The sequence below is a fragment of the Arthrobacter sp. NPDC056727 genome, assembly GCF_042790555.1.
Classification (GTDB): domain Bacteria; phylum Actinomycetota; class Actinomycetes; order Actinomycetales; family Micrococcaceae; genus Arthrobacter.
The window spans coordinates 1-111550 of the sequence record NZ_JBHTZA010000014.1 but is presented as its reverse complement, the minus strand read 5'-3'; the positions used below and the strand labels follow the sequence as shown (position 1 = coordinate 111550).

114 protein-coding genes (1 of these 114 cut by a window edge) are annotated in these 111550 nt (G+C 67.3%); 49 read left to right on the top strand and 65 right to left on the bottom strand.

Annotated features, from left to right (window positions below; genetic code table 11):
* The 3 genes from ACFRAH_RS15295 to ACFRAH_RS15285 all read left to right on the top strand — a co-directional run.
* Window positions 1-129, top strand: partial view of a 3-deoxy-7-phosphoheptulonate synthase gene (locus tag ACFRAH_RS15295; protein ID WP_377991752.1) — the final stretch only. It extends 1008 nt beyond the left edge of the window; 129 of the gene's 1137 nt are visible here — the last part of the coding sequence; the start codon falls outside the window, past its left edge; its stop codon occupies window positions 127-129.
* 98 nt (window positions 130-227) lie between these two features.
* Window positions 228-440 carry a helix-turn-helix domain-containing protein gene (locus ACFRAH_RS15290; RefSeq protein WP_003797758.1) on the top strand — a complete coding sequence of 71 codons (213 nt, stop codon included), beginning with the start codon at window positions 228-230 and terminating at the stop codon, window positions 438-440.
* A gap of 221 nt (window positions 441-661) precedes the next feature.
* Entirely contained in the window at window positions 662-760 is a 99-nt protein-coding gene (locus tag ACFRAH_RS15285) for a 30S ribosomal protein bS22 (protein WP_003792170.1), read from the top strand.
* A 174-nt stretch (window positions 761-934) separates the two neighbouring features.
* Here ACFRAH_RS15285 and ACFRAH_RS15280 read toward each other — a convergent pair whose 3' ends face one another.
* Entirely contained in the window at window positions 935-1753 is an 819-nt protein-coding gene (locus ACFRAH_RS15280; protein WP_377991751.1) for an HAD family hydrolase, read from the bottom strand.
* Between the two features lie 83 nt (window positions 1754-1836).
* Between ACFRAH_RS15280 and ACFRAH_RS15275 the strand changes: the two genes are divergently transcribed.
* A complete protein-coding gene (locus tag ACFRAH_RS15275) occupies window positions 1837-2094 on the top strand; it encodes a glutaredoxin family protein (RefSeq protein WP_377991750.1) in 258 nt (85 codons plus the stop codon).
* 86 nt (window positions 2095-2180) lie between these two features.
* Window positions 2181-2876 (top strand): redox-sensing transcriptional repressor Rex, encoded by a 696-nt coding sequence (locus ACFRAH_RS15270; protein WP_377991781.1) that lies wholly within the window; start codon window positions 2181-2183, stop codon window positions 2874-2876.
* Window positions 2877-2930: 54 nt separating this feature from the next.
* Here ACFRAH_RS15270 and ACFRAH_RS15265 read toward each other — a convergent pair whose 3' ends face one another.
* From ACFRAH_RS15265 to ACFRAH_RS15255, 3 genes are all read right to left on the bottom strand, one after another.
* Window positions 2931-3824 (bottom strand): hypothetical protein, encoded by an 894-nt coding sequence (locus tag ACFRAH_RS15265; protein ID WP_377991749.1) that lies wholly within the window; start codon window positions 3822-3824, stop codon window positions 2931-2933.
* 204 nt (window positions 3825-4028) lie between these two features.
* Entirely contained in the window at window positions 4029-4718 is a 690-nt protein-coding gene (locus tag ACFRAH_RS15260; protein WP_377991748.1) for a hypothetical protein, read from the bottom strand.
* A gap of 119 nt (window positions 4719-4837) precedes the next feature.
* The gene (locus ACFRAH_RS15255; RefSeq protein WP_377991747.1) at window positions 4838-5386 is read right to left on the bottom strand and encodes a YceI family protein; all 549 of its coding nucleotides are present in this window, start codon (window positions 5384-5386) and stop codon (window positions 4838-4840) included.
* A 198-nt stretch (window positions 5387-5584) separates the two neighbouring features.
* Here ACFRAH_RS15255 and ACFRAH_RS15250 point away from each other — a divergent pair, with 198 nt between their 5' ends.
* The 5 genes from ACFRAH_RS15250 to ccsB are packed head-to-tail and all read left to right on the top strand — an operon-like array spanning window position 5585 to window position 10457.
* Window positions 5585-6250: a histidine phosphatase family protein gene (locus tag ACFRAH_RS15250; RefSeq protein ID WP_377991746.1), complete on the top strand. Its 666-nt coding sequence runs from the start codon at window positions 5585-5587 to the stop codon at window positions 6248-6250.
* 3 nt (window positions 6251-6253) lie between these two features.
* Window positions 6254-6865 (top strand): TlpA family protein disulfide reductase, encoded by a 612-nt coding sequence (locus tag ACFRAH_RS15245; protein ID WP_377991745.1) that lies wholly within the window; start codon window positions 6254-6256, stop codon window positions 6863-6865.
* Between the two features lie 6 nt (window positions 6866-6871).
* Window positions 6872-7627, top strand: coding sequence for a cytochrome c biogenesis CcdA family protein (locus tag ACFRAH_RS15240; protein ID WP_377991744.1), 756 nt, complete (start codon window positions 6872-6874; stop codon window positions 7625-7627).
* Entirely contained in the window at window positions 7627-9351 is a 1725-nt protein-coding gene (locus tag ACFRAH_RS15235; RefSeq protein ID WP_377991743.1) for a cytochrome c biogenesis protein ResB, read from the top strand. Before ACFRAH_RS15240 ends, ACFRAH_RS15235 begins: the two co-directional genes overlap by 1 nt.
* Window positions 9351-10457: a c-type cytochrome biogenesis protein CcsB gene (ccsB, locus tag ACFRAH_RS15230; protein WP_377991742.1), complete on the top strand. Its 1107-nt coding sequence runs from the start codon at window positions 9351-9353 to the stop codon at window positions 10455-10457. The genes ACFRAH_RS15235 and ccsB overlap by 1 nt, the downstream gene beginning before the upstream one ends.
* A gap of 155 nt (window positions 10458-10612) precedes the next feature.
* On the opposite strand, the gene ACFRAH_RS15225 is transcribed toward ccsB, so the two are convergent.
* Window positions 10613-11167 carry a hypothetical protein gene (locus ACFRAH_RS15225; RefSeq protein ID WP_377991741.1) on the bottom strand — a complete coding sequence of 185 codons (555 nt, stop codon included), beginning with the start codon at window positions 11165-11167 and terminating at the stop codon, window positions 10613-10615.
* A gap of 540 nt (window positions 11168-11707) precedes the next feature.
* Window positions 11708-12223: a PLD nuclease N-terminal domain-containing protein gene (locus tag ACFRAH_RS15220; protein WP_377991740.1), complete on the bottom strand. Its 516-nt coding sequence runs from the start codon at window positions 12221-12223 to the stop codon at window positions 11708-11710.
* Between the two features lie 129 nt (window positions 12224-12352).
* Between ACFRAH_RS15220 and ACFRAH_RS15215 the strand changes: the two genes are divergently transcribed.
* Window positions 12353-12676: a DUF4229 domain-containing protein gene (locus ACFRAH_RS15215; protein ID WP_377991739.1), complete on the top strand. Its 324-nt coding sequence runs from the start codon at window positions 12353-12355 to the stop codon at window positions 12674-12676.
* Between the two features lie 50 nt (window positions 12677-12726).
* Here the strand turns inward: ACFRAH_RS15215 and ACFRAH_RS15210 are convergent, their stop codons facing one another.
* The 5 genes from ACFRAH_RS15210 to ACFRAH_RS15190 form a co-directional block, all read right to left on the bottom strand.
* On the bottom strand, window positions 12727-13608 hold the full coding sequence (locus ACFRAH_RS15210; protein WP_377991738.1) for a 1,4-dihydroxy-2-naphthoate polyprenyltransferase: 882 nt from the start codon (window positions 13606-13608) through the stop codon (window positions 12727-12729).
* A gap of 91 nt (window positions 13609-13699) precedes the next feature.
* Window positions 13700-14854: an AMP-binding protein gene (locus ACFRAH_RS15205; RefSeq protein WP_377991737.1), complete on the bottom strand. Its 1155-nt coding sequence runs from the start codon at window positions 14852-14854 to the stop codon at window positions 13700-13702.
* A gap of 60 nt (window positions 14855-14914) precedes the next feature.
* Complete coding sequence (locus ACFRAH_RS15200) at window positions 14915-15868, bottom strand: 1,4-dihydroxy-2-naphthoyl-CoA synthase (protein ID WP_377991736.1); 954 nt, start codon at window positions 15866-15868, stop codon at window positions 14915-14917.
* Window positions 15869-15889: 21 nt separating this feature from the next.
* Entirely contained in the window at window positions 15890-16330 is a 441-nt protein-coding gene (locus ACFRAH_RS15195; protein ID WP_377991735.1) for a VOC family protein, read from the bottom strand.
* Between the two features lie 66 nt (window positions 16331-16396).
* Window positions 16397-17158, bottom strand: coding sequence for a CPBP family intramembrane glutamic endopeptidase (locus ACFRAH_RS15190; RefSeq protein WP_377991734.1), 762 nt, complete (start codon window positions 17156-17158; stop codon window positions 16397-16399).
* 211 nt (window positions 17159-17369) lie between these two features.
* Between ACFRAH_RS15190 and ACFRAH_RS15185 the strand changes: the two genes are divergently transcribed.
* Window positions 17370-19121, top strand: a complete 1752-nt coding sequence (locus ACFRAH_RS15185) for an ABC-F family ATP-binding cassette domain-containing protein (protein ID WP_377991733.1) — start codon at window positions 17370-17372, stop codon at window positions 19119-19121.
* A 128-nt stretch (window positions 19122-19249) separates the two neighbouring features.
* On the opposite strand, the gene ACFRAH_RS15180 is transcribed toward ACFRAH_RS15185, so the two are convergent.
* Together ACFRAH_RS15180 and ACFRAH_RS15175 are read right to left on the bottom strand one after the other, a co-directional pair.
* On the bottom strand, window positions 19250-21181 hold the full coding sequence (locus tag ACFRAH_RS15180) for a hypothetical protein (RefSeq protein WP_377991732.1): 1932 nt from the start codon (window positions 21179-21181) through the stop codon (window positions 19250-19252).
* Entirely contained in the window at window positions 21178-21651 is a 474-nt protein-coding gene (locus tag ACFRAH_RS15175) for a hypothetical protein (RefSeq protein WP_377991731.1), read from the bottom strand. The genes ACFRAH_RS15180 and ACFRAH_RS15175 overlap by 4 nt, the downstream gene beginning before the upstream one ends.
* A gap of 402 nt (window positions 21652-22053) precedes the next feature.
* Here ACFRAH_RS15175 and ACFRAH_RS15170 point away from each other — a divergent pair, with 402 nt between their 5' ends.
* Window positions 22054-23517, top strand: a complete 1464-nt coding sequence (locus ACFRAH_RS15170; RefSeq protein WP_377991730.1) for an amino acid permease — start codon at window positions 22054-22056, stop codon at window positions 23515-23517.
* Window positions 23518-23590: 73 nt separating this feature from the next.
* On the opposite strand, the gene ACFRAH_RS15165 is transcribed toward ACFRAH_RS15170, so the two are convergent.
* Together ACFRAH_RS15165 and ACFRAH_RS15160 are read right to left on the bottom strand one after the other, a co-directional pair.
* Entirely contained in the window at window positions 23591-24313 is a 723-nt protein-coding gene (locus tag ACFRAH_RS15165) for a dienelactone hydrolase family protein (protein ID WP_377991729.1), read from the bottom strand.
* A gap of 117 nt (window positions 24314-24430) precedes the next feature.
* Window positions 24431-24607 (bottom strand): CsbD family protein, encoded by a 177-nt coding sequence (locus ACFRAH_RS15160; protein ID WP_003797692.1) that lies wholly within the window; start codon window positions 24605-24607, stop codon window positions 24431-24433.
* 173 nt (window positions 24608-24780) lie between these two features.
* On the opposite strand from ACFRAH_RS15160, the gene ACFRAH_RS15155 reads away from it, so the two are divergent.
* From ACFRAH_RS15155 to ACFRAH_RS15145, 3 genes are all read left to right on the top strand, one after another.
* Window positions 24781-25239, top strand: coding sequence for an SRPBCC family protein (locus ACFRAH_RS15155; protein ID WP_377991728.1), 459 nt, complete (start codon window positions 24781-24783; stop codon window positions 25237-25239).
* On the top strand, window positions 25239-25928 hold the full coding sequence (locus tag ACFRAH_RS15150) for a pentapeptide repeat-containing protein (protein WP_377991727.1): 690 nt from the start codon (window positions 25239-25241) through the stop codon (window positions 25926-25928). The genes ACFRAH_RS15155 and ACFRAH_RS15150 overlap by 1 nt, the downstream gene beginning before the upstream one ends.
* A 94-nt stretch (window positions 25929-26022) precedes the next feature.
* A complete protein-coding gene (locus tag ACFRAH_RS15145; protein WP_377991726.1) occupies window positions 26023-27519 on the top strand; it encodes an FGGY-family carbohydrate kinase in 1497 nt (498 codons plus the stop codon).
* Between the two features lie 17 nt (window positions 27520-27536).
* Here ACFRAH_RS15145 and ACFRAH_RS15140 read toward each other — a convergent pair whose 3' ends face one another.
* Entirely contained in the window at window positions 27537-28502 is a 966-nt protein-coding gene (locus ACFRAH_RS15140) for a sugar-binding transcriptional regulator (RefSeq protein WP_377991725.1), read from the bottom strand.
* A gap of 161 nt (window positions 28503-28663) precedes the next feature.
* On the opposite strand from ACFRAH_RS15140, the gene ACFRAH_RS15135 reads away from it, so the two are divergent.
* The 7 genes from ACFRAH_RS15135 to ACFRAH_RS15105 all read left to right on the top strand — a co-directional run bounded on the left by ACFRAH_RS15135 (window position 28664) and on the right by ACFRAH_RS15105 (window position 36478).
* Entirely contained in the window at window positions 28664-29791 is a 1128-nt protein-coding gene (locus ACFRAH_RS15135) for a zinc-binding dehydrogenase (protein ID WP_377991724.1), read from the top strand.
* Between the two features lie 77 nt (window positions 29792-29868).
* Window positions 29869-31170, top strand: a complete 1302-nt coding sequence (locus ACFRAH_RS15130; protein ID WP_377991723.1) for an RbtT/DalT/CsbX family MFS transporter — start codon at window positions 29869-29871, stop codon at window positions 31168-31170.
* Window positions 31171-31203: 33 nt separating this feature from the next.
* Window positions 31204-32928, top strand: a complete 1725-nt coding sequence (locus ACFRAH_RS15125) for a dihydroxyacetone kinase family protein (protein WP_377991722.1) — start codon at window positions 31204-31206, stop codon at window positions 32926-32928.
* Window positions 32929-32951: 23 nt separating this feature from the next.
* Window positions 32952-33410, top strand: a complete 459-nt coding sequence (locus tag ACFRAH_RS15120; RefSeq protein WP_377991721.1) for a ribose-5-phosphate isomerase — start codon at window positions 32952-32954, stop codon at window positions 33408-33410.
* Between the two features lie 181 nt (window positions 33411-33591).
* Window positions 33592-34803 (top strand): thiolase family protein, encoded by a 1212-nt coding sequence (locus ACFRAH_RS15115; protein WP_377991720.1) that lies wholly within the window; start codon window positions 33592-33594, stop codon window positions 34801-34803.
* A 29-nt stretch (window positions 34804-34832) separates the two neighbouring features.
* Complete coding sequence (locus ACFRAH_RS15110; protein WP_377991719.1) at window positions 34833-35627, top strand: enoyl-CoA hydratase/isomerase family protein; 795 nt, start codon at window positions 34833-34835, stop codon at window positions 35625-35627.
* Entirely contained in the window at window positions 35624-36478 is an 855-nt protein-coding gene (locus tag ACFRAH_RS15105) for a 3-hydroxyacyl-CoA dehydrogenase family protein (RefSeq protein ID WP_377991718.1), read from the top strand. The genes ACFRAH_RS15110 and ACFRAH_RS15105 overlap by 4 nt, the downstream gene beginning before the upstream one ends.
* Before the next feature lie 37 nt (window positions 36479-36515).
* Here ACFRAH_RS15105 and ACFRAH_RS15100 read toward each other — a convergent pair whose 3' ends face one another.
* The 3 genes from ACFRAH_RS15100 to ACFRAH_RS15090 form a co-directional block, all read right to left on the bottom strand.
* Window positions 36516-36746 (bottom strand): DUF6480 family protein, encoded by a 231-nt coding sequence (locus ACFRAH_RS15100; RefSeq protein ID WP_377991717.1) that lies wholly within the window; start codon window positions 36744-36746, stop codon window positions 36516-36518.
* Between the two features lie 30 nt (window positions 36747-36776).
* Window positions 36777-37208, bottom strand: a complete 432-nt coding sequence (locus tag ACFRAH_RS15095) for an SRPBCC family protein (RefSeq protein WP_377991716.1) — start codon at window positions 37206-37208, stop codon at window positions 36777-36779.
* A gap of 93 nt (window positions 37209-37301) precedes the next feature.
* Window positions 37302-38153: an SGNH/GDSL hydrolase family protein gene (locus ACFRAH_RS15090; protein ID WP_377991715.1), complete on the bottom strand. Its 852-nt coding sequence runs from the start codon at window positions 38151-38153 to the stop codon at window positions 37302-37304.
* A gap of 120 nt (window positions 38154-38273) precedes the next feature.
* Here ACFRAH_RS15090 and ACFRAH_RS15085 point away from each other — a divergent pair, with 120 nt between their 5' ends.
* Window positions 38274-38981, top strand: a complete 708-nt coding sequence (locus ACFRAH_RS15085; protein ID WP_377991714.1) for a tyrosine-protein phosphatase — start codon at window positions 38274-38276, stop codon at window positions 38979-38981.
* On the top strand, window positions 38978-41194 hold the full coding sequence (locus ACFRAH_RS15080) for a S1 family peptidase (protein WP_377991713.1): 2217 nt from the start codon (window positions 38978-38980) through the stop codon (window positions 41192-41194). The genes ACFRAH_RS15085 and ACFRAH_RS15080 overlap by 4 nt, the downstream gene beginning before the upstream one ends.
* A 9-nt stretch (window positions 41195-41203) precedes the next feature.
* Here the strand turns inward: ACFRAH_RS15080 and ACFRAH_RS15075 are convergent, their stop codons facing one another.
* From ACFRAH_RS15075 to ACFRAH_RS15060, 4 genes are all read right to left on the bottom strand, one after another.
* A complete protein-coding gene (locus ACFRAH_RS15075; protein ID WP_377991712.1) occupies window positions 41204-41500 on the bottom strand; it encodes an antibiotic biosynthesis monooxygenase family protein in 297 nt (98 codons plus the stop codon).
* A 101-nt stretch (window positions 41501-41601) separates the two neighbouring features.
* Window positions 41602-42930 (bottom strand): choice-of-anchor Q domain-containing protein, encoded by a 1329-nt coding sequence (locus ACFRAH_RS15070; RefSeq protein WP_377991711.1) that lies wholly within the window; start codon window positions 42928-42930, stop codon window positions 41602-41604.
* 143 nt (window positions 42931-43073) lie between these two features.
* Window positions 43074-43823 (bottom strand): ABC transporter permease, encoded by a 750-nt coding sequence (locus tag ACFRAH_RS15065; RefSeq protein ID WP_377991710.1) that lies wholly within the window; start codon window positions 43821-43823, stop codon window positions 43074-43076.
* A 38-nt stretch (window positions 43824-43861) separates the two neighbouring features.
* Window positions 43862-44215, bottom strand: coding sequence for a PaaI family thioesterase (locus ACFRAH_RS15060; protein WP_377991780.1), 354 nt, complete (start codon window positions 44213-44215; stop codon window positions 43862-43864).
* Between the two features lie 287 nt (window positions 44216-44502).
* On the opposite strand from ACFRAH_RS15060, the gene paaZ reads away from it, so the two are divergent.
* Window positions 44503-46614 carry a phenylacetic acid degradation bifunctional protein PaaZ gene (gene paaZ, locus ACFRAH_RS15055; protein WP_377991709.1) on the top strand — a complete coding sequence of 704 codons (2112 nt, stop codon included), beginning with the start codon at window positions 44503-44505 and terminating at the stop codon, window positions 46612-46614.
* Window positions 46615-46819: 205 nt separating this feature from the next.
* On the top strand, window positions 46820-47251 hold the full coding sequence (locus tag ACFRAH_RS15050) for a VOC family protein (protein WP_377991708.1): 432 nt from the start codon (window positions 46820-46822) through the stop codon (window positions 47249-47251).
* A gap of 151 nt (window positions 47252-47402) precedes the next feature.
* On the opposite strand, the gene ACFRAH_RS15045 is transcribed toward ACFRAH_RS15050, so the two are convergent.
* Window positions 47403-48233, bottom strand: a complete 831-nt coding sequence (locus tag ACFRAH_RS15045) for a DUF427 domain-containing protein (RefSeq protein ID WP_377991707.1) — start codon at window positions 48231-48233, stop codon at window positions 47403-47405.
* Between the two features lie 55 nt (window positions 48234-48288).
* Window positions 48289-48906: a TetR/AcrR family transcriptional regulator gene (locus ACFRAH_RS15040; protein WP_377991706.1), complete on the bottom strand. Its 618-nt coding sequence runs from the start codon at window positions 48904-48906 to the stop codon at window positions 48289-48291.
* 256 nt (window positions 48907-49162) lie between these two features.
* Between ACFRAH_RS15040 and ACFRAH_RS15035 the strand changes: the two genes are divergently transcribed.
* Window positions 49163-51352 (top strand): multicopper oxidase family protein, encoded by a 2190-nt coding sequence (locus tag ACFRAH_RS15035; protein ID WP_377991705.1) that lies wholly within the window; start codon window positions 49163-49165, stop codon window positions 51350-51352.
* A 72-nt stretch (window positions 51353-51424) separates the two neighbouring features.
* On the opposite strand, the gene paaK is transcribed toward ACFRAH_RS15035, so the two are convergent.
* Genes paaK through ACFRAH_RS15015 form a run of 4 tightly spaced genes read right to left on the bottom strand, consistent with a single transcriptional unit; the run spans window position 51425 to window position 55044 of the window.
* Window positions 51425-52783 (bottom strand): phenylacetate--CoA ligase PaaK, encoded by a 1359-nt coding sequence (gene paaK, locus ACFRAH_RS15030; protein WP_377991704.1) that lies wholly within the window; start codon window positions 52781-52783, stop codon window positions 51425-51427.
* 10 nt (window positions 52784-52793) lie between these two features.
* Window positions 52794-53246, bottom strand: a complete 453-nt coding sequence (locus ACFRAH_RS15025; RefSeq protein ID WP_377991703.1) for a hotdog fold thioesterase — start codon at window positions 53244-53246, stop codon at window positions 52794-52796.
* A gap of 36 nt (window positions 53247-53282) precedes the next feature.
* Entirely contained in the window at window positions 53283-54212 is a 930-nt protein-coding gene (locus tag ACFRAH_RS15020) for a CPBP family intramembrane glutamic endopeptidase (protein ID WP_377991702.1), read from the bottom strand.
* Complete coding sequence (locus ACFRAH_RS15015) at window positions 54193-55044, bottom strand: CPBP family intramembrane glutamic endopeptidase (protein WP_377991701.1); 852 nt, start codon at window positions 55042-55044, stop codon at window positions 54193-54195. Before ACFRAH_RS15015 ends, ACFRAH_RS15020 begins: the two co-directional genes overlap by 20 nt.
* A gap of 251 nt (window positions 55045-55295) precedes the next feature.
* Between ACFRAH_RS15015 and pta the strand changes: the two genes are divergently transcribed.
* Together pta and ACFRAH_RS15005 are read left to right on the top strand one after the other, a co-directional pair.
* Window positions 55296-57419 carry a phosphate acetyltransferase gene (pta, locus tag ACFRAH_RS15010; RefSeq protein ID WP_377991700.1) on the top strand — a complete coding sequence of 708 codons (2124 nt, stop codon included), beginning with the start codon at window positions 55296-55298 and terminating at the stop codon, window positions 57417-57419.
* An 8-nt stretch (window positions 57420-57427) separates the two neighbouring features.
* Window positions 57428-58582 carry an acetate kinase gene (locus ACFRAH_RS15005; protein WP_377991699.1) on the top strand — a complete coding sequence of 385 codons (1155 nt, stop codon included), beginning with the start codon at window positions 57428-57430 and terminating at the stop codon, window positions 58580-58582.
* 17 nt (window positions 58583-58599) lie between these two features.
* Here the strand turns inward: ACFRAH_RS15005 and ACFRAH_RS15000 are convergent, their stop codons facing one another.
* From ACFRAH_RS15000 to ACFRAH_RS14990, 3 genes are read right to left on the bottom strand one after another with little or no spacing between them, the layout of a single operon-like run.
* A complete protein-coding gene (locus tag ACFRAH_RS15000; RefSeq protein ID WP_377991779.1) occupies window positions 58600-60135 on the bottom strand; it encodes a putative bifunctional diguanylate cyclase/phosphodiesterase in 1536 nt (511 codons plus the stop codon).
* Window positions 60125-60556 (bottom strand): hypothetical protein, encoded by a 432-nt coding sequence (locus ACFRAH_RS14995; protein WP_377991698.1) that lies wholly within the window; start codon window positions 60554-60556, stop codon window positions 60125-60127. Before ACFRAH_RS14995 ends, ACFRAH_RS15000 begins: the two co-directional genes overlap by 11 nt.
* On the bottom strand, window positions 60557-61624 hold the full coding sequence (locus ACFRAH_RS14990) for a tol-pal system YbgF family protein (RefSeq protein WP_377991697.1): 1068 nt from the start codon (window positions 61622-61624) through the stop codon (window positions 60557-60559).
* 212 nt (window positions 61625-61836) lie between these two features.
* Between ACFRAH_RS14990 and ACFRAH_RS14985 the strand changes: the two genes are divergently transcribed.
* Window positions 61837-61995, top strand: coding sequence for a hypothetical protein (locus ACFRAH_RS14985; RefSeq protein ID WP_377991696.1), 159 nt, complete (start codon window positions 61837-61839; stop codon window positions 61993-61995).
* A gap of 72 nt (window positions 61996-62067) precedes the next feature.
* On the opposite strand, the gene ACFRAH_RS14980 is transcribed toward ACFRAH_RS14985, so the two are convergent.
* Window positions 62068-63795 carry an ATP-binding protein gene (locus ACFRAH_RS14980; RefSeq protein ID WP_377991695.1) on the bottom strand — a complete coding sequence of 576 codons (1728 nt, stop codon included), beginning with the start codon at window positions 63793-63795 and terminating at the stop codon, window positions 62068-62070.
* A gap of 147 nt (window positions 63796-63942) precedes the next feature.
* Here ACFRAH_RS14980 and ACFRAH_RS14975 point away from each other — a divergent pair, with 147 nt between their 5' ends.
* A complete protein-coding gene (locus ACFRAH_RS14975; RefSeq protein ID WP_377991694.1) occupies window positions 63943-64317 on the top strand; it encodes an STAS/SEC14 domain-containing protein in 375 nt (124 codons plus the stop codon).
* Between the two features lie 3 nt (window positions 64318-64320).
* Here the strand turns inward: ACFRAH_RS14975 and ACFRAH_RS14970 are convergent, their stop codons facing one another.
* From ACFRAH_RS14970 to ACFRAH_RS14955, 4 genes are all read right to left on the bottom strand, one after another.
* Window positions 64321-65127: a methyltransferase domain-containing protein gene (locus ACFRAH_RS14970; protein ID WP_377991778.1), complete on the bottom strand. Its 807-nt coding sequence runs from the start codon at window positions 65125-65127 to the stop codon at window positions 64321-64323.
* A 118-nt stretch (window positions 65128-65245) separates the two neighbouring features.
* The gene (locus tag ACFRAH_RS14965; RefSeq protein WP_377991693.1) at window positions 65246-67777 is read right to left on the bottom strand and encodes a hypothetical protein; all 2532 of its coding nucleotides are present in this window, start codon (window positions 67775-67777) and stop codon (window positions 65246-65248) included.
* 7 nt (window positions 67778-67784) lie between these two features.
* A complete protein-coding gene (locus ACFRAH_RS14960; protein WP_377991692.1) occupies window positions 67785-68528 on the bottom strand; it encodes a peptidoglycan-binding protein in 744 nt (247 codons plus the stop codon).
* A gap of 195 nt (window positions 68529-68723) precedes the next feature.
* Window positions 68724-70982, bottom strand: a complete 2259-nt coding sequence (locus ACFRAH_RS14955; protein ID WP_377991691.1) for a S9 family peptidase — start codon at window positions 70980-70982, stop codon at window positions 68724-68726.
* Between the two features lie 174 nt (window positions 70983-71156).
* Here ACFRAH_RS14955 and ACFRAH_RS14950 point away from each other — a divergent pair, with 174 nt between their 5' ends.
* Window positions 71157-71339, top strand: a complete 183-nt coding sequence (locus ACFRAH_RS14950; RefSeq protein WP_102971730.1) for a hypothetical protein — start codon at window positions 71157-71159, stop codon at window positions 71337-71339.
* 295 nt (window positions 71340-71634) lie between these two features.
* Window positions 71635-71973: a hypothetical protein gene (locus ACFRAH_RS14945; protein ID WP_377991690.1), complete on the top strand. Its 339-nt coding sequence runs from the start codon at window positions 71635-71637 to the stop codon at window positions 71971-71973.
* Window positions 71974-72051: 78 nt separating this feature from the next.
* On the opposite strand, the gene ctaD is transcribed toward ACFRAH_RS14945, so the two are convergent.
* Complete coding sequence (gene ctaD, locus ACFRAH_RS14940; RefSeq protein WP_377991689.1) at window positions 72052-73803, bottom strand: cytochrome c oxidase subunit I; 1752 nt, start codon at window positions 73801-73803, stop codon at window positions 72052-72054.
* 353 nt (window positions 73804-74156) lie between these two features.
* The gene (locus ACFRAH_RS14935) at window positions 74157-74579 is read right to left on the bottom strand and encodes a hypothetical protein (protein WP_377991688.1); all 423 of its coding nucleotides are present in this window, start codon (window positions 74577-74579) and stop codon (window positions 74157-74159) included.
* Between the two features lie 453 nt (window positions 74580-75032).
* On the opposite strand from ACFRAH_RS14935, the gene ACFRAH_RS14930 reads away from it, so the two are divergent.
* Window positions 75033-76451 carry an ABC transporter substrate-binding protein gene (locus tag ACFRAH_RS14930; protein ID WP_377991687.1) on the top strand — a complete coding sequence of 473 codons (1419 nt, stop codon included), beginning with the start codon at window positions 75033-75035 and terminating at the stop codon, window positions 76449-76451.
* 14 nt (window positions 76452-76465) lie between these two features.
* Here the strand turns inward: ACFRAH_RS14930 and ACFRAH_RS14925 are convergent, their stop codons facing one another.
* The 5 genes from ACFRAH_RS14925 to ACFRAH_RS14905 form a co-directional block, all read right to left on the bottom strand.
* Window positions 76466-77449, bottom strand: coding sequence for an NAD(P)H-hydrate dehydratase (locus tag ACFRAH_RS14925; RefSeq protein ID WP_377991686.1), 984 nt, complete (start codon window positions 77447-77449; stop codon window positions 76466-76468).
* Window positions 77433-78191: a histidine phosphatase family protein gene (locus ACFRAH_RS14920; protein WP_377991685.1), complete on the bottom strand. Its 759-nt coding sequence runs from the start codon at window positions 78189-78191 to the stop codon at window positions 77433-77435. The genes ACFRAH_RS14925 and ACFRAH_RS14920 overlap by 17 nt, the downstream gene beginning before the upstream one ends.
* A gap of 170 nt (window positions 78192-78361) precedes the next feature.
* A complete protein-coding gene (locus ACFRAH_RS14915) occupies window positions 78362-78526 on the bottom strand; it encodes a hypothetical protein (RefSeq protein ID WP_377991684.1) in 165 nt (54 codons plus the stop codon).
* A 37-nt stretch (window positions 78527-78563) separates the two neighbouring features.
* Entirely contained in the window at window positions 78564-79661 is a 1098-nt protein-coding gene (locus tag ACFRAH_RS14910) for an LCP family protein (RefSeq protein WP_377991683.1), read from the bottom strand.
* 53 nt (window positions 79662-79714) lie between these two features.
* Entirely contained in the window at window positions 79715-80338 is a 624-nt protein-coding gene (locus ACFRAH_RS14905; RefSeq protein WP_377991682.1) for a low molecular weight phosphatase family protein, read from the bottom strand.
* 200 nt (window positions 80339-80538) lie between these two features.
* Here ACFRAH_RS14905 and ACFRAH_RS14900 point away from each other — a divergent pair, with 200 nt between their 5' ends.
* Window positions 80539-81654, top strand: coding sequence for an alkaline phosphatase family protein (locus tag ACFRAH_RS14900; protein WP_377991681.1), 1116 nt, complete (start codon window positions 80539-80541; stop codon window positions 81652-81654).
* Here ACFRAH_RS14900 and ACFRAH_RS14895 read toward each other — a convergent pair.
* Complete coding sequence (locus ACFRAH_RS14895) at window positions 81591-82064, bottom strand: hypothetical protein (RefSeq protein ID WP_377991680.1); 474 nt, start codon at window positions 82062-82064, stop codon at window positions 81591-81593. The genes ACFRAH_RS14900 and ACFRAH_RS14895 overlap by 64 nt on opposite strands.
* 106 nt (window positions 82065-82170) lie before the next feature.
* Here ACFRAH_RS14895 and ACFRAH_RS14890 point away from each other — a divergent pair, with 106 nt between their 5' ends.
* Window positions 82171-82722 (top strand): universal stress protein, encoded by a 552-nt coding sequence (locus ACFRAH_RS14890; RefSeq protein WP_377991679.1) that lies wholly within the window; start codon window positions 82171-82173, stop codon window positions 82720-82722.
* A gap of 71 nt (window positions 82723-82793) precedes the next feature.
* Window positions 82794-83081, top strand: a complete 288-nt coding sequence (locus ACFRAH_RS14885) for a DUF6221 family protein (protein WP_377991678.1) — start codon at window positions 82794-82796, stop codon at window positions 83079-83081.
* Between the two features lie 40 nt (window positions 83082-83121).
* On the opposite strand, the gene ACFRAH_RS14880 is transcribed toward ACFRAH_RS14885, so the two are convergent.
* The 8 genes from ACFRAH_RS14880 to ACFRAH_RS14845 all read right to left on the bottom strand — a co-directional run bounded on the left by ACFRAH_RS14880 (window position 83122) and on the right by ACFRAH_RS14845 (window position 88502).
* Entirely contained in the window at window positions 83122-83796 is a 675-nt protein-coding gene (locus ACFRAH_RS14880; protein WP_377991677.1) for a DUF6766 family protein, read from the bottom strand.
* Between the two features lie 92 nt (window positions 83797-83888).
* A complete protein-coding gene (locus tag ACFRAH_RS14875; RefSeq protein WP_377991676.1) occupies window positions 83889-84299 on the bottom strand; it encodes a hypothetical protein in 411 nt (136 codons plus the stop codon).
* Window positions 84300-84451: 152 nt separating this feature from the next.
* Window positions 84452-84679 carry a hypothetical protein gene (locus ACFRAH_RS14870; RefSeq protein ID WP_377991675.1) on the bottom strand — a complete coding sequence of 76 codons (228 nt, stop codon included), beginning with the start codon at window positions 84677-84679 and terminating at the stop codon, window positions 84452-84454.
* Entirely contained in the window at window positions 84676-85425 is a 750-nt protein-coding gene (locus ACFRAH_RS14865; RefSeq protein ID WP_377991674.1) for a GAF and ANTAR domain-containing protein, read from the bottom strand. The genes ACFRAH_RS14870 and ACFRAH_RS14865 overlap by 4 nt, the downstream gene beginning before the upstream one ends.
* A 102-nt stretch (window positions 85426-85527) precedes the next feature.
* Window positions 85528-86295 (bottom strand): GAF and ANTAR domain-containing protein, encoded by a 768-nt coding sequence (locus ACFRAH_RS14860; protein ID WP_377991673.1) that lies wholly within the window; start codon window positions 86293-86295, stop codon window positions 85528-85530.
* A gap of 301 nt (window positions 86296-86596) precedes the next feature.
* Entirely contained in the window at window positions 86597-87235 is a 639-nt protein-coding gene (locus ACFRAH_RS14855) for a DUF3618 domain-containing protein (RefSeq protein ID WP_377991672.1), read from the bottom strand.
* The gene (locus tag ACFRAH_RS14850; protein ID WP_377991671.1) at window positions 87232-87663 is read right to left on the bottom strand and encodes a phage holin family protein; all 432 of its coding nucleotides are present in this window, start codon (window positions 87661-87663) and stop codon (window positions 87232-87234) included. Before ACFRAH_RS14850 ends, ACFRAH_RS14855 begins: the two co-directional genes overlap by 4 nt.
* Window positions 87660-88502: a hypothetical protein gene (locus tag ACFRAH_RS14845; RefSeq protein WP_377991670.1), complete on the bottom strand. Its 843-nt coding sequence runs from the start codon at window positions 88500-88502 to the stop codon at window positions 87660-87662. Before ACFRAH_RS14845 ends, ACFRAH_RS14850 begins: the two co-directional genes overlap by 4 nt.
* A gap of 324 nt (window positions 88503-88826) precedes the next feature.
* Between ACFRAH_RS14845 and ACFRAH_RS14840 the strand changes: the two genes are divergently transcribed.
* A complete protein-coding gene (locus ACFRAH_RS14840; protein WP_377991669.1) occupies window positions 88827-90290 on the top strand; it encodes a YdiU family protein in 1464 nt (487 codons plus the stop codon).
* Between the two features lie 45 nt (window positions 90291-90335).
* On the opposite strand, the gene ACFRAH_RS14835 is transcribed toward ACFRAH_RS14840, so the two are convergent.
* Both ACFRAH_RS14835 and ACFRAH_RS14830 read right to left on the bottom strand, forming a co-directional pair.
* The gene (locus tag ACFRAH_RS14835; RefSeq protein ID WP_377991668.1) at window positions 90336-90491 is read right to left on the bottom strand and encodes a hypothetical protein; all 156 of its coding nucleotides are present in this window, start codon (window positions 90489-90491) and stop codon (window positions 90336-90338) included.
* Window positions 90492-90712: 221 nt separating this feature from the next.
* The gene (locus ACFRAH_RS14830) at window positions 90713-91426 is read right to left on the bottom strand and encodes a GAF and ANTAR domain-containing protein (protein ID WP_377991667.1); all 714 of its coding nucleotides are present in this window, start codon (window positions 91424-91426) and stop codon (window positions 90713-90715) included.
* Between the two features lie 336 nt (window positions 91427-91762).
* Here ACFRAH_RS14830 and ACFRAH_RS14825 point away from each other — a divergent pair, with 336 nt between their 5' ends.
* A complete protein-coding gene (locus ACFRAH_RS14825) occupies window positions 91763-92350 on the top strand; it encodes an ArsR/SmtB family transcription factor (RefSeq protein ID WP_377991666.1) in 588 nt (195 codons plus the stop codon).
* Between the two features lie 324 nt (window positions 92351-92674).
* On the opposite strand, the gene ACFRAH_RS14820 is transcribed toward ACFRAH_RS14825, so the two are convergent.
* The 4 genes from ACFRAH_RS14820 to ACFRAH_RS14805 form a co-directional block, all read right to left on the bottom strand.
* Complete coding sequence (locus tag ACFRAH_RS14820) at window positions 92675-93052, bottom strand: VOC family protein (RefSeq protein WP_377991665.1); 378 nt, start codon at window positions 93050-93052, stop codon at window positions 92675-92677.
* A gap of 283 nt (window positions 93053-93335) precedes the next feature.
* Window positions 93336-93827 (bottom strand): response regulator transcription factor, encoded by a 492-nt coding sequence (locus tag ACFRAH_RS14815; protein ID WP_377991664.1) that lies wholly within the window; start codon window positions 93825-93827, stop codon window positions 93336-93338.
* A gap of 109 nt (window positions 93828-93936) precedes the next feature.
* Window positions 93937-94368 carry a hypothetical protein gene (locus ACFRAH_RS14810; protein ID WP_377991663.1) on the bottom strand — a complete coding sequence of 144 codons (432 nt, stop codon included), beginning with the start codon at window positions 94366-94368 and terminating at the stop codon, window positions 93937-93939.
* A 2-nt stretch (window positions 94369-94370) separates the two neighbouring features.
* Window positions 94371-94628 (bottom strand): hypothetical protein, encoded by a 258-nt coding sequence (locus ACFRAH_RS14805; protein ID WP_377991662.1) that lies wholly within the window; start codon window positions 94626-94628, stop codon window positions 94371-94373.
* A 652-nt stretch (window positions 94629-95280) separates the two neighbouring features.
* On the opposite strand from ACFRAH_RS14805, the gene ACFRAH_RS14800 reads away from it, so the two are divergent.
* From ACFRAH_RS14800 to ACFRAH_RS14790, 3 genes are all read left to right on the top strand, one after another.
* On the top strand, window positions 95281-95538 hold the full coding sequence (locus ACFRAH_RS14800) for a hypothetical protein (RefSeq protein WP_377991661.1): 258 nt from the start codon (window positions 95281-95283) through the stop codon (window positions 95536-95538).
* A 173-nt stretch (window positions 95539-95711) separates the two neighbouring features.
* Window positions 95712-96080 carry a VOC family protein gene (locus ACFRAH_RS14795; protein ID WP_377991660.1) on the top strand — a complete coding sequence of 123 codons (369 nt, stop codon included), beginning with the start codon at window positions 95712-95714 and terminating at the stop codon, window positions 96078-96080.
* Between the two features lie 46 nt (window positions 96081-96126).
* On the top strand, window positions 96127-96537 hold the full coding sequence (locus tag ACFRAH_RS14790; RefSeq protein ID WP_377991659.1) for a VOC family protein: 411 nt from the start codon (window positions 96127-96129) through the stop codon (window positions 96535-96537).
* Between the two features lie 76 nt (window positions 96538-96613).
* On the opposite strand, the gene ACFRAH_RS14785 is transcribed toward ACFRAH_RS14790, so the two are convergent.
* Window positions 96614-98080 (bottom strand): sugar porter family MFS transporter, encoded by a 1467-nt coding sequence (locus ACFRAH_RS14785; RefSeq protein ID WP_377991658.1) that lies wholly within the window; start codon window positions 98078-98080, stop codon window positions 96614-96616.
* A gap of 141 nt (window positions 98081-98221) precedes the next feature.
* Here ACFRAH_RS14785 and ACFRAH_RS14780 point away from each other — a divergent pair, with 141 nt between their 5' ends.
* The 3 genes from ACFRAH_RS14780 (at window position 98222) to trxB (ending at window position 100891) form a co-directional block, all read left to right on the top strand.
* The gene (locus ACFRAH_RS14780) at window positions 98222-99229 is read left to right on the top strand and encodes a LacI family DNA-binding transcriptional regulator (RefSeq protein ID WP_377991657.1); all 1008 of its coding nucleotides are present in this window, start codon (window positions 98222-98224) and stop codon (window positions 99227-99229) included.
* A 154-nt stretch (window positions 99230-99383) separates the two neighbouring features.
* Window positions 99384-99818, top strand: coding sequence for an arsenate reductase ArsC (locus ACFRAH_RS14775; RefSeq protein ID WP_377991656.1), 435 nt, complete (start codon window positions 99384-99386; stop codon window positions 99816-99818).
* Window positions 99819-99856: 38 nt separating this feature from the next.
* The gene (gene trxB / locus ACFRAH_RS14770; RefSeq protein ID WP_377991655.1) at window positions 99857-100891 is read left to right on the top strand and encodes a thioredoxin-disulfide reductase; all 1035 of its coding nucleotides are present in this window, start codon (window positions 99857-99859) and stop codon (window positions 100889-100891) included.
* A 351-nt stretch (window positions 100892-101242) separates the two neighbouring features.
* Here the strand turns inward: trxB and ACFRAH_RS14765 are convergent, their stop codons facing one another.
* On the bottom strand, window positions 101243-102271 hold the full coding sequence (locus ACFRAH_RS14765; protein ID WP_377991654.1) for a hypothetical protein: 1029 nt from the start codon (window positions 102269-102271) through the stop codon (window positions 101243-101245).
* Between the two features lie 180 nt (window positions 102272-102451).
* Window positions 102452-103492, bottom strand: a complete 1041-nt coding sequence (locus tag ACFRAH_RS14760; protein ID WP_377991653.1) for an NAD(P)-dependent alcohol dehydrogenase — start codon at window positions 103490-103492, stop codon at window positions 102452-102454.
* A 301-nt stretch (window positions 103493-103793) separates the two neighbouring features.
* Between ACFRAH_RS14760 and ACFRAH_RS14755 the strand changes: the two genes are divergently transcribed.
* A complete protein-coding gene (locus tag ACFRAH_RS14755; protein WP_377991652.1) occupies window positions 103794-104525 on the top strand; it encodes an SDR family NAD(P)-dependent oxidoreductase in 732 nt (243 codons plus the stop codon).
* 42 nt (window positions 104526-104567) lie between these two features.
* Here the strand turns inward: ACFRAH_RS14755 and ACFRAH_RS14750 are convergent, their stop codons facing one another.
* Window positions 104568-107198, bottom strand: a complete 2631-nt coding sequence (locus ACFRAH_RS14750) for a bifunctional lysylphosphatidylglycerol flippase/synthetase MprF (RefSeq protein ID WP_377991651.1) — start codon at window positions 107196-107198, stop codon at window positions 104568-104570.
* Window positions 107199-107323: 125 nt separating this feature from the next.
* A complete protein-coding gene (locus ACFRAH_RS14745) occupies window positions 107324-108574 on the bottom strand; it encodes a multicopper oxidase domain-containing protein (RefSeq protein WP_377991650.1) in 1251 nt (416 codons plus the stop codon).
* Window positions 108575-108932: 358 nt separating this feature from the next.
* On the opposite strand from ACFRAH_RS14745, the gene ACFRAH_RS14740 reads away from it, so the two are divergent.
* Together ACFRAH_RS14740 and ACFRAH_RS14735 are read left to right on the top strand one after the other, a co-directional pair.
* The gene (locus tag ACFRAH_RS14740) at window positions 108933-110621 is read left to right on the top strand and encodes a hypothetical protein (protein ID WP_377991649.1); all 1689 of its coding nucleotides are present in this window, start codon (window positions 108933-108935) and stop codon (window positions 110619-110621) included.
* Between the two features lie 13 nt (window positions 110622-110634).
* Window positions 110635-111111, top strand: a complete 477-nt coding sequence (locus tag ACFRAH_RS14735; protein WP_377991648.1) for a hypothetical protein — start codon at window positions 110635-110637, stop codon at window positions 111109-111111.
* Window positions 111112-111167: 56 nt separating this feature from the next.
* Here the strand turns inward: ACFRAH_RS14735 and ACFRAH_RS14730 are convergent.
* The coding region (locus ACFRAH_RS14730) for a UDP binding domain-containing protein (protein ID WP_377991647.1) at window positions 111168-111550 on the bottom strand (383 nt) is incomplete at its 5' end.

Here is a 111550-nt window from a genome sequence, read left to right as displayed (position 1 = left end):
GGCCGTTCGGACCTGGTCTACGGCCAGAGCGTCACGGATGCCTGCATGGAGTGGGATGTGACGGCGTCCGTCCTCGAACAGCTGGCCGCGTCATCGCGGAAGCGCCGGGCTTTCACAATGGCCACGTGAGCATCTAGAGTAACTAGAACACGGTTGTTCGATGGCTCAGCATCGGCGCACACCGCAGATAGACCGGCGTCGTTGCTGAGAGCAAAGGAATATGGGTAATGTCCGCAGAGTCGAACTTCTCGAACGCCAAGTTCTTGACCGTGGCCGAGGTGGCTGAGGTAATGCGTGTCTCCAAAATGACCGTATACCGCCTTGTCCATTCGGGGGAGATGCCCGCCGTCAGGTTCGGCCGCTCCTACCGCGTCCCGGAGACCGCCGTCGAACAGTACCTCAAGGGTGCTGTCGTTGACGGTCACACGGGCACCGCCTAACGGGACCTGACTGACCGCACCGATCCCGTGGTTCTGCAGCCGCCTTGGGGGCCGCTGCGCGCCACGGGAGCTGTGCTGGTCAGGGGGTGCTCCGGATAGGCGGTACCCTGTTAAGGAACGTTTTACGTCATTGTAAGAATCTGTCAGTTGTTCAGTCTGTTGCTCAGTCCACGGACCTTCTCCATCAGACAGGTACTGCATCTAGTTTGTAAGGAACTTTCGTGGGTTCAGTTATTAAGAAGCGTCGCAAGCGTATGGCCAAGAAGAAGCACCGCAAGTTGCTTCGTAAGACCCGCCACCAGCGCCGCAATAAGAAGTAGAGTCCGCTCTACGCTTCAATGCCCGTTCCCTTTCGAGGGTGCGGGCATTTTTGCGTTCTGCGACACTCGGTCCGCCCTGCGACGCGCAAAATGCTTGGCGACGCGCCAAATACCTGGCGCAGTGGGAATTCCAGCGTCGAGGGGGGAAATGCGCGTCGCTGGGGAAGAAGTGTGTCAGGCCCGCGGGCCGCGGAAGCGGGTGTAGCCGCGCCAGAGGCCGTAGACCGCTCCTCCTGCGGTGGCGGCCTTCAGGCCCAGTGTGGCGGCGCGGCGGCCGGAGCGGAAGTCGTAGACCGGCCAGTTGTGTTCGCGGGCGTGCCTGCGCAGCCGGCCGTCCGGGTTTATCGCCACCGGGTGGCCCACCATCGTCAGCAGCGGGATGTCGTTGTAAGAGTCGCTGTAGGCCCAGCAGCGCTTCAGGTCCAGGCCGTGCTGGTCCGCGATGCCCTGGACCGCCACCGCCTTGGCGGCGCCGTGCAGGATGTCCCCGACGAGCCTGCCAGTGTAGAAGCCGTCCTTGGTTTCACCCACGGTCCCGAGCGCGCCGGTGAGCCCCAGCCGGGTGGAAATCACCGTGGCCACCTCGATCGGCGTGGCCGTGACAAGCCAGACCTTCCGGCCCACGCGCAGGTGCTGCTCGGCCAGGGCCTTGGCGCCGGGCCAGATCCGGGAGGCGATCATCTCGTCGTAGACCTCTTCGCCCAGCGCCTTGATGTCCTGCTCCGTGATCCCGGCGGCGAGCCTGAGCGCCGAATCCCGCACCGCGTGGACGTCATTGAGGTTCTCGCCGCGGAGGACAAACTTGAGCTGCTTCCACGCCATGCCGGCCGCCTGCGCCAGGGTGAAGGCTCCGCGCTGGTGCATTTTCCGTGCCACGTGGAACAGGCTCGCCCCGCGCATGAGGGTGTTGTCGACGTCGAAGAAGGCTGCCTCGCCGTGTTGCTGCCTCGCAACCGGACGGTGGGCCACAGCGACGTACTTCTCCTCGGGCATGCCACTGAGTCTAGTCAATGCCGTGCGCCACATCTGACGGCCGCCGCGTCGCTCCCCGCCGTCAACGGCGATACGGTTGAGGCATGGCAAACCCCGACGTCGTTCTCCTCACCAAAGCTGACTGCCACCTGTGCGCCGCGGCGCGCGACGCCGTCGGAAGGGTGACCGCCGGGCTGGGGCTTTCGTGGTCGGAGCGGCAGCTGGAGGCCGACGACGAACTGCGCGACCGCTATGCCGAGGAGATCCCGGTGGTGCTGGTGGACGGCATCCAGCGTGATTTCTGGAAGATCGATGAAGCGCGCCTGGAGCGCGTCCTGCGCCGCGCCATGGCGGCGGAGTAGCCAATTTCGAACAATGGCATTGGCTTTGTTGACATAACTGATGGGGATCTAGAGTGGACTCACAACGCGACGCAACGGAGCAGACAGTGACCTCGCTCGATTCACCACCCCAGGCCCTGCCCGGGCCCACCGGGGCTGCCGGAAAGCAGATCCCGCCGGCGGCCGTGGCCCGGCTGACGATCTACCTGCGCGCGCTGAACTCCCTGCTGGCCGAAGGCACCGAGCGGGTTTCGTCCGAGTCCCTGGCTGAGCTTTCCGGCGTCAGCTCATCAACCCTCCGCAAGGATCTGTCCCATGTGGGCTCTTACGGCACCCGGGGCGTGGGCTATGAGGTGCAGTACCTGAGCCGCCACATCGCCGCCGCGCTGGGCCTGACGCATGACTGGAAAGTCGCGATTGTGGGCGCCGGTAACCTGGGCAAGGCGCTGGCACGCTACGGCGGCTTCGAATCGCGGGGTTTTGATGTGGTTGCCATTTTCGACGCCGACCAGATGGTGGTGGGCAACGAGGTGGGCTGGCTGCGGGTCAGCGACGTTGCGGACCTGGAGACAGTCCTGGAGCGGACCGGCACCAACATGGTGGTGCTGGCGCTGCCGGCCACGGTGGCCCAAAGCGTGTGCGACAGGGTGGTGAATGCAGGGGTCCGCAGCATTCTCAGCTTTGCGCCCGTGATGCTTCAGGTGCCCGACGGCGTGACGCTGCGGAAGGTGGACATGGCCACCGAGCTGCAGATCCTGGCGTACCACGCGCAACGGGCGCAGACCCCCGGTCAGCCGGAGTAGCTCCGGCGTTCCGGGAATCCGCGCCCGTTGGCGGGGATGTCGCGGGGACCTTGGTTAGCGGCCGTAGGGGCCCGGCTGTGAGTACGGGTTCGCGAACGGCTGCGGCTTCTGGAAGTACGGCGAGTTGGCAGGAAGGTAGAGCAGAACGATGCCTGCTGCGCCCAGGAGAATCACCAGGATTTGGATGATGCCGTAGACCGGCCCGAGTGCAAACGAGCCGCCGAAGAGTCCGAACAGGGAGATGGCTGCGAAGACCGTGCCGAGAATCCTCGCCCAGTTCTTGCCCTTTCGAACTGGAAACGCCACCAGGGCATACAGGCCGAGAGTAACGATGGCTCCGATAATGCTGCCTGCAACTACCGTGCTTTGCAGCATCTCCGTGGATCCGGGTGGAAGTGCTTGGCCCTGCCGTGCCGCTTCTTCTTCCATCATTGCCATGAAGGTGTCCCGGCCAGTGAAGGCTAAGACAAGAGCACTCAGGCCCGAAAGTACACCTGCGGCTATTATGAGCCAGAATGCCAAGTCCACCTGTGGTGGGCGCACGCCTTGGCTTGCTGCCTGGGTCTGTTCCGACGGGTACTGCCCGTAGGGGGACTGGCCATAGGGGCTCTGGCCGTAGGGCGGCTGCCCGTACGGGGACTGGCCGTTCTGCGGCTGCCCGTACTGTGCCTGTCCATACTGGGGCGCGTTCTGACCGTACGGGGACTGTCCGTACTGCGGTGCCCCGCCCTGTCCGGCCTGTCCGTACTTCGGCGGGTTCTGGCCGTACTGGGGTGCGTTCTGTCCGTACTGGGGGGTGCCCTGGCTGCCCTGTCCGTATTGCGGGGTGTTCTGCCCGTACTGGGGCGCGTCCTGACCGTAGCGGGGCTGCCCGTTGGCCGGCTGGGAACCGTTGTCCGGCTCGTTGGAGCCGGGGTCATTGGAGTGCGGGACTGGAGGATTGCTCATGAGCGGTCCTTTGCGTAGTGACGTCTGAATCGGCTACCGGTTCAGACGCCTGCCCTCCCCAGCATGGTTCACTTCCCACCGTACCCCTCAGCGGGTGCGCGGTGGATCATTCCCGAGAGGTATTCCAAACCGGTGCCAACCTGCGGAAACACGGCCCGGCAGGGGACTGTCCGGCCAGAAATTCAGAGCTGTTGCCGGTGTCGGTCAGGACCGGCCGCGCGCGGCAGCGAACCAGCTCTGCGAGTTGGGCACCCACATCAGCACGGTAGCCACCAGGCTGACCAGGAAGCCCAGCCAGTTCCCGTCCTGGCCGGAGCGGAAACTCGAGCTGACGGAGGCCAGCAGCAGCGACACCCCGGCCGCGATGGTCAGGGCCAGCCGCGCCCACTCCTTGCCTTCCTTCAGCTTCATGGCCAGGACAATCTCAGCCGCCGCCAGCGCCAGCGCCACAAGGACGAGGAGGAGCACCAGAAGGGCCACACCGGGGACAATCGCGAAGAGCACCAGCACACCGAACAGGCCGATCACCCCGCCCAGCAGCCCCAGCAGGCCGCCGATGACCCAGATCAGGTAGGACACCTTGAGCTCTGTGGGCAGCCCCGTCACGTCGAAGAGGCCGGAGAAGCCGGCGCGCGGCAGCACGTCCCGAAAGTTCCGAGGCCGGTCCGCCGGCATCTCGAATGCGAACCGGCCCGCAGCAGCCGGCTGCTGGGGCGGGAACTGTTGTCCCGGCGTCGGACCCGGCTGAGCCGGCTGAGCCGGGAACGGCTGGCCCGGTTGCTGCCCCGGGAACTGCTGTCCCGGCGTCGGACGCTCCGACGGCCCCGGGAACTGGCCGGACGGACGCTCCTCGCCCGGATCACGGGGATCCGGTTCATCACTGGGGGTGCTCATGGCACTCACTTTAAGCCCGCGAATTTGCCAACTCCAGACGTCCCGAACGCCGAACGCCCCGCCTGCGGAAAAGTCCGCTGGCGGGGCGTTTCGTTGCCGGTAACCGGGCTGCGCCGAACCTAGGCTGCAGGTGCGATGAAGGCCAGTTCAAGGTTGATGGCAACCTTGTCGCTGACCAGGACACCGCCGGCTTCCAGCACGGCGTTCCAGGTCAGGCCGAAGTCCTTGCGGCTGATGGTGGTTTCGGCGGAAACGCCGGCGCGGGTGTTGCCGAAGGGGTCAACTGCAACGCCGTTGAATTCGGTCTCGAGGGAGACGGGGCGGGTGACGCCCTTGATGGTCAGGTCGCCCTGGAGTTCGTAGCTGTCGCCGTTGGCAACGAGGCCGTTGGAGACGAAGGAGATCTCCGGGAACTTTTCGACGTCGAAGAAGTCTTCGCCGCGGACGTGGCCGTCGCGGTTGGCGTCGCCGGAGTCGAAGCTGGCGGTCTGGATGGTGGCCTCGATCTTGCTGGCCGTCACGTCGTCGGCGAGGTCCAGGGTGGCGGCGGCGTCCTTGAACTGGCCGCGGACCTTGCTGATGCCGGCGTGGCGGACGGTGAAGGCGATCTCGCTGTGGGAGTTGTCGAGGGTCCAGATGCCGCGGGTGAGCTCGGTGGAAAGTGCCATGGTGGTTCTCCTTGTATCAGTGGGTCAATCGGGTGATCGTTGAAGCTTTCGTTGAAGCCTCAACTAACTGCTGCATCCAGTATAAACATGCATTTGCATCTTTTGTTCCCTCCTTGGGGAACTTTCTGAAAAAATTTTTAGTTCTACTTGGTGTAGAAGATTTCGTCATTACCCCTGCCCTTTGAGAAACTGGTAGACATGCCCCAAGCCACTGTCCATTTGCTCCGCCACGGCGAGGTCCACAACCCCGAAGGTGTCCTGTACGGCAGGCTGCCTGAATTCCACCTCTCCGAACTTGGCCGGCAGATGGCGCAGACCCTCGCCGAACACTTCCGCGAACGCGTATCCCAGGGCGCCAATATCGTGTACCTGGTGGCGTCGCCGCTCACGCGTGCCCAGGAAACGGCGCAGCCCACCTCGGAGGCACTGGGGCTGGACATCCACACTGATGCCCGCATCATCGAGGCCGAGAACTACTTTGAGGGCCTCAAGGTCACCAAGGCGGAGCTGAGCAAACCTAAGCACTGGCCGCACCTGATCAACCCCTTCCGCCCCTCCTGGGGCGAGCCCTACAAGCTGCAGGCGGCCCGCGTTACCGAAGCTGTGCAGGAAGCCCGGGCCAAGGCCATCGAGCTGGGCGGCGACGGTGCCGAGGCCATCCTGGTCTGCCACCAGCTACCCATCTGGGCCACCCGGCTCAGCGCCGAGGGCAAGCCGCTGTGGCACGACCCGCGTAAGCGCGAATGCACGCTGACCTCCCTCACCTCCCTGGTTTTCGGCGACGACGGCGCCCTGCTGCGCGTGGAGTACAGCGAGCCTGCTGCCGCCCTTCTTCCCGGTGCCTCGAGCACCCCCGGAGCCTAAGTTATGACTGAAACACCCAAGAGTTCCCGCCGAAGCGTCCTCGCCGCCGGGGGCCTGGCCCTCACGGCGCTCACGCTGGGCCTGTCCGCCTGCGCCCAGGAGGACGCCCTGGCCAAGCAGGCCAAAGCAGGGGACAACAAGAACTACGTGGCCGGCGACGGCTCGGTGACCGAGTTCGCCGCAGCCGAGCGCAAGTCCGGGATCCAGATCCAGGGCACCCTGTTTGACGGCACCGCCGTGACGCCCAAGGACTTCCTGGGCAAGGTCACTGTGCTGAACTTCTGGTTCGCCGCCTGCGCGCCGTGCCGGGTGGAGGCACCCTCCCTGGAAGCACTCCACCAGGAGTTCAAGAGCAAGGGCGTGCAGTTCTTCGGGGTGAACCTGCGCGATGAGAAGGCCACGGCTGATGCCTTCGACAAGACCTTCGGCCTCACCTACCCGAGCTTCGACGACAAGGACGGCAGCGTGCTGCTGGCCGTGTCCGGTCTGGTACCTCCGGGCGCCGTCCCCACGACGCTTGTGGTGGATAAGCAGGGCCGGGTTGCGTCGCGCGTGCTGGGGGAGATCGAGAAGGGCACGCTCAAAGCTCTCATTCAGTCTGCCGTGGCAGAGTAACCTCCCGTGAACAGCCCCTTCGCCGAAGCCATCCTTAACGGTTCGCTGCTGCTCGCCATCCCGGTGGCGCTGCTGGCCGGACTCGTGTCCTTCCTCTCGCCGTGCGTACTCCCGCTGGTGCCCGGATACCTGGGCTACGTCACGGGACTTACCGGCGTGGACCTGCAGAAGCAGAAGCGCGGCCGCATGCTGGCGGGCATCGGCCTGTTCGTGCTGGGCTTCTCGGTGATCTTTGTGCTCCTGGGCGGGGCGTTCGGACAGCTGGGGTCGCTGATCTCCGGCGGGCAGAACGCCTGGATCACGCAGATCCTCGGCGTCCTGGTGATCCTGATGGGCGTGGTGTTCATGGGCGGATTCTCCTGGTTCCAGCGCGACGCCAAGATCCACGCGAAACCGCCGGCGGGCCTCTGGGGCGCGCCGCTGCTGGGAATCACCTTCGGCCTCGGCTGGGCACCCTGCATCGGGCCCACCTATTCCGCCGTCCAGCTCCTGAGCCTCTCCGGCGGCTCCTCCGCCGCGAAGGGCGCCTTCCTGGCCTTCGTCTACAGCCTTGGGCTCGGGATCCCGTTCCTGCTGATCGCCCTCGCGGTGCGCCGCGGCGCGGGCGTGATGTCCTTCTTCCGCAAACACCGGCTGGCCATCCAGCGCACCGGCGGGGGAGTCCTGATTGCCCTGGGCATCCTGATGGCCACGGGGCTGTGGGGTACCTGGGTCACCGAGTTGCAGTACTGGTTCCAAACCGATGTGAAGTTGCCGATCTGATGAGCGAGCGTGTGAAGTCAACCGAGAAATCCCCGGACGTCCCGCAGCCCGGGCCCAAGCAAAAGGACGCCGTGAAGGCTGCCAGGGCCGGGGCTGCCCTGCCGTCACTGGGCTTCCTGGGCATGCTCCGCTGGGCCTGGACGCAGCTGACCAGCATGCGCACCGCGCTGTTCCTCCTGCTGCTCCTCGCGGTTGCCGCGGTGCCCGGCTCGCTGTTCCCGCAGCGGCCTGCCAACCCGTCAGTGGTCACCCAGTACATCAAGGACCACCCCGACTACGGCAAGCTGCTGGACTCGCTGCAGCTGTACGACGTCTACTCCTCGGCCTGGTTCTCGGCCATCTACATCCTGCTGTTCATCTCGCTGATCGGCTGCGTGGTGCCCCGCGCCATCGCCCACTACAAGGCCATGCGCTCGCAGCCTCCGCGCACCCCGAAGCGCCTGTCCCGCCTGCCTGAGTACGGCACCCTGGTGGTGCCGGCGGACGCCGGCATCCCGGCGTCGGACGCCATTGAGGATGCAGCGGCGCTGCTGAAGAAACGCGGCTACCGCGTTGAAGTAAGGCACGACGACGGCGCGCGGCCGTCTTTGGGGGCCGAGCGCGGCTTCATGAAGGAAGTCGGGAACCTTGTCTTCCACACCTCGCTGATCGGCGTGCTGGTGTCCGTGGCCATCGGCGGCCTGTTTGGGTACAGCGGCCAGCGGATCCTGGTGGAGGGCGACACCTTCGTGAACACCCTGGTGGGCTACGACCAGTTCAACCCCGGCACCAATTTCGAGAGCAGCCAGCTCCAGCCCTACTCGATCCAGCTGGACAAGTTCCAGGCCACGTTCGACCGTGAATCCCAGGGCAAGTACGGCCAGCCCATCGACTTCACGGCGGACGTCACCACCAAGGAAAACCCCGGGGCTCCGGCCGAGAAGCAAGTCCTCAAGGTCAATGACCCCGTCACCCTCGGCGGCACCAGCATCTACCTGACGGGTAATGGCTACGCCCCCGTGATCACGGTCCGCGACGGGAAAGGCAACATCGCCATGCAGGGGCCCGTGGTGGCCAAACTGCAGGGGCAGAACTACTACTCGTCCGTTGTGATCAAGGTGCCCGACGCAAAGCCCGACCAGCTAGGGTTCGTCGGCTTCTTCCTGCCCACGGCGCTGGTGACCGACAAGGGCATCTCCTTCAGCGGCGATCCTGACCTCATCAACCCGCAGCTGAGCCTGAACTCCTTCTACGGCGACCTTGGCCTGGACAAGGGCACCCCGCAGAACGTTTTTGAGCTGGACGTGAAGAACCTCAAGGAACTCAACAGCCGGAACCTCAAGGCGGGCGGCATCACGCTGGCGCCGGGCAACACCTACACACTGCCCGAGGGCAAGGGGTCCATCACGTTCGACGGCGTGAAGAAGTACATCGGCGTGGACATCCACCACAACCCCGGGCAGCTCTCGGCGCTGCTCTTTGCACTGCTTGCCGTGGGCGGGCTTATCGTCTCGCTCTACGTCAACCGCCGCCGCGTCTGGGTCCGCACCGGCACCCACGAGGACGGCCGGACCATGGTGGAGTACGGCCTCCTGGCCCGCGGCGAGGACCACCGGCTGGCCGGCGAAGCCGCAACGCTGCGCGGCCTCCTGTTGCGCGAGTGGAACGTAGCCGACGACAGCCCCGAAACAGCAGCTTCCAACTCCTCACCAGCAGGCTCGCCCGAGCCGAAGAAGGACCAGTAATGTTTCCCATCAACGAGACCATGGGCCAGTACAGCGAGCTCTTCATGCTGCTTGCGGCCGGCACCTACACCATCGCCTTCATCGCGTTCGCGTGGGACCTGGCCAAGAGCAGCAAGGCCCTGAAAGCGATCGACCTCAAGGCCGCGGCCGCTGATACGTCTGCGGATGCGTCCGCGAAGGTTCCGGTGACGGCAGGCGCGTCGGCAGCTTCGTCGCGGGGAGCGGGCAGCGGCGGGGACCGCCTGTCCGGACCGGCAGACCGTGCCGAGCGGCCGTCGTCGTATTCCTCCGGCACCGCGAACGGCGCAGCCGGCCAGACCGCGGACGACAGCATGCTCTACGGCGAACGCCGTGCACCGGCCCGCGTGGCCGTGGCACTGACCGTCCTGGGCGCCGCGATCCACGCCGCCGCCGTGCTGACCCGCGCCGTGGGCGCCGGCCGTGTGCCGTGGGGCAACATGTACGAGTTCCTCACCACCGGCGCGTTCCTCGTGGCGGCCGTGTTCCTCGTGGCGCTGGTCCGCCGCGACCTGCGCTTCCTCGGCACGTTCGTGGTGGGTCTGGTGATCATCATGCTGGTGGCCGCGTCCGTGGCGTTCTGGACGCCGGTCGGCCACCTGGTGCCCGCGCTGCAGAGCTACTGGCTGATCATCCACGTCTCCATCGCGGTGCTGTCCTCCGCGCTGTTCACGCTGACGTTTGCCATGTCCGCGCTGCAGCTGGTCCAGTCGCACCGGCAGAAGACCATTGCGGCCGATGGTGCCGACAAGCTGGGGTTCATGCGCCTGGTGCCGTCCGCGCTGAGCCTTGAGAACCTGTCCTACCGCATCAACGCGATCGCCTTCATTGGCTGGACCTTCACGCTCATGTTCGGTGCGATCTGGGCTGAGAAGGCCTGGGGACGCTTCTGGGGCTGGGACACCAAGGAAGTGTGGACCTTCGTGATCTGGGTGGTCTACGCCGGCTACCTGCACGCCCGCGCCACCCGCGGCTGGACGGGCACCCGCGCGGCCTGGCTGTCCATCGTGGGCTACCTGTGCGTGGTCTTCAACTTCACCATCGTGAACCAGTTTTTCAACGGCCTGCACTCGTACTCGGGGCTGTAGGGGGCGTCCTGCCCGTGCGGCCGGACCCGCCCGGAGCGTCGATTTACCCAAAAGGGCCGCCTAGCTTGCTTGCTGGGCGGCCCTTTTTGGCGAAGGGACCTTGGTGGCTGCGCCGGGCTCCATGCCCGGTACCAGGGGGTCCAAGTCCAGCTGCGTCAGGACCAAGACGATCCAGCCGAGTCCACGTGCGCTTTCGTCACGGTAGATGTCGCTTCGTCGCTGGGCCGGGTGGCATGGTGGCCGCCGTCGTACTGGATGGCAATCTTGAACTCTTCATGGGACATGTCGGGGTCCTGTACCCAGCCGCCGGTCTCATCGAACAAAGGCAGGTTGATGCCTGGCTCAGGCAGTTCTGCGGCTGTCAGTAGAAGCCGCAGTTCCGTCTCCTTGGGCGAATCCGTGTTCGGGCGGATGAGAGCCCTGGCCTTCATGGCCTTGGGGTACCCAGCCCTGCCCTGCTTCTCAGCGAGGAAAGCATCCATTGCTTCCGGCGTTGAAAGGGGGTCCCTGCGGCGCAGAAGGAAGTCGCCGGCAATGATCAGGTCCTGCAGGGTGAGGATGCCAGCCAAGTCGAACCACGTCCGAAGCGGCGACGTGCAGGCCACGTAACGGCCATCGAAGATCTCCTCTTCGGGGAGCGGAAGCCGGTGGCCGCAGACGTTCTTTCTTCGGACGGCCCTGGCGCCGTGCCGGCCAGTCAAATGGATCACGGTGTGATCCTCGAAGCAGAGAGGAAGGGGAAAACCCCATAGCGCGGCGGCGGAGAGGTGGCTTATGACAGCTCCGGTCGCAAGTGCCAGCCCGCGTGCCCGAACGAGGAGGGTGATCTCCACTGCCGCGGACGTGCGTACACCGTGGCAAGGGCTGGCCAGGTCGAGGGCGCGGGCACGCCTGCGGGTCAGTCCGGCAGCAGTGGCTTGGCGGATGGTGAAGGGCTGTGCCTGCAATGCGGGCGGAAGAGGGCGTGGACGCGGCATAGAAGCATTCTGCATTCGTGACCGTGCCTCTATGCCGTTGTCCACAATTTAGGGCCGCTGTGGAGGACTAGTGCCCTCGCCGTGCTCCGTGGGAGGGCGATCTTATGCTGCGTCGTTTTACCCAAAAGGGCTGCCCAGTAGGACTCGTAGCGGCCGCTTTGGGTAATACGACTATGGGGAGCGGCCCTTTTGGTCAACCGGTGACATTCTGAGGCGACGACGGCGGCCCTGGACGGTGGGCGTGTTCCGGTGCCTGTGCGCTGAGCGGGGAGGCTACTTCGCCTCGGGGTTGCCTTCGGCGTTGGCCTCGCCCGCGGTACCCGGCTTGCGCGGACCGTGCTCACCCGCGGCCGGGTTGCTTGTACCTGAATTGCCGCTGCTGCTCGTGCCCGGGGCAGTCCCCGCAGTCCCCGCGGCGCCAGCTGACCCTGCGGCGCCTGTGCGGTGGGGACCGGCGTCGGCCTGGTTTTTCCGTGCGGCATCGTTCCGCAGCTTGCGGAGCCGCTCCGCCTCGGCCTGGCGGCGGCGCTGCTCGAGGTTCCGCAGGAAATCGGGGTCGTCGTCGGGAGCGGTGGGGTGCTGCGGGTAGACCGGCTGGGGCGCCGCGGAGGCGCGGGGGCGGCCGATCAGGAACCACAGCGCGGCGCCGATGAGCGGCAGGAGGGCAACCATGATGATCCAGGTTGTTTTGGAAAACCCGCGCGTAAGGTGCCTGTCAGTCCCGATAACGTCCACCAGTCCGTAGACGTAGATGGCGAGGATGGCGACTGCGAGCGCAACACGAGGCATGCAATCAGTCTAGCCGCCGTATGCCCCGGCGGAGATTACAGTATGCCCACAGTAGCGCGCCAGCAAAACGCTGAACCGGAGCCCCAAATGACGCAGGCTACGTTCAGGGAGGACGGCTAAACTTGGATAGTGGCTTTTCTGAAATACTCCCTGATCCGGTTCGCGATCTTCCTGCCCCTGTTTGTGCTGTTCGTCTTCCTGCAGCTGGGGTGGTTTCTGGCCGTCGTCTGTGCAGGGCTGATTTCCTTCGCCGTCAGCTACCTCTTCTTCCAGAAGCAGCGCGATGCCGCGACGGCGTCACTGCACGCGCGCTTCTCCGGCCGCGCCAAGCCCATCCGCACCGCGGGGGAGATCGATGATGCCCTGGCCGAGGACCACCTCGTGGACACCCACCCGGACATCACCATCCGCAACGACGTCAAGAAGCGCGAACCCCGCGGCGAAGGCGCCTGAGCCGTAAGAAGCCCGGGCCGTAAGAAGGCCCGGCCTGAGGCCGCCCAGGCTTAGAGTCCGCTGCTCAGCACCAGTCCCAGCGAGAACAGCACGGCGTAGCCGAGGTTGATCAGGCCGGTCTGCTTCAGGACCGGGATGAGGCTTTTGCGCTTCCGTCCGTTGATCATGAGCCAGGCCGGCATCAGGCAGGCGGGGATCAGCAGAAGCACGATCAGCATCCAGGGCCGCGTCGGCGCCAGGATCACCACGAGCAGGATGGCCACGGCCAGCATCAGCACGTAGCTTTCGCGGGCGTGCTTGTCGCCCAGCCGCACCGCGAGGGTCTTTTTCCCGGCCTGGATGTCTGACGGGATGTCCCGCACGTTGTTGGCCATGAGCAGGGCGCAGGCGATCAGGCCCGTGCCGATCGCGCCGATCACGGCTGGAAGGCCGATCTGGCCCGCCTGCGTGTAGGTGGTGCCGAGGGTGGCCACCAGCCCGAAGAACACGAACACGAAGACGTCACCCAGGCCCATGTAGCCGTACGGGTTCTTGCCTCCCGTGTAGCCCCAGGCCGCCATCACGCAGCCGACGCCCACCAGCAGCAGCCACCACGTCTGGGTGATGAGGACCAGGACCAGGCCCACCAGCATCGCCAGGCCGAAGGCGCCGAACGCGGCATACTTCACGTGTTCGGGCCGGGCAGCCCCGGAACCGACCAGGCGCAGCGGCCCGACGCGGTTCTCGTCCGTGCCGCGGATCCCGTCCGAGTAGTCGTTGGCGTAGTTGACACCCACCTGCAGCAGCAGCGCCACCAGCGCCGCCAGGACCGCGTTGAGCAGGAGAAAGGAACCCATCTCATAGGCCGCTGCCGAGCCGATCAGGACAGGGGCGATCGCGGCCGGCAGGGTGCGGAGCCGGGCGCCTTGGATCCATTGTGCGGCTGTTGCCACGGTAAGTACCTCGCGTTTGGGTCGGTGATACGTTCAAAAGCAGGGGCGTGCCCTAGGCACACCGAAGCCGCAGCGGCGCGGCCGGACTACTCTATTTTCCCTGATGGAGCTCGTTGAGCCGTTCAATCATGGCCAGCCGGTCCGGCTTGCCGTTGGGCAGCATGATCAGCTCGCCGGCGGGTAGGACCGTCTTGGGGGCCAGCAGCCCCAGCGTGCGGTGCCATTCGTCGGCCCACGCGGCGCCATCCAGGGCGGGCCCAGGACCGTCGCCCGAAGAGGACCCGGCGACCGCCACATAGGCCGCCACGGCCTGGCCCCATTTCGCGGACGTGACACCGGCCACGAAAGCCGCGGTCACGCCGTCGGACTTTTCCAGCTCAGCCTGCACGTGCGCGGCGGAAACCTTGACGCCGCCGGTGATGATGACGTCGTCGGCGCGTCCCAGCACGGTGAGCCGGCCGTCGGGGTCCAGCATGCCGAGGTCGTTGGTCCGGTACCAGCGGCTGCCGTCCTCCTCGACGAAGGCCTCGGCCGTCTGCCCCGGTGCGTCCAGGTAACCCGCCGCGAGGGTGGCCCCGCCCAGGTGGATCCGGCCGTCCTCGGCGAGCCGCAGGGCCACGCCCTCGAGCGGATAGCCGTCGTACACGCAGCCGCCGCAGGTTTCCGCCGCGCCGTAGGTGGTGACCACCCGGAGGCCGGCGTCGCGGGCGGACTCGAGGAGCTCGGCCGAGGCCGGTGCGCCGCCGAGCAGGATGCCGTTGAAGCGGCGCAGCACGGCCAGCGTGTCCGCGGACGGGTCGGCGAGCAGGCGCTGCAGCTGCGTGGGCACCAGCGAGGTGAACCGGATGTTGTCCGTCAGCTCCAGTGCCGCCGCGGTGAAGGCGTCGGCGGTAAAGCCTTCGGACAGGTCCATCGCCCAGGGCCGGGTGCCCGCGAAGAGCGACCGCACCAGCACCTGTACGCCGGCCACGTACTGCAGCGGCAGGGCCAGGAGCCACTGCCCCTCGCCCTTGAGCGCGAAGGCCGTGGCCATCGACGACGCCGCCAGCGCGTCCACGGTCAGGACCGTCGCCTTGGGCGCCCCGGTGGACCCGGACGTGCGGACCACCGCCACGGCGTCCTCGAACCCGGGGGTCGGGACCGGCGTCACCAACGGCTCGCCGTCCGGGCCGGCGGAAAGTTCGACGGCGGGACCCTCACCGTGGATGGCGGCCGCCAGCGCCTTGAGGGCCGGCTCGATATTCACTGGGTGCGCCTTGGGTGCGCGGGCCTGGGGAGCATGGGGTGCCTTCCGACGAGTGCGGGATTAGAAGTAGTACGGGAACCGGGACCAGTCGGGGTCGCGCTTCTGCAGGAAGGCTTCCTTGCCTTCCACGGCCTCGTCCGTCATGTATGCCAGCCGGGTGGCCTCGCCGGCGAACACCTGCTGGCCGGCCAGGCCGTCGTCGGCGAGGTTGAAGGCGAACTTGAGCATCCGGATGGCCTGCGGGGACTGCCTGGCGATGTCCGCCGCGTATTCCAGGGCCACCTCCTCGAGGCGCTCGTGATCCACGGCCTCGTTCACGGCGCCCATCCGAACCATGTCCTCGGCGGAATATTCACGGGCGAGGAAGAAGATTTCCCGGGCCGCCTTCTGGCCGATCTGCCGGGCCAGCAGCGCCGAGCCGTAGCCGGCGTCGAAACTTCCCACGGTGGCGTCCGTCTGCTTGAACTTCCCGAACTGGCGGGACGCGATGGTCAGGTCCGAGACCACATGCAGGGAATGCCCGCCGCCGGCCGCCCAGCCATTCACGACGGCGATGACCACCTTGGGCATGGTCCGCATGAGCCGCTGGACCTCCAGGATGTGGAGCCGGCCGGCACGGGCGGGATCGATGGTTTCCTGAGTCTCGCCGTCGGCATACCTGTAGCCGTCCCGGCCGCGGATCCGCTGGTCCCCGCCGGAGCAGAACGAATGCCCGCCGTCCTTGGGGGACGGACCGTTGCCGGTGAGCAGCACGGTAGCCACGTCCGGCGTCATCCGCGCGTGGTCCATGGCGCGGTACAGCTCGTCCACCGTTCCCGGGCGGAAGGCGTTGCGGACCTCGGGCCGGTTGAACGCGATGCGGACGGTGGGCAGGTCCCGCGTCACGGTGCCGTCCCCGGACCGCTCCACCTGCCTGTGGTAGGTCAGGTCCTGGAAATCGTCGAAGCCGGACACGGTGCGCCAGCGGGACGGGTCAAAGACGTCGGATACCTTGGCGGGGAATTCGTTGCTCACCGTCCAAGTCTAGTAATCGGCTCAGCTGATGCAGAACTCGTTGCCCTCGGGGTCGGCCATGGTGTGCCATTCGTGCGGTCCCTGCCTCGCGGTCCAGAGGAACGTGGCGCCGCGGGCCTCAAGCTCGGCGCGGACCTCGTCCTTGTCCCGGCCGTCGAGGCGCACGTCCCAGTGCACCCGGTTCTTGATGGTCTTCTGCTCCGGAACGGTCTGGAACAGGAGGCGCCGCTCCGGTGCCTTCGCGTCGATCTCCTCGGTGGGCCGGATCGCCGCGCCGTCCCGCCACACGAGCTTGCCGTTGTGCGTCACGGTCTGGTCTTCCGTGGCGAAGCCCTGGCTGATCATGGACCGGATGAAGCCCTCGTCCTGCGGCTCCACGGACCAGTCCAGGGTTTCGGCCCACCAGTCGGCGAGATCGTGTGGGTGCTTGCAGTCGATGGCGATCTGAATGTTGAGTCCCATGGCACAAAACTACGATGGCTGCGCCGCCCGCGGATAGGGGCCGGACGTGATCGGCAGCGGGGACGGCTAGCCCTGGGCGCGCTGCAGCTGGTCCAGGAGTTCCGGCGGGATGGTGTACAGGAAGACGGCGGCCAGCAGGTTTTTGGTTGCATGGACGAAGTAGGAGAACATCAGGTTCCGTCCGGTCCACATGTAGACGAACACCAGTGTGCCGCCCATGGCCAGGTACGGCATGAGCGCCTGGAGGGTGAGGGCCTCCTGGCCGACGATGTGCAGGGCGGCAAAGAGGACCACGGACAGCCCGCAGCAGATCCAGATGTTGATGCGCCGGCTCAGCTTCCCGATCAGCAGGTGCCGGAACACGTACTCCTCGACGAACGGCCCCACCACGACAATCAGCGGCACCATCAGCCACGCCGGAACCTGCCGAATGAGCGCCTGCAGCCCGGCCTGGTTGGCGGACGTCTCCGTGGTACCGGCCACGGCCACCAAAACCGCGGTGACAATCATCATGACGACGACGGCCAGCGGCACCATCGCGAGCGTGAACCAGGGCCGGGTGGCAAGTACCTTGAGGTCCCGGGACACCACCCCGCGCGCGGCGAACAGGGCCAGGGCGCCGACGCACCCGTAGAACAGCAGGTTCACGCCGTAGGAGGCGACGGCCGGCGTCGGGGCCAGCTGCCGGAGCAGGGGCAGGATGAGTTCCCCGGCCAGTGCGAAGAAGGCAGCGACGGCAACATAAAGTCCGACGGCGGTGAGGTCCAGCGGCGAAAACCGGTAGAGATCCGGCCGCGGACCAGGAAGCGTGCGTCTGGTGTTCACCATGCCTCCAGCGTAATGCGCCAGCCTTGACGGGGCCGCCCGCCGGCGGGCAGGCTTGACCCATGAAGTCCTAACTCCCGACGCCGGCATCGCCCGGCGTCGATCATGTTCAGGCTTATGTCCCGCGCGGACGTGGCCACAGACAAGGTCCTGTAGAGCACCGCGACATGCGCGCTTGGCTCCGGGACCGCCCTTTGGACTGCGAGGACTTCCCATGACCGAACCAAATTTCCGCACCGAACAGCTGCACCTGTCCGGCGTCTCCCACGGCTACGGGGACCGCGAACTCTTCACCGGCGTCGACCTGGTGATCGCGCCAGGGGAACACGCCGCCGTCGTGGGCGAGAACGGTGCCGGCAAATCCACCCTGCTGCGGCTCCTGGCGGGCATCGAAGCGCCGGCCGACGGCACAGCCCGGCGGCACGGCCGCGTGGGATATCTGGCACAGACCACCGGACTTCCCGCTCGGCTGACCGTGGCCGACGCGATCGACGATGCGCTCCGCGCACTCCGGGAGATGGAAGCCGGGCTGGAACGCCTGGAAGCCGGCCTGGCAGCGGCGGATCCGGCCGAGCTCGAGGCATACGGGAACCTCCAGACGCAGTATCAGTTGCGCGAGGGCTACGCCGCGGAATCCAGGGTCGAGGCCGCACTGGAACGGCTGGGCCTGGGCGGCGTGGACCGAAGCCGGACGCTCGGGTCCCTGTCCGGCGGGGAGCAGGAGCGCGTGGCGCTGGCGTGCCTGCTGGCCGATCCTGCGGACATCCTGCTCCTGGACGAGCCCACGAACCACCTCGACGCCAGCGGGACAGCCTGGCTCGAGGGCCGGCTCGCGGCGCACCGCGGAGCCGTGGTGGTGGTCTCGCACGACCGCGTGCTGCTGCGGAACGTGGCCGACGCCGTGATCGAGGTGGACGCCGAGCGCCGGACCGTCAACCGCTACGGCAACGGTTACGACGGCTATCTGAAAGAGAAACGGGCCGAGCGCCAGCGCTGGGCGCAGCAGTACCACAGCTGGCTCGACGCCATGGCTGCGGAACGGCGGCAGGCGGACACCGTGGCGGGCCGGATGGGCTACGCCCGCCGCAGGGACAACGACAAGGCGGCCTTCGACTTCAAGACCGGAACCTGGGAGCGCGCGGCCGCCAGCAAGATCCGCAATGCCCAGGAGCGGCTGCGCCGCCTGGAGGACAATCCCGTCGAGCGCCCGCCGGAGCGACTGAAGCTCGACGCCGGGCTCGACGGCGGGTTGGACGGTTCCGCTGCCGGTTCCGGCGGGCGCGACGGCGGGGTGGAACCGGGCGGAGCCGCGGAAGGGGCCGCCAGGGTCCTGCACGCCCGCAATACCCGGGTGCCCGGCCGCCTGGACATCCCGGAGTTCCGGGTGGACCGCGGGCAGAAAATCCTCATCACGGGGCCCAACGGCGCGGGGAAGTCAACGCTGCTTTCCGTCCTGGCCGGCACCCTTGAGCCGGCAGCGGGCCAGGTGGTGCGCTCCGGCAGGATCGGCTACCTGCAGCAGGAACTCGAGCTGCCCGAGCATCCGTCCCTGCGGCTGCTGCCCGCCTTTGCCGCCGGGCTGGGCGGGAACATCGACGACCACGCCGAGGCCCTGCTGCGCCTGGGCCTCTTCCGCACCAGCGAGTTCCATGTTCCGGTGGGCGCCCTGTCCGCAGGCCAGCAGCGCAGGCTGGCACTTGCCCGGCTGCTGCTCGGCCACAATGAGGTCATGCTCCTGGACGAGCCCACCAACCACCTGGCCCCGGCGCTGGTGGAGGAACTGGAATCGGCGCTCGCGGACTTTGGCGGAACGGTGGTGATGGTCAGCCACGACCGTGCCCTGGGCGAGTGGTTCGACGGCTGCGCTGACCGGTCCCGCGGCCGGGCCGGCGAGGGCACGTCGGGCACCTGGCTCAGGTACACAATGGCCGACGGTGCACTGGAGAAAGTCGCGGTCCCCGCCTGAGCCAGCTCCCCGCCTAAGCCCGCTCCCCGCCTAAGCCAACCGGGCCGCCGTCGTAAAGGAAAACCCGGGTCCGGCACTGTGCCGGACCCGGGTTTTCGAACTGCCAACGGAACGCGAGGATGCCGGACTTACCGGAACAGTGCCCCGTAGGTTCCCATGATGATCCGGTCACCGGGCCGGGACTTCCGGATGTAATCCACCACTGCCCAGTCGTCGAGCGAGATGCAGCCCGCCGTCGGAACCTTGTTCATGTGAAGGAAGATGGCGAAGCCGGCATCCTGCACGATGTTGGGACGGTTGTAGTTGATCACCACGCCCTGGCGGTAGTCGTGCGTGGCGCGGGTGGCGAAGTACCACATGTTCTCGTCCCAGCCCACCCACGAGGAGGACTCGAAGTACTTGTTGTACGTCGCGGTCCACGGGTTGCCGCCCCAGCGGGAGCCGGGATTCAGCGTCCGGTAGGGGAGCTGCGTCCCCGGATTGCCCAGGCCGAACGCCTCCGTCACCGAGTACGAGCCCGTGGGCGAATACAGGTTGCGGGTGGGCCCGGAGGGGACGCCCGGCGCCTTGAAGCCAGAGGCGCCCACATAGCCGTCGGTGCGCCAGTCCTGGACGTACGTTCCGGCCATCCGGACGCAGTAGACGTTGGTGGCGTAGGACTGGCCGTAGCCCTGCGTGAACGTGAGGAGCACGCGGTTCGCGCCGTACGTTGAGTACTTCGACTGCCCGTTGTTCAGCTTCTGGCACTCGGTGATTCCGTAGGCCCGGGTACCCGCGGCCCTGGTGTAGCCGATGAAGCCGCGCTGGAACGACTGGATGCACTGGTCGGCGGCGCACCGTTCGTTCGACGTCGGGTACCCCAGCCAGCCGCCCGCCCTGCCGTTGACGGCATACCGCTGCGCGATGCCGCCCCGGACGATCCAGGCCCGGGTCAGGGGAGACCAGTAGATGCTGCCGCCCTGGAACCGCTGGATGCACCCGCCGGCGGCCTGCCCGCAGGTCTCGTTGGCCAGCGGATAGCCCAGGGAGCTCCGGTTGCCGCCTGTCACGATGTAGCGGGTGCCGATGCCGCCGCGGGTGATCCAGGCACCGGTCGCGGGGGACCAGTAGATGCTGCCGCCCTGGAACCGCTGCAGGCAACCGCCCGCGACCTGGCCGCAGGCTTCGGTGGCGGTGGGGTAGCCGAGGACGCCGTTCTGCGCGCCGGCGGAGCTCCACCGGCCGCCGATGCCGCCGCGGATCACCTGGGCTCCGGTCTGCGGTGACCAGAAGATCGTCGCATGGTCAAAGGCCTGCGAGCAGCCTCCGTTCCTCAGCCCGCACGTTTCCCCGGCGGACGGAAGGCCCAGTACGGTCTCGGCCCCTGAGGCTGCCCAGCGGCTGCCGATGCCCGTCCCGGTGGAGAAGTTGAGGAACCGGGTGCCGGTCCAGATGATCACCTTGCCGGTGGAGAATTTCTGCAGGGACCGTGACCCCAGGACGATCTCGTCGCCGATGGGGTAGCCGAAGGCCGCCAGGCCGCCGCCTGCCGTCCATTGCGGACCGGTGCGTCCCGCGGACCGCAGGACTGGGTGGGCGCCCGACTTGGAGGTCCAGTAGATTGAGCCGCCCGTGAAGGTCTGGACGCAAACCCCGGCGGCGCACTGCTCGTTCGACGTCGGTTCGCCGAGCACGCCGCCCGCTCCGCCAAGGCTCTGCCACTTGGCGCCGATGCCGCCGCCGGTAACAAACTCAGGGTCAGGTGCCGGTTCTGTGGCAGCCGGATCGGTGAGGGCCGGCTCCGTGAGGGCCGGTTCAGTTACAGACGGGGCCGACGGCGGCTCCGGCGCCGCAGTGCCCGTCACCGGACCGGTGGCCGGGTCGGTCACCGGTGCCGTTGCGGGGTCAGGAGCCGGTTCGGTGGCCTCCGGCGTGGCGGCTGGAGTCCCGGCAGCAGGAGTGGAAGGGTCGGTTGCCTGCACCGGCGGCGCCTCGGAACTGACGGCGAGGGCAGGAGAGGACGCGAGCGGTCCGGCCGCCAGACTCAGGAGCAGGGCCGCCGCAAGTATTGGTTTTTTCACGAAGCATCCTCCACCGACACCACCGGTTCGCACGTGCCGGTCTGGCCCGTGGTCTTGGCGAAGTTCTCCGCAGAGACTTCAGCCGATTTCCCTGCCTGCACGGTTTCCGTGATCAGGGTGTGGCCCTGGACAGCGGCGCCCACCGTGACGGCGATGGCCACGGTGTAGGTCTTGGCTTTGTCCGAGGAGTTGACCAGGGTTCCCTTGAAGGTCCACTGGCCGTCCGGACCGGCCGCGCAGGTGTGCTCCTGGAGGGCGTCGATCGCGTTCAGCGACGAGGACACGTCGGTGGGCAGGGACGGGGCCGTGGTGGGTGGTGAGGATTCCGACGGCGGCTGGGACCCCGCCGTCGTACTTGTTTGTGATGGTGAAGCGCTGGGGCCGTTTCCGGGAGGGGCTGTGCCCCCGCCGGAACACCCCGAGGCCGCCAGCAGCAAGGCCGCCGGCAGCAGTAGTGCTCTCTTTCTCATAGTCCCCCCTGAAAACATGGCGCGAGTGCCGGCGCCCGCATGAGACGGTGCGGATGCCATGGCCGGAAACGGATCCCCGGCCATGGTGCCCAGAGTAGCCGCAACAGAGGCCCCGGAGGGAGGGTTTTCTCCATTCGAATTACAGTTTCGCCGGCGGACGCGGGCAAAGCGTGAGGGGCCCCAAAAGGGGCCCGGGGCGTGCGGAATGTTGCCCCCGTCACGGAGCTGCCCGGAAATCTTGTACGATGGATGGGCCGTGCGAACCTTCGATGCTTCACGAGTTTTTGTACAGATACCGTCCTCAAGAGGGGCTAAAAGTCGAATTATCTGTACAAAAACTCCAGGTTCCGGAACCGGCAGTGCCCTTACCCAAGGCAAACCCCCGACCTACAAGGAACAGTTGTGCCTCAAAGTACCCCCACAGAACTTATGAGCCCGACGGCTCCATCCGCCGCCGTCGACTCGACCCTCAGCGCCGAGGGCTACAAGAAGACCCTGAGCCGGCGCCACGTCACCATGATCGCGATGGGCGGCGCCATCGGCGTCGGCCTCTTCATGGGAGCCGGCGGCCGCCTGGCCTCCACCGGCCCCGCGCTGATCTTCTCCTACGCCATCGCCGGCGTCATCGCCTACCTGCTGATGCGGGCCCTCGGCGAGCTCATCATGTACCGCCAGACCTCCGGCTCCTTCGTCAGCTACGCCGGCGAGCTGTTCGGCAAGAAGGGCGCCTACCTGTCCGGCTGGATGTACTTCATCAACTGGGCCATGACCGGCATCGCGGAGCTCATCGCGATCGGCCTCTACTTCCAGTTCTTCTTCCCCAACGTCCCGGTGGAGCTCTCCGCCATCGCAGCGCTGGTGCTGCTGGTGGCCGTGAACCTGCTCAGCGTCAAGGCGTTCGGTGAATTCGAGTTCTGGGCGTCCTGCCTCAAGGTGGGTGCCATTGTGATGTTCCTGGCCGTGGGCTCGTTCATGGTGATCACCAACGCCAAGGTCGGCGCGGGCCACGCGTCCCCGGTGAACCTCTTCGCCGGCGACGGCGGCATGTTCCCCAAGGGCGCCCTGGTGATGATCCTCGTGCTCAATGCCGTCATCTTCGCCTACAACGCCATCGAACTCGTGGGCATCACCGCCGGCGAGATGGAAAACCCGGAACGCGAGGTGCCCAAGGCGATCCGCGCCGTCGTGCTCCGCATCGTGGTGTTCTACGTCGGTTCCGTGACCCTGCTGGCCATGCTGCTGCCCTCGGACCAGTACAAGGCCGGGATCTCGCCGTTCGTCACCGTGTTCGGGCAGATGGGCCTGCCGTGGATGGGCGACGTCATGAACATGATCGTCATCACCGCCGCGCTGTCCTCCTGCAACTCCGGCCTGTACTCGATCGGCCGCATCTTCCGCACCATGGCCAACAACGGCCACGCCCCGCAATGGCTGACCAAGATGTCCAGCCGGCACGTGCCGTACGCCGCCATCCTGGCCATCGCCGCCGTGTACCTCGTGGGCATCCTGCTGAACATCTGGCTGGGCGGCTCGCACGCGTTCGACCTCGCCCTGAACACCGCCTCGATCGGCGTGATCTTCACGTGGGGCTCGATCTTCGCCAGCCAGATCGCGCTGCGCAAGAAGAAGGGCAACGTCTCCAGCCTGCCCATGCCGGGTTCGCCGTGGACCAGCTGGGCCGGGCTCGTGGCGCTGCTGGCCATCACTGTCCTGATCGGCTTCGACACCATGACGGACAAGGCCACGGGCGACGTCTTCCTGCTGGGCCTCTGGACCCTCGCCAGCATCCCGTTCTTCGCCGTGGTGCTGTGGCTGGGCTGGCAGAAGGTCAAGAACAACGAGCCGAAGAGCGAACTCTTCAGCTAGCTTCCTGTTTTGATCGCGACGGCGGCGGGTCACCTTTTGCGGAAGGCGGCCCGCCGCCGTCGTTTTGTGGTTGTTAGGCCTTAAGGTGCTTCGCGAAGTGGTCCTCGATCCGGCGCCACGCCTCCGGGGCGGCTGCCGGGTCCGGGCCGATCCCCATCACCCGCGCCAGCGGGCGCAGTGCCCGCGGCCCTTCCTCCCGGTCGTTCAGGAAGGAGTGGCCCGCCGTCGGAAATTCCCTGACGTCATGTTCGACGCCCACCGCATCCAGGGCCGCCTCCAGCCTGGCCGCGGCGCCGCGCAGGGTGCGGTCCCAGGCGCCGTAGTTCGCGACGAGCGGGCAGGCGCCCTGAAGCGCAGCCTCCAGGTCGCGGGGAAGCCGGCCGTAGTTGACCGAAGCCGCGTCAAAGCCGTCGCTGGCAGCGAGGAGCGCGAAGCCGCCGCCCATGCAAAAGCCGATGACGCCCGTCCTGCCGCTGGAGAGGGGCGACGCCCGGAGCCAGGACCGGGCGGCGGCGATGTCGGCGAAGACCCGGCCTTCACCGGTGACCATGGATTTCATGGTGGCCACCAGGCAGCGGCGCGGGCCGCCGTCGCTGTAAAGGTCGACGGCGAGCGTGAGGTAGCCGGCCCCGGCCAGCCGGTCGGCGTGGCGGCGGATCTGGTCGGTGAGGCCGAACGCCTCATGGATCATCACGACGCCGGGAAAGGGGCCGTTGCCTGCGGGCGTGGCGAGGTAGCCGCGAAGGTTTGGGGAACCGCCGGCGGTCCTTGAGCCGCTGAGGTCTATGAGGGTCACCGGCCCAGTCTCGCACGGGCCGGCATTGGCGGGCCGCCAGGCGCGACCTGAAAGCAGAAACGGCGACGCCGGGCTCCCCCCAAGGGAGTCCGGCGTCGCCGTTGTGCAGGTGGTGTGCTAGTCCCGCTTGAATTCGTCCTTGACGTCTTCGCCGACCTTCTTGGCGTCGGCAACCACCTGGTCCTTCTGGCCCTCTGCCTTCAGCCGGTCGTTGTCCGTCGCGTTGCCTGCCGCTTCCTTCGCCTTACCGCCGAAGTCCTCTGCAGCGTTCTGGATCTTGTCTCCGATACCCATGAGGGGCACCACCTTCCGTCGCCGGTTGATCTGACAAAGCCATTTCAGCCTAACACGAAGCATGCTTACTATTTCAAGACATGGTGCGGATTTCCTGCGGGGCCTCCCGTGCAGCGCCGCCCGGCCGGGGTCGCGGCGCCCAAATGTCCGGCCCCGCGGCTAGGCTCGAAGGCATGGACCACAGCATCAGCCTGACACAGCACGTGAACGCGACCCCGGAAAAAGTCTGGGCGGTGATCTCGGATGTTCCCGGGTCCGCTGGCACGCTATCCGGGGTCGAGTCCATCCAGATGGTCAGCGAGGGGCCGTACGGCGAAGGCACCCGGTGGAAGGAAACGCGGTCCATGTTGGGCCGGCGCGAGACCGTGGAGATGTGGGTGTCCCAGGCGGATCCGCCGCGCAGCACAACGGTGAAGGCCCTGCAGGGCGGAGCGGACTACACCTCCCGGTTCACGCTGGCGGAGCGCGGCGGCGGGACTGACCTGACCATGACCTTCGGGGCGGAGGTCCTCCGGCCCACCCTGCTCAGCCGCCTCATGCTTGCCCTGTTCGGGCGGATGGGCCTGAACCTGACGCGAAAGGCCCTGGCGAAGGATCTCGCCGAGATCGCGGCGAAAGCGGAGCAGCTGTAGTGGCGGGAAGGGCTGCGGGCAAACCCCGCCAGGGTGCGGCGTCAAAGATCACGGCACCGAGGCTGGCTCCCGTCCGGCTCGACGGCCTCCGGGAGGACGGTGCTCCGGACTTCAGGCGCGCGGAGCGGTACGACGGCACGCGGTTCAGGCGCGCGGACGCCGACGGGCTGGAGCTCAGCGGCATCACCTTCGCGGAATGCGAATTTGCCGGCGTCTCCTTCAACGAGGCGCAGCTGCGGGGCGCCACCTTCCGGGACTGCGTCGTCGGGGAAGCCTACGCCCCCGTCCTCAACGCCGCCCGCTCCACCATGCACGACGTCGTCTTCAGCAACCCCAGGTGGGGATCGGCGGAGCTTTATGAGAGCGGCTGGCAGTCGGTGCGGATCGACGGCGGCAAGCTGGATTACCTGAACCTTCGGGGCTCGCGGCTGGCTGACGTGCAAATCAGCGACTGCATCATCAGCGAACTGGACCTGGGCTCCGCCACCGTGGCGCGGGTGGCCCTGAAAAACTGCACCATCGGAAGCCTGGACCTCACGGGGGCAAAGCTGAAGGACTTCGACCTGCGCGGCACCGGGTTCCGGAGCATCAGCGGGCTGGGCAGCCTGTCCGGCCTTGTGATCGACGAGTACCAGCTGGGGCTCCTGGCCCCGCTGCTGGCGGCGCATTTGGGCGTGGTGGTGGCCTGAGGCGGCACTTTCCGGGCAGGCGGACAGGCTTCCGCCTCAGGATACGATGGCCCCAGTGCCCGGCAGCGGGCCCCACAAGGGAGGTGGTCGCCGGTTGTTCCTCGGACTCGACATAGGAACCGGCAGCAGCAAAGCCGTGCTGGCCACGTCCGACGGCACGATCCTTGACTCCGCCACCGTGCACCACAGTGCCTCCCTGCCGCGGCCGGGCTGGGTGGAATTCGATGCGGAGAAAACATGGTGGGCTGAAGTCCGGCAGCTCTGCGGGCAGCTGTTCGCTCGGCAGGACCCGCGGCGCCTTGCCGGGGTGGCGGTCAGCGGCATGGGGCCGTGCCTCGTTGTCACAGACGCCAACCATGTGCCACTGCGGCCGGCCATCCTCTACGGCGTGGACACGAGGGCTGCCAGCGAGATTGACGAGCTCAACGACGAATTCGGCGCGGAGCGGATCGAGGCTGACGGCGGCAAGGCCCTGTCGTCGCAATCGGTGGGGCCAAAGCTGCGCTGGATCGCCAGGAACGAACCCCGGACGTTTGCTGCCGCACGGTACTGGTACTCCTGCAGTTCGTTCCTGGTGCAGAAGCTCACCGGCGAATACGTGATGGACCACCCCACGGCCGGCCAGTGCGATCCCCTGTATGACATCCACAAGCTGGAGTGGATCCAAGACCGGGCCGCCGCCGTGGCCGGGCACCTGCCGCTGCCCCGGCTGCTGTGGCCGGCCGACATAGCCGGCAACGTCACTCCGGAAGCCTCGGCACTGACAGGCATCCCCGCGGGCACGCCCGTCTGTGCGGGAACGGTGGACGCCTGGGTGGAGGCGCACAGTGTGGGGGTCCGCCTGCCCGGGGACACCATGCTGATGTATGGCTCCACCATGTTTTTTGTGCAGCGGCTCAGGGCGTTCAGGAGCCATCCGCGGCTGTGGCCGGTTCCCGGCGTTGAGCCCGGCTCGATGACGCTGTCCGGCGGAATGGCCACCTCGGGAAGCCTCCTGACCTGGTTGCAGCAAATCATGGGCGGGGCGCCGATGGGCGAGCTCCTGGAGGAAGCCGCCCAAGTGCCCGCCGGCGCCGAGGGCCTGCTGGTGCTGCCCTACTTCGCCGGTGAACGGACCCCCATCCTGGACCCTGACGCCCGGGGAATGATCACGGGCCTGACACTCAGGCACGGGCGCGGCCACCTCCTACGCGGGGCGCTCGAGGGCGTCTGCCTGGGCCTGCGGCAGACGCTGGACCTGGTGGAGGAAGCGGGGGAGCCGGTCTCGCGCCTGCTGGCCGTGGGCGGCGGGCTCCAGGCGCGGCTGTGGTCCCAGATCGCCAGCGACGTCACCGGCAGGGCGCAGATTGTTCCCCGTGTGACCATCGGGGCCAGCTACGGCGACGCCCTGCTGGCCGCCGTGGGTGCCGGGGCCGTGGCGCCGGACACCGACTGGATGCAGGCATCTGGGCAGGTGGATCCGAGGCCGGAAACTTCAGGTGTCTACGAGGAGATGTACCGAACCTACTGCGGCCTCTATTCGAGCAACCGCGAGCACATGCACGCGCTGGCCCGGATGCAGGAAAGAACGGCTGGTTTTCCGCGGGCGTGATCTAATGCGGGCCTGGATCAGGCCGCCAGGTAGTCCAGTACGGCCCGGGCAGTGACCGCGTCGGTGACCAGCTTCCGGAAGTAGCCGCCCCTCGCCCCGCCCACAATGCTGCTGGCCTTCTCGGTTCCCACGGCAACACCGACCGTGTGCGGGATCTCGTGCAGAATCTCCGGCGACGTGGCCACCACCCGGTCGCTGCCGGGAAACTCAACGCGGTCTCCGCGAACGTCGAAGAAGTTCAGGCAGATGTCTCCCACGGCGCGGGCCAGGGAATCATCGTCCTTGGGAATGAAGCGCGAAATGGAGCTCCTGGTGGTGGGCGGCGCGCCGACGCCCAGGAGCGCGCCCTTGGCTGACTCCCAGAGACGCTGGATCCTCCGGAAGTCCGGATCCTGCTGCAGGAACTGATGCATTTCGGGGGAGGGGAGCGCCTGTGTCCAGAGAAAGGCGGGGTGCGCACCGGCATGTTCTGCCAGGGCGCGGGCAATTTCGTTGGTCTGGTACCAGGGTTCCGGCTCGGTCTGGCCTCCGACGCTGGGGGCAACCAGCACGCCGGGAAGCTTCGGCAGCACGGCCTGGCTGAGTTCATAGATGGTCCTGCCCGAGGAGGCGAGCAGAATGTCGCCGGGGGCCAGTGCCATGTCCGCGACCGCCTCGGAGACCTGGGGGAGCAGCCCCACCCGAAGCCGGCGTGACTGGTCGCCGTCGGCCAGGTAGACCTTCTCGAGCGAGAGGGCATCGGAGAGCTCGGTGCCCAGGGACTCGGAGGCGTGCCGGGACGGGTTCACGACCTCGATTTTGACCAGCCCGATCCGCCGTGCCTCCGCCAGGAGGCGGCTGACGGTGGGGCGGGAGACGTCCAGGGCCTCGGAGATCTTTACCTGGTTGGCGTCGTCCAGGTAATACATCCTGGCGGCCTGGTACAGCATCTCCAGCGGAAATTTGCTGCCGGCGCCGGCCGGGCCGTCCGTGGCGTCCCGCATCGATCCGTCCCCTTCGTTGCGTGTCAGATGCCTTCATCATACCGGACTCCTGAACAAAATTTCACGTCACCGAGCAGCTAGAAATTTTGTTCTTGACATTTGTTCACAACAATTCCAGACTGGGTTCATTGACGCAGGTCACACGTTCCGAGGAGGGAACCATGTCAACCACATACGAAGAACAGGTAGCAGCGGACGCCGTTGTGCCGGCCGTAATGCAGGCAGTCATTTGCCACGGGCCGGAAAACTACACGCTCGAAGAGGTGCCAACCCCGGTCCCCGGCGAGGATGAGCTGCTCATGAAGGTCGAAGCCGTCGGTGTCTGTGCCAGCGACCTCAAGTGCTACCACGGGGCCGCAAAGTTCTGGGGCGATGAGAACCGTCCCGCCTGGGCCCAGAAGGAGGTCACTCCCGGGCACGAGTTCGTCGGAACCATCGTGCGCGGCGGGGCGGCTGCCCTGGCCCATCACGGACTGGAGCTCGGCGACCGCATTGCCTGCGAGCAGATCGTGCCCTGCGAGGAATGCCGGTACTGCCAGCGCGGGCAGTACTGGATGTGCGGCCCGCACGACATGTTCGGCTTCCGCAACTACAACGGAGCCATGGCCGACTATCTGGTGGTCCCGCCCAACGCCCGGGCGCACAAGGTCTCCAAGGAGCTGGCACCCCAGCATGCGGCCTTCGCCGAACCGCTGTCCTGCTCGCTGCACGCCGTTGAACGGGCCAACATCCAGTTCAACGACGTCGTGGTGATCGCCGGCTGCGGTCCGATCGGGCTTGGCATGATCGCCGGTGCCAAGGCCAAGAGCCCGCTGAAAGTGGTCGCGCTGGACATGTCGGACGACAAGCTGGCCCTCGCCCGGAAATGCGGTGCCGACGCCGTCATTAACGTCGGGCGTGAAGACGCCGTGCAGGTGGTCAAGGACATGACGGACGGCTACGGCGCCGATGTCTACATCGAAGGAACGGGGCATCCCTCGGCCGTCGGCCAGGGGCTGAACCTGCTCCGGAAGCTGGGCACGTACGTCGAGTACTCGGTCTTCGGTTCGGACGTTTCCGTGGACTGGTCCATCATCAGCGACGACAAGGAACTCGACGTCCGCGGCGCGCATCTTGGCCCCCACTGCTGGCCGGCCGCCATCAAGATGATCGAATCGGGCATCCTGCCCATGGACGAGATCTGCACCAACCAGTTCCCCCTGGACCGGTTCCAGGACGCCCTGGACCTCGTGGGCGACACCGCTGGTGCCTCCGTCAAGGTCTCGATCCTTCCCGGCGCAGCCCGCTGACCTCAGCGGCCGGCGGGGCCTCGGTCCCGCCGGCCCTCAAGAACCCACATCCTCCCCCAAAACAAAGGCGTTTTTCCATGACCACATTTGCAACGCCCGCGGCCTCGCGGGAACGGCTGCTCGACCGGCTCGGCATTCCGCATTCACTGCGGTGGGGCTTCCTCGGCGTACTGGTCTTCATGACCGGCAACGGCGTCGAGTCAAACTTCATCGCCCCGCACATGGCGGCGGCGCTCGGCGGCCAGGCCATGCTGGTCCCCACCATCATCACCATGTACGGCGTCGCGGTGACGGTCGCCTCGTACCTCTCCGGCGCCCTTTCGGACCTTGTGGGGCCGCGCCGCGTCATGGCACTCGGTTTCGCCGCCTGGGTCACGTTCGAGATCCTGTTCCTGGTCAGCCTGAATGCAGGGTTCACCCCCGGCATCATGGCCAGCTACTTTCTTCGGGGCCTCGGCTATCCGCTGTTCGCCTTCGCGTTCCTGGTCTGGATCAACACCGTAGCGCCACGGAAAAGCAACGGAACCGCCGTCGGCTGGTTCTACGTCATGTTCACCGGCGGCCTGCCCACGTTCGGCTCCCTTTTTGCCCTGACCTTCATTCCGCTGTTTGGCGGCGGCCACGCCGGCGAGTCCCTGACCATGGCCGCCTCCATCGGCCTGGTCACGGCCGGCTTCCTCATCGCCCGGCTGGGTGTCCGGGAGGAGCGCGGCGGCAGGCGGCTCGCCCCCGAGGGGGAGTCGACGGCGGCAGTCCTGACAGGCGGCATCCGCCTCCTGGCGCGGGAACCGAAGATCCTCACCGGGTTCATCGTCCGGCTCATCAACACCGCGCCGCAGTACGGCATGTTCGTCATCCTGCCCGGCGTGATCAGCGGTGAACTCGGCTGGTCCCAGACGCAATGGCTGATGATGACGGTCATCGTGTACGCATCCAACATTTCCTTCAACGCCGTGTTCGGCGCCATTGGCGACAAATGGGGATGGCAGCGCACCGTCCGCTGGTTCGGCGTCGTCGGCTCTGCCGCCGGCCTGCTGGCCTGGTGGTACGTTCCGCACCTGGTTGCCCCCGGCTCCGACTGGGGCTACTGGCTGTCCGTCCTCGCCGGCGTGGTGTTTGGCATCCTGCTGGCGGGCTTCGTGCCGATGGGCGCGATCATGCCCGCACTGACCCCCGAGCACAAGGGCGCGGCCATGGCGATGTACACCACGGCTGCGGGCGGAGCGGCGTTCCTCGGCGCAGCCGTCGTTGCGGCTGTCCTTCCCTGGGGCGGAAACGCCGGCGTGGTCTGGGCTTTCGTGGCTCTCTACGGCGTCGCCTTCGTCCTCACCACCTTCCTCAAAGTGCCGGAGGACAGCACCGGCGCCCGCCACCACTAAGACCATCAATACCCAGATTTTGGAGCAATCCCCATGACCAGGATTTTCAACGATCCCGCCGAATTCGCCGAAGACCAGTTCGCCGGCTTCCTTGAGCTCTACGCGGACCGCCTCCGCGGCGTCCCCGGCGGGGCCGTGGCGCTGCGCACCGGCGAACCGCAGGTGGCCGTCGTCGTCGGCGGGGGCTCGGGGCACTATCCCGCCTTTGCCGGCCTGGTGGGCAGCGGCTTCGCCACGGGCGCCGTCGTGGGAAACGTGTTCACGTCACCGTCGGCGGCGCAGGTGTACTCGGTGGCGAAGGCTGCCCACCAAGGGCGGGGCGTTGTCCTGACCTTCGGCAACTACGCCGGGGACAACATGAACTTCGGCATCGCCGCGGAGCGCCTGCGCAAGGAGGGCATCGACACCCGGATCGTGGTGGTCACGGACGACATCGCGTCCGCTGCCGATGAGGACAAGCGCAGGGGTATTGCGGGCGACTTCTCCGTCTTCAAGGTGCTCGGCGCCGCTGCGGGGGCAGGGCTGGATATCGACGGTGTTGAGCGTGCCGGGCGTGCCGCCAATGCTGCCACCCGGACCATCGGCGTCGCGTTCTCCGGCTGCACCATGCCGGGGGCCGAACGGCCGCTGTTCACGGTGCCGGACGGACAGTTAGGCCTCGGGCTGGGCATCCACGGGGAGCCGGGCATCCGCGACCAGGCCATGCCCCCGGCCGCCGAACTTGCGCAGCTCATGGTCACGTCCCTGCTGGAGGCCGCACCCCAGAGGGCCGGCAGGCGGGTGGCACCCATCCTGAACGGGCTTGGCACCACCAAGTACGAGGAGCTGTTCCTCCTCTGGGGCACGGTGGCGCGGCTGCTGCGGGAAGCCGGGCTGGACGTGGTGGACGCCGAAGTCGGCGAACTCGTTACCAGCCTGGACATGGGAGGCGTGTCGCTGACGTTGATGTGGCTGGACGACGAGCTCGAGACGTTCTGGACAGCCGACGCGTACACCCCTGCCTTCCGGAAGCAGCGGGCTCCGATCGCGGCCGCGGCCGGCTACGTGCAGGACACGGGCGGCGGGGTCCGGGAAACCCGGGCCATCCCGGAAGCAAGCCCGGCCGCCGTCGTCCTTGCCGGAACGGCACTCAGTGCCCTCGAAAGCATGGCCGCCAGCCTGCACGCCAACGAGGCGCGCCTGGGCGAGATCGACGCTGTGGCGGGGGACGGCGACCACGGCCGCGGCATGGTCAAGGGCATTGACGCCGCTCTTGCGGCTGCCCGCGCGGCGTACGACGGCGGGGCTGGCGCGGCTTTCTTGCTGCAGTCGGCCGGCCAGGCCTGGGCCGAGCATGCCGGCGGCACCTCCGGAGTGCTGTGGGGAGCCGCCCTCGAAGCGGCCGGCCAGTCACTCACGGACGGGAAGGACGCCTACACGGGCGAGGACTTCGTGGCTGCGGTCCAGGCCTTTTCCGGTGCGATCCTTGACCTGGGCCGCGCGGCGGTGGGGGACAAGACCCTCGTGGACGCGCTGCTGCCGTTCGCCGGCGAACTGGCCGACGGCGTCGGGAAGGGAAGCTCCTTCGCTGCCGCCTGGCTGGCGGCCGCCGAGGTGGCCGTGGAACAGGCTGAAGCGACGGCGTCCCTGCGGCCCAGGCTCGGCCGTGCCCGCCCCCTGGCGGAAAAATCCGTTGGCACCCCTGATGCCGGCGCCACCTCGTTCGCGCTGCTGGTCCGGGATCTCGCCGGCCTGCGCAGCGGGACACTGGCCTCCTGACCACTCCGAAAGGTTCATCCCAAATGACAGAAAAACTCAGAATCGTCGTCGGCTGCGATGACGCCGGCTTCGAATACAAGGAAGCCCTGAAAAACGATCTGGCCGCACACGGCCTCGTGGCCGACGTCGTCGATGTCGGCGTGGATGCCGACGGCCACACCGCCTACCCGCATGTGGCCGTTGAGGCCGCACGCATGGTTGCCAGCGGCGCAGCGGACCGGGCACTGTTGGTGTGCGGCACGGGCCTTGGGGTGGCGATTGCGGCCAACAAGGTCAAGGGCGTCCGGGCCGTGACAGCCCACGACTCCTTCTCCGTGGAGCGGGCGGTGCTCAGCAACAACGCCCAGGTCCTGTGCATGGGCCAGCGCGTGATCGGCCTCGAACTGGCGCGCCGCCTCGCCAGGGAGTGGGTGGGCTACACCTTCGACGAAAGCAGCGCCTCGGCGGACAAGGTGGCCGCGATCTGCGGCTACGAGGGCTGACCCTCAGCCGGGCGGGAGGAGTTTTTGTCCATTTGTCACGACTTTGCCGCACCCTAACCCGCGACAAATGGACAAAAACTCCATCCCCGTTGACCGGTTGCCGTCACCGTGTAATCTTTATAGAACGAACGGTCGGTAATTTATTCGCTTCCGGCCCAGCTTCTGCGAAAAGGATGTTCTCATGGTCGAGGCTTTTCTGGTCGGCGGTGCCCGCACCCCGGTAGGACGATACGGCGGAGCGCTCTCGGCGGTCCGGCCCGATGATCTGGCCGCGCTGGTGGTCCGCGAGGCCGTGGCCAGGGCGGGCGTGGATCCGGACGCCATCGACGAGGTCATCCTCGGCAACGCCAACGGTGCCGGCGAGGAGAACCGCAACGTGGCGCGCATGGCCACCATCCTCGCCGGCCTGCCGCTGCACATCCCCGGCATCACCGTGAACCGGCTCTGCTCCTCGGGCCTGAGCGCCATCATCATGGCCAGCCAGATGATCAAGTCCGGGGCCGCGGACATCGTGGTGGCCGGCGGCGTGGAGTCCATGAGCCGCGCGCCCTGGGTCCAGGAGAAGCCCCAGACGGCCTTCGCGAAGCCCGGGGACATCTTCGACACCTCCATCGGCTGGCGCTTCGTGAACCCGCTGTTCAAGAAGGGCGAGCTGTCCCGCGACGGCAAGATGACCTTCTCGATGCCGGAAACCGCCGAAGAGGTGGGCCGCGTGGACAACATCTCCCGCGAGGACGCCGATGCCTTCGCCGTCCGGTCCCACGAAAGGGCGCTCGCGGCCATTGAAGCGGGCAGGTTCAAGGAGGAGATCGTCCCTGTGACGGTCAAGACCCGCAAGGCCGAGACGGTCGTTGACACAGATGAGGGGCCCCGCGCCGGCACCTCCATGGACGTCCTGGCCGGCCTGCGCCCGGTGGTCCCCGGCGGCTCGGTGGTCACGGCAGGCAACTCGTCCTCCCTCAACGACGGCGCCTCCGCCATCATTGTCGCCTCCGAGGCAGCGGTCCAGCGGCTGGGCCTTACGCCCCGCGCCCGCATCATCGACGGCGCGTCTGCCGGCTGCGAGCCGGAAATCATGGGCATCGGCCCGGTTCCGGCAACCCAGAAGGTGCTCAAGCGGAGCGGGCTCAGCGTCGGTGACCTTGGCGCCGTCGAACTTAATGAGGCTTTTGCGACCCAGTCCCTTGCCAGCGTGCGCCGCCTGGGGCTGGACCCGGACATTGTGAACAACGACGGCGGTGCGATCGCCTTGGGGCACCCGCTGGGTTCCAGCGGCTCCCGGATCGCCATTACCCTACTGGGCCGGATGGAGCGCGAGGACGCGCGGATCGGCCTGGCCACCATGTGCATCGGCGTGGGCCAGGGCACGGCCATGCTGCTGGAGCGCGTGTAGTGCCGGGACAGGACAGCACCAACGGACACTTGAGCACCCACGGGTTCAGCACCCTCCTGGTCGAAGAGCGCGGGGACCGCGTGGTGGTGCTCCTCAACCGCCCGGACGTCCGCAACGCCATCGACCAGCAGATGGTGGATGAGCTCCATGCCGTCTGCGCCGCGCTGGAAAGGAACCCCAAGGTCCTCATCATCGCCGGCACCGGGGGCGTTTTTGCCTCCGGTGCGGACATCGCCCAGCTGCGGGAGCGGCGCCGCGACGACGCTCTGCAGGGCATCAACTCCACCATCTTCGTCCGGATCGCCAGGCTGCCAATGCCGGTGATCGCCGCGCTGGACGGCTACTGCCTGGGCGGCGGCGCCGAACTGGCGTACGCCGCAGACTTCCGGATCGGCACCCCGGCGGTGCGGATCGGCAACCCGGAAACCGGACTGGGCATCCTGGCGGCTGCCGGCGCCAGCTGGCGGCTGAAGGAACTCGTGGGGGAGCCGGTGGCCAAGGAGATCCTGCTGGCCGGCCGGGTCCTTAAGGCCGAGGAGGCCCTCGCCGTCAACCTGGTCACCGAACTCCACGAGCCCGCCGAGCTGATGGACGCCGCCCACCGGCTGGCCGACCGGATCGCCGGGCAGGATCCGCTGGCCGTCCGGATCACCAAGTCGGTGTTCCATGCGCCGGCCGAGGCGCATCCGGTCATCGACCAGCTGGCGCAGGGCATCCTGTTCGAGTCGCAGGCCAAGTTCGACCGGATGCAGGCTTTCCTGGACAGGAAAAGCACCGACAGGAACAACAAAAAGAACGGCACCACAGACGGGACCAACTCATGACCGCCATTCCCCAGCACGTCGGCGTCCTCGGTGGCGGCCGGATGGGCGCAGGGATCGCCCACGCCTTCCTCATCAGAGGTGCCACCGTGGTGGTGGTGGAGCGCGACGGCGACGCTGCCGCCGGCGCCCGCACCCGGGTCACCGATGCCGTGGCAAAGTCGGCTTCCCGCGGCGTTCTGGACGGAACCCCGGAGGAGGTGCTGGCCCGGTTCAGCACGTCCACCGATTACGCCGTCTTCGCCGGCTGCGGGCTGGTGGTGGAGGCCGTTCCGGAGGATTTCGAGCTGAAGGTCAGTGCCCTGAAAGCCGTGGAGGAGCAGCTGTCCGCCCATGCCTTCCTCGCCTCCAATACGTCCTCGCTGTCGGTCACCGATCTCGCCGCCCAGCTGCAGCGGCCGGCCAGTTTCGTGGGGCTGCATTTCTTCAATCCCGTGCCCGCCTCCACCCTGATTGAGGTGGTGGTGGCCAAGGAGACGTCGGCTGAATTGGCGGCCCAGGCGAAAGGCTGGACGGAAGCACTCGGCAAGACCGCCGTCGTCGTTAACGATGCTCCGGGGTTCGCGTCGTCGCGGCTGGGCGTGGCGATTGCACTGGAGGCGATGCGCATGGTGGAGGAGGGGGTGGCCTCCGCGGAGGACATCGACGCCGCCATGGTGCTGGGGTACAAGCACCCCACCGGACCGCTGAAGACCACCGACATCGTGGGCCTGGACGTCCGCCTGGGCATCGCCGAGTACCTGCACTCGACGCTGGGGGAGCGCTTCGCGCCGCCGCAGATCCTTCGGGACAAGGTGGCCCGCGGCGAGCTGGGCCGCAAGACCGGCAAGGGGTTCTTCGACTGGGCGGAATGACCCGCTGAAGGACCGGCCCGGACGGACCTGGCGCCACCTACAACAGGCTGATGATGTAGCCGACGAAGAACAGCAGGCACAGCAGCACCACGATGCCAATCAGCACCAGCACAGCCACCTGGGTTCCGCGCGGTGGCCCTCCCTCGTCGTGCCCCTGTGGTCCGCCGGTGGAGGCTTCGGCAGGAGGTGTTTCCCCGGGCGGCACTCCACCGCCTGGCTCCAAGCCGGTGAGGCGGTCTTCGAGGGGGTCGGGGTTCTGACTGCTCACGGGGTCCTCCTGTGCTGACTTGCGGCCCGGTTACAGCGATTCGAGTTTCTGCCGGAGCCCGTTCAGTGCCGGGTCGCGCAGCTTCATGAACTGCGGCGCGAGGAACGGCTGCAGCAGCTTGTAGGGCCAGTTGATGCTGAACTGCGCCGTGTACACGATCTCGGAGCCGGAGCTGAGCGAGCGCACATCGATGGAGTCAAAGGCCACGAGGTTCCGGTGTTCGCCCCGGAGCTTGATGTGGTTGTCGAACAATTCGACGACCTCATACTCGATGGGCTGGCGTTTGCCCCGGAACAGCGCCTCCGCGTGGTAGCGGTGGCCGACGGCGACCGGTCCCTCGGCCAGCTTGTCCATGACCGCCGTGCCCGGGTCCCATTCACTGGTGTGTTCGAAGGCGGACAGGTAGGCGAACGCAGTCCGCGCCGGCAGGGAAGAAGCGACAGTGCCCGACACCGTGATCATGACACCAGCCTAGCCACGCGCGCCGCCGGGCACACCGGCTTGGAGCGGGCATTCCGGGCCCGGTCGGGTGCTGCCGGAACCAGTTGCGGGAAACTAGTTCAGCGCTGCCCTGATCGCGGCCGTGTAACCACTGGCGTAGCCAACGGCCGTGGGATGGAAGATATCCGCGGACGACGTCCCGCAGGTGGCGGACGCCGTGCAGAGCGGCGGCAGGCCCACGATCCATGGCTGCGCGGAACCGATTCCATGGCCGGCGAACGCGGGCGACACATCCACGTAGCTAACCTTCGAGCGCCCGCCGTCCGCCTGGCTGGCTGCCTTGGCGATGACCGCGTTCAGCTGCTGCGTCAGCCCGTTGATTGGATCAGCGGCCGGTCCGGCGCCGGGCTCGAACAGCAGCGGGTACCCGGTCACGTAGATGTCGGCACGCGGCGCCGTCGCCTTGACGTCCTCCAGCATCGCGAGGAGGTTCTGGAAGAACGGGCTTGCCGCCGGGGTGGCGAGGGCGGTCTGCAGGACGGCCGCCCGCTGGGCCAGCGCATCAGTGCACGGCTGGCCAGGGGCCTGCGAACAGATCACGAGCGCACCAATGGAGTCCAGGTCATTGCCGCCCGCGGTGACGGTCACCAGGTCCACCTTCTTGCTCAGGGACGGGATCTGGTTTGCCCGCACACTGCTTGTGGTGGCGCCGCTGCAGGCTGCATTGCCCGTCAGAGTGACCTTGCGCTCCGCGTCCAGCAGCGCCGGGTAGCCGTGCCCGCTCCTCAGGCACGCGTCAGCGTACGGCCCGGCACCCTGGCCGGCGGCATAGGAATCCCCCAGGGCCACATAGGAATCGAACCGGTCCGCGGATGCCGGCGCTGCCGTCAGGCAGGCCAGGACCAGGGCCGCCAGGGCACCGGTGAGGCGGGTGAACCGCCGTCGCAAAGGCTGTTTGGCTGTCATCAGAGTCCCCATCCTCGATCACGCCACGGTACGGCGCTGGTCTCCCAAGGGTACGCCCGCCGTCAACGCCCTGACCCGAAACGGGTGCGGCCACAGGGGCGGGTGTGGTTAGCTGGCACCGTGAGCGCGAGGGGACAGATCGGCTGGGACGGGGCGGTGAACGCCTGGCTTGTGGCTGGCTCTGTCTACCGGATGGGGCGGCGGGAATGGGTCACCGAGGCAGGCTGGCAGGAAGCCTACCGCGACGGGATCCGCACGATCATCGACCTCCGGAACCCCGGCGAACGGCAGCGCCGGCCCAGCGATCCGGAGGTGGGCGAGGCGCTCGCGGGCTTTGACGTTGTCCACGCCCCCACAGAAGACCCCGAAAACCCTGAGTTCAAGGCGCTGTGCGATCCCTACCTGAACGATCCCGCGCACTACGCTGCCAATGCCCGCCTCTTTCCGGACCGGCTTGCCGCCGTGTTCAAAGCCGTGGCGGCGGCTCCCGGGGGCGTCGTGATCCACTGTTCGGCCGGCAGGGACCGCAGCGGCATGATCGCCGCCATGCTCCAGGACCTTGCAGGCGCCAGCGATTCCGAGATCGTGGCCTGCTACCAGGCCGCCATGCGCAGCATCAACGAACGCCACCGGACCATGTGGCCGCCGCATGCGCACGAACGCTACCTCGACGAGGCAACCCTTGCCCCGCTCCTGGAAACCCGCGGAGCGCGCGTTCTGGACTTCGTGCGCGGGCTCAACACCCGGGAATTCCTGCTGCGGAACGGCGTCACCGGGCCCGAACTGGAAGCAGTGCTCGCAGCCCTCGGCGCTAGGGTTGCCCTGTGACTTCACCCGCACATGGCACCGCGCTCCGGCGCGCACTCGCGCTTTCAGCCGCGGTTGCGCTGGGCGCTGTCCTGTCCCCGTTGCCCGCATACGCCGCCTTTGAAGGCGCTGCGATTGAAGGCACGACGGCGGCGGCCTCCGGCGGCGCGGCCACCTCACCGGCGGTGCCGTCCCCGGCTTCCCCGACGGCGGTGCCGTCCCCGGCTTCCCCGGCCGCCCCGACGGCTGCCCCGACGGCGGGTCCGGCGGCCCCGGCGTCGGCAGGCGTGCCGGCGGAGGGCCTTGCCGACGCCGTACTGCGCGACCTGGGCATGACGCTCGAGGAATTCAACGCCGCGGGGGAGCAGGGCAAACGCGCGGCCGCTGCCCTGGATACACTCCGGAAGGTGGCGGGCTTCGAATCGGTCAGGCTGGGCGGCGGGAAAATTGTGGTTGCCGGAACCGGTCCCGCGCTCGCCACGGCTGTCGGTTCCCTCAACGGGGCCGACCCAGAGGCCCGGGAGGAATTCGTGCTTGCGCCCTCTTCGGAAGCCTCCGCCCCGTCAACCGATGCGCCAAAGCCGGCGGCCGGACGCACGGCAGCAGGGCCGGCCGGGACCGACCTTCATGCTGCAAGCGTCGAGCAGCTCTACCAGGCGTACCTCCGCGAGGTGGGACCGGCAGGGCTCCAGGCCGTGGTCGAGGCGGACGGCAAGTTCATCATCCGCACGGGCGGCGTGAACGAGGCCCAGGCTGAACCGCAGCCCGCAACAGAAACGGCCGGCACTGAAGCGGGCGGCGCCCATCCCACACAGACCCAGCCGCCGGCGTCGGAAGACCCGGCATCGGGGGACCCCAACAGCGGCGCGAGGCTATCGCCGTCGGAATTCGTGGGGCAGTACGCCAACGTGGTCCTGGAGAACGGCGAACCCCTGGCGCCGGAAGAGGACTTCTTCGGCGGTCAGGGATACCGGATCGACGGCGGCGTGGTCTGTTCCGCCGGCTTCAGTGCTTTCAGCCCCACCGGCGAGCCGTTGGTCCTCACGGCCGGCCACTGTGCCGACGACGGCGCTGCGCGCCTCGCCGAGGTGACGCTGCCCGCCGGGGATCCCGCAGGCGGATTCCTGGCGGAAAACGCGGTCACGGGGAAGCTCGGAACTTTCGGCTTCAGCCAGTTCGGCGGCCCCGGGAACTCCTGGGTCGCGGATCCGGAGAACCCGGGCACACCGGGGAACGACATCGCGGTCATCGAGTCCATCCGGCAGGACCTCGACCCGCTCCCGGCAACCACCACGTGGGCGGACGCCACCAGCCTGGGCTCCGGCTCGGTGAAGATCGTGGGCACGGCATCGCCGTTCGTGGGGCAGGCTGTCTGCCGTTCCGGACGGACCGCGGGATGGTCATGCGGCATCGTGGACGAGGTGGGGATCTACGTCGTGGGCGGGGGCTCGGGCGACCCTGCCGATCTGCGTTCCTTCAGCGGATTCCTCTCCACGTCAGTGGAATCCAGCGGCGGTGATTCCGGCGGGCCGTGGATCAGCGGCAATTACGCCGTGGGCACGCATTCGGCGGGAAACGCGAGCGATTCCGCCGACAACTTCGCCGTCGCGGCCACGCTCGAGGATTCAATGTCCATCCTCCCGGGCGTGCAGCTGAGGCTGTTCCTGAACAAACCGGTCCTGGCCGGAACGCTGCCGGCAGGGCCGATCGCAGCCGGCCAGCGGATCATCGGGCGGCTGGCTGCGGCCCCGGCCACTGATGTTCCGGCGGGAACCCGGGTCCGGGTCAGCTTTCCGGGCAGCGAACCGTTCGACGTGGACGTGGATGCCCGGGGAAACTGGGCCTTCAGCGCGCCGGCCGCCGCCGACCACTTCACCGCGCAGGCGGTGAACGGATTCAGCCGCTCCGGGCTGAGCACCTTCAGCACCGCACCTGCATCCTCAGCGCCTGCCCCCGGCGGTTCCGGCACGCCGGACACCGCAGTGTCCCCGGCTGCTTCCCCGCCGGCCGCAGCCCACGGCGGCCGGCCCGTGCTTGAGCCCGCGCCCCAGCCGACTGTGGTGGCCGCCCTTCCGGCTGCCGGACCGGACGGCGCCACAGGTCCGGCCGGAGCGCCGGCGATGCTCGCCGACACAGGGGTATCGGGCCTCACGCTCGCCGCGGCCGGGGCAGGTGTGGCCCTGCTGCTCGGTGGCCTGGTGCTGGTGATCGTGCGGCGCCGCACGAGGCGCTGAGCCGCAGCCTCAGCCGATGGTGGCGGCTTCGTCCAGCGTGTGCGGCTCGAAGTGCTCAACAATGTCCCGCATCGACGCGATGCCCTCGGTGTAGGTCGCCGATGACCGCCACTGTTCCACCTGCTCGAGTGATGCCCATGGCCCGGTACTGATGAAGCGGTTGGGCACGTCGCGGTCACGCATGAGCAGGCCGTGCCCGCCGGGATGCTCCTTGTGCGTGCGTTCGGCGATGTCCTTCCATGCCTTCACGAAGTCGTCCTCGCGGCCCGGCCTCACGAGCCAGATACCCAACGTGTAAACAGACACATCCACCACCTCCATTGGTGTGCAGAGCGGATACCTGATTATCGTCCCGCGCCGCAGCGCGTGGAAGAACCTGACGGAAGTGCCCGGACTGGCCCACCGCGCTAACAGTTGGGCGGCCTGTATTCGTAAGCGCCGGCGTCGGCCTGTCCGGATCCCGAGCATTGACCGCTCTGCGGTACGGCCACCTGATCCAGGTCCACCCCGGACGGGCTGTTGGCTGCGCGGTCTATCGCCGGGCTGCCGCTGGTGAGGTGCAGGTCCTCGGGAGGATTGACGAACTCTGCGGGAGCCGCCGTCGAACTGTTGTCCAAGGGGACGTTGCTGGGGCCGTTGACCACGTTGGACTGTTCCGTCCAGCCGGATCCGTCCAGCCAGAGGGCATCACGCACGGCAACGAGGATGTTGGCCCGGATGACGGTTGAGGAGGGGCAGGAAGCGTGGCAGACTACGCCGCGCGAATGGCTGCCGTTCAGCCACACCGTGTTGAATTCGAACGTGGTGCTGTTCGTGGGGCCGAACCGGGTGCCGGGGCCGCGGATGATCAGTCCCGCGGCTTCGGCGCATTCCGCCCCGCAGGAGGAACGGATGAGGTTGTAGCGGAAAACGTTGCCGTCGGCGGCGCCGTTGGAGCGGCCGATTTCGGAGAAAACGTTGTTGTCGATGGCCTTGTTGTTGTGGATGTTGTTCCGGCTGCCGTTGTAGATCTCGAACGCGCTTCCGTCCCGGCTGAAGTCGTAGGAGAAGGCTGTGGAACCGGTGACGGTGTTGCCGGCGAACTCGTTGTCGTTGCCGTTGATCAGCACGCCGAACGCGCCGGAATCATCGGTGCAGTTGGCTGCCTCCGCGGTGCCGCACTGCGACCCCGGGGTGTTGACGTTCATGACGTTGTTGTTCGTCAGGACGTTGTTGGAGTAGTTTCCGAAGTCCGAGCCAGTGCCCACCTTGATTCCAGCGGTGTTGTCCGAGGCCTCGGAATTCCGCACCACCACGTGGTCGCCGTAGACGTTGAAGCCCGCGTACCCGCAGTTGGTGGCCCGCAGTCCGTCCACCTCGATGTAACTGCCGTTCAGCCGGAAGCAGTTTCCGCCCTCCCCGCTGGTGATCGTTGCCAGTTTCCCGTTTCCGTAGCTGTTCAGCCTGATGGCCGACGCCGGTGTTCCGCTTTCGTCCAGAACGACGTTGCCGATCCACTCGTCGCCCTTGCGGAAACTGATGGAGTCGCCGGCGCTGAATTCCGTGTCATTGACCTTCTGCAGTGACTGCCAGGGCGTATGCGGGGACGTCCCGGAACTGGTGTCGCTGCCCGCGGCACTGACGTAGTAATGTGTGCCCGGCGTCGAAGGGTTCGCCTGCGAGACGCAGCCCGCCAGCAGGACCGCCAGAAGGACAGCCGCCAGCGCGGCGACGGCCTGTGTGGTTCGCGTGCTCATAATTGCACCTGCTGGGAGGCGGACAAGGCCCGGCCCATGAGTGCCGCTGCCTCTGGCCCGGAGCGGCCAGAGTATAAAGCGGCCGGCGCAATGTCAACGGCGGGCGGCCGGGATGGCCTTGGCCAATGCCGGAGCGCGGCCGCCTACCCGAGCGGTGCGGGCCGCACGCGGACCGGGGCGAGCATACTGATGAGCAGGATAGCGGTGACGGACCCGGCCGCCATGATCGAGGCGAGCACCACGATCTGGAACCGGCCAGCCTCCAGCGGCGAAAGTCCGCCGAAAATCGCCCCGACGAAGGCGCCCGGCAGCGTGACCAGGCCCGTCGTCTTGGTCTGGTCCACCGTTGGAATGAGCGCGGAGTACACGGCGCTGCGGGCCATTTCGCGGGTCGCCTGGCGGGCAGTGGCTCCCAGCGCGAGCCAGCCCTCCACCTGGTCCCAGCGGTCGATGACGGCCTCGTTGAACCTGCGCCCGGCGAGTCCCGCAATCGCCATCGAGTTCCCGACCACGATCCCGCCGATCGCCAGCGCGTACCGGGACGTGAACTCGATGGCGCCGGTACCGAACACGACGACCAGCGACACGAGGACTCCGGCGGCCATCGAGCCGGCCACAACGGCGAGGCGGCGCCAGGACCAGACGAGGCGGCGCGCGGCGGTCACGGCGGCGACGCTGAACATGACACCCAGCGCCACGGCCACCCACCCGGGACTGGCAATCACGGCGCCCAGGATCAGGCTCACGGCTGCGAGCTGCGCCGCGCCGCGGAGGATGGCGAGAGCCGGCGCGAAGGCATGCGGAACCCGGAAAGCGCTGAGGACGGCGGCCGTCAGCACCATCAGGAGGCCCACCGCGATCAGCGTGGGTGTCAGGCTGCCAAGCTCGGTCACCAGATCAGCCTAGCCGGGGCTTCTGCCCGGCTGCGGCGTCAGGCCCGCGGCGCAAGCAGCATGTTGGTGATGCGCAGGGTGCAGAGCCGCTGGCCCGACTCGTTGGTGATCAGCACCTCGTGGGTGGCCAGCGTGCCGCCAAGGTGGATGGGGGTGGCGGTGATGGTGATGAGGCCGGCCCGGGCGGACCGGTGGTGCGTGGCTGAAACGTCCACCCCGACGGCGGTCTTGCCCAGCGTGCTGGCGTGGATCACCGCCGCCCACGACCCCACGGCTTCGCCCACGGCCAGTGAAGCCCCGCCGTGCAGCAGCCCGAACGACTGCCGGTTCCCCTCCACCGGCATGGTCGCCACGACGCGCTCCACGGACTCCTCCACGATCTTCACGCCCATCTTCTCGTCGAGCTCGCCGAGGGTGATCTTCCACAGTTCCCCTGGCGTCGGCCCCGCAGGAACCGGCGGCCCCACAGGTGCTTGTGCGGCCAGTCTGGTGTCGCGCGCTTCCGGCGTCATGTGGTCTCCTCCGTTGAGTGTCGGTCCGCATTGGCGCCCAATGCGGTATCAATCGCCACTAGTGTGCAGCGGGGCACATTCATGTACTGTAGACATATTACCGAACGGACGGTCAGTAATGTTCTGGCCGGATCAGATTTGTCCCCCGTTGGAAGGACCCGTCAACGATGACCACCACTGCCGCCGCCCCCGAAGCCACCCTGGACACCGTGGAAACCGTCCCCAGTTTCGTACAGGACTCCTGGTGGACTCCCGACGCCGGCTCGGTGGCTTCCGCTGTCCCCGTCCGGGACGCCAGCACGGGGGAGATCCTGGCCAAGGTGAGCACCGACGGCCTGGACCTGGCCGCCGTCGTGGATTACGGCCGCACCACAGGCCAGACGGAACTCGGCAAGCTGACCTTCCATCAGCGTGCCCTCAAACTCAAGGAGCTGGCGCAGTACCTGAACGCGCGGCGCGAGCATTTCTACGCCTTCTCCGCGCAGACCGGCGCCACCAAGATCGACTCGATGATCGACATCGACGGCGGCATCGGCGTGCTGTTCACCTTCGGGTCCAAAGGCCGGCGCGAGCTTCCCAACGCCCAGGTGGTGGTGGACGGGCCCATGGAGGTGCTGTCCAAGGACGGATCGTTTGCCGGCGAGCACATCTACACCCGGATCCCCGGCGTCGCCGTGCAGATCAACGCCTTCAACTTCCCGGTCTGGGGGATGCTGGAGAAGCTCGCCCCCGCGTTCATCGCCGGTGTCCCCACCATCGTCAAGCCGGCCACGCCCACGGGCTACGTCGCCGCGGCCGTGGTGAAGGCCATCATCGAATCAAACATCCTGCCCAAGGGCTCGCTGCAGCTGATCTCCGGCTCCGTCCGCGGGCTGCTGGACGTGCTGGACTACCGCGACCTCGTGGCCTTCACCGGGTCCGCATCCACCTCCCAGTCCCTGAGGTCGCACCCGAACGTGGTGCTGGGTGGCGTACGGTTCACTTCCGAGACCGACTCCCTGAACGCCGCCATCCTCGGCCCCGACGCAGTGGAAGGCACGCCGGAGTTCGATGCGTTCATCAAGTCCGTGGTCACCGAGATGACGGTCAAAGCCGGACAGAAGTGCACCGCGATCCGCCGTGCCATCGTGCCGCAGGACCTGGTACCCGCCGTCGTTTCAGCGATCGGCGCCCGGGTGGAGCAGCGCGTGGTGCTCGGCGATCCCCGGGCCGAGGGCGTCACCATGGGTGCGCTCGCCTCGCTTGAGCAGCTCGCCGACGTCCGGGCCGCCGTGCAGTCCATGCTCGACGCCGGCGGTGAGCTCGCGTACGGAACGCTTGATTCGCCGTCGGTCACCAGTGCGGACGGCGCCACAGGCGTCGTCGAAGGCGGTGCGTTCATGTCCCCCGTGGTGCTGAGCTGGGCCGACGCCGAGGCCGAGCCGGTCCACTCGCTGGAGGCCTTTGGACCGGTGTCTTCGGTGATCGGGTACAAGGACATTCCCGACGCCGTCCGGCTCGCCGCCCGTGGCGGCGGTTCGCTGGTCGCCTCGGTCTGCACCAACGATCCGTCCGTTGCCCGGGAACTGGTCACGGGCATTGCGGCCCATCACGGCCGGGTGCTCATGCTGAACCGCGAGGACGCGCGCACCTCCACCGGCCACGGATCGCCGGTGCCGCACCTGGTGCACGGCGGGCCGGGCCGTGCCGGCGGCGGCGAGGAGCTGGGCGGCATCCGCTCGGTGATGCACCACATGCAGCGCACGGCCATCCAGGGCTCGCCCAACATGCTCACCGCCGTGACGGGGATCTGGCACACCGGAGCCGACCGCAACTTCACCCAGGAAACCGAGGGCACGCACCCGTTCCGCAAGTCGCTGGAGACCTTGCACATCGGTGACGCCGTCCGCTCCGGCCTGCGCGAGGTCTCGCTGGAGGACATTACGGCGTTCGCCAACTCGACCGGTGACACCTTCTACGCCCACACCAACCAGGAAGCCGCCGAGGCCAACCCGTTCTTCCCCGGCATCGTGGCCCACGGGTACCTCCTGCTGAGCTGGGCCGCCGGCCTGTTCGTGGAGCCTGCGCCGGGCCCGGTCCTGGCCAACTACGGGCTGGAGAACCTGCGCTTCGTCACGCCGGTCGCTGCAGGGGACTCCATCCGGGTGACGCTCACCGCCAAGAAGATCACCCCGCGCGAGACCGACGAGTACGGCGAGGTGGCCTGGGACGCCGTCCTGACCAACCAGAACGACGAAATCGTGGCCACCTACGACGTCCTCACCCTCGTGGAAAAGTAACCCCCTCTGGACGCGTCCTCACCTCCCGTCGGGTTTTCCTGGACGCGTCCTCACATCCTGTCGGATTATTGGGGACGCGTCCTCACATCCTGTCGGATTATTGGGGACGCGTCCTCACCTCCTGTCGGGTTTCCGGAAACGCGTCCTCATCGGTGTTGGGCAGCATGGAATTTTCCCCGATCTTTCGGGGATTCCCGGGCGTAAAATGACCCCCGTAGGAGGTGGCGAAATGACCCTAGCACTAAGAACAGCCACAACCATCCTGCCTGTCGATGATCCGGACCGCGCCCGCGGATTCTACGCGGAAACGTTGGGCCTCCCACACCGTGGCAAGGCAGAAGATGGAAGCGATTTATTCGGCAACGCTGACGGCCCGATGCTGCAGCTGATGCCTGTCAAAGACGGAAAGCACTCCGAGCACACCACATTGAGTTTCGAAGTCACGGACATCGAACGGACCGTCCAGGACATGGAGTCCAAGGGCGTCCGGTTCCAGGACTACGACCTCCCCGATTTGAAGACCGATCACCATATCTGTACAACCGACGCCGAGAAATGCGCCTGGTTCATGGACACCGAAAACAACATTCTCTGCGTTCACGAAAGGCTCGGGACACAGGCTGAATATCAGCTCTGATCCGTCGCATCGTGGCAGGTTTCCGAACCCTTCCTCACCTAGCTGAGGAAGGGTTTTGGTTTTGGGCGGCCAAAGGTGAGGAAGGGTCTGGAAGAACCCGACGACAGCTGATGGAGGGTAGGGAAGAAGGCGGCGAAAGGAGAGGAAGGGTCTAGGACCAGGGGGTGACCGGGTGGCCCTGCGGCTCGCCGTCCACGTATATGTCGGCCCGCTCCTGGAAGAAGCAGACCAGCCCGTGGATCTGCCGGGCGTCGATGAACCGCGAATCGTAGGCCCAGGCGACGTTCCTGCCCCGGGCGGACTCCGGATAGCTCCAGTACCTGGCCTCGCCCTTGTAAGGGCAGACGGTCCGGTGCGGGCCGGCCTCGAGCAGGTCCAGCCGGACGTCCTCGGGCGGGATGTAATACCGCACGGGAAGCATCGTCTCGTACAGCAGCTGGGCGCCGACAGTGTCCGCCAGCAGCACGCCGTCGAGCTTCACTTCGATGTGCCGCAGCGTGGCGCGGATGTCCACGCGGTGGAACGGGTCCCGCGGGTGGCCGATGATTTCCTCGTGGTCCTCAAGCCAGTGGAACGCGCCGAAATCCAGCACAACATACCCCTCGAGATCCGGATCCGAGAGCCGGAAGGCTGCCCGGGGAACGTGGAACGCAGAGGCCACGACGTCGAGCTCCTCGCCCGCCGCCGTATGCCGCCTGAACCCGGTCCGCGGATCCAGCGCCGGCGGCGTGTCCGCCATCAGACGGACAGGATGCTCGTCCACGCCGTCGCCCTCCGCTGAGGGAGGCTCGAGCCGGGCCAGCAGATCCTTCTCGGGGACGGCATACACGGGGGTGACGCGCTTTGGCTCCCAGACCAGGAGCGCCTCTTCGGTGTCGACGACGGGACTTCCGTCGATGCCCGCACGGACCCTTTTGGGCGTGGGCTGGTACCGGAGATCGGGAAAGGCGCCGAGCAGAAGATCCGACAGTTTCGTGGCCATGCATTCAGCGTGGGCACCGCTGCCGCCCGGCGTCAACGCCTAATTTTTGGCCTTGTCAGGCCTTGGCGTGCAGGCCGTCGAACGCCATGGTGATGACGTCGTCGGCCAGTTTTTCCGGCGAGAGCGAGCCGCCTGGCTTGTACCATTCAACGATCGAGTTGATGGTGCCGAACAGGAGGCGGGTCACGGTGCGGGGATCGATGTCCTGGCGCAGCGATCCCTCGTCGCGTGCAGCGGAGATCAGCTCCGCCACCTTGTGGTCGAAAGCGCGGCGGCGTTCCATGGCATTGCGCTCAATGTCCGTGTTGCCGCGCAGCCGCAGCAGCAGCGTGACGAAGGGCAGCCGCTCCACCAGCACGGCGATGGTCTGCCGCAGCACGAACTCCAGCCGCGCATCGGCAGCCCCCGAGGTGGCCCCCGGCTGGTCCAGGATGGCCTCGAGGCCGCCCAGCGCATGATCCAGGGCGAGCTTCAGCAGGTCGCCCTTCGACGGCACATGGTGGTAGATGGCAGACTTCGAGATGCCGAGGTTCTCGGCGAGGATGCCCATGGAAGTGGCATCGTAGCCGTGGCGGTTGAAGACGTCGACGGCGATCAGCAGCACGGACTGCTGGTCGTATCCGGGGCGGCCGCGCTTGGTGGGGGCTGCGGTACTGGCTGCTGTGCTGGGCATACCGGCTATTTTCTCATGAACGTTCGGTAATCCCAGCACCCGGTATTCGGCAAACCCCAAATTGGAGGGTTCGGGCCGGAAACCACCAATCTTTTCCCAAGGTGTGGGCCCCACATTAATCGCCGGGGAGTATTCGCGGAAAAGCTGACACCGCGGGACAAGGAGGTCCCCGGTCTGGGATCGGTCTCGGAACCACCTACGTGTTCACCGGGGCGATTCAGTTGGCTTGCGCCCCCAATGCCGGGAGGCGCGGACCATGTCAGAAGAACCTTCAAACAGCAGCGGACTCGCACGCCGCACACTGCTCCGCCTGGGAGCGGCCGGAGGCGCCGGCGCGGCTCTGGCAGCCGCGCAGACCTGGGCGGCCCCACTGCTCGCCCAGCGGGGACTGCTATCGGCCGACGGGGCATTCGCCGCCACGTCGACAGCACTCAGCGACAACCTGTTCTACATCGAGAAGTACCCCACGAGCCCGCTGATCCTCTCGCCGTTCAGCGATCCGCTGCCGGTCCCCAAGGCACTGGCCCCGGTGCCGAAATCAGAGGTGGACTCGTGGAGCAATCCTCCGGGACCCGGACCCGGACAGCAGAACTCGCTGCGCAACGAGCGGCACCAGATCTGGCCAAACCAGATCGGTTATCCGGACCCCATTGTCTACAAGATCAACGTGCAGCTCCGGATCCACCGGTTCACGACCTCCCAGGTCCTGCCCATTGACGGGAACGGCGACCCCACGGTTTCGTTCGATGCGAACCGCAAAAAATATGCCGCTGGAACGAAGCGCACGCTGCCGCTGAGCACCATCTATGGGTTCAACGGCACGTTTCCCGGCCCGATGATCAACGCCGAATACGGCAAGCCGGCGCTGGTGCGGTTCGAGAACCACCTGGACGAGAATCCAATGAACCTGGACCGCCAGGACTTCGGTTCCCCGGACCTCTCGTTCCTCACCCACCTGCACAACGGCCACACCGCGCCGGAAAGCGACGGCAACCCGCACTACTCGATGGTGGCCGGGCCAAAGCACCCTGGCTTCAGACCGGGAATGTTCGTCGACAACCTGTACCTGAACTGGCCCGCCGGCAACGATGAGCGGGAGAAGCAGAGCTTCTTCTGGTTCCACGACCACACGATGGACCACACCGGCTCGAATGTGTACAAGGGCATGGTGGGCCTCTACCCGATCTATGACCCGAAGAACGGCACGGACATGGGCGACGAGACCCGGGGCCTCCGGCTGCCCGGCGTCCGAACCAACAACTCGGACGGCTCCTTCGACGTCAAATACGACATTCCGCTGGCCTTCTACGACTGCCGCCTTGACGACGGCGTCACCATCCACAAGGACATTCACGATGTGCAGGGCGAGTTCCCCGCCGCGAAGAATCCTGCCGAGCACCCCGAGTGGTGGGGTAAGACGTTCTACAAGCACTTCCCCAACCACGGCTTCGTGGGCGACATCTTCACCGTGAACGGCACGGCCTACCCGGCCCTGGAGGTGAAGCGCCGCAAGTACCGCTTCCGGTTCCTGGACGCGTCGGTCTCGAGGATCTATGAGTTCAAGCTGATGAGTTCGACGCTGGGCCCGAAGTCGTCGGCCTCGCTGGGCTACGTGGATGACGAGCTTGAGGGCCAGTACCGCATCCCGGACGGGCAGCAGTGCATGCAGTTCACCCAGATCGCGTCCGACGGCGGGCTGCTCCCGGTGCCGCTCAAGCGCGACTCGTTTGAGCTGTGGCCGGCCAAGCGACGCGAAGTCATCATCGACTTCACCCGGTACCAGGACGGCACCCCCACCACCAAGGGCGACGTCGTCTACCTCACCAACGTGATGAAGATGCCCAATGGCCGGATGTGGTCCAACTCGTCCCGCTTCTTCCCGGATCCGAAGTACAAGGTCCCGGTGCTCAAGTTCATCATCGGAGACAGTGCTCCGGACGACAGCCAAATCCCCGCTGAGCTTAGGCCCCTTCCGCCGCTGCAGAGCAACTGGCAGACCTTGCTGGCCAACCGCATGGTCTTCGAAGTGAAGCGCGGCACGGCGGGCGGGGAGACCGAGTGGCTCATCAACGGCAAGCCCTTCGACCCCAACGCGGTGGCCGCGAGCCTGCGTAATCCCGCGGGACGGACACCCCTGGCCCAGCAGAGGAAGGGGAGCTTCAACCTCTGGGAGGTCCGCAACGGGGGCGGCGGCTGGGTGCACCCGTTCCACCTGCACATGGAGGAGCACCGCACCGTCATGCGCAACGGCAAGGACGTGACCCGTGGAGGGGACGCCGGGCATCCCGACGACGTCTCCAAGGAAGACCTGGCAGCGCTCGATCCCGGCGAATCGGTGATCCTGTACAGGGGCTTCCGGGACTTCGTGGGCCCGTACGTGGCGCACTGCCACAACCTGGCCCACGAGGACCACGCCATGATGTTCGGCTGGTCGATCACGCCGTGACCGCCGGCTGAACAGCCGTCCGGCTGAACAGCAGTCCGGCCGGACAGCCGCTCACGACGTGCGCCCGGAGGGCTATCCCTTGGGGCGCAGGTCGTAGATCCGGCGCAGCTTGCCGTTGGAGCGTTCGAGCGATCCGGGCTCCACCACATTCACGGTGCACGAAGAACCCACGTGGATCTTGATCTGCTCGCGCAGGGTCCGGGCCGCCGTCGTGCTGTCCGCGGAGGTGACATTGTCACGGCGCTCGATCTTCACTGTCAGCTGGTCCATGCGCTGGCCCTCGGGCCGGGTGAGCTCAAGCTGGAAGTGCGGGCTGAGCTCGGGGATGCGCAGGGCGATTTCCTCGATCTGGGACGGGAACAGGTTCACGCCGCGGAGGATGATCATGTCGTCGCTGCGGCCGGTGATGCGGCCCATCCGGCGGTGAGCCGGACGGGCGGTGCCGGGGAGCAGGCGGGTGAGGTCCTTGGTGCGGTAGCGGATGATCGGCAGCGCTTCCTTGGTGAGCGAGGTGAACACCAGCTCGCCGTGCTCGCCGTCGCCCAGCACGTTTTCCTTGCCCGGGGCCGGGTTGAAGGGGTCGATGATTTCCGGGCGGAAGTGGTCCTCCCAGATGTGGCTGCCGTCCTGGGTCTCCACGCATTCGCCCGCGACGCCCGGGCCCATGACCTCCGAGAGCCCGTAAATGTCGCAGGCCTTGATGTTCATGGTGACCTCAAGCTCGTGCCGCATTTCCTGCGTCCACGGCTCCGCGCCCAGCACCGCGTACTTCAGCGAGGTGGACGTGGGGTCGATCCCCATGTGCGCCATGGCATCGGCGATGGTCAGCAGGTAGGTGGGCGTGGCCAGGACGGCGTCCGGCTTGAAGTCCTGGATGAGCTGGATCTGGCGTTCGGTCTGGCCGCCGGACATCGGAATCACGGTGCAGCCCAGGGCCTCGGCGCCGGCGTGGGCCCCCAGCCCGCCGGTGAACAGGCCGTAGCCGTAGGCGTTGTGGACTTTCATTCCGGGCCGGACGCCCGAGGCGCGGAGGCAGCGGGCCACCAGTTTGGCCCAGTCGGCCAGGTCCTGCTTGGTGTAGCCGACGACGGTGGGCCGGCCCGTGGTGCCGGAGCTGGCGTGCACGCGCGCCACCTCGCTCTGCGGCACCGCGAACATGCCGAACGGGTACTCCTGGCGCAGGTCCTCCTTGGTGGTGAAGGGGAAGTTGCCCAGGTCGGCGAGTTCGCGCAGGTCCGAGGGGTGGATGCCGGCGTCGTCGAACTTGCGCTTGTACAGCGGAACGCGGTCGTAGGCGTACGCGACCGTGTGCTGGAGCCGGCTGAGCTGGAGCGCCTCAAGCTCGTCCCGGGACATGGTCTCCTCCGGATCAAGGATGGCGTCGGTGGCTGCGGGCGCGGCGACGGTGGGTTCGGGGGCGTGGAGGGTCATGGTCTGCTTCCTACTTCTTGGGGATGGTGCGGCTGCGCCCGCGGAACTCGGCAATGAGTTCCCCTGGTTCGCCCGGAAGCGGGGTCCCGGGATCGGCAGCGAAGATCTGGATGTCGTACAGGCCGCTGCGCCCGACGCTGGAGCGGCGGTCGGCGACGGCGGTGATCACCTGGCCCTGGTAGGCCGGCTTGAGGAAGTTGATGTCGACGCCGGCAGCAACGGTGATGCTGTCAGGGTCGGCGGGCGACGCGGGGTTGCAGGCGAGGGCAAATGCGGAGTCTGCGAAGGCGAAGATCATTCCGCCGTGGGCCATGCCGAAGCCGTTGAGCATTTCCTGCCGGAGGGTCATCCGGATGGTTGCGTGGCCGTCGCTGAGGGCGAGGACTTCTATGCCCATCCATTCCGAGGCGTAGTCGTTCTCAAGGATGTGGTGGACCACACCGGGGATTGCCGTTTCAGCCATGCGTCGTTGCCTCCAGCTTTATTTACCGAATGTTCATTAGGTAATCCCATGGGAGGGGGTCGTGTCAAGGGTGCGGGCCAGCCGGAGGGGTCCGGCGACGGCGATGACCACCAGTGCAGCCAGGACATGCAGGAGCGCCACGGTCCACCAGAGCGTGAGGTAGTCCGGCCCCAGCAGGGCAGGGAAAACCAAGGCGCCGACGGTGTTGAAGGCGGCGTGGAAGACCATGCAGATGGGAACGCTCCCGCTGCTGTTGCAGAGCCACGCCAGCAGCACGGACTGCGCCAGGACCATCAGCAGGAACGGCAGCGGAGGCCGTTGGCCGGTGGGATCCGACAGCAGCTCCGGCAGATGCCAGGCCGCCCATGCCAGTCCGAGGAGCAGGGCGGCAGACAGGGCCGGGCGGTTCCGTTGCAGGAGCGGAAGGGCATAGCCGCGCCAGCCCAGCTCCTCGAAGACGCCCACAACCACCAGCGTGAACGCGAAGGAGCCTAGCAGCATCAACCAGCCCGGGTTCGGGCCGAGTTCCGGGGCCGGCGCACCGCCGGAGACCGTGAGCCCGGCGGCCACCGTCACCAGCAGGCACGGCAGCCCAACGGCAAAAATGTACCAGCGGCCGGGCACGCGCCATCGCACCAGCTGGCCGAGCAGCCGCATCAGCTCGGCCTTCCCGCCGGAGAGGAAGGCGGTGATGGCCGCGGCGAGGGCGGGGCCGAACGGTATCAGCGGCGAGCTGTTCGGGTTCAGGAGGGTCAGCGGCCAGGCCATCCATGAGATGGCGAAGGCCAGGGCGAAGAACAGCACCAGCCGGTGGCGGGCCGGCCAGGCCAACTCCCCGCCGTGCGCGTTGAGCCGTTGTGGCATCCGGCGCCGCGCCGCTTCCCTGCGCTTCCGACGGCGGCCCCCGCCGGCGGCGGGTAATGGCTGTCCGGCGGGCAGTGGCTGCTCAGGCGACGGCTGCGCCATGGTCCGTCTCCGCCGCCAGGGCGCGGAATTTCCGCAGCAGCACCAGGACCACCAGCAAAAGGGTGGCCGCGGCAATCTGCTGCCACGCGCCGTCGAACACGGGGAGTTTCGACTGCTCTGAGGCATTGAACGAGGCGTGGAGGAGGGCCACGATCAGCAGGCTCTGCCCCGTTCCGAGGTAGGCGATGCCCACCAGCAGCCGGAAGAGCGGGGCGAAGACCAGGAGTACGCCCCACGCCACGGCCGCCTCGGACCATGGTGTGCCGGTGAAGCCCTTGTCCGCAAAGGCCAGCGGGACATGGATGAGCGCGAACGGAACGGCGGTGAGCAGGCTGCCGGCCGCCATGCCGTGGCGCTCCATCAGCCGGCGCTGGACCACTCCCGTCCAGGCCAGTTCCTCCCAGATATTTCCCAGCAGCGCGCCGATGACCAGGGTGTTCAGCAAGTACGCCCCTGCCACCGGCGCCCACCCGTCAGCCGGCTGGCGGAAGGTGCCGGTGGCTGCCGCAACGAGAACGGTCAGCACGGGCAGCGCCAGGACCGCCGCCACGTACCAGCCGGTGCCTGCACGCCAGCGGACGGTTTGCCGGAACAGGGCACGGACGCCGGGCTTGCCGTCGGTTGCCGCGGTCACCAGGACGGCCGTTCCCATTAGGATGAGCAGCTCGGCGAGGATGCCGGGGAGCGCATTGCCAAGCAGTGCGATGGAAAGTATGAGGGCCGCCCATGTCAGCCCGATGGCAATGACCAAAAATGCCGCCACAGGCCGGGCGGCGATTCGCTCGCGGAGGGGAGCGGCGGATGGAGCGGACGCGCGGCCAGCGGGGTTCATCGGTACCACCGTCGTTCAGGATGTTGCAGGTCTGGACACTGCTGCGGAGGGACGGTCCCGGGGCGCTGGCCCACTCCGGGTCCGGGACGGCGAAAATGCGCCGACGTGGCGATCAACACCATTGTGTGCTCCCGGAAGCGCGGCAACAAGTGAAAGTATGGGGGAGGGCGGGCTTCGGCCCACCCGGTCAGCACACAGGCGCGTCCAATGCAGCACGTTCCACGCAGGAGCTTCCAACCAGAGGACAGAACATGGCCAAGGGGATATATGTCAGCGCGACCACTCCGGGATCGGGGAAGTCGCTCATAGCGCTGGGCCTGGCGGACACGCTCCACCGGCATGCGGACCGGATCGGTTTCTTCAAACCCGTGGTCCACGGCGACGACGCCGGCGCGGACCCGATGGTGGCGCTGATGAAGTCCCGCTTCGACCTAGACGATTCGCGCTGCCGCGGCGGGCTGACGTTCACCGAGGTCCGCGGGCTGCTCGCCGAGGGCCGGCGTGAGGACATCGACTCCCGCTGCGTGGAGATCTTCGCCGAGATGGGCCGGCATTGCGACGTGATCATCGTGGAGGGGACGGATCTCACCGGCCATGACGCCGCCGTCGAGTTCGACCTCAACGCCCGCCTGGCGAACAACCTGGCCGCGCCTGTCGTGGCCGTGGTGGGTGCCAAGGGGCGCAGCGTGGCTGAGGCCGCGGCCGCCGTCGACGTCGCCCGCAAGGAACTCGCCGCGGAGAAGTGCACGCTGCTGGCCTTGATGGTGAACCGCGCCGCCCCGGAGGACGTGGACGTGATCATTGCAGCCGTGAAGCCCGGCGCGTCGGGCCGGCCGGTGTATGTCTTCCCGGAACTCGAGGACATCGCCCGGCCCACCACCGGTGAGGTGTGCGCGGCCCTGGCCCTCCGGCAGATCGCCGGCCGCGCCGACATGGAGCGGGACGTCCGGGACGTGAAGGTCGCCGCCATGAATGTGGGCAACTTCTTGAACGTGCTCGACGACGGCGCTCTGGTGATCGTGCCGGGCGACAGGGCGGACGTGATGGTGGCCTGCCTGGCGTCGTCCTTCTCGCCCGAGTTCCCCGTGCCGTCGGGGCTGATCCTCACCGGCGGCCTCGCCCCGGACGCCAACATCTACCCGCTCCTGGCCTCCGCCCCGTTCCCGGTGTTCGCCACGCAGGACGACACCTACACCACCGCCCGGCGCGTCTCCGAGGTCCGCAGCGAGATCTGGAGCGGCCACCGGCGCAAGGTGGCGTCCGCGCTGGGCCTGTGGTCCCGGCAGGTGGACGAGGCCGAGATGCTCGAGCGCCTGCACCTGCCCCGCGCCGAACGGATGACCCCGCTGCGGTTCCTGCACGACCTCATTGAGCGCGCCCGCTCGCAGCGCCGCCACATTGTGCTCCCGGAGGGCAAGGACATCCGGATCCTGAAGGCCGCCGAGATCCTGCACCGCCGGGACGTCTGCGACCTGACGCTGCTGGGCCGGGAGGCCGACGTCCGGGAGCTCGCCGCCAGCCGGGGCATCGACCTGGCCGGCATCAACATCGTGGACCCCGCCACCTCCGAGCTTCGCCAGGACTTCGCCGCCAGGTACGCCGAGCTCCGGGCGCACAAGGGCGTGGACCTGGCGCGGGCGCTGGAGGTCATGCAGGACGAAAGCTACTTCGGCACCATGATGGTCCAGCTGGGCGTGGTGGACGGAATGGTCTCCGGCGCCGCGCACACCACGGCCCACACCATCCGCCCGGCCCTGGAGTTCGTGAAGACCAGGGAGGGCGTGAAGATCGTTTCCTCGGTGTTCCTCATGCTCATGCCGGACAGGGTGCTGGTGTACGGCGACTGTGCCGTGAACCCGGATCCCAACGTGGAGCAGCTCGCGGATATCGCCCTGGCCTCGGCCGAGACCGCCGGCCAGTTCGGGGTGGAGCCCCGGGTTGCCATGCTGTCCTACTCCACCGGCGGCTCCGGTTCGGGCGAGGCAGTGGAGGAGGTCCGGCAGGCGACCGAGCTGGTCAGGGAGCGCCGCCCGGATCTCGCCGTCGAAGGCCCCATCCAGTACGACGCCGCCGTGGACGCCTCCATCGCCGAGTCCAAGATGCCCGGCTCGTCGGTGGCCGGGCAGGCGACCGTGTTCATCTTCCCGGACCTGAACACCGGCAACAACACGTACAAGGCGGTGCAGCAGAGTTCCGGGGCGGTCGCCGTCGGGCCCGTCCTGCAGGGGCTGCGCAAGCCCGTCAACGACCTCTCCCGGGGCTGCACCGTGGAGGACATCGTGAACACGGTGGCCATCACCGCCATCCAGGCGCAGAGCCTCGCCGCCGAACCAACCGCCCCGGTACCGTCCGCCGTTTCAGCAGCCAAGGCTTAGGAGGCCCCATGCTCGTGCTCGTCATCAACTCCGGCTCGTCCTCGCTCAAGTACCAGGTGCGCGACGTCGCCGAGGGCAGCGTCCTGACCGAAGGCCTGATCGAGCGGATCGGTGTGTCCAACGGCGGCCAGGGCGACGGCGAGGTGGTAGGCCCGGCGGACCATGCCGAGGCTCTCGAGCAGGTGGACTCGGCCATCCACGAGGTGCTGGGCGAGAGGCAGTTGGACGCGGTGGGCCACCGGGTGGTGCACGGCGGTGAGCGTTTCGGCGAGCCCGTCCGGATCGACAACGAGATCACTCGCGCCATCGAGCGGCTCAACCCGCTCGCGCCGCTGCACAACCCCGCCAACGTGCTGGGCATCCGCGCCATCACCAAGAAGTGGCCGGACATGCCGCAGGTGGCCGTGTTCGACACCGCCTTCCACCGCAGCCTGCCCGAGCACGCGTGGCGCTACGCCGTTCCGGACGAGCTCTACACCAACCATGGGGTCCGCAGGTACGGCTTCCACGGGACCTCGCACGAATACGTCACCAACCGTGCTGCCGGGCTGCTGGACATCCCGGCGGAGGAGTTCGACGGCGTGATCGCGCACCTCGGCAACGGCGCCTCCGTCACGGCGATCCGCGGCGGTAAATCCGTGGACACGTCGATGGGCTTCACCCCGCTGGAGGGCCTGGTCATGGGCACCCGCTCCGGCGACCTGGACCCGTCCATCCTCGTGTTCCTGGCCCGCACCGGCTGGAACGCCGAGGACCTTGATTCGATGCTCAACCGCGAGTCCGGGCTCAAGGGGCTCGCAGGCAACAATGACATGCGCTCGGTGGTGGAGGCGGCCGAGTCCGGCGATTCCCGGGCGGCCATGGCCCTCGCCGTCGCGTCCTACCGGCTGGCCAAGTACATCGGCGGCTACCACGTGGCGGTTGGCGGGGCCAAGGCGCTGGTGTTCACGGCCGGGATCGGCGAGAACTCGCACCAGTTCCGCTCGCTGGTGGGGGAGCGTCTGGGTGCGCTGGGCATCGAGCTCGACGCCGGCCTGAACAGCGAGCGGTCCAAGGAACCCCGCGTCATTTCCACCAAGGAATCCGCCATCCCCGTGCTCGTGGTGCCCACGGACGAGGAGCGCGCCATCGCGGAGGCAACAGCCGCCGTCGTCGGTGGTTGAGCCTGCCGAAACCGATCTCAGCCGGGCCAGACGTCCTGCCCGGCGAGGCGCTCCGTGAATTCGGCCGCGGGGAGGGGGCGGCTGAAGTAGTAGCCCTGGCCGCTGACGCAGCCGGTGTTCCGCAGGTGCTCGGCCTGCTCCGCGTTTTCCACGCCCTCCCACACGGCCTCGAGCCCGCAGGCCCGGATGAGCTGCAGGATGGCTGCGATCAGTGCAGGCTGCGCGGGGTCGCTGCCGAGGGCCGTGAGCAGCGTCCGGTCCACCTTGACGCGGTCCACGGGCAGGCGCCGCAGGTAGCTGATCGAGGAATACCCGGTGCCGAAGTCGTCGATTTCGAGGCCCACGCCGAGCTTCCGCAGGCTGGCGAGCGTGTACCGGTCGAGCTCGTTGCCCTTGATGATGTCGCTCTCCGTCAGCTCGAGGACCAGCAGCGCCGGCTCCAGGTTCGCGGCTGTGAGCGCATCCCGCACGTCCTCGATGAACTCCAAGCGCTGCAGGTCCGCGGCGGAGACGTTGATGCGCATGTCGAAGTTGTGGCGGGCGGTGTCCGGGGAACTCCGCCAGCGCCGCAGCTGCTCCACGGAGTTCCTGAGCACCCAGTTGCCGAGCTCCGAGATGAGGCCCGTTTCCTCGGCGATCGGGATGAACTCGTCCGGCATGATCAGGCCGCGCTTGGGGTGCTTCCAGCGGACCAGGGCCTCCACTCCCTCGATTTTTCCCGAGGCAAGCTCGATCACCGGCTGGTAGTACAGCACCAGCTGCGAGGTGGCGATGGCCTCGCGCAGTTCCCCGACCAGCTGGTTGCGGAGCTGCCGGGCGTGCAGCATGGCCGGTTCGAACACCCGCAGCTTGTTGCGGGCATCGGCCTTGGAGGCGTACATCGCGATGTCCGCCTCCATGAGCAGTTCCTCGGACGTCTCGCCGGGATCGGCAATCCGCAGGCCCAGGCTCGCGCCGCAGCGGATGGTCTTCCCGTCCACCTCCAGGGTTCCGTTGAGCGCATCCAGGATCCGGTTTCCGACGGCGGCCGCCTTGGCCGGCGTGGTGGCAGGCAGCAGAACGGCGAACTCGTCGCCGCCCAGGCGGGCCACCATGTCGCCGTCGCGAACGCACGCGCGGATCCGCGCCCCCACCGTGACCAGCACCTGGTCGCCCATCGTGTGGCCGTAGGAATCGTTGATGCTCTTGAAGGCGTCCAGGTCCAGCAGCACCAGTGCCGGCGGCAGCCCGCCGTCGGCCGCTTCCGCCTGGGCCGAGTTGACGGCGCTGACCAGCGCCGACCGGTTGTACAGTCCCGTCAGGGAATCGGTGAGCGCCATCTGCTGCAGCTCTTTGTGCGCCTCGTTGAGCATGCGCGTGCGCGTTTCCACGCGTTCCTCGAGCTCCTGGTAGATGATCTGCAGGTCCTCGGCGAGCAGGTTGGTGCCCATGATCACCGCGTCCAGTTCGTCCCTGGCCTCGGAGATATCAATGCGCGAGTGGAGTTCCCCGGCTGCCAGCCGGACGATGCCGTCCAGCAGCTTCCCCAGCCGGGGATCGTCGTTAGAGAACATGGTCAAGGCGGCTCAGCCAGTCGAGGGCATCATGTTCGGCGGTGAAATACCGGGCGGGCACCGAACTGAATTCGCCGCCCAGCAGAAAGTGCCCCAGCAGCCTGTCCACGGGGGATTCACCCAGGATCGCCCAGGCGGACACCGAGGGAATCGCCGCATAGGCGGCCCGCGCCGCCCGGGTCACGGACTGCACCCCGGTCAGTTCAAGTACGACGGCGACGCTCCGGTCCCCGGCCAGCTCACCAAGGCGGTTGTACAGCTGGGCGGCCGCGGTCTCGTTCAGGTCGGCGCCGCGGGGGAGTACCGCCTTGACGGCGAGGTCAGGCAGCACGGTGAAGGTAACGACGGGCGAGGGAGCCGTGCACGCCGAAGACGCCGGCTGCAGCGGTGCCGCACCGGGAAACACTGTCGCTTCTGGCATTTACCCCCCCTGGAGAAAGTGCTGTTGGCGCCGGTCCGAAGGCTCCGCTGAGGTGATGAAACCACGGACGGTGGCGCTACGCTCCGGTGCAGCAGCTGTATCGAACAGCGTAACGGCCTCGTCAAGCATCTGCAGCGATTCCGCTTCGTGTCCCTTCGCCATGAGCGCCTTGCCCAGGATGAAGGTGGCCTCCGCCGCCGTCTGGGTCGCGAGGATGGGGAACTTGCTGCGGAGCGGGGTCAGGAGGCTGATGGCCGTCTCCATGTCCCCCGTGAGGTAGTACCAGTGGGCACGGACCAGGGACATCTCCAGGATGTCCCGTTCGCTGCCGCCCACCACCTCGGTGGCGAGTTCGGCACGCTCGATGCAGCGCAGCGTCGCGGCATCAGCCAGCTTGGCCTGGAGGCGCATTTCCGCAGATGCGCGGTTGAAGCGCGCCCACAGGTCCACGTCCTGGGAGGGGGAAAGCTTGCCCGCGGCGAGGTCGTGGTAGTGGCCGCCCTCATTGACCCGGTTGCTGAGGAACGCGACGTTGCCGATCACCCAGTAGGCCTTGCCGGCCGTGTCCTCGTCCACGTGGTCGGTGAGCAGCGATTCCAGTTCCAGGCACTCCTGCCAGGCGTCCTCGTGCCGGCCGCTTTCGGCGAGGGCGGCAATGAGGGCCTGCTGGGCCTGGATGTGCAGGTAGACGTTCTCAAAGTCGCCGGCCACGAGCCGGGCGGCGGTGGCCGCGGCATCCACCGCCTCCGGGAGCCGGCCGAGGCCCTGCAGTGACTGCGCGAGCAGGATGGCCGCCCGCGCGCCCAAGTCGGGGGCGGAACCCGCAACGGGGTGGGCGGCCAGGTTGGCGGCGAATTCCTGGCACTCCTGCATGGATCCCCGGTCCCGCAGGCATTCGGCCTGCAGCAGGACCATCTTCCACCAGCGCAGCTTGTCGCCGGCCTCCTCAGCCAGGTCCGCGGCGTGCCCGGCCTCGGCATATCCCGCGGCGTAGTCGCGCCGTTTCCAGCTTTCGCGCGCAGCCAGCTCCGCGATCACGAAGGGGGACAGGTCACGCTGCATAGGCATGCTCCCAATTATCCATAATCCTGCCCACCGGCGGTCCAGCCGGGGGCATAACTCCCTGTGTTACGGCAAAAGCAAGACACTGGCGGAAAAACACGGTTAATCCTGCGGAATTGACAGGAAATGACTTGACCAAACCTTGATCCGATGACCGTATACTGTCGCCCGTAATGTGCAATTCGGTTCTCAGCCACAAACGACGAAAGGGACAGCGGATGAAGAAACTTGCCGCAACACTTGTTATGACCGGCATCCTTGCAGTGGCAGGCTTCGCTGCTCCTGCCAACGCCGCGCCGAAGGACAAGGAAACCACCACGTCCACCACGTCGAAGAGCGACGTCAACTACGCCACCATCGGCTGGTGGCCAAACTAAGGTCTGCGGCAGCCAGCCAGAATTACGAGAACCGCCCCGGGGCCTGCAGGTCCGGGGCGGTTTTTTGTTGGCTCAGTCGGTTTGGGGCGAGCTGGCCTCTTCGCCGCCGTCGGCCTCGTCGTCGTCCGCTTGATCCGCCGGGGGACCGTCCACCGGGAGATTCACCGAAACGGTGGTTCCCTCGCCCAGCACTGAGGACAGGTCCAGGGAACCGCCGTGGCGCCGGACGATGTCGTGGGCAATGGCGAGGCCGAGCCCGCTTCCCGGGATCGCCGCCGAGGAAGCGTTGGATGCCCGGTAGAAGCGGGTGAACACCTGTGTGATTTCCTGCTCCGGAATTCCGACGCCGGTATCCGTAACGTTGACGATGGCGCACGGGCTGCCGGCCCCGGCGGCGGTCATGAAGCTGATGCTGATCCGGCCGCCGTTCGGGGTGAACTTGATGGCGTTGGCCACGATATTGGTGAAGACCTGCTCCAGCTGGGCCTCGTCGGCCAGGACCTTCACGTCCTCGTGCGAGTCGGCGCCGGTGATGGTCACGTTCCGCGAATCCGCGAGCGGGCGCAGCGCGGCCACCACGATGCGCAGGACCTGGCCGAGCTCCACCTGCTTGAGGTTCAGGTTGCCGGAGGTGTCCTGCTGGGAGACCGTGAGCATGTCCTCGATCAGCCTCCGGAGGCGGTCCGAGTTGCGGGAAATGACGTCCATCATGGATTCGATGCCCTGGGGGACCGGGCCGCCGGCGCCGTCGCGGATCATGTCGAGGTAGGCCGTGATGGAGGTCAGCGGCGTGCGGAGCTCGTGGTTGACCGTTGCCAGGAAGTCTGTCTTAGCCCTGTCCAGCTCGCGGAGCTGCTGCAGCACCTGGAGCTGCGCGCTGATCAGGTGGCCCTGGATGAGGCTGTGGGCAAGGTTGCCGGCCACGTGCTGGATGAGGGCGATCTCTGCCCTGGTCCAGTAACGCGGCTTGTCCAGCTGTGCAATCCAGATGATCCCCAGCGCCGATTCGCCTTCTCCCACCGGCAGGGCGACAGAGGCGCGCACGGAGCCCAGGCCTGACCATTTCCGCAGTCCCCCGGCCAGGGCAGCCGACTGGTCCGTCGGATGGTCCGGAATGGCCTGGTGGTCCGTAACCGCCAAGGCTTCGGCGTCCGACCACAGCGACGTGGTCTGTTCCCGGGCCGCGTCCTCAAAGGTGCCGAGCGTGTCCGGCAGCTGTTCGTGGCCCGGCACAGACCACTGGGCGCTGATCCGGGGCACACGCGAATCCTGGAAGGTGGTGAACCAGACATGGTCCACGCCCAGGGATTCGCCAAAACCGCGGACCAGGTGGCCGGCCATCTGCTGGGGGCTGTTGGTGCCGCGGATGGCGGCGGAAACGTTGCGCAGGCTCTCGCGCAGGAACTCGGCTTCGGCCCGGATGCGGCGGCGCTCCCTGGCCCGGCCAATCAGGGTTTCCACCCGCCGGGTGAGTTCCCGGGCGGGCGCGTCGCGGGAGATGTAATCGGCGATGCCCCAGGACTCAAGCCGGGCAAGATCGAAGTCGCCGGCGAGGTCCACAAGGAGCAGCACCGGAGTGCCTTCCCACCGGTAGCCGTCCGTCAGGGCAGTATCAAGAAGGACGACGGCGGCCCGGTCGCCTTCCAGCTCCCCGGCGAGGGATCCGGCGTCGGGCGCCTTGCGCACGGTGAAGCCGGCGTCGGTGAGGACGGACGCCACGGAATCCAGGCGGGCCGCATCCGTGAGGGCGACCACCGCCTCGCGAGGTGCGGAAGGGTACTCCGCCGGTGCCTGGACCATGTGCCCCCTGTGTTGCGAGTGCCTATTGAGGCTACCGTGAATTTGGACTCACATTATCAGTAGGTGGGCCGGCCCGTGGGCCCGTAGCCGTGATCTGGAGGGATGTACCTTGATACTTGTCCACATCGGCCACCGCGGAGGTTTGAATTGAATTCCAACAGCACCGGACGGAATACGCTGTTTAACCTGGAACTGGACGGCGAGGGCCTGCTGCGGCTCACCTGGGCCCGGGACGCCAGCATCACCGGGGCAGATGCGGAGGCTGCCATGGGGCAGGTCAACGCGCTCTGCGGCGAGAGCCGGCACCCCATGCTCGTGGACATGGCCACCACATCCGATGTGAGCCGCGGAGCCCGTGCCGTGTTCGGCCGTCCCTGCCAGGCCTCCCGGATCGCGCTGCTCGGGGCGTCACCGGTGGATCGGGTGATTGCCAACTTCTTCCTCGGCCTCAACAAGCTCCCGTGCCCCACGAAGTTCTTCACGTCCGAGGCCGAGGCGCTCTCCTGGCTGTTCCTCCGGTAGGGGTCAGCGGGCCTGGAGCACGGCGAAATAGCCGGGGATCTGTTCCGGGCGGTCAGCGGATGTGAGGGGGCGGGTTTCAATGGTCACCGGACCGTCTTCCACCACATCCCAGCTGGCCTCGGGAAACGCCCGCCTGCGCTGCTCGGCGCCGAAACGGCCGGGCATCGGCAGCGCGCGGATGGCCCTCTCGAGCGGCCCGGGGATGGACTGCACAGTGGCTCCGAGGTGGCTGACATACTGGACCGGATTCCCGCGGAAGTCCGTCTCGGCCAGGAACAACCGGCCCCGCCTGCCCGCAATCGGGTGCAGCTGCGCCGCCAGGGCCGCCTGCGCAGGCCGCTTGAGTACGTGCAGGACACCCCGGATGAAGATGTTGGCTTCGCCGGTGAACCCGGCTGCAGCCAGGGCATCGGCGACGGCGCGGGCGCCGGCCGGTGCCGTCATGTCGGCCGAGACGTAGGAGACCCGCTCCATCCCGTCCGGTTCGGCGGCCGCGCGGGCAATGGCGTTGGCCGACACGTCAACGCCCAGGACATGCGGAAAGTAAGGGGCCAGCGCACGGCTGAAGACGCCGCTGCCGCACCCGACGTCGACCAGCGGAAGGCTGGGGTCCAGCTGCCGCGTCAGGTGCTCCAGGTAGGCCTGAAGCTCATGGTCGCTGCCCGAATCCCACAGCACGTCGCCGCGGGCACCGGTGGCCCGGATCTTGCCCCAGTACTGGTCCCAGGCCGCGCTGGGATCCTTGGGCGCGTGCGAGGACAGCTTCACCAGTTTCGGGAGCAGCAGGTATTTCTTGAGCGCCGGGAGCATCATTCAAATATATGTTGCCGGGAGCACACTTCGGTTCAGCGCTGACAGCGTCACGGTCAGCGCCGCCGCCGTCCCGTCACCCACGGTTCGCCCCGCCGTCGCCTCGACCTGACTGGCCCTACGGCGCTGCGGCGCCTGCGGACCCTGTGGCCGCAGGCGTAGGTACCGCGTCAGAGGTGGCCGGGACCGGAACTGTGGGGACCGGCGTCGGCTCCGTTCCCGGTGCGGGAATCGCGGGAACCGCGGGGTCCGCCGTCGTTCCCGGCGAAGGACCGCCTGGCGAGGGCGAACCCGGCGGGGAACTGGGGTCCGTGTCCTTGCCGTCGGTGGCGCCGGCGGATGGCGAGGAACCCGGCGGCGCTCCGAGGTTGCTGCCATTCCGGGGTCTGGCGCTGGAATCGGACCGGACGATCTCCATGAGCTGTACCTTGTAGGCGCTCAGCCGTCCCTCAATCTCGGAGAGGGGAACGTCCTGCAGCGTGCGTCCGAACTCGGCGATTTCCTGCCACAGCGCATCGAGCCGGGCCATGCCGTCCCCGCTGAGGGGCCCGTCCAGCGTGAGCACCAGCTGGCTTGCCAGGGCGTACGTCAGGCACCGCACGCAGTTGTAGTTCGCTGCGGCCGAGAGGTTCTGGGGCACCACAACATCGGCCTGCCCCACGATCAGCACCACCTGGAACCCCACGGCCACCGCCGCGCAGTCCGCGCAGTTGGCGAATGCGTAGGCCTCATTGCGGGTGTCCACCGGGCCGTCCTCGGCCCACACAAGCGCGAACGCGACGTCGTAAGTGACGGAGCCGTCCGTCGTGTTCACCGCGAGTGCCTGGTTGCCGTCCTCCTCCGGCGCCGGGGGCCTGTCGAAGGGAAAGACCCACGAAGGCGCGGCGGCCCCGCTGTTGGCCGGTCCCTTGCCTTGGCTCTGGTCAGACTGGCTTGCCCCGGAAGCCGGCGACGTTCCCTGCCGCGGCACCAGAACCATGCTCAGCTGCGGCCGCTCCCGGCTGGGCGGCACTGTTCCGTCCGGCCACAGCGCCACAGTCCTGCCACTCCGGCCTTCGCGCAGGGCCCCGTCGGCACCTGCCAGTGCGGGGTAGATCGCCGCCGTTGCATCGAGGATTGTTCCGCGTTCGTAAGGCTGCACCGGGCGGTAAGTTTCGGGCAACGGCCACCAGGCCCAGGCCAGCCCGGCCGCGATGGCGCCGATGGCCGCGACGGCGGTGGCGCGCTGCATCGGCTTGCCCCGGGTCTTGGTCCAGAGCCCGGTGATGAGCTGCCGTCCCAGCCTGAGAAGCATGTACACCATGCCCAGCACCGGAAGGACGACGGCGGCAATCGCCAGGACCCGCACGGCACCCCCGGGGAAGTCCCCGGCCGCGAGGCTGCTGGAGAGCAGGGCCTGTTGGTGCTGCAGGCTCGCCCAGGCAGTGCCCAGGACCCTGGGGAAGGTGACCACCATCAGCGCCAGGCTGAACAGCAGCAGGGGGATGGTTATCAGTACCCAGAACGTGATGACGGCGCGCGCCCACGGTTTGAGGGCCTGCGCCCCCGGTTCCGGTTTGCCCCAGCGCCACGGAAGGAGCCCGGCCAGGGTGGGACGGATCCGCTGGAACAGGTCCGGGACGCCCGTGGCGTCGGCGAGGATGTGGTAGCCGTCGAAGCGGACCAGGGGAAGGAGCTGTCGCACCATCTGCACGATCTGCGTCAGCACCACCAGCAGCAGCGCATCGAAACCCGAGGCCCACCAGACGGCCATCGTGGCGACGGCAACGATGGCGTTGAAGTACAGCCCGCCGGTATCGGTTCGCAGCCTGCCGCCCCGTCCCAGGCGGTAGGAATCGGTGACATCCGTGTAGAAGGCAGGCCAGACCAGGTAGAGCCCGGCACCCATCGCGCCCGGTGTTGCCCCGCCCCGGCGGGCGGCCGCGGCATGGCCGAATTCATGGAAGCCGGCCGACAAAACAGTGACGGCAAAAATCAGCACAAGCAGCCACGGGTTGGCGAATGCGTCGTGTGTGGCCGAGGCCAGGCCCTTGACCAGAAGGACCCACCAGCAGGACGCCAGGAAGGCCGCGGTCACGGCTGCCACGATCAGCGGGTTGAACAGCACGCTGAACGGGGCTGTCAGCTTCCGCGTCCGCTCGGGGTCCGTGACGGTGTACCGGAGCCGCATGCCCAGCAGCGGATCCGATTTGCGGACTTCGGGCTGCGATCCGTCCGCCCGCTGCAGCAGGCCGAGCGGCAGCAGTTGTCCCGCGATCAGCGTCCTGACATTGTCCCCGCTGATGAGGCGGCCGGACCGTGCGCTGGCCGCTTCGGCGACCTCACCGATATTGCGCACGCCGTCTATCGCGTCGAGTACCTGATAGAGGAGCCGCGTGAGCTGGATGGTCTGGCCGTCCGCGCGGCGCACCAGCGAGGGGGCCTCCCGGTAGCCGGATCCCTTTGCTTCCCCGATCAGCAGGACACGGTCCGCCAGTACCGGCACCTCGGCAAGGTTCATCTCGGCAGGGTTCATTCCGGCATGGCTCATTACGACGGCGGCGCTGGCGCCGGGGGCGGGGGACGCACCCGCCGCGCTTGGGCCCGTGCCGGGGGTAAGGGTGGCCGGCGGGCCGTCCGTGCCGGACGGCCCGCTGTGTTTGGTGCCCATTCAGGTACTACTGCTGCAGGTCGGACTGCTGGTCTGCCGATGCGGTGGCCTCGCCGTCGATGTTCTGCGTGATGATGGCGTCCTGCTGGGCCACGGCGGTGGCATCGCTGTCGATCGAGCCGATGTTGGCGGCAACCGCGGCGTCGATGGGCGCGGCAACGTTGGCGTTTGCGGCCACGGCGCCGTTGATCGGGGCGGCGATGTCGGCGTCGGCATTGAGGTCCACGTTCACGTTGAGGAGATCGCCGTCGAGGGCAGCGGCCGGGTCCACAGGAAGGGCGCCGACTCCTGCGTCGGGCAGGGTGCCGTCGGGCAGCGTGCCATCCGGGAGCGCACCGTTCGGGAGGGCGGTGCCGGAAAGCGTGCCGCCGTCGGGGGTCCCGCCGTCGGGGGTCCCGCCGTCGACAGTTCCGCCGTCGGCGCCGGCACCCTGGGTGATGGTGCTGTCCTGGGCGGAGTCTGCGGCGGCATCGGCGGTGATTCCCTGGTCAATGATGACGCCCTGGTCCGCCAGCGCCTGCGACTCGGACCCGGCTGACAGAATGTTGGCGGACGCGGCCGCATCAATCGGAGCGGCCACGTTCGCATTGGCCGCGACGGCCAGGTCGATCGGGGCCGCAGCGCCGATGTCCAGGTCGAGATCGGCGTTCAGGTCGAGTACGGACGCGACTTCCTTGTCCGGCAGGGCGGTCCCCGTCTGGGCGTTCAGTTCGTCTTCGGAAAGCGGGGTCAATCCCTTTTCATTGCTCACGCTGTGCTCCAGTTCCGGCTCCGGATTCCCCGCCCCCAGCGGACAGGTGCTCCGAGCCCTTACGCCCGATAATAGTAAGCAGGATTACTATTTTCTGAAAACACCGAAGCGGGACGGGGTGCCGTTTCGCCAAAAATGGCCGCCCGGGCACGTGCCCAGGCGGCCATTTTTGGCGAAACGACGGCGCAGGAAGCCCTACTCGAGCCCGGAGCCCTGCTTGAGCCCGGCTCCGGGCAGCAGTTCGGTGGCCCCCAGCGAATCCGCGATAAATCCGTAGTCCCAGGCCCGCTCGCGCCACTGCACGTAGCGTCCGGACGCGCCGCCATGGCCGCCGTCCATCTCGATCTTCATGAGGATCGGCTCGCTGCCCGTGGTCTTGTTGCGCAGTTCCTGCACCCACTTGGCCGGCTCCACGTAGAGCACCCGGGTGTCGTTGAAGGACGTGACCGCGGCGATCTTCGGGTAGGCCACCTCGCGGATGTTCTCGTACGGTGTGTATGACTTCATGTACCGGTACACCTCGGGATCGGTGATGGGGTTGCCCCATTCCTCCCATTCGAGGGCCGACAACGGCAGCTCCGGGTCCAGGATGGTGTTCAGCGCGTCCACGAACGGAACCTGGGCCACGACGGCGGCGTATTTCTCCGGGGCGAGGTTGGCCACGGCGCCCATGAGCAGGCCGCCGGCGGATCCGCCCAGCGCGGCAATCCGGTCCGGCGCCACCCATCCGGACTGCGCCAGCCAGTCGGTGGCTGCGATGAAGTCCGTGAACGTGTTCTTCTTGCTGAGCTTCTTGCCGTCCTCGTACCAGTGCCGGCCGAGTTCGCCGCCGCCGCGGATGTGGGCGATGACGAACACGATTCCGCGGTCCAGCAGCGAAAGCCGTGCGATGCCGAAGCCCGGGTCCATGCTCAGCTCATACGAGCCGTAGCCATAGACCAGGCCGGCCGCCGTCGAGTCCCGGCTGACGGACGTGTGCCGCAGCACCGACAGGGGGACGCGGGTGCCGTCACTGGCCACGGCCCATTCCCGCGTGGCCACGTAGTCCGCGGAATCGTACCCGCCCAGCACGGGGCTTTCCTTGCGGAGCAGCAGTTCACCGGCGGGCTGCTCCGGGGTGGGCAGGACGAAGTCGTACACGCGCGACGGCGTGAAGTAGGACGTGTAGCCCAGCCGGATCACGGGCGCCTCATAGTCGGAACCGCCCACGCCCGCGGTGTACAGCTCCTCGTCAAACGCGGGCTCCACCGGCGCCTGCTGCGAGGCGGTCCCCAGGCCGGACAGCGACATCACCTGGACGCGCTCTATGGTGTCCTTGCGGATTGAGACCACCAGGTGGGTGGCGGTGACCCCCGCCCCGTTGACCCGGACGTCGTCGGAATGTTCGACGACGGTGGTCCAGTGCTGCTCGGAAAGCGGCTTGGAGAACTCGGCCGGGTCCACCAGCGAGACCATCGAGTTCACGGCGTTGCGGTTGTGGGTGATGAGGATGCGGTCAGTTTTCTGCCCGTCCGGGCCCTCGAACAGGAACGGTTCGGCCTCATAGAGCACGCGGTCGTTGCGGGAAATCACGGTGGACAGGCCGCCGTCGGGATCGTCAAACCGCAGCAGGCGAGTCTCGCTGTACTCGGAGCAGCCGATGCCGAGCACGAGGTAGCGCCGGTCTGCGGAGAGCTCAAAGCCCAGCCACATGGCGACGTCGTCCTCCTGGTAAATCACCTCATCGTCGGTGACCGGGGTGCCCAGGACGTGGGACTTGACCTGGTACGGCCGCCACGAGTCATCCACCACCGTGTAGAAAATGCGGGTGCCGTCCGGGGAGAAGGACACGCCGTAGAAGATGTTCTCGATGACATCCGGCAGCAGTTCTCCGGTCCGCAGGTCCTTGATCCGCAGCGTGAACCGCTCGTCGCCCGCGTTGTCCACGGCATAGGCGTAAAGGTTCCCGTCGATGGTCACGGCCGTGCCCCCCACGGAGAAGAAGGGCTTGCCTTCGGCCTCGACGTTGCCGTCCAGGAGGACTTCCTCGCCGGGGATTTCGACGCCGGCCTCCACCGCCGGCGGCGTCCAGTCGGCCACCGGGTTGCCAGTGTTCCGGGCCCGGACCCGGCACTGGATGCCGTATTCCTTGCCCTCCACGGACCGGCTGAAGTACCACCAGCCGTCCTTGCGGTTGGGAACGGACAGGTCTGTCTCTTTGGTCCGCCCCTTGATCTCCTGGAAGATGGCCTCGCGCAGCGGTTCCTGGTGCGCCGTGAGGGCCTCCTGGTAGGCGTTTTCTGCCTTCAGGTGCGCCACGACCTCCTCGGACTCCTTGTCCCGCAGCCATTCGTACTGGTCCACGAACGTGTCCCCGTGGTGCGTTCGCTCGGTGGGCACCCGCTTGGCGACAGGCGGCCCGGGCGTGGTAACGGCGGAGGAGCTTTCGGCTTGCTGCAGGGGAGTGTGGCTCATTCCCTCAATATATAGAGCCGCCCTGACATTTGGGCCGCCGTTCGCTACCGGGGGAGAGGCACGCTTTCCCGCGCTTCGCGGACCCCTGCGGAGCCCTGTCCACGCTCCGGCACCGGGCGTATCCTGAACTCGCGTCAGCAATAAGGAACCCACAAGAGCCTTCGAGGGGGAAGCATGACCATCCCGCCAGTCCACGAACCAGAGCCGTTCCCGCCGGAGCCCGGCCCGGACCCCATGCGGCCGGACCCGTCCCGCCCGGCTCCGCCGAACCCCGTTCCCACGCCCGAGCCGCCCGGCCCGCTTCCGGTGCCCGATCCCGGCCCCGAGCCGCTGCGCCCTGACCCGACACGGAGTTAACCCGGCCAAAAGTCGGGCGGCACGCCAAACCCTGTGCCGCCGTCGAACGCCCCACCTCCAAACAGCTCGCCGTCGAGCACCCGAGGACATATTCATGGTCCGGGGGCGCCGGAACCCACGCGTCCCCGGACCATTTGCGTGCCGGGGGGGCCGGTCCGCGTCCCCTGCCGGGGCCCGGAAAGTTGTGAAAGTCCCATTTCTGCAACATTTGGAATTTTCCTGTTACCTGGGTCACATGCACGCTAGGGTTGTATCCGGTCGCAGCGTCGCGGCCGCGCATGAGGGGAGAAGTTTTTTGAACCAGAAGCTCAAGGTACTCGTCCGAGTAGACCTCGACTGCGGTGAGGCCCAGGTCGCCGCCCAGGGTCACGTCACCGCCCAAAGCATCCAAGCTCTTTACGTCGTCATGAAGCGCGCCAACCACCTCCGTCAGGGCCTGCAGCTCGTCGTCGATGTCAGCCACGCCCGGGTGGAGCCTGTCGCGCTGGAACAGCTGCGGGAATGCTCCAAAACGCACCACCTGCCGCGTTCCATCGATCCGCAGCAGTCCGAATGCAATGTCCGCGTCCTTGCCCCGGCCGACGCCGGGATGGGCGCCGGAGCGCGCCGGCTGCTGGCCGCCGCGGCTGCTTAGGGACCGCCAGCCAACTGAACTGAACACGCACTGAGGCCCCGGATTCCAGTCCGGGGCCTCAGTCTGTTCCGGGATCCGCTACACGTCGGGGTTCGGATTCTTTACGTCACGTTCGCCGATGTCCGCCGCGCCCAGAACCTCGGCCGCGGGTGAATGCACGGCGTCGTGCTCGCGGATGCGCAGCTCGGGATGGTGCAGGTCCAGGGCCGGGCGCTCGGACCGGATGCGCGGCAGGGACGTGAAGTTGTGCCGCGGCGGCGGGCAGGATGTGGCCCACTCAAGGGAAGCCCCGAAGCCCCAGGGATCGTCGACCTCCACCTTTTGGTTGCTGCGGGCCGTGATGTACACGTTCCAGAAGAACGGAATCAGCGACGCGCCCAGCAGGAAGGAGCCAAAGGTGGAGAACTGGTTCATGGCCGTGAAGTTGTCCTGCGGCATGTAGTCGGCGTAGCGGCGGGGCATGCCTTCAACGCCGAGCCAGTGCTGGATCAGGAAGGTGGCGTGGAAGCCCACGAGCAGCATCCAGAAGTGGATCTTGCCGAGGCGCTCGTTGAGCATCTTGCCGGTGAACTTCGGCCACCAGAAATAGAAGCCGGCGAACATCGCGAACACCACGGTGCCGAACACCACGTAGTGGAAGTGGGCCACCACGAAGTAGGAGTCGGAGACGTGGAAGTCCAGCGGCGGGGACGCCAGGATGATGCCGGTCAGGCCGCCGAAGAGGAACGTGATGAGGAATCCGATGCTCCACAGCATGGGGGTCTCGAACGTCAGCGAACCGCCCCACATGGTGCCGATCCAGTTGAAGAACTTCACGCCGGTTGGCACCGCGATGAACATGGTCATGAGCGCAAAGAACGGCAGCAGCACGGAGCCGGTCACGTACATGTGGTGCGCCCAGACCGTGGCTGACAGGGCGGCGATCGCGATGGTGGCGTAGACCAGGCCCTTGTAGCCGAAGATCGGCTTGCGGCTGAAGACCGGGAAGATCTCGGACACGATGCCGAAGAACGGCAGGGCGATGATGTACACCTCGGGGTGCCCGAAGAACCAGAACAGATGCTGGAACAGAATCGCCCCGCCGTTCTCGGGGTCGTAAATGTGGGCCCCGAAGCGGCGGTCCGCGCCGACGGCGAACAGCGCGGCGGCCAGTGGCGGGAAGGCCATCAGCACCAGCACCGAGGTGACGAGGGTGTTCCAGGTGAAGATCGGCATGCGCCACATGGTCATGCCGGGGGCGCGCATGCAGATGATGGTGGTGATGAAGTTGACCGCACCCAGGATGGTGCCGAAGCCGGACAGTGCCAGGCCGAAGACCCACAGGTCACCGCCGATGCCCGGTGTGAACGTGGTGTTGTTCAGGGGCGCGTAGACCGTCCACCCGAAGGAGGCGGATCCCTGCGGGGTGATGAAGCCGGAAACGGCGATGGTGGAGCCAAACAGGAAGAACCAGTAGGCCAGCGCGTTCAGCCGGGGGAACGCGACGTCCGGCGCGCCGATCTGCAGCGGCATGATGACGTTGGTGAACCCCGCGAAGAGCGGGGTGGCGAACATGAGCAGCATGACCGTGCCGTGCATGGTGAACAGTTGGTTGTACTGCTCTTTTGTCACCAGGACCTGCATGCCTGGCTCAAAGAGTTCGGCGCGGATGAGCAGGGCCATCACGCCGCCGAAGCAGAAAAACACGAAGGAAGTGATCAGGTACAGATACCCGATGGTCTTGTGGTCGGTGGTGGTGACCCACTTGACCACCATGTTGCCTTTTCGGAGGGGCACCACCGGCGGAACCTCAGTGGCGGTGGTGCTTGCGGGTTGCTGATATGCGGTCATCGTCTGCCACTCCCCGGCATCGCGCTTCGACGCCCCTGTTGGGGCGAGGGTGCCGGCCGGACCGTGAGCGGTTCACAGAACCGACGGCATCAGGATAGCGCCTGCGGCACCCCGGCAAAAGGTTTTCTGGCCAGCGGCCCGTGGCGGGACTGTGTGGCCATTCCAGGCAACGCGTAGTTGGTGGCATTCCGGGAATGAATGAGTGCGGAGTACGACGGCGGGCTGCCGCGGCTCCCTGCCGGTCCGCCCTCCCGAGTTTTTGTACAGATAATGGCTCCAAAATGCCCTTCAGCGGCCATTATCTGTACAAAAACTCGGGACCTCGGGACTTCGGGTCTACGGCGGGGGCGTGCTCAGTCGGGCACTTCCATCTGGAACCCGCAGGCGCAGCGCAGCAGCCGGGTGGGCAGGTGGACGTCGTGGATGGTCCGGTGGTGGCCGAACTCCGAGCCGTAGATGCTGCTGGTTCCGGAACTGACCGAGGCCATTGGGGTTCCGCAGTGGAAGTACTCGCCGCCGAACTGCAGCACCCCCATCACCTGGCCGTGGCGGTTCAGCACTCCTGCCACATCGTGCACCACGGCAGGGTGGGCGTAGAAGTGGTCGCATTCCACGCAGGTGTAGGACACGTCGACCATCCCGTCCTGAGGGGGATGCAGGGCCTCGATCGATTCGACGATCAGGTGCTCATCGGTCTGGCACTGGGAACACCAGAGCGGATCCCCGGAGGGGCGCTGCGCTTCGCCGGGCAGATGGGCGTTGGAGATGGTCGTCATTGACGCGCTCCTGGTTAGGGGGCTCGGCGCCCTGCTGCTTGAGCTCAATCCCACGCTTAAAATACTCCCGGCCCGCCGGGCCGGGCAATAGCAGCGAAACCCTTGTGGCGGGGTGGTGCCGGTGCTATAAAACATCTACAGCCAGCCGATGCGGCTGGCGGTGAACGGGAGGACCCGGGGCTCAATTTGGCTGCCAGAAGGGGCGGTTAGCCCGGGAGCACGCCACCGCGCCAGACAGCGCACGGCAGCAGCATCGGGATCCTCTCGCGGACGGTCTCCGGCTCAACGGGCGGAGGCCGTCCCTTCGTGTGTGCCCCCGACTGTGCTGGAGCCAAGCCCTGCTGACAGCCCGGCACCGATTGGTTACGCTGGTTAAACAGGTCTCCTAGTTGTACGCGGGGTATGACGCCCCGCGTGCGTCCGTACTGCGGAAAGCGTATGGCAGGAGCGCCAGTGAACAGGACCAGAGGCCAGGCCAGGGCGGGCGTTCTGGCGGTGGTCTCCCTGGCAGCAGCGTTTCTGGTCTCCTGCACGCCCGGCAATGGCCAGCCGCCCGTGCCCGCCCCGGACACCGACCACCACAACATCACGGTCTGGACTACCGAGACGCTTCCGGACCGCATGGCCAGGCTTCGTGCGGTCATCGAGGACTTCACCACTGCCACCGGCGTGAAGGCCGACCTCGTGGGCGTTCCGCCGCACCGCTTCACCCAGGTGCTCACCTCGTCGGCCGCCTCCGGCGACCTTCCCGACGTGATGGCTTCCCTGTCGCTGGGGCAGGTCCGAACCATGGCGGCCTCCGGCCACACCGACTACAAGACCAACGCGGCCATAGTGCAAAGCCTCGGGGAGCAGACGTGGGCCGCACGGGTGCTCGAACTGACACGCGACAACGGCCAGCAGCTGGCCATTCCGGGCTCCGCCTGGCACCAGCTGGTCTATTACCGCAAGGACCTTTTCGCCAAAGCCGGGCTGAAGGCTCCCCGGACGTATGCGGACATCGTCGCCGCGGCCAGGAAGCTGGATTCCCCGGCGCTCGCGGGAATCGTCGCAGCCAACAAGACCGGCCAGGCGTTCACGCAGCAGTCGTTTGAGCACATTGCGCTCGGAAACGGCTGCGAGATGCTGGGCGCCAGCGGAGGCATCACGTTCGACAGCCCCCAGTGCGTCGCGGCGCTGGGCTTCTACCGCGACCTGCTCAGGAACTATTCCGCACCCGGCATACAAGACATTGATTCGGTGCGGTCCGCCTACTTCGCCGGCAAGGCGGCCATGGCCATCTGGCCGACGAACATGCTGGATGAGCTCGCTGGCACGCGGACCGATGCGCGGCCCAGCTGCCCCGAATGCGTCAAGGACCCGCTGTTCCTGGCGCGGAACACCGGAGTGGTGGCCGGCCTGCAAGGGCCGGACGGGCCTCGGCCGGCGCACTTCGGCGAAGTGATCTCGTGGACCGTGACGGCTGATTCGGACGCCGAACCCGCCCGCCGCTTCGTGGAGTACTTCCTGACCGACGGCTATGCCGACTGGCTCGCCATTGCCCCGGAGGAGCGCGTTCCGGTGCGCTCGGGCAACACCGCGAACCCCGCTGAGTACGCCGATGCCTGGATGTCCACCCCCATCACGGCCGGCCATTCCGAACGGCTCGGCGGCATCTATGCCAGGGACGTCCTCTCCGCGCTGCTGCAGGGGTCCAACGACCTGGAGCACTGGGGGATCGTCCAGGGCCACGGCGACCTCGCCGGCGCCGCGATGGCCGAACTGCCGATAGCCAAGGCTGTCAGCGACGTCGCAGCAGGACGCGCCGGGCCGCAGGCCGCAGCCACCAAGGCCGCCGCGTCGCTCCGGTCCATCCTGAAGTCGATGAAGTAATGCGCGCGTTCGCCTTACGTGGCGAGTTCCATCATGAGCGGCGGCAGTTCGTCGGCGAGTTCCCGGGCCAGATAGCCGAGGCTGCCCACCCGGCTGGCCAGTCTGTCGCCTGCCGCTGCGTGCAGGTGCGTGCCCCAGCAGGCAGCCTGCACATCGCTGGTTCCCCGGGCCCGGAGCCCGGCGATGGCGCCGGCCAGGATGTCGCCGCTGCCTGAGGTTCCCAGCCCGCCGTAGCCGGTGGTGATTTCCCAGTGGTCCCCGGTGGCGGGGGAAGCGCTGTCAGGAGAGCCGCCGTCGGGGTTTCCGATGCCGGACTTTCCGACGCCGGGAGGCCCGGCAATCATGCCCTGGCAGCTCACCACCGCCCGGTACGCCCCGGCGAGTTCGACAACGTCCGCCGCCAAATCTTCTGCGCCACGGCCCAGCAGGATTCCCGCCTCGGTGGTGTTCGGCGTGAGGATCAGCCGGCCGGCCCAGGGGCCGAGTTCCTCGGCCAGCCGGGGGAGGGCGCCCAGGGCGTAGGCATCGAGCACCAGGGTCGGAGCATCATCTGACTTACGGGTGGCGTCGTGCTCGAGAAGCCCGCGCAGCAGCGCCTCGGTCTGCCCGATGTCATCCAGCCCCGGGCCAATCAGCACCACATCCGCAGAGTCATAATCCTCGAGCAGGTCCTGGAGTCCGGCGTCGCCCACCGACCCGCCGGGGGATTCCGGCAGTCCGATCACCCCTGCCTCGGGCAGCGTCACGGCCAGCTGAACCGCTACCGATTCGGCGACCGCCAACGTCACCCGCCCGGCCCCCGCGCGAAGGGCGGCCGTGCCGGCGAGCAACGCGGCGCCCGGGGTGCGTCGGCCTCCGCCCACCACCAACACCGCACCGCGGGAGTACTTGTTGGATCCCGCGGCGGGCAGCGGCCAGCTTCGCAGGAGCGTGGGAGTGATCAGGGTGCCGGCATTGTTTTTGGCTGCGGTGTCGGAGGGCTCAGCGCGGGTGGACATTGGTGTCCCCGGCGTGTTCGGTCACTTCGACGCCCTCCGCCATGAGGTGGTCGGCCACGTTGAAGCTTTCCAGCGTCCACGGCCCAACACCCTCCGGCCGGACGTAGCGGGTCAGTGAAGCGTTCAGGACCGGGTTTCTGACGGCAACGTCCAGGAGCTCCCGTTCGGACATGCCTTCCAGGATGTAGCGGAACAGCATGACGACCGCGTCATGGCACACCAGCATGACCCGGTGGCCGCTGCCCAGCGCGTTCAGTTCGCCGATGACGGAACGGAGCCGCAGCGCCACGTCCGCCCAGGATTCCCCGCCCGGCGGGCGGTAGTAGAACTTGCCGAGCCACCGCCGTCGTTCTGCCTCCTCGGGCAGCCGGGTTTCCACGCCAAAGGCCGTGAGCATGTCCAGGATGCCCAGCTCACGGTCGCGGAGGCGCTCGTCCGAGCGGACCGGGACGGGCCAGCCTGCCGTCTCCACGGCGATCTCAGCAGTCTGGTACGCGCGCATGTACGGGGAGGAGATGACGACGTCGGGCCGCCGGTCCTCGGGGACCGCCGCCAGAGCGCGGCCCAGGGCCGTCACCTGCTCCCGCCCTGTGGAGGAAAGCTCGACGTCGGCATCACGTGCCGGGACGGCGATCACCTCCGCGCCGGAAACCGTGGCGTCGGTGGCCGCCACGTTTCCCTGGCTCTCGCCGTGCCGGATCAGGATGAGCTCCACGGCGCCGGCGGTCCAGGCAGCGGGCACCGGTGCATCCTTGTTTGTTCCGTCAGCTGAGGTTCCGTTCTGTCCCACGATTGCACTCCCGTTTCGACCTAGGCCTGCGAATTTTCCACGTTACTAGTGCCGTACCCGGAATGTCGGCAGTGTAATCACCCGCCCCGGAACCCCGCACGCGTCCGCACGCGAGGGAGCGTTCAGGGGATGCGTTTGCCGCCCGAGCGGTTGAGGAAGAACACCAGCAGGGCCGCCAGCAGGAGGAAAGGCGCCACCCACAGCAGGAAAGCCACCGCCTTCACCGCCGCGCCCACGATGAAAAACAGCACGGCAATACCTGCGATGATCCAGATCAGCTTTTTCACTGGCTGCCCCTCCCGGTCGTCGTCAACGAAGCCAACATCACTTCCCCAGCGTCGCGGCGTACTGCCCCAGCCGGTCGTTCCCCAGGGCCGCGCCGACAGCGGCGGCGGCGCCGTAGTCCGGCAGGATAATGGACTGCCCATCGGTGCTGGTTCCGAATCCCGCCGTCGGAAGCGTGAAGAACACCGCGTCCTGCATCCTGACATTCCGCATGGTGTAGACGAGGCTCGCCAGCCCGGTCGCGTCCAGCCCCTTGTCCACCGTGATGTACTTCGACGCCGTGTTGACCAGCTTGTACAGGGTCACCGGGTTGGTCAAGGTGCGGGCGGACAGCAGCTTGGCCAGGGTGGAGCGCAGGAACAGCTGCTGGTTCGAGACCCGGTGAAAGTCGCCGTCGGCAAACGCGTAGCGCTCGCGGACGAACTCGAGGGCGCGCTGGCCTTGCAGCTTGTTCACTCCGGCAGGGAAATGTTGGTGCGTATCGAAACTGGCGGTGAACTCCACCGGATTGTTCACATCCACGCCGCCGAGCGCCTCGGTGATGCCCCTGAAGCCTTCGAAGTCGATCATGACGGCGTGCTGGATCCTCTGCCCGAACAGGGATTCCACGGTCCTCACGGCCAGCGGCATTCCGCCCTGTTCGAGCGAGGAGTTGATCTTGGCTTCACCGTACCCGGGGATCGGGACCCAGAGGTCGCGCATGAGCGAGATGCCGTAGGCGTGCTTCCCGTCGGCGGCCAGATGCACCAGCATGAGGACGTCCGCGCGCTGATTCGGCAGGCCGTTGGGTGCCGGCGCATCACCCTTGCGGTGGTCGCTGCCGATCAGCAGGATGTTCATGGGCAGCGCGGCCGGAGGTGGCGGTTTTACCGGTTTGGGCGCGGGCTTCTTGGTGGGTGAGGGCTTTTTGGTGGGCGTCTGCGTGGGACTTTCCGGTGCCGCGCTGATCTCCGTCTTGGCGGTCTGGGTGTTCCAGATCTGGGCCAGGCTGAAGAGGAAGCCGCCCGCCACCAGGGCAACCCCGAGCACCACTGCCAGTACTGCGTTGCGTACGGTCCGCTTGGGTTTGGTGCCGCCATCGGCACCCGGAGCGGGGTCGCCGTTGCCCCCTGCTCCCGGACTGTTCCGGGAATTCATGATCGGACGCTATCACCAAAAATCGTCCGTGAGAACGACGGCGGCCGGCTGGCTTAAGCGGGGACGTTCAGCCGGGCGAAACGCAGGATCGAGATGATCGCCGGGGCCAGTTCGTCCTCCATCTGCCGGTAGTACTCGGCACTGCGGCGGTAGGGGTCAACGACGTCGTTGTCCGCCGCGTCGGGGGCCAGCGCGAGGTGCCGGACCGATGCCGCCCGGGCGGGAAGCTTGCGCCAGAGCCTGGTGTTGGCCGCGAGCCGCTCACCGTTGAGGCCCGCCGCCGGGGGTGCCTGGCCCTCCCGCTCCTCGAGGACATCGAGCATCCTGGCGAACTCGCGGATGGTGAAGGTGCGCTTCAGCAGCGAGGCATCCAGCTGGAGCACCTCGCCCCGGTGGCCGGAGGTCATGGTGAGCACCAGGTCCACGTGCCGAAGGATCTTGCCCGACAGCTGGCGTGCCGCGAAGCCCTCCGCCGTGCCGCCGAAGGTGTGGATGATGTCCGTGGAGAGCGGCTGGACGGGTTCGCCCACCAGGGCCCGGGTCCCGGCGCTGCGCACCTCGAAGCCGCCGGGAAGGACCTGGTCCAGACCCGCCTGGAGCAGGCGTTCCGCCACGGGGGAGCGGCAGATGTTGCCCGTGCAGACGGTCAGAATTCGGACTGGTGAAGGCGATTCCACGTATTGACTCTCCCAGGCTGGTGCGCAGGACAGGTCTGTCCCACCGATTCAACTTAACATGCGGTCCCGCTCCCATTCCGGCAGGAGCATGGTGCGCCCTCCCAAACAACTCCCAGCTTTCTTTCATGCCGCGGCCGGGATAGCGGTGCCAGCATGGAGCCGGGACCGCGAAACGACGTCGCTGCAGAAGGCAGGATCCAATGAGAGCTGCTCTGATCCACAGGTGGCACCGGCACGGGTGGTACCGGCGCCCGCCGGCCGGCCGAACGCTCCTCCTGCCTGCCCTGCTGGCCGTGGCCGCCCTCTCGGGGCTGGCCGCCTGCGGAACGGGCCAGCCGCCGTCGCCCTCGCCGACGGCGGGAACAAAGCCCGGGCACGTGTTCGTGATCAACCTGGAAAACAAGTCCTTCCGGGACGTCTGGAACGACCAGTCGGACGCAGAGTACCTGTCCCAGACCCTGCGCCCGCAGGGCGTGCTGCTCAGCCGGTACTACGCCGTCGGGCATGCCAGCCTTCCCAACTACATCGCCCAGATCTCGGGGCAGGGCCCCAACTCCGCCACCAAGGGGGACTGCCCGGTGTATGAGGCTTTCGACTCGAGCGGAACATCATCGCTGGGCCAGGAGCAGGGCAGCGGCTGCGTGTACCCCCAGTCGGTGCCCACGGTTGCCGGCCAGCTGACCGCGGCCGGCAAAACCTGGAAGGCGTACATGGAGGATATGGGCGATCCGTGCCGCCATCCGGACCCCGGCACCGAGGATCCGGACCACGCGGCGGCGGAGGGTGACCAGTACGCCACCCGGCACAACCCGTTCGTGTACTTCGCCGGCATCACGTCCTCGCCCGAGTGCCAGCGCAACGACGTCGACTTCTCCCGCCTCGCGGGCGACCTTAAAAGCGTGGCAACCACACCGAACCTGTCCTACATCAGCCCCAACCTGTGCAATGACGGGCACGACAGCCCGTGCGTTGACGGGCGCGAAGGCGGCTTGGTCTCGGCCGATGTATGGCTCCGCCGGCATATTCCGGAGATTATGTCATCGCCGGCATACAAGCAGGACGGGATGCTGGTCATCACCTTCGACGAGGCCGAGGGCAAGGAAAGCGGCAAGGCTGAGCTGCCCGGGGGAGCGGCGGGCGGCCTGATCGGGACGTTGGTGCTCTCGCCGCTGGCGAGGGCGGGCACCACCTCGGACCGTTTGTACAACCACTACAGCCTGCTGGCCAGCATCGAGGATGCCTTCGGGCTGCCCTACCTCGGGTACGCGGCCGCGCCCGGGCTGAACCGCTTTGGGTCCGATGTTTTCAGCCGCTGAACCAGCAGGAACGCCAGGAGCGCAGCCGCGGCATGGGCGTACAGCAGCACATCCAGCGGCTGGCTCGGCACGCCGGCCAGCAGAACGCCTGGCCCGCTGAACTGCGCGGCGGACGAATGGCCGTGGCCGCCGCCCAGGGTGGTGGCCAGCGGATCGGAGAAGAACGCGAAAGCCCAGTGAACGGACTGCTGTCCGGCCCCGGCCAGCACCAGCAGGGCCCAGTTCGGAACACCCATGCGGGCCACGACGGTACCCGCCAAACTCAGCAGCGCAGCAGTGGCGACGACGATCGGCGCCGCAGGCACGGGATGCCCGGTCATAGCGTGGATGGTCAGGGCAAGGAGAACGCTGACCGACCCGAAGAGCCAGCCGGCAACGGCAAACTGCGTGCGACCTGCGCGTCCCGCCATGCGCCCATCCTCCACCAGGTTGGCTGCCCGTGCCAATGCCTCCTAGTAGGCTGACAATGAGAGTCACCCCGATCTGCCGTGAGGACAGCGTGGAATGGCAGCACTCATGAATGAGCCAGCGAAGAAGGCCGGGCTCCCCGCAGGGGAGGGCGGATTCGTCCCCCAGCGCATAGCAGGCCCCGTGGTGGCGGGCGTCGTGCCCGGGCAACCGCCCGCCGTCGTGCAAAGTGCCGCGCGGCTGGCCTACTCCCTGAACGTCAAGCTCATCTGTGCCTACGTGGACATCACGTCCTACCTCAGCAACGAGCGGGACGACCAGGACCTCCTGCAGTCGGCGGGGCAGGACGGAACCGTTGACGACGTCGAGCAAACCAGCGCCCGTCTCCGGGAGCACCTGCAGGCTGTCCTCGGCAGGGCCGGGATCCGGTGGTCGCTCCTGACCCTTGTCGGGGAACCGGCGCGGGCCCTTGCCCGGCTGGCCGAGTCGGCGGACGCCTCGGTCATCGTGGTGGGGACACGCGAAGGCAGGGTGGGCGCCCGGCTGGAGCAGCTGCTGCTTGGTTCCGTGGCCGTCCACCTCACGCACCGGCAGACCCGTCCGGTGGTTGTCGTTCCGCTGGCCCCGGAGAAGCGGCACCGCCCGAGGGAGGAAACCTGACGCCACACCGGCGCGATTGACCGTCCGGACCACGGACACTCTCCACCCACAATGAATGCGAGGGACTTCATATGGCCGACCTGATCGATTTTCTGGAGACGCGGATCGCTGAGGAGGAGGCGGATGCCCGGAAGGGACTGGAAGCGGAAGGTGCGGCGGGACCGGCCGTCGGCTGGTTCAACCCCGGCCGGGTGCTCTCAGAATGCGCGGCCAAACGGAAGATCCTGGGCAACGTCCCGCTGGTGACCGATGTTCCCACCGCCATCGGCGGCACCAGTGAATACGTCCTGATGGCCCTCGCCGCTGTGTACAAGGACCATCCGGATTACCAGGAAGGCTGGGCCGTCGACGGCCTGTGAGCCAGAGGCCGACGGCGGGCACCGCCCGGAGTGCCGGGTTCTAGCCTGTGGTGCCCGTATCGTCGTGCGCCGAGCCCACGGGCTTGGACTCGGGTGAGCCGCGCTGGCGGAGGTAGATCGACAGCACCACCATGGAACCGACGGCGAGGAATTCGGACTGCCAGTTCTGCAGCGTGCGGTTCCAGAACTCCGGCGAGACGATGTATTCCGTCCAGCTGACGGGCTGCTGGAAGTTCTGGATCTGCTCCTGGTTGTAGTTGCTGTTCCCGGCAATCGACTGGACCAGCCAGGACAGGACGAAGATCAGCCCCATCGTCAGCCCCAGCGAGTTGGAGTAGACGGTCCGCCGCCAGCCGGAGACGCGGGCCCACTTCGGCGATTTGGCGTTGCTGAACTCGCCCACAAGCTGTTCCTTGTCCGACTCGGGGCCGGGCTCGTTCAGCTCCTTGGACTCGGGGGACCCCTTCTGGACCAGCCAGATGGTGGCGAAGATGTACAGCAGGAACTGCAGGTACTCGGACTGCCAGTTTTCGGAGACGTCCACGGCAAAGTTCGACGAAACCAGGTATTGCGCGAAGCTGATTTGCTCCAGCCCGGCGGTGAGCTGTTCCTGGTTGTACAGGGCATGGCCGGTGATGGCCTGGCCCAGCAGGGCCAGCAGGAATATCAGGCCGAAGAACAGGCTGAGGCCGTTGTTTCTCAATGCTTTTTTCACAGTCCGCCTATCCGCGCATCAGGCCGATGGCGGCCATGTAGGCCAGGCCACCGAAGATCAGGACCAAGTAGAGGGTGAAGCTCCAGCGCATGTCAGTTGCCTCCTACTTCACAGGTATAGGGCGCGTCTTCCCCGTTGGGCTTGCAGCCGGCGGCCGTGACCTTCCAGCCCCCTCCGGAGACGGCCAGGAAGACGGCGTCGTTTTCGAATTGCACGAAGGCGTCCTGACCGTACTGCTCGGTGCGCAGCAGTTTCCCGGGATCCGGGAACTGCGCCTTCTTCAGCTGGCTCGCACAGCTGCCGTCGTCGCTGGAGCGGGCTGTCTCCTCCCGCGTGTGGGGCTGCAGCAGCGCACAGGCCGCGGTCATGTCCGAGCCGGCCACGGCGCGGTGGAATGCCTCGGCCGCACCGGTGGAGGCTGTTCCCTCTGGAGCGCAACCGGACAGCACCACCATTGCAAGCAGTGCTGGCAGCAGGCCCCCGGCTGCCCTACGCGTCTTCACGTTCTTCGCTCACGGGAGATCCTCCTACAGGGAACGGCAATAATAATAAGGCTACTTATTGTTTAGTCCGTGCCGGCAGCGCCGTCAAGTTCGACGTCGAAAGTCACCTTTAGGGGCTGTCGGACGACGGCGGCACTCACCCGGGTGCCGGATCAGTCCGCTGACGAGTTTCCCAGTTCGTAGATGGCGTGGTCCAAGAGGTCCCGCTGGATGGGGCGCAGCATGTAAGAACCGTGCAGGTAGGCCTCGATCTCCAGGGCTCCGGCGTCGCCGCCGATGCTGAAGTAGTGCATCCAGAGTTTGTCGATCTCAAGGTCCGTCTGCCGGAATGCCTTGGCAGTCCGTTCCCGCTGGGCCTCTCCGTCAGGTTCAACACTCATGGCGTCCGATCGAGGTCCGTCCTCGGTTCGAGGATTCCACGGGCCACGGTGCTCAGGCGTGCATCCTCGTCCCGGGAGCGCGCCATCATGACCTGCAGGGCGTCCCGCTCCCCGACCTGAAGCCGTTCCATGAGGACGCCCTTTGCCATGTCAATGACACTCCGGGTGTGCAGGGCGTCCTTCAGGGCCTCGCTGAGGGTGGCGGCGCGTTCCCGCGCCTGCAGGTTGGACAGGAAGAGCGCTGCAGGTCCGGCGAGGAGGGAGAGGATCTGCTCGCTGTGCTCGTCAAAGGCATGCGGGCGGTCTGCGTAGACCTTCAAGGCTCCGATGGGCTCCGGCTCGCTGGAACCGGAGATGTCCGGCACCAGCAGTGGGACGCTGATGCACGACAGCAGGCCGAGGGGAGCGCTGGCGGCGCTCCATTCCGGCCAGCGCCGGTCCGTGCGAACATCGTCCACACGGACAATCCGGCCCCCGGCCCAGGCGGACAGGCAGGGACCCTGCCCGAGGTCGTACTGCAGCCGGTCAGCCTCTTTAACCAAGGCGTTCGTCGATGCCGTGCTGGTTGGCCTGCCTTGGGCGTCGATGAGCGTGCCGCCGGCGCCCATGCTGCCGGCCAGGCTCTCGTGCGCTACCTGCGCCAGACTTTCCACGGCCCGGTCAACCACTGGCTCCGTGAGGAGCAGGCCCGAAACCCAGGCGAACATCTCAGGCAGTTCCGCTGCCTTTGGGTGCTTCCGCGTCACAGGGTGGCCTCACATCTCATCGGGGTCAGGAACATCCCTCTGGGCGGTACGTCCGGCAGGTGCTCTCCATCATAGTCACGGGCTTCCTGGCCAATGGCCCGCTCACTCGGCCGTCGTGTCGTCACGGTATGCCTGCTTGGGAAGCTGTGCACCGTTGAGGATGTCCGTTGCTATCTGCTTCAGCTGTTGTCTGTTGGATTGCGCCATTCTGTGGAGAACCTCGGCCGCCTCCTCGCGGCTGCCGCGGGTCTGGGCCATGACCAGGCTGAGGGCTGCGTCAATGACCGCCCTGGACTGCAGGGCGCCGTGCAAGCCTTCAGGGAGGATGGTCAGACGGTGGACGCGAATCGCCAGCCGGAGCACGCGGGACAGTGCCGCGGCGTACGACTGCACCGCCTCGATGGTCACCGCATCAAATGCGGAAGTGCTCCTGGCATAGCAGTTCAGGGCGGCTGCTGCCTGCGGTCCGGCGTCGATTGGCACCGCAAGGACCGATACGACGCCGTCGGCTGTGACTGCCTGCCAGTATTGGTGCCAGCGTTCGGACGTTTCGAGGTCCTTGACCAGCACCATCCTGTCCTCCCTCAATGCGGTCAGGCAGGGGCCGTCGTCGAACCAATACTGCCTCTCATCCATCTGCCTGGCGCTTTCGCTGCTGCTGGCCACGGTGATGAGTCGTCCGTCCCGCTCGACGGAGATCGCACACAACATCGGATCTGGCACGGCGAGTTGTGATGCAGAGAAGACTGCCAGCTCGAGGAGGAAGTCATCAAACCCCGGGCTTTCAAGCAACAGGTCCTGCAATTGCTCCAGCGTCGGCGCGGGAATTTGCCCGAACGTCGGCGGCTGGCCGGACTCGGCGGCGGCCATCGCATGTCTCGATCTACTGGAAGCCGGATGCTCCGATCCACTACTTGCAACCGGACGTACGGTCCGGGGATGACCGCGGGCTCCCGTCCGCGGCCTTGTGGCGACGAAAAGGACGACCGCACCCGCAAGGCCCTGCCCGGCAGGAATCCTCGCTCTTGATGGGCGCTTCGCCTTCATTTTGAGCCTACTCCCTTTGTGCCACGCGGGATACGAGCGATGGGGCGGGGCGGACGAGGAACGCTACACCCCGTGTACCGGGATGTAGCGTTCCAAGATGTCCGCTGATGGGCGCGACTTCCGGCTAGGTGTTTTGGACGTGGTCTTTGGCGTCGGTGGCGGTTGCTTTGACGTCTTGGGCGGCGGTTTGGCCTTCGTCCTTGACGTGTTGGGCGGCGTCGGTGGCGGTGGCCTTGACGTTTTCCATGGCTTCCTGGGCGGGTTCCTTCCAGCCTTGGGCCATGTCTTTGGCGGCCTCGGTCAGTTGGGTGGTGACCGGTTCGGCTGCGGTTTTGAGGGCGTCGGCGGCTTCGCGTTCCTTCTCGCTGGGCGGGATGAGGGAGGAGACGAGCAGTCCGGCGCCGAAGGCGATGAGTCCGGCGGCCAGGGGGTTGCCCTGGGTTTTCGCGGCGACCTGGCGGGGTGCGCCGGCGATCGCTTCGCCGGCGTCGTGGAGGGCGTTGCCGGCGGCGTCGGTGGCCTGGTGGACCCCGCCGGAGGTGGCGTGTGCGGCGTGGTGGAGGCTGCCGGTGGCGGAGTGGGTGTGTTCGGGGGAGCCCATGACTTTCTCCTTTGCTCCGAAGACGGCGTCGCGGACCTTGTTGGTTTGGCGGTGGACGATGTTGGAGGGGGTGACTTTGTCCGCGACGGCGTCCACGTTGGTGCCGAGGCGGGCGCGGGTGGCTTCGATGTCGGCGCGGATGGCGTCCGGGTTCTCGCTCATCGGTGGTCTCCGTTCGGTTTGAGGGTGGGCGGGATTTCCTTGGCCGTTTCGAGGGTTTGGGGCAGGCCCTTGATGTTTTTGAGTTCTTTGCGTCCGGTGGTGGCGAGGATCGCGGCGATGATGCCCCAGATGATGGCGACGACGACGGCGGACCAGCCCAGGTCCATGAGCTCGCCGAGGGCGTACCAGAGGGCGACGGAGAGGAACAGGAGCACGAAGTGTCCGGCGATGCCGGCGCCGGCGAGCATGCCGCCGCCCTTGCCGGCGCGGGTGCCGGATTGTTTGAGTTCGGCTTTGGCGAGTTCGATTTCCTGCCGCATCAGGGTGGACAGGTCCCGGGTGACCTCACCGAGGAGGTCACCGAGGGAGGTGGTGTCGGCCTTCGCGTGCGCGGCCGCGTGCTGTGCGTCGGGTATCTGGCTGCTCACAGGGGACGCCCCCCACCCTCGGCATACGGGTCCTCGGGATCCCGCAGCGGAACGCCTGCTGAACCAGGCGCGTCAAAGCCGGGGCGGGCAGGTTCGCCGTACACGGTCTCCGCATAGGTCGTCGGGGTTGCCTGCGGCGCGTCATAAAGGGGAGCGGCAGGTGCCGCTGTCAGGCTGCTTTCTGTGACCGGCGGCTGGACCGGGTACTGGGGCAGGGTTCCGGCTGCCGATCCGTAGCCGTTTGCGGTTGTGGCTTCCGGGGCGCCGGCCTGCAGGCTGCGGCCGAGGCGTCCGGCCAGCAGGCCCGCGCCTGCGGCGAGGAGCAGGAAGGTGCCGGGGCGTTGGCGGGCGAAGGACTTGACCTCGTCCAGCAGTGAGCCGGGGTCCCGGTTGTCGAGCCAGGAGGCGACGTCTGAGGAGCGGTCGGCGGCCTGCCGGATCAGGTCCGAGGCCACGCCCTGCTGGTCCGGTGCGTCGGCCATGGTTCGCAGCTGCGAGGAGATGTTGCGGATGCCTTCGGCGGCCTTGGTCTGCTGGGTGCCGGCCTGGCTGGTCAGGTCCGACTTTGCCTGGTGCAGCAGGTCCCGGGCGCTGTTCTTGGCTTCATAGGCGACGTTCTTCGCCTCGGACTTGGCAGTGTCCGCCACATTCTGGGCTGCCCCCGCCGCGTGTCCTGCCACATTCGCGGCCTCGTCCTTCGCCACGTCCTTCTTGGAGGCATCATCCTGGTATCCGGTGGTGCCGTAGCCGGTAGTGCCCAATCCGGTTGCTTCCGAGCCGGTGGTGTCCGGGTAGCCCGTTGTGCCCGGTCCGGTGCCAAATGGGTTCTCGGTCATCATTGCTCTCTTTCCTTTGAGGGTTAGCTGCTGCTGATGAACCAGCACCCAGCAATGGTAAGCATGATTACCATCGAATAGTAAGTAGACTTCCTACATGGTCCGAATTTCGCCCTCACGTCCTGCACTAAAGCCACCGACGCTGTCTCAGATCCTGCCGGCCAAAAGCAAACGCTCCTTCACGGCGTGAAGGGGCGTTTGTCGGTTCGCTGCGAAAGCTGAGAGAGGGTTGCCGCTTTTCCTGCGAGAAGGTGAGGAAGCGTCGGTGGGGCGGCGGCGAAAGGTGAGGAGGCGTTGGGGGAAGGCGGGCGAACGTATGCTTGAAAGATGAGCGCTGCAGCCGCATCAACCGTCACCTTTGAAAGCCGCTTCGCCACGGAGCTTGCCGAGATGGGCATCCCCTGGAAGGCGGAGGAGGTCCCGAACCCGCGGCTGCTGGTCCTGAACGAGCCGCTGGCCGCCGAACTGGGCTTTGACCCCGGCTTCCTCAGGAGTCCGGAGGGGCTTCGCCTGCTCATCGGAAATGACGTCCCCGCCGGCGCCGCACCAGTTGCGCAGGCCTACTCAGGCCACCAGTTTGGCGGGTTTTCGCCGCGGCTCGGTGACGGCCGTGCGCTCCTGCTCGGTGAGATTTCCGACGCCGGCGGCCGCCTGCGCGACATCCACCTGAAAGGCTCCGGCCGGACACCCTTTGCCCGGGGAGGGGACGGTTTCGCCGTCGTGGGGCCCATGCTGCGCGAATACATCGTCAGCGAGGCGATGCACGCGCTGGGCATTCCCACCACCCGGTCTCTTGCCGTCGTCGCCACGGATCGTCCCGTCCAGCGGGAGACCGTGCTGCCGGGAGCGGTCCTCACGCGCGTCGCGGGCAGCCATCTGCGGGTGGGAAGTTTCCAGTACGCCCGGGTGGCCGGTGACGACGGACTGCTGCGCCGCCTTGCCGACCATGCGATCGCCCGCCACTATCCGGACGCGGCGGAGGCGGACAATCCGTATCTGGCCCTGTTCGATGCGGTGATAGGCGCCCAGGCCGCGCTGCTGGCCCGGTGGATGCTGGTGGGCTTCATCCATGGCGTCATGAACACGGACAACATGGCGATCTCGGGCGAGACTATCGACTACGGCCCGTGCGCCTTCATGGACGCATTCGACCCCGCCACCGTCTACAGCTCCATCGACGAGAACGGCCGTTACGCCTACGCCAACCAGCCCCTCATCGCAGAGTGGAACCTCACCCGTTTGGCAGAGGCGCTCCTTCCGCTGTTCGACGACGACGAGGAGCGGGCGGTCGAGCGGGCCCAGGAGTCGCTGGGTGAATTCCGCCGGCAGTACAGTTCCGCATGGCTGGCGGGCATGAAGGCGAAGCTCGGACTGCACGGCGGCGTCGCCGATGACGTGGCTTCGCACCTGATTGACGACCTGCTCGGGCTTCTGCAGGAGGGGCGGGTCGACTATACGTCGTTCTTCCGCCGGCTTGGAAGCGCAGCCCGCGGCAATGGCGGGCCGGCGCGGAGCATGTTCACGGAGCCGGATGCGTTCGGCGCCTGGACCGAGCGGTGGAGGACCCTGAATCCGGACGCGGACCGAATGGACCGGGTCAACCCCGCGTATGTGCCCCGCAACCACCTCGTTGAGGAAGCACTGGCCGCGGGGACCAATGGTGACCTTGAGCCGCTCGGGCGATTGCTTGAAGCGGTGACAGACCCCTATAACGAGCGTCCCGGCGTCGAACGCTATAAGGAGGCCGCGCCGGAAAGCTTTGGTCCCTACCGGACCTTCTGCGGAACCTGAGTTCCGTGGCCGGCAGTTCCCTGGCCCGGCGCCGGGCCAGCCGGCTTAGCTGGCGCCGGGGTGTACCAGGGTGTCCGCTTCCAGCTCGCTGGCCGGCGCGTCGGCCAGGCCCTGCGGCGTGAGGTCCAGGTCGTCCAGAGCGGCCACAGCTGCGTTCGGGGCGGCGTTCAACCCGGCACCCGGGGCAATGTTGTTAGTCATGTTCTCTGTCTCCTGAAGTAAGCGGGACGTGCATTTGTGTGCTGACTGGCTATTTTCCTTGGAACTGCGCCGCGCGCCAAAATTGCGCCGAGCTGAGAAATGCTGTAGCCGGGCACGGTCTAACCGTCCGGAACCCCCGCTGTGAGGTGGTGGACGACGGCGGCAGCCTCCTCGTGCGCACGCCGATCGGGCCCGTGTGAAGGCAGTTTTATGACGGCCGGTTACACCTCACCGCCGCCGATGATGTCCTGGGCGAGCTGGTGCAGCGGTTCGTTCCGGCGCCGGGACGCGCTGATGAGGGTGGCGAGTGCCTGATCGCGGCTGACATGGAGCCGTTCCATCACGATTCCGGAGGCTGTTCCGATCGCGTCGCGGGCGCCGAGTGCGCTGATGAGCCCGTCGCTGAGGCGTTGTGCAGCGTCGCGGGCCTGCGTGTTGGCAAGCATCAGTGCGGCGGGCCGGGCAAGCAGTTCGAGCAGGCGGATGGCCTTGGAATCGAATCCGTTCGGAATGGGGGAGTAGACCTTCAGCGCCCCGATGGCGCCGTCGGGGGTTGATAGCGGCGTGCTGATCACCGCGCGGACGGGCAGGTCTGCGATGGCGCGGCTCCAGGCGGGCCAGCGGTGGTCGGTGCGGGTGTCCTGGACCGTCACGGTTGTCTGCTGTGCCCAGGCAGTCAGGCATGGCCCCTGCCCCAGATCGTACTGGAGCTGGTCTGCCTGCAGGGTGTCGGGATCAGTGGAGGCCGTGCTGGTGCGCCGCCCGCGCGTGTCCATCAAGCTGACCCCGGCCCCCAGGGTCCCGGGAATGGCTTCCTTCAGGGCCTGGGCGAGCGCCGAAACGGCCTCGTCGACGGTCTCGTGGGTCAGCAAAAGGTCGGCGATCCGGGCGGTGAGAGCCGCCAGTTCGTCCGCAAGGGGCAGGTTGGCCTGCATCAGGGCCTCGCCGGAATATGGCGGGATGGCCCGCAGGAACCTGGCTGGCCGTGGGGGAGAATCCCGGGCCGTGCAAGGGTGGCTGCTAAGACGGGCATGCGTGTTCGTTCCTTTCCTGGGCCCGCAGCCTGCCGCGCCGTCCCGGTGGCAGACTGCCGCGTTGAAAATGATTTAACACAATTATTTCAGTGCGGGACGTTTGCCGGGAGGGGGGTGGGCCTTTGAATGACAACGAATTCACACATCAGATCCGGTCGACCACGCGGATCCCATTGCGCCGATGAGTGTTTTGTGGGGAGATAATCGGTTAAGACTTTCTGTCAGATTGGGGCTGCTGTGACGGAACGTGCAGGACTCAGGGAACGGTTCGCGGCTGGGGAAGCCGAACTGTTCAAGGCGCTGGCGCACCCTGCCAGGGTCCATGTGCTGGCTGTGCTCGCGTCCGGCCCCGCCAGCGTTGCGGAACTGTGCTCTGCCACAGGATTGAAGCCTTCACATCTGGCCGGCCAGCTCGCACAGCTGCGTGCCCAGCACCTTGTGACCGGACGCCGGACCGGCGGGCGCCTGCAGTACTGGCTGTCCGTTCCCGAGATCGCAGACCTGCTCTTTGCCGCCGAATCCGTGTTGCGTGCCCGGGCTGTGGCCGCCGCGGACGGTCTGGCGGGCATCGGCGCATCCCGCACAGGCTCCGGCTCCGGCCTGGACCTGGGCGACGAGAGCATCCTGACCGACGAGTCGGCGGCTCGGCTGGAGGAGTCCTTGGGAAGGCGCGCCCTGGTAACCGACGCCGTCCGGACCGTGAGCGCCCGGACCGGCCGCAGCGCGGAGCAGGTCCTGGCTGGTTTCCTGGCCCAGGCCCGGGAGCGCAGCCTTACGGTGGCCGAGGTGTCCAGCGAGGCAGTTGGGGAGCGCGGCGCCCAGTGACACTCGCGCCAGGTCCGGGGCTTCCGCGTCCGGGAGGCCTCAGTTTGTGTGCCGCCCGGTTTGCGCACTAAGGGTTAGTGCTATTGACGCCATGCCGCCGCTGGGCGAGACTCGTAATTGAGGAATTGATGAATTCATAGTTTCTTCAATTCCTCTCCATTGGGGGCCCTCTGCTCCAGCGGGGCAGAGGGATCAAACATCGCGGGGCAGGTCGATGCTTCACCGCCCGGGGGGCCGCGCAATAGACGGATGGGGGCCGGAACAGCGTGGTTCCGACCCCTTTCCGGTTATCGGGCCATCCCGGCTAAGCTCCGGGTTCCCGGCCTACGGCATTTCGAAGATGCTCAGAATATTGCCCTCGCTGTCCAGGAACCAGGCGGCCTTGCCCGCATCCGAGGTGGCAATGCCGTTCTCGGTTTTCACGCCGGGGAAGTCGTACTCCTCGAAGACAACGCCGCGGCTCCGTAATTCCTGTACGTCGCGCTCGACGTCGTCCGTTACCCAGCCCATCTGGGTGTTCTTGGCCGTGCCCGCGTTGTCTGTCTGGTACAGCAGGAACCTGGTGCCGTTGCCGCACCGGTACATGACGTTGTCGTCCGCGGGCTCAATGGGTTCCAGTCCCAGCTTGTCCCGGTAAAAATCCTTCGCCCTGCCCACGTCCTTCGCCGGAAGGACAGCCGCGACTTCTATGTCACCAAGCATGACAGTTCACTCCTCGTTGAGTTGATGGCGCTGGTCCCCCAGGATCGGCTCCGGGAACGGACTGATGTCCTTGCCCGGGCCGCGTGGCCGCCCGTATTCGCCGACAGCCGGGGCGGCCACCTGGGACTCTGCGCCGCTCCACCGGCTTCACCGGCGCACAGGGTCCCCGAAGTTTATGGGGACATTATGGAGCCGAAGTGCCACCTGCGCCTACAGTGCGCGGACAGGAAAGTACGACGCCGGACGGCTGGCTGCCGCTGTTGCCGGCCGGGCTGCTGCCCGGTCAGGCGCGGGACTCGAGGCGGTGGGCCGTCAGCGGACCCACGGGGCAAAGCCTGTTGACCGTCTCCGTGAGCTGCCGCGGGCGGAAGGGCTTGATCAGGTAGGCGGCGGCTCCCGATGCCATGCCGGCTATTTCGTCGTCGAGTTCTGCCCGGGCGGTGATGAACAGCATCGGTGCCTCGGAGCGGGCGCGGATGTGCTGCGCAACCTCCAGGCCGTCCATGTCCGGCAGATTCAGGTCCACGGTCACCAGGGCGGGGTGGTGTTCCCACGCCGCGGCAACCCCGTCAGCGCCGTTGCCCACCGCGTGCACGTCAAATCCGATCTTTGCCAGGATCAGACTGAGCAGATCGCGAATATCCCGGTCATCCTCGATTATCAGGCAAAGCCCCCGTGAACCCAACGTGCCCCCCGGCCTGTAGTAGGTGTGCACAGTGTAAGGGGCAAAGCTCAAGACGGGAGGGGCTGAGGCGTCAAAAAAGCCCCGCACCATCGTGAAGGCGGTGCGGGGCTTCCCGGGGACACCATCCGCATGGGGGAATAGGATGGGCCCCGCACAAAGTTACCCGTGCGTAGTTTTGTCTTTCAACTGTACGATCCCCTCATTCGGGCAATTCCATTTGGAATCCGCATACACATCTGAGGACCCGGGTGGACAGATAGACATCCAGGGTGGTGTCGCCGGCTGCGCCTTCGGTGGACAGCGGCGCGGACAGTCTCCGCACCTCCGATCCTGCCTTGGCCATCGGTTGACCGCAGTGCATGTAGTGACCGCCGAAGATCAGCACGTCCCCTTTTTGCTCCCGGCGGCCCAGGACGGCCGAGAGGTCAGCCACCCGGGCGGGATGTTCGCTGAAGAGCCGGCACCGGCTGCAGGTATAGGCAACCATGACGACGTCGGTGGGGCAGTCCGGGATATCCGTCACCGATCTGATGATGAGGTGGCGGTCGCTGCCGCAGCGGCGGCACGTCACCGGCAGAACACGCGCTTCGCCGGCGCCGTCGGAACGGAAGCCGGGGGATCTGAGCGACACGGTCAGCCCGCGTACGGGAAGCTGGTGAGGATGTAATCGGCTGCGGCGCGTCCCTTCATCCGCCGCCTGGTGCCGCGGAGGTTGACGCGGCAGCGGCGCATGCCGGCCCGGAAGGACGAGTCGGGTTTGGGTGTCAGTCCTTGGATCAGGCACCAGCTCGTGTACAGCCCGTAAAGGCAGTCCGGCCCCAGCGGACTGTCGGTGTCGGGAGCAGGGGAGGTGGCGTCGTGAAGGAATTGCTGGAAATGCGAGGTGGCCATGGCAGGCTCTTTCCTCTGGGTGCAGAATGGCCGCCGGGAGGCTGCAGCGGCGTTACCTCGAGGCGGTGCACAACGCCCGAAGGGGTCCCCGCAGAATCACAGGGTTCCTGTATCGAACCTACCCTGCAGTAGGCAGGGTTGTACATAGGAGTCGTCGGAACCCGGGCGTGCGGTCCGCCGGCTCCGGGAGCCAAGTGCGGCCGCCTTCAAGGCATGCTTAGGGCGGCTGCTGCCGTCTCGCATGGTCGATCGCTGCCAGGGCGACGGCGGCGGCCGGGAAAGTAAGGGGAGCCAACGGCGCGTAGTAGCGTCCGGGGCTCCCGGGACCAAGCGGCGATCTCCGCAGGCCGGGGCTGTCCCCGGACCCGGCAACGCGGTGTGGGGCCGGCGGCGGACTGGGTTAGGCAGCCAGGTCCCGGAGGTGGACCAGGGGCCACCGCCGCCGGCCCTGCCAAGAGTCTGCGCCTCGGTCCTTGGAAGAACTTTGGAGTTCCTTGGGCCGTCACGGGAAAACGGGGGGTCCGCCGGTGGGCGTCCCCAGGGTGGTCCAGCCATTTCCCCAACACCGTCCATGATCCGCGCGCGTGAAATCGCAGGGCGTGTTACAGGCCACGTTCACGGCCTGTTCACCCCTAACTGGTTCCATAGATGCATGGACGCAAATGCTGGCAACAATCACGACGCCGACCTTCCGGCGGTGTGGGGAACACTGCCCCCGGGGCCAGGGCAGGTCCCGGGGGCGGAGGTCCGGAAGCCGGCCGGCTCAGCCCGGGCCGGTATTGCCGGCGGCGTGCCGCTTGATGGCTCGGTGGTCTTCGCATGGACCGACGGACAGTCTTCCCGCAGGCTGCACTTTGCCGGAGACCCCCTGATGGTCCTGCCGGAGCTCGACCACACGGACGCGTTCTAACGCGGGGCGCCGGGGGCGTCTGCATCACGCCGGTCCGGGGTTCCCGTGAATTTGTCGTGCGGCCGGGTTTTTGTCGGCGGGCTCTGGCAGAGTGCTGTCTGGGACGGCTCTGACCGGCCGCGAGTACCATCGAAGAATCATGGCCCGGAGGGTTCCGGAGACTGGAGCAGCACATGCAACTCGGCGCGTTCTCACTCAGTTTGGCCGTCAAGGACATCGAGGCATCCGCCGCGTTTTACGGGAAGCTGGGATTCACCAAGGCCGGGGGTGACGCCGCCCAGAACTGGCTGATCCTGCGGAACGGACAGACGGTGATCGGACTTTTCCAGGGCATGTTTGACAGGAACTCCCTGACGTTTAATCCGGGCTGGAACCAGGATGCAGAGCAGCTCGACTCGTTCACCGATGTCCGCGATCTCCAACGCGAGCTGAAGGAACAGGGAGTTCCCTTCATTGCCGAAGCCGGCGACGGCACAGGGCCTGCAAGCTTCATCCTGGTGGACCCCGACGGCAACCCGGTCATCGTGGATCAGCACGTCTGATCCTTGTTTGCTCTCGAAAGGTTTCCAACCAGAAGGAGAGATGGAAATGTCCAGCAACATCGAGGATCTGGCCAACGTCACGGATCTGGTCAGCGTCCGGTACATGGTGGACGACGTCGATGCCGCCGTCGGCTTCTACACGAAGCACCTCGGCTTCACCGTAAGAATGAGCGCGGCACCGGCGTTTGCCGACGTCGCCCGCGGCCAGCTGCGGCTCCTGCTGAGCGGGCCCACCAGTTCGGCCGGCAGGCCAATGCCGGACGGCGCGGTCCCGGCACCGGGCGGATGGAACCGTATCCATCTCGTCGTGAGTGACATCGCTGCCGAGGTGGACAGGCTGCGGGCCGCGGGCGTTCCGTTCCGGAACGACATCGTTAAGGGCCCGGGCGGCCAGCAGATCCTGCTGGAGGATCCGGCCGGAAACGTCGTCGAGCTCTTCCAGCCCGCCGGCACGTAAACACCGCAAACGCGGCAAGCCCCGCCTGCCGGATTCGGGTGGATCCGGCAGGCGGGGCTGCAGAGTTGGTGGGAGGTCAGTGCGCTGCGGTCGCCGGGGTCTTGTGCACCAGGTAGATGGCGCCGGTGGTGACGTCCTCCTCCAGTGCTTCGAGCGTGCGGCCGCGGGTTTCCGGGACCTGGGTGTAGATGAAGATGAGGGCCAGGATGCCCACCACGCCGAACATGAAGAACGTTCCGGTGATGCCCACTGATGCCACCAGGGACGGGAAGAACAGGCCCAGGATGGCGTTGGCGATCCAGAGGCAGAAGATGGAGACGCCGATCGCAAAGCCGCGGATGTGCAGCGGGAAGATCTCTGAGAGCATCACCCAGACGGCGATGTTGAGGAACGTCTGCATGGAGCCGACGAAGGCAACCACCAGGAAGAGGATCACGAAGGGCCGTGCCGGGTTGCCGACGGGCAGCGCGATGGAGGCGATGCCGATGAGGAAGTGGCAGATGGTGGTCAGTGTGAAGCCGAGGAGCAGGGTGGTGCGGCGGTTGACCCGCTGCATCATGGTGAGAGCGATGACGCCGCCGACGACGGCGATGACACCGGGGGCGATGTTGGCAATGAGGGCGGCGCCGGAGTCGAAGCCGGCCTCAACCAGCACGGACTGGCCGTAGTACATGATCGAGTTGATGCCGGTCAGCTGCTGTGCCACGCCCAGGCCGATGCCGACGAGCAGGATGCGCAGGATCCACTTGTTCCGCAGTGCGCCCCAGCCGGACAGGTTCATTTCCTTTTCCTCGTCGGCGAGGTGCTTGACGTCGGCCATTTCCGCTTCGGCGCGGTCGGCTGAGCGGATGGTCTTCAGGACGGCCAGTGCGTCCTGGTTGCGGCCCCGGGAGATGAGCCAGCGCGGGGATTCCGGCATCCGGAGCATGCCGAGGAACAGGGCAACGGCCGGTACCGCGGCCACCGCGAGCATGATGCGCCAGACACCGCCGAATTCGCCCCACAGGTTGCCGATGACGGCGTTGACGACGAAGGCCGCGAGCTGGCCGATGACGATCATGAGTTCATTGCGGCCGGCGAGCGAGCCGCGGATCTCATAGGGGGCCAGTTCGGCGAGGTACACCGGGACCACCGAGGAGGCGCCGCCGACGGCGAGGCCGAGGATGACACGGCCCAGCACCATCACCTCGAAGTTCGGCGCGAACACGCAGGACAGTGCGCCGACGAGGAACAGGATGGCCAGGAGGATGATGGTCTTGCGCCGGCCCCAGGCGTCGGAGAGCCGGCCGCCGGCCACGGCACCGGCCGCGGCGCCGAACAGCAGGGAGCTGGTCACGATGCCTTCGGTGATCGGGGTGAGGCCGAGGTCGGCCGTCATTGGCCGGAGCGCACCGTTGATGACGCCGGTGTCGTAGCCGAACAGCAGGCCGCCGAACGTTGCGACCGTGGCCACCATGCCGAGGCGCTTGCGGTGCGGCCCGTTGGTCAGTGGGGGAAGTGAGGGACTATGTGCGCCGTCGCGCTGGGCTTGGGTTGCAGACATCAGGACTTCCTTGTCTCAGTTTTGCGGGTCGTGTGCCCGCCGTCACACCCCAGACTAACGCGCGAAAGGCTTAAATGTAAGGTCAAACTTACAAATGATTTCTTAATTTTGTGCCGCTACCCGACATGGGAGGATGGCGACATGACTCTGCAGCGGCAGCACAGGCCGGCCACCCAGGCTGACGTTGCGCGCGAAGTCGGGGTTTCCCGCACGCTGGTTTCCTTCGCCTTCCGGGGCGCGGCGGGCGTCAGCGACGAGACCAAACAGGCGATCTTCGAGGCCGCCAAGCGTCTGGGGTACCGGCACAACGCAGCAGCCGCCGCGCTGGCAAGCAAGTCCCGGACCGCCGTCGGGCTTTACCTCCTGGACCTCCGCAACGAGGTCTACTCCGACGTCCTCAACGGCGTGCGGCTGGCACTGCCGCAGGCCCGCAACCGGCTCATCCTCAGCGTCTCGCGGTCGATTGGCGGCGTGGACCCGGGCGCGATGGACTCGCTCGTCGAGGCGCGGGTGGGGATCATCATCGCCGCGGCGCTGCTGGACCCCGACGCGCGGGTGCGGGAACTGGCCCAGACCACGCCGGTGGTCAGTGTCACGCGGCGGGTGGAGGGCGTGGACAGCGTGTATCCGGACGACGACGCCGGCGCGCGGGCCGCCGTCGAGCACCTCCTGGACCTCGGGCATACACGGATTGCGCACTTGGCCGGGCCGCCCTTTGAGGGCCATACCGTCCGGCAGGAGGTCTATGGGCAGATCATGCGGTCCGCCGGCCTGGCCCCGCAGACCGTGGCGGCCGCCGACTTCACGCAGGAGGCCGCGGAGCGTGCTGCTGCGGAACTCCTCGCCGGCCCGGACCGCCCCACGGCCGTGTTCGCGCACAACGACCAGTTCGCCCTCGGCGTCCGTGAAGCCGCGTACGCGCTGGGCCTGACGGTTCCCGGGGACCTGTCGCTGGTGGGCTACGACGATTCGCGGACGGCCCGGCTGCACGGCATCGACCTGACCTCCGTGGACCTTTATGCCGTGGAGCTCGGGAAAATTGCCGGCGGTGTCGCGCTGGAACGGCTCAATGATCCGGGCGCCCCCTTAGCGGACAGGTGCCTCACGCCGCGGCTGGTGGTCCGCAACTCCACGGCCCCGCTGCGGTGAGCCTTGGTGGAGTTTTTGTCCAGTTGTCGCGAGTTAAACACCCTCGAACTCGTGACAAGTGGACAAAAACTCCAGGCCCCTCGGACGCCCGGGCTCTTGATTGAACTGCCCGCTCTTGTTGCACTTGAGTACGCGCCAACTTCAGGAGACCGCCATGACCGCCGATCCAGCCAGGAAGCCCTCCGTCCTCTTCGTCTGCGTGCACAATGCCGGCAGGTCCCAGATGGCCGCGGGGTTCCTCACCAGCCTGTCCCGCGGAGCGATCGAGGTCCGTTCCGCTGGCTCGGAGCCGGCGTTCGAGGTGAACCCGTCGGCCGTCGATGCCATGGCCGAAGTCGGCGTTGATATATCCGCGGAGGTGCCGAAGGTCCTCACCACCGGGGCCCTGAAGGAGGCCGACGTCGTGATCACCATGGGCTGCGGCGACGAGTGCCCGGTGTTCCCCGGCAAGCGCTACGAGGACTGGGAGCTCGCCGACCCCGCCGGCAAGGGGATTGAATCCATCCGCCCCATCCGCGATCAGATCCGGACGCGCGTCGAGGCGCTGGTCACCGAGCTGCTGCCCGCCCGGCACGCCGACGCCCAGTAGCAGTTTCCCTGAATGAGCCCGAAGAGAAGGAGCCAGCAGTGAGCAAGAACGCCAAGCCCGAGGATGCCGCCACAGATGACGCCGGTAACGGGAAGGCCAGCACCGAACAGCTGATCATCGTCGGCTCCGGGCCCTCCGGCTACACGGCTGCGATTTATGCGGCCCGGGCAGGTCTGAAGCCGCTGGTCCTGGCTGGCTCGGTCACGGCCGGCGGAGCCTTGATGAACACCACCGAGGTGGAGAACTTCCCGGGCTTCCCGGAGGGTGTCCAGGGGCCGGAGCTGATGGACGGCCTGCAGCAGCAGGCGGAGAAATTTGGCGCTCAGGTGGTGTTCGACGACGCCACTTCCGTTCAGCTGAGGGGCCACCTTAAGCGTGTGGTCACCGGCGGCGGCGAGACGTACGAGGCCCCCGCCGTTATCCTGGCCACCGGCTCGGCGTACAAGGAACTCGGGCTGGCCGAGGAGAAGACGTACAGCGGCCACGGAGTCTCGTGGTGCGCCACCTGTGACGGGTTTTTCTTCCGCGACCAGGACATCATCGTGGTCGGCGGCGGCGATTCCGCGATGGAGGAGGCCACCTTCCTGACCCGCTTCGGGAAGTCCGTGACCGTCGTCGTCCGCAAGGGTGAGCTGCGCGCCTCCCGGATCATGGCGCAGCGTGCCAAGGACAACCCGAAGATCACCTTCGCGTGGAACTCGGCCGTCACGGCGATCCACGGCAACGGCAAGGTCAGCGGCGTCACCCTCACCGACACCCGCACGGGCGAAACCCGGCAGCAGCCCGCGACGGGGCTGTTCGTGGCGATCGGGCACGTGCCGCGCACCGAGCTGGTGTCCGGACAGGTGGAGCTCGACGGCGAGGGCTACATCAAGGTGGATGCGCCCACCACGTGCACCAACCTGAGTGGCGTGTTCGCCTGCGGGGACGCCGTGGACCACCGCTACCGCCAGGCCATCACCGCCGCCGGCACCGGGTGCGCGGCGGCTCTCGACGCGGAACGCTACCTCGCCGCGCTGGAGGATGCGGACAGCATCGCCACGGCCCTGGTCGAGGAACCCACCCACGCCTGAGTTCCCGTTTCACTTGGGAGATTTAAAGGGACGGCGGCGGCTGGGGGGGGTCGCCCTGGTCTCAGACAGGCGACACCGCCGCCGGCCCAGCCCCGGTGGTCGGTTTAATTATCGTCCTGCCTTTGCCGAAAGAGTAGTGGGAGCGGGCGCTCGCATACCCCCAAAACTGGTGGCTTGGGGCAACGGCTTGGCGGCGGCCTCCGGTTTTCTCCAAGTCCGGACGCCCAGAATCGAGAGGCTCCCGACGGCGGGCCGCGCCTGTCCGGCGCCGGGGCAGGGTAGCCGGACCCGTCAGCATTCCCCCCAAATCCGCCGGATCCGGCTGCCGCACCTGTTCCGCCTTTGCAGGAGTCAGATGAATTTCCGTACCCGGGCCCAGCCCGGATCATAGGTGTGGGTCACCTGGACGTACGCCCGGGAGCGGGCAAAGCGGTCGAAGGCGTCCCGCCCGTTCTGGTCTTCAGAGTCGCTGTAGTAGTGCAGGGCGCGAAGCCCGTTGGACGTTTCTGAGGACACCAGCATGCCGCGGGTCCCGAGGACGGATTCCAGGTCCTGCTCGAGGTGAAGAAGCCCGATCAGTGCCTCCCCGTCGGGCAGTGCGTCACCGCCGGTCCGCCGGTAGCTGATCCGGACGGCGGTGTGCAGGTCCAGCAGCGGGTGGTCGACCCACCGCAAGGGCCGCAGGGTGCAGACAATCACCCTGTGCCCGGCGGAGGTTGTCGCCTCCCGCATCGTCCACCGGGGCTCCGGGTTCCGGGTTGCCACTTCCCGGATGAAGTCGGTGACGACGGCGGCTGGCTGGCTGTCGCGCGGAACTGTCCGGGTCACGTTGACGGCGCCAACCCAACGCTGGACATCGTCCTCCCCGAGGAGCCAGTCCACCAGGAGGCGGGCCGTCTGACGGCAGCCGTTGGTGCCCATCTTCTTGAAAGCCGGGTGGAAAACGGTGAGTTCCGCCAGGGCACGGCGTTCGTCCCAGTCCACCTGGATCCGGGCCAGACCCAGATCCACCGGTTGCTCCAGACCCTCAAGGGTCGCATCGGGCATGTCCGGCTGCGGCTGCCTGGCCGCGGCGAATTCCCACGTTTCCGTGGGCGGGGGAGCTGCCCTGCGCCACCGCTCGGCCAGGACCCGCAGCCGGGGATCTCCGCCGCCGGAGACGCAGAGCCGGTGCCGCGAACGGGCGCCCGGGCCGGTCTCCCATCTGAGCTCGGGGTGGATCGCCATCACCATGGCGCTGATCATTTCCGGGAGGTCGCCGTACACGCCGGTCACCACAGCCGCCGTGATCAGCCCGGCGCCCGCTACCGACCACCACCGCCAGAAGGCACCCACGGCTTCCGTCTCCGCCGGGCCGCTCCATCGCTGCACCAACTCCATCGGACCTCCTCGTGCTGGTGTTCGCGCTCCGATCCTGTTGAAGGATGGTGCAGCAGCAGGCTCAAGAAGAAGGCACGGTAGCCGCAGGTTTCCCGCAGGAGTTCGCGGACTGCCCGGGCCGGAACGCCGACGGCGGCCCGCCCCCTTAAGGGAACGGCCCGCCGTCGTGCGTTTTTCGCCTTAGAACGTGGCGGTGTCAATCACGAAGCGGTAGCGCACGTCCGAAGCGAGGACGCGCTCGTAGGCTTCGTTGATCTTGCTGGCCGGGATGACCTCGATCTCAGCGCCGAGGCCGTGCTCGGCGCAGAAGTCGAGCATCTCCTGGGTTTCGCGGATGCCGCCGATCATGGAACCGGCGAAGGCCCGGCGTCCGCCGATGAGCGCGAACGCGTTGACCGGGAGCGGCTCGGCCGGGGCGCCGACGTTGACCAGGGTGCCGTCCAGGGACAGCAGCTGCAGGTAGGAGCTGATGTCGATCGAGGCGCTGACCGTGTTGATGATCAGGTCGAAGCTGCCGGCGAGGGCTTCGAACGTGCCGGCGTCGCTCGTGGCGAAGTAGTGGTCGGCGCCCAGGCGGAGGCCGTCTTCCTGCTTCTTGAGGGACTGGGAAAGGACGGTGACCTCGGCGCCCATGGCGTGGGCGAGCTTGACGGCCATGTGGCCCAGTCCGCCGAGGCCGACGACGGCGACCTTCTTCCCGGGGCCGGCGCCCCAGTGGCGCAGCGGGGAGTACGTGGTGATGCCGGCGCACAGCAGGGGAGCTGCGACGTCGAGCTCGATGCCGTCCGGGATGGTGACGACGAAGTCCTCGACCACCACCACGTGGGTGGAGTAGCCGCCCTGGGTGATGGTGCCGTCGCGGTCGACGGCGCCGTAGGTGCCGACCATTCCCTTGAGGCAGTACTGTTCCTCGCCGGCGAGGCAGTTGGCGCACTCCTTGCAGGAGTTGACCATGCAGCCGACGCCCACCCGGTCGCCAACCTTGTGCCGGGTCACCTCGGATCCCACCTCGGTGACGATGCCGGCGATCTCGTGGCCGGGGGCGAGCGGATACTGCTGCGGTCCCCAGTCGCCGCGGACGGTGTGGATGTCGGAGTGGCAGATGCCGGCGTACTTGATTTCGATGAGGACGTCGCGCGGACCGACGTCGCGGCGTTCGATGGTGGTGGGGATGAGGTCCTCGGACGCGGACGGCGCGGCGTAAGCGTTGACGGTAGGCATGGTTCTCCTGTGTATCGGTGTCGGTGGAACGGGCCGCGGATGAAAATCATCTACTGGCCTCATCGCGGTGGCGTGAGGCGGGCCCTGCCGTAAGGGGTAACGGCGGGACGCCCAAATCTCTTCCCTCCCGTCCGCGGCAATTTCCGGCCGGCGTACGGAAGGGGACCCGTTCACATATCCACCGTACGGTCCTGTGCTGACAGCGTGGGAGTTCCTGCCAGTACCTCCCAGCCGACGGGTGCCGCCTTTAGTGTTGATCAGGCGGCCGGATAGGCGGAAAGCGCGGAACGGAGCACACAGGTTGGCGAGGATTTTCATCACCGGTTCTGCCGGCGGGCTCGGGCTGAATGCCGCCAGGGCGCTGATGCAGCAGGGCCATGATGTGGTGCTGCACGCCAGGAATTCGTTCCGCCTCGCGGATGCGGGCTTGTTGCGGGAGCGGGCCGCGGGGGCCGTCGTCGGGAATCTTGCCGACTTCGACGAGACGGTGCGGGTGGCGGAACAGGCGGGCCGGTACGGCCCGTTCGACGCCGTCATCCATAACGCCGGGGTGTACAGCGGCAGCGAGGTCTTGGCGGTGAACACCGTTGCGCCGTACGTCCTGACCGCGCTGTTGGCCCGGCCGCGCCGCCTCGTGTACCTCAGCAGCGGCATGCACCGCTCCGGCACACCCGACCTTCAGGGAATCGACTGGACGGACGCGGCGAGGCGCTCCGGGGCCTACTCGGACAGCAAGCTTTATGTCACGGCGCTCGCGGCCGCTGTGGCCAGCCGCTGGCCGGACGTCGAAAGCAACGCCGTTGACCCGGGCTGGGTGCCCACCCGGATGGGCGGACGGGGCGCACCCGATGACCTGGAGCTGGGGCACGTCACGCAGGTGTGGCTCGCCACGCATTCCGGCGGGGACCGCGAGTCCGGAGGGTACTGGTTCCACCAGCAGCGCCGGGAGCCGCATCCGGCCGTGAAGGACCCGGGGTTCCAGGCTGAACTGCTCGAGGCGCTGGAGCGGCACACGGGCATCGCGCTGCGGTAGCGCCCGCCCGCTCGTCGAAGCCGGTCTTCCGGGAGGGAGAGGTCAGCGGCGGGTGAGGAGGCCCCGCACCAGTGTGAGGCCCTGGCCCAGGTTGATCGAGGGCAGGTACGCCCGGGTGATGGCGTTGGCGATCGCGGGCAGGGCGGCCGCGTCCGGATAGAGCAGGTACATGGGCACGTAGTCGGGCTTGAACTTCGCCTTGAACGCCAGCAGGGACCGGAACCCGTACACCGGTTCGAGCGCGGCCCCGAGCCAGTCGAGCATCCGGTCCAGGGCGCCGCTCGCGTCGGCAGCGCCGGGCGCGCCGGCGGGCGCGCCGCCCGCGCCGGCGGGCGCACCGCCCTCACCGCCGAAGGAACCGGCAACCCCGCCCGCCGGCGGGGAAACCGAAGGCACCCGTGCCAGCGGCGCCCCGGACAGGCTCATGAACTCGCATCCCTCGTCCTGCAGGCTCAGCGCGGCCGACGCGATGAGGAAGTCGATGCTCGCCCGGAAACCGTCGCCGCGCCGCCGCATGAAGTCGAGCGTCCAGCCCACCACGTATCCGTTCCGGTACACCGGCAGCCACGACGCCACGGCATGGACGGTGTGGTCGGCATCGATCGCCAGCAGGCAGCGGACCTCGGGGTCGTCCAGCTCATCCAGGCTGCCCAGCGTGAAGCCCATCTCCGGGACCTTCTTGTCCGCCACCCACTCCTCGGAAATCGCCTCGATCTGGGCCTGCACGGCGATCGGCGCCTGGGCAAACGTGGTCCACTCGGCGCGGACGCCTGCTTTGCCCGCCCGGTTCAGCGCGGTGCGGATGTCCTGGAATTTCTTGCCGCGGAAGGACACCTCGTCCAGCCGCAGCACGGTCTCCTGCGCCACCTGCACGGAGCCCCAGCCCAGCGAGGTCCCCAGGGCGCGCAGCGATTCGGGCACGAAGTAGAAGCACGGCGTCCACCCGCTGAGCCGGCAGTGCCGGGCGAACTCCGTGAACGCGGCCTCCCGGCCGGCGGCCGGACCCACGGGCGGGCCGAGGGCCACGGCCACCCCGTTGAGCACGCGGTACGCAATGAAGCTCGGGCCGCTGAACCAGTAGCTGTTCCCGCTCCACGTGGTCATCCAGGAGAGCGAGCCGCCGCCGTGCGCCTTGAGGATGCGCCGGGCCCGCTCCTCGTCCGCGCTGTGCCGGCCGTGCGCCGGACGCAGGAAGGTCCGCAGCAGCAGGGCTCCGGTCCACGCCCAGAACACGACGCCGATGCTTTCGTAAAGCACGACGGCGGCGGTGCTTTCGGGGAAGAACGCCGGTGAGCGGTCCACCAGGAAGCCGAGTGGAAGGAACCTGTCCGGGACGTCGGCCAGAAGCTGCAGCAGGCCCGGCGCCGGGGTGAAACCGGAGGCCAAAAGGAGTCCCAGGCCCACGTAAACGAGGCTCAGCAGAACCAGGGCAACCGCAACCCGGCGCGCCAGCCGCAGGTACGTTCCCCGCGGGGCCCGCACCGGGAACAGGTTCCGGCCGGCCAGCAGGAGAAGCGTCAGGAGGACGGGCAGGAGCATCGGCAGCACCAGGCTGAGCGGGTGTGAATAGCCGGACAGCTCGATCCCGCCCACACCCTCGCGGTCGGATGACGCCGTACCGGGCGGCGGCAGCAGGACGCCGGCAATAGTCACGGCGGCGAGCAGGGACAAAGAGGCCTGGATCAGCAGCGCACCGGCCCACGCGAACCGCCGTCCGCGCCGCAGGCCGTCCGCCAGCAGCAGCAGCAGGAACGACGGCAGGATGGCCATGAAGATTCCGCCCGCCCCGGCCCGCAGCTGCAGCTGGGCGGCGGCGCAGTCCCTGAGGTCGGCCGGGCGCGAGCAGGACGCCTGCAGGGCCGCGGGGTCCACGGGCTGGATGTTGGTGAACAGGTACTTGAGAACGGAGAGGGGTCCGACGGCGTGCGGCGCAAGTCCCGCAACCACCGGCCCGACCGCCGCGACCGTCAGGAGCAGCGCCACCAGGATCCGGGCCTCGTGCCGGGAGACGGCGGGCCGCCCAAAGCGCGGCCGGCGGCCCTGCAGCACGGGACCCAGCAGCCCTCCGGCCGCTGCGGCGCCGAGCCGGACGAGGTCCTCGAAGCCTCCCGCGTACATCGCAAACAGCAGGAGCACCGCGAGGAGAACAACGCGGATACGGCGCCGCCACAGGGTGGAAAGAGCCGCCGTCGCAGCCATTGCAGCCGCGCAGGCCAGGGCACTCGGCCCCAGAAAGAAATGCCCGCTCAGGTCACGGATCCAGCTGCCCATCAGGCCGCGGGCCGCGGCAAGGAACCCGAGCGTGGCCAGGATTCCCAGCAACTGGCCGAAGAGTCCGGCAACAGTGAAACGCAGCGATCCCAGCCGTCTCTCCAAAGGGAGCCCGGCGAGCATGACCGCCAGCGTGCCCACCAAGTATCCGGCCAGGTCCCGCTCCCAGAACGCGGAGAGCAGCAGGGCCCACCAGTGATCCGGCATGGAGTGCGAGGTCGCCGCAACGTGGGGCAGCAAGAACGGAGGCGGCCCGGTCCGGACGCTGCCTGACACCAAGCCGGCGGTCCAGAAGAGAACAACGAAAATGAGGGTGGCGGGGGAGCCGCGAAGTACCCGGCCCCATCCCGCGGGCTTCCGGTTGCCGGAGAGTGACTGCTGTCCCTGGTCCGGCTGCCGCATGGGTGAATGGCTCCTTTCAAAGGGCTATTCGATTGTTCCACAGGCGGAGGCCCAACTGACTCACAGTTGTTGTCGTTTCAGCACTCAGAACGACGTCTTCTGCGAGTCAGTCGGGCCAGAAGTACCTAGTGGCCCGCGGTGTGGACCGGGGCAGCCTCCGTCACAGTGCCCTCGGTGCCGTCGGCGTTGAGGACGCGGTATCGGGTGATCATCCCGGCGCTGATGTGGTCATTGACGTGGCAGTGGAACAGCCAAGTGCCCACGTCATCCGGGATCATGTCCGCCACCACCATGCTGGCCGGCAGCAGGTTCACGACGTCGGTCCGCATGCCGAGCGCCGTCACCGTGTTCCCATGCCAGTGCGGGGTGTGCAGGTCCACCTCGGTGCCCATGCCCATCAGGTACCACCGCACGTGCTCGCCCTTCTTCATGGTCATGGTTTCAATCGGCTGGTTGCCGAAGACATAGCCGTTGATGCCGTGCATCATGTTGCTCTCCTGGAAGCCCTCGTCGTCCGTCTTCACGGTGGAAGGCTTGCCCGTGAATCTGTCGATGTTCTTCTGCAGATAGGGGCTGTTGTTTTCATTGCTGACCTTGAACTGCAGGAAGAACTCGCGGTCGACGTCGTTCGGGGTACCGTCCGGGCGGGCGTTGCTGGCCCTGGTGATCACCATGGGTCCGACCAGTCCGGAGTAGTCGTCCGCCACCTCGTCCGTGTGGGAGTGGTACATCCACATCACGGAGCTGCCGTCCATGGGGCCGGGGCCGGCCCGCTCGGGCACCTCGTAGGTGTAGGTATAGGTGGCACCGGGGGCCACGCCGTCGTCGTTCTTCGCCGCTCCGGACGTGCCGTCCGCGTACGGGGCGCCCTCGCTGCCCTTGTCGTAGAACACGCCGTGGACGTGGATCGACGCCGGCCGGTCGAGGTTGTTCTTGAAGACCACCTTGATCGTGTCCCCGACGACGCCGCGGATCACCGGGCCCTGGAACCCCAGGTGCTCTTCTGCCGGTGTGCGCTGCTTGAGGGTCTTGAAGCTGGCGTCGGTGTAGGCCCGGTAGAGGGACTTGATGTAGGTGCTGCCGATCCGGTTCGGCCCCTGCTTGGTGAACACCGAGGCTTCCTCGTCGAACGGTTCGCCGGTTATCTGGTTCTTGCCCGTGGGCGCGTAGTTCCACTCCGCCTCATCCGCGGCGATGTAGTAGGTGCGGGTCTGCGGCACGTAGGTGACAGCGGTGCTGACCCTGGCGGTGGCACCGGATGCAAAAAACATCGGTGCAAGCGCGGCCAGAATCCCCAGCAGAATGGTGCCGATCACCCACGCCGGCCGGGCGGTTTGAGACCGTAGCCGCACCCTGACCAGTCCATTGTTCTCCATGGTGTTCCTCCCCCTGAATTGGTTGCCTGCCGCAACGGCTGGCTTGATGCACAGGAAGCTATGGGCACCCGCTTGGGAATTTCTTGGGGGCCCCAGGCTGGTGGGTGGACCACCACCCGGCTGCCGGAGAAGCAAGAATGCCGCAGGGTTTTCCCAACCGGCCAGGGAGATGGTTGGTCCCGGCAACCAAATGTTGCCTTTGCTGCCCCGGCAAAAAGAACGTCCGACGTCGGCCCGCACCACGCGCGGGCCACGCACCGAGCCTGTCACCACCGCATTTTCACGCACCCTCATGAGCGCAGGACCCCGGTCCTGCACGTCTCGCCCAGGAACAACGGCACCTCCGAAAGGACCAGCCATGAGGACCAACGTTCGGCCCAAAACACTCAGGAAGCTCACCATTCTCTGCGCCGCCGCCGGCCTGATCGCCACCGGCGGCGTGGGAACCGCCCTGGCCAAAGGCGGTGGCGGCGGTACGGCCAAGCCGCCCAAGGGGATCGTCTCCCCGTGGGTGGTGCCCACGCTTCCCACGCCCGCCTTCTCCGTGGCAGCCGCCCAGCTGCACGGCTTCGACGACACCGGCCTGGCCCGTAACGCCACCGTCGACGGCGGGGCCTGCCCCGCCGCGGACCCGGCCGACTTCGGCGGTTCCGTCACCATCAACGGCGTCGTCGTCACCATTCCCTGCAACCTCATCGTCCAGATGCCCGCCAACACCCTGACCTGGGCGGATTTCGTCCACGGCACCGGCGGCAGCGCGCCGCTGGCAACGGATGGCCTGGAGTTGCGGGCCGTGGGCAACATGGTGGGAACGAAGCACGTCGCCGGCCTGGCCTTCGTCTCGCAGCAGTCGGCGAACACCGGCCGCGGCGAAATCACGGGCATCGACTACGCCAACGGCGCCCTGAAGGTCGCCAACGCGGCCGGCGGCACCGTGACCGTGCAGCTGAACGACCCCAAGATCGCCGGACTCAAAGACAGCGCGGGAGCGGACACCGGCCGGTTCAGCAACGGCCAGTCACCGGACAACCGCTTCAGCGTGGACCAGGACAACCCCACCGTGCACGCCGCCACCGGCTACCCCATGTGCGTCCCGCGCACGGACCCCGGCGTGAAGGACGATCCCCTCTGCCCGCAGAAGAACAGGCCGCTCGCCCCGGGCTGCCGCAACTTCAGCATCGCCGGCGTTGCCCTGCCTGCCAGCGGCGAACTTCCCGCCCCGGCACCCGGACAGAAGTACTGCTCGCAGTATGTGATGCCGGCGTTCACCGGCCTCCCGACGACGGGCCCGGACGCGTCACAGCAGGCACCGTTTGAGATCGGCGACTACGTGGACTACTCGGGCACGCTCATCCACGGCACCGAGGACTACATCTCGGCCCACACCGTGGAGGCCAACCTCGGCATCTACACCCAGCCCGGCAGCCAGCCCAGCTACCTGGCCATTGGCGAGTTCGGCGTCGGCACCGCGGACCCGCTGGCCACGGCGGCCAACGGCGCCGCCCAGGAAACCCAGGACCGCATCTTCCTTGAAGCGGAGACCACCGACGTCAAGACCGCCGTCGACATCTACTACGAGGACCACAACCCCGACGGCACCGTCCGCAACCGCTGGATCACGCCGTTTGAGATGACAGGCGAGAACGGCGTTCCCATCAGCGGCCCTACCGGCGGCATCACCACGCAGAACACCGGGGCGCAGCCGCAGCGGGCCCGCCTGCGTGCCACCAAGGCGCCCAACGGCCTGCTCAGCCAGCCCGACCGGACGGTCCGGGTGGGTGTGCGCAGCCTGTGCCTGCCGACGCCGGTGAACGTGAGCACCACCACGATCAACCAGGCCGCCCTGGACAACTGCTTCAAGAACGCCCCGACCCGGGCCAACGGGCTCCAGCCGGGGCAGTACATCGCGCCGGTGTTCGAGTACATCTTCCCGGAGAACGTGATGCCGGGCGATCCGATTGTGCCCAACGACCTCTGGCACCTGCCCTTCCTGGTGAACGGTGAGGGCACGGGCAACACGGCGGCACTGGTGCCGTCGCCGTGGTGACATTCCAGCTCAGATGAGACATCCATTGGCTCTGTGGCGGGGACTCGCTTCGGCGGTCCTCGCCACGGCCGTGCTCGCCGGCTGCAGCCCGGCGCCGCCCGTTGTTAAGGAAAGTACGACGGCGGGCGCGCCGCCCGCCCAGGACGGCGGCCGGCGTCGTGGTTCAGACGGTGACGGCGAAGGGGGAGAGGGTGCCCGCACGGTCCGCGCCCTGCCTGCGGACTGGCCGGCCGATGTTCCCGTTCCGCCCGGGCAGCTTCAGGGTTCGGGCGGCACCGCCGGGGCGCGGACGGTGCTGCTCACGGTGCCGGGCGGAGCGGACGAGGTGCTCGCGGCGGCCGAAGTGTTCTATGAGTCGAACGGCTTCAGCAAGACCGGGAGCGGCCAGCTGAGTAAGGGGCCGTACACGGTGGTGATGGTGGCCAGGAACCGGGACCACTCGGCGGCGCAGACGGACCTGACCATCTCATTGGAGTTTTTGTCCAGATAATCGGACTTCCGAGGCCTCCAGCGGCCAATATCTGTACAAAAACTCCGAACCGCGGGTCAGTGCGTCATAAGCGGTGCCTGGGCAGGCGCAGGGACCGGCGCCGGCAGTTTGCTGGGGGCGCCGAGGGCGCGGTAGTCCCAGCCGGCGGCGCGGTAGGCGTCGGCGTCGAGGGCGTGGCGGCCGTCGACGATGTTGCGGAGCTGGACGAGGTTGCCGAGGGTGGTGGGGTTGGCGTGGCGGAATTCGTCCCATTCGGTGAGGAGGGCGACGATTTCGGCTCCGGTGACTGCGGCTTCCAAGGACGCGGCGTAGCTGAGGTCGGGGTAGGTGCGGCGGGCGTTGTTCATGGCTTTGGGGTCGTAGACGGTGACGGTTGCTCCGGCTTGGTGGAGCATGCGGGCGACGTCGAGGGCGGGGGCGTCGCGGATGTCGTCGGAGT

Bases quoted from the DNA above. Each gene is read 5' to 3' on its own strand.
- ACFRAH_RS15290 (WP_003797758.1), top strand. From the start codon at position 228: ATGTCCGCAGAGTCGAACTTCTCGAACGCCAAGTTCTTGACCGTGGCC.
- ACFRAH_RS15280 (WP_377991751.1), bottom strand. From the start codon at position 1,753: ATGCCCGAGGAGAAGTACGTCGCTGTGGCCCACCGTCCGGTTGCGAGG.
- ACFRAH_RS15275 (WP_377991750.1), top strand. From the start codon at position 1,837: ATGGCAAACCCCGACGTCGTTCTCCTCACCAAAGCTGACTGCCACCTG.
- ACFRAH_RS15265 (WP_377991749.1), bottom strand. From the start codon at position 3,824: ATGAGCAATCCTCCAGTCCCGCACTCCAATGACCCCGGCTCCAACGAG.
- ACFRAH_RS15260 (WP_377991748.1), bottom strand. From the start codon at position 4,718: ATGAGCACCCCCAGTGATGAACCGGATCCCCGTGATCCGGGCGAGGAG.
- ACFRAH_RS15255 (WP_377991747.1), bottom strand. From the start codon at position 5,386: ATGGCACTTTCCACCGAGCTCACCCGCGGCATCTGGACCCTCGACAAC.
- ACFRAH_RS15250 (WP_377991746.1), top strand. From the start codon at position 5,585: ATGCCCCAAGCCACTGTCCATTTGCTCCGCCACGGCGAGGTCCACAAC.
- ACFRAH_RS15245 (WP_377991745.1), top strand. From the start codon at position 6,254: ATGACTGAAACACCCAAGAGTTCCCGCCGAAGCGTCCTCGCCGCCGGG.
- ACFRAH_RS15235 (WP_377991743.1), top strand. From the start codon at position 7,627: ATGAGCGAGCGTGTGAAGTCAACCGAGAAATCCCCGGACGTCCCGCAG.
- ccsB (WP_377991742.1), top strand. From the start codon at position 9,351: ATGTTTCCCATCAACGAGACCATGGGCCAGTACAGCGAGCTCTTCATG.
- ACFRAH_RS15220 (WP_377991740.1), bottom strand. From the start codon at position 12,223: ATGCCTCGTGTTGCGCTCGCAGTCGCCATCCTCGCCATCTACGTCTAC.
- ACFRAH_RS15195 (WP_377991735.1), bottom strand. From the start codon at position 16,330: ATGGGACTCAACATTCAGATCGCCATCGACTGCAAGCACCCACACGAT.
- ACFRAH_RS15190 (WP_377991734.1), bottom strand. From the start codon at position 17,158: ATGGTGAACACCAGACGCACGCTTCCTGGTCCGCGGCCGGATCTCTAC.
- ACFRAH_RS15185 (WP_377991733.1), top strand. From the start codon at position 17,370: ATGACCGAACCAAATTTCCGCACCGAACAGCTGCACCTGTCCGGCGTC.
- ACFRAH_RS15175 (WP_377991731.1), bottom strand. From the start codon at position 21,651: ATGAGAAAGAGAGCACTACTGCTGCCGGCGGCCTTGCTGCTGGCGGCC.
- ACFRAH_RS15160 (WP_003797692.1), bottom strand. From the start codon at position 24,607: ATGGGTATCGGAGACAAGATCCAGAACGCTGCAGAGGACTTCGGCGGT.
- ACFRAH_RS15155 (WP_377991728.1), top strand. From the start codon at position 24,781: ATGGACCACAGCATCAGCCTGACACAGCACGTGAACGCGACCCCGGAA.
- ACFRAH_RS15140 (WP_377991725.1), bottom strand. From the start codon at position 28,502: ATGCGGGACGCCACGGACGGCCCGGCCGGCGCCGGCAGCAAATTTCCG.
- ACFRAH_RS15135 (WP_377991724.1), top strand. From the start codon at position 28,664: ATGTCAACCACATACGAAGAACAGGTAGCAGCGGACGCCGTTGTGCCG.
- ACFRAH_RS15130 (WP_377991723.1), top strand. From the start codon at position 29,869: ATGACCACATTTGCAACGCCCGCGGCCTCGCGGGAACGGCTGCTCGAC.
- ACFRAH_RS15125 (WP_377991722.1), top strand. From the start codon at position 31,204: ATGACCAGGATTTTCAACGATCCCGCCGAATTCGCCGAAGACCAGTTC.
- ACFRAH_RS15120 (WP_377991721.1), top strand. From the start codon at position 32,952: ATGACAGAAAAACTCAGAATCGTCGTCGGCTGCGATGACGCCGGCTTC.
- ACFRAH_RS15115 (WP_377991720.1), top strand. From the start codon at position 33,592: ATGGTCGAGGCTTTTCTGGTCGGCGGTGCCCGCACCCCGGTAGGACGA.
- ACFRAH_RS15105 (WP_377991718.1), top strand. From the start codon at position 35,624: ATGACCGCCATTCCCCAGCACGTCGGCGTCCTCGGTGGCGGCCGGATG.
- ACFRAH_RS15095 (WP_377991716.1), bottom strand. From the start codon at position 37,208: ATGATCACGGTGTCGGGCACTGTCGCTTCTTCCCTGCCGGCGCGGACT.
- ACFRAH_RS15090 (WP_377991715.1), bottom strand. From the start codon at position 38,153: ATGACAGCCAAACAGCCTTTGCGACGGCGGTTCACCCGCCTCACCGGT.
- ACFRAH_RS15070 (WP_377991711.1), bottom strand. From the start codon at position 42,930: ATGAGCACGCGAACCACACAGGCCGTCGCCGCGCTGGCGGCTGTCCTT.
- ACFRAH_RS15060 (WP_377991780.1), bottom strand. From the start codon at position 44,215: ATGGGCGTGAAGATCGTGGAGGAGTCCGTGGAGCGCGTCGTGGCGACC.
- paaZ (WP_377991709.1), top strand. From the start codon at position 44,503: ATGACCACCACTGCCGCCGCCCCCGAAGCCACCCTGGACACCGTGGAA.
- ACFRAH_RS15050 (WP_377991708.1), top strand. From the start codon at position 46,820: ATGACCCCCGTAGGAGGTGGCGAAATGACCCTAGCACTAAGAACAGCC.
- ACFRAH_RS15045 (WP_377991707.1), bottom strand. From the start codon at position 48,233: ATGGCCACGAAACTGTCGGATCTTCTGCTCGGCGCCTTTCCCGATCTC.
- ACFRAH_RS15040 (WP_377991706.1), bottom strand. From the start codon at position 48,906: ATGCCCAGCACAGCAGCCAGTACCGCAGCCCCCACCAAGCGCGGCCGC.
- ACFRAH_RS15035 (WP_377991705.1), top strand. From the start codon at position 49,163: ATGTCAGAAGAACCTTCAAACAGCAGCGGACTCGCACGCCGCACACTG.
- paaK (WP_377991704.1), bottom strand. From the start codon at position 52,783: ATGACCCTCCACGCCCCCGAACCCACCGTCGCCGCGCCCGCAGCCACC.
- ACFRAH_RS15025 (WP_377991703.1), bottom strand. From the start codon at position 53,246: ATGGCTGAAACGGCAATCCCCGGTGTGGTCCACCACATCCTTGAGAAC.
- ACFRAH_RS15020 (WP_377991702.1), bottom strand. From the start codon at position 54,212: ATGGCGCAGCCGTCGCCTGAGCAGCCACTGCCCGCCGGACAGCCATTA.
- ACFRAH_RS15015 (WP_377991701.1), bottom strand. From the start codon at position 55,044: ATGAACCCCGCTGGCCGCGCGTCCGCTCCATCCGCCGCTCCCCTCCGC.
- pta (WP_377991700.1), top strand. From the start codon at position 55,296: ATGGCCAAGGGGATATATGTCAGCGCGACCACTCCGGGATCGGGGAAG.
- ACFRAH_RS15005 (WP_377991699.1), top strand. From the start codon at position 57,428: ATGCTCGTGCTCGTCATCAACTCCGGCTCGTCCTCGCTCAAGTACCAG.
- ACFRAH_RS15000 (WP_377991779.1), bottom strand. From the start codon at position 60,135: ATGTTCTCTAACGACGATCCCCGGCTGGGGAAGCTGCTGGACGGCATC.
- ACFRAH_RS14995 (WP_377991698.1), bottom strand. From the start codon at position 60,556: ATGCCAGAAGCGACAGTGTTTCCCGGTGCGGCACCGCTGCAGCCGGCG.
- ACFRAH_RS14990 (WP_377991697.1), bottom strand. From the start codon at position 61,624: ATGCCTATGCAGCGTGACCTGTCCCCCTTCGTGATCGCGGAGCTGGCT.
- ACFRAH_RS14985 (WP_377991696.1), top strand. From the start codon at position 61,837: ATGAAGAAACTTGCCGCAACACTTGTTATGACCGGCATCCTTGCAGTG.
- ACFRAH_RS14980 (WP_377991695.1), bottom strand. From the start codon at position 63,795: ATGGTCCAGGCACCGGCGGAGTACCCTTCCGCACCTCGCGAGGCGGTG.
- ACFRAH_RS14970 (WP_377991778.1), bottom strand. From the start codon at position 65,127: ATGCTCCCGGCGCTCAAGAAATACCTGCTGCTCCCGAAACTGGTGAAG.
- ACFRAH_RS14965 (WP_377991693.1), bottom strand. From the start codon at position 67,777: ATGGGCACCAAACACAGCGGGCCGTCCGGCACGGACGGCCCGCCGGCC.
- ACFRAH_RS14955 (WP_377991691.1), bottom strand. From the start codon at position 70,982: ATGAGCCACACTCCCCTGCAGCAAGCCGAAAGCTCCTCCGCCGTTACC.
- ACFRAH_RS14950 (WP_102971730.1), top strand. From the start codon at position 71,157: ATGACCATCCCGCCAGTCCACGAACCAGAGCCGTTCCCGCCGGAGCCC.
- ctaD (WP_377991689.1), bottom strand. From the start codon at position 73,803: ATGACCGCATATCAGCAACCCGCAAGCACCACCGCCACTGAGGTTCCG.
- ACFRAH_RS14935 (WP_377991688.1), bottom strand. From the start codon at position 74,579: ATGACGACCATCTCCAACGCCCATCTGCCCGGCGAAGCGCAGCGCCCC.
- ACFRAH_RS14925 (WP_377991686.1), bottom strand. From the start codon at position 77,449: ATGTCCACCCGCGCTGAGCCCTCCGACACCGCAGCCAAAAACAATGCC.
- ACFRAH_RS14910 (WP_377991683.1), bottom strand. From the start codon at position 79,661: ATGAATTCCCGGAACAGTCCGGGAGCAGGGGGCAACGGCGACCCCGCT.
- ACFRAH_RS14900 (WP_377991681.1), top strand. From the start codon at position 80,539: ATGAGAGCTGCTCTGATCCACAGGTGGCACCGGCACGGGTGGTACCGG.
- ACFRAH_RS14895 (WP_377991680.1), bottom strand. From the start codon at position 82,064: ATGGCGGGACGCGCAGGTCGCACGCAGTTTGCCGTTGCCGGCTGGCTC.
- ACFRAH_RS14890 (WP_377991679.1), top strand. From the start codon at position 82,171: ATGAATGAGCCAGCGAAGAAGGCCGGGCTCCCCGCAGGGGAGGGCGGA.
- ACFRAH_RS14885 (WP_377991678.1), top strand. From the start codon at position 82,794: ATGGCCGACCTGATCGATTTTCTGGAGACGCGGATCGCTGAGGAGGAG.
- ACFRAH_RS14870 (WP_377991675.1), bottom strand. From the start codon at position 84,679: ATGAGTGTTGAACCTGACGGAGAGGCCCAGCGGGAACGGACTGCCAAG.
- ACFRAH_RS14860 (WP_377991673.1), bottom strand. From the start codon at position 86,295: ATGGCCGCCGCCGAGTCCGGCCAGCCGCCGACGTTCGGGCAAATTCCC.
- ACFRAH_RS14855 (WP_377991672.1), bottom strand. From the start codon at position 87,235: ATGAGCGAGAACCCGGACGCCATCCGCGCCGACATCGAAGCCACCCGC.
- ACFRAH_RS14845 (WP_377991670.1), bottom strand. From the start codon at position 88,502: ATGATGACCGAGAACCCATTTGGCACCGGACCGGGCACAACGGGCTAC.
- ACFRAH_RS14840 (WP_377991669.1), top strand. From the start codon at position 88,827: ATGAGCGCTGCAGCCGCATCAACCGTCACCTTTGAAAGCCGCTTCGCC.
- ACFRAH_RS14835 (WP_377991668.1), bottom strand. From the start codon at position 90,491: ATGACTAACAACATTGCCCCGGGTGCCGGGTTGAACGCCGCCCCGAAC.
- ACFRAH_RS14830 (WP_377991667.1), bottom strand. From the start codon at position 91,426: ATGCAGGCCAACCTGCCCCTTGCGGACGAACTGGCGGCTCTCACCGCC.
- ACFRAH_RS14820 (WP_377991665.1), bottom strand. From the start codon at position 93,052: ATGCTTGGTGACATAGAAGTCGCGGCTGTCCTTCCGGCGAAGGACGTG.
- ACFRAH_RS14815 (WP_377991664.1), bottom strand. From the start codon at position 93,827: ATGGTGCGGGGCTTTTTTGACGCCTCAGCCCCTCCCGTCTTGAGCTTT.
- ACFRAH_RS14805 (WP_377991662.1), bottom strand. From the start codon at position 94,628: ATGGCCACCTCGCATTTCCAGCAATTCCTTCACGACGCCACCTCCCCT.
- ACFRAH_RS14800 (WP_377991661.1), top strand. From the start codon at position 95,281: ATGGACGCAAATGCTGGCAACAATCACGACGCCGACCTTCCGGCGGTG.
- ACFRAH_RS14795 (WP_377991660.1), top strand. From the start codon at position 95,712: ATGCAACTCGGCGCGTTCTCACTCAGTTTGGCCGTCAAGGACATCGAG.
- ACFRAH_RS14790 (WP_377991659.1), top strand. From the start codon at position 96,127: ATGTCCAGCAACATCGAGGATCTGGCCAACGTCACGGATCTGGTCAGC.
- ACFRAH_RS14785 (WP_377991658.1), bottom strand. From the start codon at position 98,080: ATGTCTGCAACCCAAGCCCAGCGCGACGGCGCACATAGTCCCTCACTT.
- ACFRAH_RS14780 (WP_377991657.1), top strand. From the start codon at position 98,222: ATGACTCTGCAGCGGCAGCACAGGCCGGCCACCCAGGCTGACGTTGCG.
- ACFRAH_RS14775 (WP_377991656.1), top strand. From the start codon at position 99,384: ATGACCGCCGATCCAGCCAGGAAGCCCTCCGTCCTCTTCGTCTGCGTG.
- ACFRAH_RS14765 (WP_377991654.1), bottom strand. From the start codon at position 102,271: ATGGAGTTGGTGCAGCGATGGAGCGGCCCGGCGGAGACGGAAGCCGTG.
- ACFRAH_RS14760 (WP_377991653.1), bottom strand. From the start codon at position 103,492: ATGCCTACCGTCAACGCTTACGCCGCGCCGTCCGCGTCCGAGGACCTC.
- ACFRAH_RS14750 (WP_377991651.1), bottom strand. From the start codon at position 107,198: ATGCGGCAGCCGGACCAGGGACAGCAGTCACTCTCCGGCAACCGGAAG.
- ACFRAH_RS14745 (WP_377991650.1), bottom strand. From the start codon at position 108,574: ATGGAGAACAATGGACTGGTCAGGGTGCGGCTACGGTCTCAAACCGCC.
- ACFRAH_RS14740 (WP_377991649.1), top strand. From the start codon at position 108,933: ATGAGGACCAACGTTCGGCCCAAAACACTCAGGAAGCTCACCATTCTC.
- ACFRAH_RS14735 (WP_377991648.1), top strand. From the start codon at position 110,635: ATGAGACATCCATTGGCTCTGTGGCGGGGACTCGCTTCGGCGGTCCTC.